This is a genomic window from Acidovorax sp. GW821-FHT11A03, from assembly GCF_058809075.1.
In genome coordinates, this window is the sequence record NZ_JBXASG010000001.1 from 111745 (window position 1) to 223539 (window position 111795).

Below are 111795 nucleotides of genomic sequence, written 5' to 3' on the forward strand. Positions count from 1 at the left end.
CGGGAAAGGAAAGCGGGCGATTCAGGCGAGCATGTAGCCGGTCTTGACGGTGGTGTAGAACTCTGCGGCGTGGCGGCCCTGCTCGCGCGGGCCATGGCTCGACTCCTTGCGCCCGCCGAAGGGCACGTGGAAGTCCACGCCCGCCGTGGGCAGGTTGACCATGGTCATGCCGACCACGGCGTTGCGCTTGAAATGCATGGCGTGCTTGAGCGAGGTGGTGCAGATGCCCGCGCACAGGCCATAGGGCGTGTCGTTGGCGAGGGCCAGCGCATGCTCGTAGTCGTCGGCGCGCAGCACGCAGGCCACGGGGCCGAAGATCTCCTCGCGCGCAATGCGGTGCTCGGGCCTGGCCAGGAACAGCGCCGGGGCCATGTAGTGCCCGGGCGTGGCGCGTTCGAGCCGCTCGCCGCCCCAGACATGCTGGGCGCCCTCGCTCCGGGCGATCTCCACATAAGAGAGGTTCTGCTCCAGCTGGCTGGAGTCCGCGACCGGTCCCATCTCGGTGCCGCGTTCGAGCGCATGGCCTACCTTGAGGGCCGTGAGCCGCTGGCGCAGCCGGTCGACGAAGGCATCGTGCACGCTGGCTTCGACGATCAGCCGGCTCGATGCCGTGCAGCGCTGGCCGGTGGAAAAGTACGAGCCCTGCAGCGCGCAGTCGATGGCCTGGTCCATGTCGGCGTCGGCCAGCACCACCAGCGGGTTCTTGCCGCCCATCTCCAACTGCACCTTGGCACGGCGCGCCGTGGCGGACTTGAGGATACGGTCTCCGGTATCGACCGATCCCGTAAAGCTGATCGCATTCACCAGCGGGTGTTCCACCAGGGTCTGGCCGACCTCGCGGCCGCTGCCCATGAGCAGGTTGAACACGCCGGCCGGCAGGCCGCAGCGGCTGATGATCTCGGCCAGGGCCCAGCCGCAGGCGGCCACCAGCTCGGCGGGCTTGAACACCACCGTGTTGCCATAGGCCAGGGCGGGGGCGATCTTCCAGGCCGGGATCGCGAACGGGAAGTTCCAGGGAGCGATGATGCCGACCACGCCCACGGGCTCGCGGGTCACGTCCACCTGCACGCCCTGGCGCACCGACGCCATGAGCTCGCCCGGGATGCGCAGCGCCTCGCCGGCAAAGAACTTGAAGATCTGGCCGGCGCGGGCCACCTCGGCCACGGCCTCGGGCAGGGTCTTGCCTTCCTCGCGGGCCAGCAGGGTGCCCAGTGCGTCCTTGCGCGCCAGCAGTTCGCTGCCGATCAGGTCGAGCACGTCGGCGCGGCGCTGGGGGCTGCTCTGGCTCCAGTGGGGCAGGGCGTCGGCGGCGGCGCGGATGGCGCGTTCGGTCTGGTTGCGGTCGGCTCGAGCGTATTCGGCCACCACCTCACGGGTGTCCGACGGGTTGGTGCTCACCCCGGTGGTGGTGCCGATCTCCCAGCGCCCATTGATGAGGTGCCGGGGGGTGAGCTGCTGTGTGTCGCCGAGTTTCATGGGAACCTGGGAAAGAACCTTGGTGCGGATGTGCGGTAAAGTCTAAGATCGATTTAGATATCAATCTAATAGATTTTTTGACAAAATACATATACGTCCACGCATTCTGGAAAACCCCATGAGCACCTACAACCACTGGTTCATCCGCGCACGCCTGAAGACGCGCCAGCTGCTCTTGCTGGTGGCCCTGGCCGAGGAGGGCAACATCCACCGCGCGGCCCAGGTGCTCAGCATGACCCAGCCGGCGGCCTCCAAGCTGCTCAAGGACCTGGAGGATGTGCTGGAGGTTTCGCTGTTCGAGCGCCTGCCGCGCGGCATGCGCCCCACCTGGTATGGCGAGACCATGATCCGCCACGCGCGCATGGCGCTGGCCAGCCTGAACCAGGCCCATGTGGAGCTGGCGGCGCTCAAGACCGGGCACTTCGGCCAGGTGGGCATCGGGGCCATCACCTCGCCGGGCCTGAGCCTGCTGCCCGCCGCCGTGGCCCTGGTCAAGCAGGAGCACCCGAGCCTGCGCATCTCGCTCGATATCGAGACCAGCCCGGTGCTGATGGACCGGCTCGAGCAGGGCAAGCTCGACATCCTGGTGGGCCGGCTGTTCGAGGAGCACGACAAGGCCAACCTGCGCTACGAGCCGCTGAGCGAGGAACTGGTCTGCGCCATGACCCGCCCGGGCCACCCCCTGCTGGGTGTGCCGGGCCTGGCCCTGCGCGACGTGCTGGCCGCGGGCTGGATCGTGCCGCCCGCGGGCAGCGTGCTGCGGCACCGCTTCGACCTGATGTTCCAGCAGGAGGGGCTGGCGCCGCCGGTCAACGTGGTGGAGACCGCGGCCTTGCTGTTCATGACGCGCATGCTGCAGCAAAGCGACATGATCGCGGTGGTGGGGGCCGACGTGGCGCACTACTACGCATCGCACGGCATGGTGTCGATCCTGCCGCTGGCCATGCCCTGCCACATGGACGCCTTCGGCATCATCACCCGCAGCGACCGCCTGCTGTCGCCCGCGGCCAAGGTCATGATGAAAGCGCTCAAGCAGACCAGCCTGGTGCAGTACGGGCGCCGGCTGGAAGCGGGAGACTGAGCGTGCTTCCCTGTCGGAGCTTGTGCTTGTCGGTGCCGCTCGATACTGGCGCGGCATAGGCCAGGACCGCCGCGCAAGGGCCGCCCCGCCGCGCTGGCGGTGTCCCCCTTCCCGAATGGCGCAGCCATTCGAGAGAAGGGGGAAGGCGCGAAGCGACTCAGGGGGATGGTCCGAATCACACCCAGCCGGCGTCGACCTTGAATTCCTGCGCCGTGCACATCGCGGCATCGTCGGACGCCAGGAACAGCACCATGCGCGCGATGTCGTGCGGGCGCAGCTTGTCGGGCAGGCACTGGTTGCGCGCCAGTTCCTTCTCGCCCTCGGCGTCGAGCCAGAGCTTGATCTGGCGCTCGGTCATCACCCAGCCGGGCGACACGGTGTTGATGCGGATGCGGTCCTGGCCCAGGGTGCGCGCCAGGCCCCGCGTGAGCCCGTTCACCGACGACTTAGCAATGGCATAGCAGGGGTAGCCCGCGCCCTTGCCCTGCCAGCCCGTGGAGCCCAGGTTGACCACCGAGCCCGCGCCCAGGCGGCGCATGCCGGGCACCACGGCCTGGATGGCGAAGAAGGCCGGGCGCTCGTTGATGGCCATGCGCTCGTCGTAGTAGTCAGGCGTGACCGATTCCAGCGTATGGCGGTCGTCGCTGGCCACGTTGTTCACCAGCACCGAGAAGTCGCTCAGGGTGGCAGCGGCCTGGGCAATGGCCGCCTGCAGCGCGGCGATGTCGCGCACGTCGCATACCTGCCACCAGGGGCGCGCGTGGCCTGCGTCGGCGATCTGCTGCGCCAGGGCTTCGCTGGCTTCGCGCGCCACGTCCACGAAGGCCACGCGCGCACCCTGTTCGGCGAACGCCGCGACGATGGCCGCGCCGATGCCGCTGCCCCCGCCCGTGACGAAGACCGATCGGCCTTGCAGGCTGGGAAATTGGGCGAGTGTGGCGGGCTGGGAGGGGGTATGGATATCAGTTGTCATTGCAATTTATATATCGAAAAATTCCAAAAATAATCATTCCATGCATCAATTGACGTTGATAAGATGCCCGGCGTCAAGAGGCAGGCAGGTAAACAACAAACAGGAGACAAGCTTTGAGCAACCAGAGTCCCATGGCAGCGTCCGCTGCGTCGCGATTTCCCGTCCCCAGCCCCACGGGGCCCCTGCGCTGCGTGGTCGAAGCCGATGCGCAGCTGGGGGAGGGGCTTGTATGGTCCGTGCGTGAGCAGGTGGTGTATTGGCTGGACATCCTGGGCTGCCGCCTGTACCGGTGGGACCCGGCCACGGGGGAGCGCGGGCAGTGGCGCTTCGACGAAGAGATCTCGGCCCTGGCCGAGCGCCGGGACGCGCCCGGCCTCATCATCACCCTGCGGCGCGGCTTCGCGCTATTCGACCCGGCCACCGACAGCGCCCCGCACTACCTGCACCAGCCCGCGGCCGAGCTGCCGGGCAACCGCTTCAATGACGGCAAGTGCGACGCGCAGGGCCGCTTCTGGGGCGGCAGCATGGACTTTGATTGCCAGCTGCCCACTGGCGCGCTCTACCGCTACGACCCCGACGGCCGCTGCACGCGCCATGACGAGGGCTTCGTGGTGACCAACGGGCCCACCTGGGCCCTGGTGGAGGGCCGACAGTGCCTGTACTTCAACGATACGCTCAGCTCCATCACCTGGCGCTACGACTTCGATGCGGCCGCAGGCACCGTGTCGCACAAGCAGGTGTGGAAACGCTTCAGTGCCGAGGACGGCCTGCCCGACGGCATGACCACGGACGCCCTGGGCCGCCTCTGGATCGCCCACTGGGGCGGCCACTGCGTGACCTGCCACGACCCCGAGACGGCCGAGGAACTGGGCCGTGTGGTGCTGCCCGCGAGCCAGGTCACCACCTGCGCCTTTGGGGGCGCGGACCTGCGCACGCTGTTCATCACCACCGCGCGGGTCGGCCTCACGCCCGAGCAGCTCGCTGCACAGCCGCTGGCCGGCAGCGTGTTTGCCATCGAGATCGACAGCCCCGGCGTGCCCGCCCATCTGTTCGGTGGCTGACCTCCTTCATGAAAGCACGTGCATGAACGATTCCACCACCCACCCCATCACCTGGTTGAGCCACGCGGGCCAGCACCTGGGGCTGGTCCCCTCGCTGGGCGGCAGCGTGGCCGCCTGGCAGATCGACGACCCCCGGCAGCCCGGCGGCCGGATTGACCTCTGGCGCCCCTGGGACGGGGCCACGCCCGATCTGTACAAGATGGCCTCCTTCGCCATGGTGCCCTGGTCCAACCGCATCAGCGGCGGCGGCTTCACGCACGCCGGGCAGTTCCATCCCGTGCGGCCCAACCGCGCTGGCGAGCCGTACCCCATCCACGGCGATGGCTGGCTGCAGCCCTGGGAGATGACCCAGCCCGCGCCCGACACGCTGCAGATGACGCTGCGCTCGCAAGGCTTTGACGGCAACCCGTACGACTATGAGTGCGTGCAAACCTTTCGCCTCGTGGAGGGCGGCCTGGACCAGGGCGTGCGGGTGCAGCACCGTGGTGCCCAGCCGCTGCCCTACGGCCTGGGCCTGCACCCCTGGTTTCCGCGCACGCCCGGCACGCGCATCAGCGCGCCGGTGGGGGCCGTCTGGCTCAGCGGGGCCGACCCGCTGCCCACGGAGCTGACGGCCCGGTTCCCGCCAGGCTGGAACCTGAATGAAGGCATCTCCGCCCACGGCAGCCTGATCGACAACGCCTACACCGGCTGGGGCGGCACGGCGCGCATCGAATGGCCGGAGCGGGGGCTGCAGCTCACCGCGCACATGCCCGACTTCGCGCAGCATGGCGGCGCGGCGGGGCACTTCTGCCTCATCTACCGCCCGCCGCAGGGGCCCGCGTTCTGCTTCGAGCCCATCACCCAGCCCATTGACGCCTTTCACCAGCCTGGGCAGCCCGGCCTGCGCACGCTGGCACAGGGGCAGACGCTGGCGCTGAACGTGCAGTGGCGCCACGGCCGCCTGGATGGCTGAGAATCAACATGAAAAATGGCTCCAGCGCTTTTGGAGAAGGCGCTGGCAGCTATGAAATGTGGAGCGCCTGGTGGCCTGGTCACAGCACCTTGAAGCCGTGCGTGCCATCGCGCCCCAGCTGCTCCACCAGGCCGAACTCCCAGTCCAGGTAGGCCTGCATGGCTTCGCGCGGGCTCTCGGTGCCTTCATAGGGGCGGCGGTAGCGGTCGATGCGGGGCGAGGCCAGGCGTGTCTCGCCATGTTCCAGCGGCAGGCCGGCCGCGATCCAGGCCAGGGTGCCGCCCTCGAGCACATGCACCGGGGCGCCCGTGAGGCGGGCCAGGTCCTGCGCGGCATAGCGGGCCAGCAGGCTGCTGCCGCAGGTGAGCACATAGCGCTGCGCGCGCGGGATGGACTGCACGGCCTGCGCGAGCTGTGAGCGGATCACGAACCACGCGCCGGGGATGTGGCGCAGCGTGTAGTTGGCGCTGGTGGTCAGGTCCAGCACGGCCGTGTGGTCGGCGCCGCCGTCTTGCAGCCAGGCCGCCAGGTGGGCGGGGGTGGCCCAGGCGATGGGGCCTTCGGGTTCGGGCACGGTGTTGGCCACGGCGCCGGTCTCGCTGAAATCCGCCGGCTGCGCGCCGTCGAGCACCCACACTTCCCAGCCCATCTGGGCCAGCCACGATGCGCTCATGTTGGCGCGCACGCCGTCGTCGTCCACCAGCACCAGGCGCGCGCCGCGCACGGCGGCCGTGTGGTCGGTCTCCTGCACCAGCTGGCCGCCGGGGGTGTTGCGAAAGCCGGGCAGGTGGCCGGCCGCGAACTCCTCGGGCGTGCGCACGTCCAGCAGGTAGGTGGTGCGGCCGGCCTCGGCCGCGAAGCGGGCCAGGTCGCCGGCCTGGGCGCGCTGCACGCGGGCCCGGTCGGCCACGTTGCGCGCCTGTTGCGGTGCCTGATTGCGGTCGATGTGCACGGCGGGGTCGAAGCGTCGGCTGGCGCCGCGTTCCAGCGTCTGCCCGGCCAGCAGCCAGCCGATGGTGCCGTTGCGCAAGGCGGCCACGGGGTTGGGGATGCCCGCGTTCACCAGCGACTGCGTGCCGATGATGCTGCGCGTGCGGCCCGCGCAGTTCACGATGATCTGCGTGGCCGGGTTGGGCGCGAGCGCCTGCGCGCGCAGCACCAGCTCGGCGCCGGGCACGCTCACGCCGGTGGGGATGTTCATGGTGTGGTACTCGTCGTAGCGGCGCGCGTCCAGTACCACTACGTCGGCCCGGGCGTCGATGAGCGCCTGCACTTCTTCAGCCGCCAGCGAGGGCGTGTGGCGCTCGGCCTCCACGAGCTCGCCGAAGGACTTGCTGGGCACGTTCACGTCGATGAACAGCTCGCCCCCGGCATCGCGCCAGCCCTGCAGGCCGCGCGCCAGCAGGGTCACACGGGTGTAGCCCAGCTGCTGGAGCGTGCGTGCCGCGGGTTCGGCCAGGCCCTCGCCATCGTCGTAGACCACGATGAGGGTGTCGCGGCGGGGAATGCGCGCGAAGGCCTCCAGCTCGATCTTGCTGGCCGGCAGGTTGGCGGCGAACAGCGGGTGGCCCTGGGCATAGGGGTCTTCCTCGCGCACGTCGAGCAGGGCGATTTCCTCGCGGGCGAGCAGGGCCTCGCGGACCTGGAGGACGGAAGTCTCTGGAATAGTGGAAGCAGTCATGGGGAAATCGTACGGGTCTTCGAAAACAGGTTCAGGCCGAGGGCGCCGGGCTGCGGGACAGGTCCCAGATGTTCGGAAGCGTCGCATTGCTGTAGCCCGAGATGAAGGGCTTGGCCGTGCCGTCTTCCAGGTACACGCTGCGTTGCACGGCGCCGATGTTGGCGCCATACACGTGGATGCTGATGGAGGTCTGGCCCTCCCACGCATTGTTCACCCGGTGCACGTCGCCGATGGTGGGCGACACGGCATCGACATCGCCGGGCCGCAGCCGGTGCGGTGCGCCCTCTGGCGCCCAGCGCCCATCGGCGGTGCGGGCGAATGCCTGCGAATCTTCGGCGCCGCGCAGCATGCCGATCAGGCCCCACACCGTGTGGTCGTGGATGGGCGTGGCCTGGCCCGGGCCCCACACAAAGCTCACCACCGAGAAGCGGCCCAGCGCATCGGCATGCAGCAGGTACTGCTGGTAGCGGTCGGGGTTCGGCTGCGCAAACGCGGCCGGCAGCCAGTCGTCGTGGGCCACCAGGGCGCCCAGCAGGGCGCCGCCGCGCGCCAGCAATTCTGGCTCCGGCGGCGTACTTTCCACCAGCGCGGCCAGTTGCTGCACGAAGTGGCGCAGGCGGGCGGTGTCGGGCGCTGTGGACGTTGGTGTCGCGTGCGGCAGGGCCGTGGGGGCGAGGGCATTCATGCGCTGTATTGCACCAGTGTCCGGCGCGGGGGTGTGTGGAATCTTTTGCATATGCATCTCCGTTTTTCTTCGTTCTCTTTTGGTGCCCGTGCGCATGCAATGCGGTCAGCGGGCTGCGGATGCGCGGCCATTTTGTCTTTTTCACACAAAAGGTGCAGGGCATGAACAACAAGGGTCAAATTCTGGGTGGGGGAGAAGCGCGCTGGTCGCGCCGGCAGTTGCTGCGGGCCACGGGCGCGGCCACGGTGGTGGGCGCCTCGGGCGTGGTGGGCAGCCACGTGCTGGCTGCCGGCAAGCTGCGCGAGGTGAAGCTGGCGTGGAACGCCAATGCCATCTGCCTGTCGGCCGCCCCGGTGGCGATCGAGCGTGGCATCTTCGAAAAACACGGCCTCAAGGTCGAGCTGGTCAACTTCGCCGGTTCCACCGACCAGCTGCTGGAGACCATCGCCACCTCCAAGGCCGACGCCGGCCTGGGCATGGTGCACCGCTGGATCAAGCCGCTGGAGTCGGGCTTCGACGTGAAGCTGGTGGGCAGCTCGCACGGCGGCTGCTCGCGCCTGGTGGGCTACGAAGCGGCGGGCGTGACCAGCCTGCAAAAGCTCAAGGGCAAGACCATTGCCGTGTCGGACCTCAACAGCCCGGGCAAGAACTTCTTCTCGGTGCTGCTCACCAAGGCCGGCCTGAACCCCGAAAAGGACGTGACATGGCGCCAGTTCCCCGGCGACATGCTGGGCCTGGCCGTGGAAAAGGGCGAGGCCCAGGCCATTGCCGACGGCGACCCCAACCTGCTGCTGATCCAGCGCCGCACCAAGGGCCTGGTGGACCTGGCCTCCAACCTCTCGGGCGAGTACGCGGCCAAGACCTGCTGCGTGCTCGGCGTGAGCGGCGCCCTGGTACGCAACGACAAGGGCACGGCCGCGGCCCTCACGCGCGCCATCATCGAGGCCTCGGACTTCGTGGCCGACAACCCGAACGAGACGGCGCGCATCTTCAGCCCTTACTCCAAGGTGCCGCAGGACGATCTGCGCGCCGTGCTGGGCACGCTCACGCACCGCAGCCACCCCGTGGGCACGGCGCTGCGCCAGGAGATCGAGTTCTATGCGCGCGACTTCAAGCTGGTGGGGGTGCTCAAGCCCTCCACCGATCCCGCACGTTTCGCCGCCCATGTGCATGCCGACGTGCTGGCCTGAAGTGGCGCATTCCCTGAGTCGCTTCGCGCCTTCACCCCTCTCTCGCATTGCCGCGCAATGCGGGAGGAGGACGCCCCCAGCTCGGCGCTGCGGGGCGGCCCTAGCGCGGGCGCACTGGCTGTGGGCGCGCCAGTTTCACGGGTTGTGGGCGATGCGCATCGCCACACGAACTGACATTCACCGGAGTTTGCCATGAGCACCGTTGCCGACCATATCCTGCCAGCGCCCAATTCCGTGGCCGAGGCGCCCCGGGCGCGACGCCCCGCGGCGCCTCCCGCGAAGGTGGCCGCGCCCGCCGCATTCGGCGCGGCCCGGCCCATTCCCGCCTTCTGGCGGACGGGCCTGTTGGCCGCCGCCGCCTGGGCGGCGCTGGGCCTGCTGACCTACCTGTGGCCCAACAAGCCGGCAGGCTTCAGCGAGTGGGCATTCACCGAAGAATTCGCCATCGGTGCCGGTGCCGTGGCAGTGCTTCTGGCGGTGCTGGCGTTCGTTGCGGGCGCGCTGGGGCCCGTGGGCCACAAGGTGCGGCGGGCCGGCCCCTGGCTGGTGGCCATCGCCGCCGGCCTCACGGTGTGGGAGGTGTTCACCGCCAAGCTGGGCACCTTGCCGCCCCCGTTCTTCGCACCGCCGCAAAGCCTGGTGGAGGTCTACGCCACCGACTGGGCGCGCCTGCTGGAAAGCGCGGGCGCATCGGTCCGCCTGCTGGCGCTGGGCATCGCCATCGGCGCGGCGGCGGGTTTCACCACGGGCGTGCTCATCGGCTGGTCGCGCCAGGCCAGCTACTGGATCCACCCGGTGCTGCGCATCCTGGGCCCCGTGCCCACCACGGCGCTGCTGCCGGTGAGCTTCTATTTCTTTCCGTCGAGCTGGTCCACGGCGATCTTCCTGATCGCGCTGGGCACGGCCTTCCCGGTCGCCATCCTCACCTGGTCGGGCGTGGCGGGCGTGCACAAGAACTACTACGACGTGGCGCGCACCATGGGCGCGTCGCCCTGGTTCCTGGTGCTGCGCGTGGCCATCCCGGCGGCGCTGCCGCAGGTGTTCGTGGGCCTGTTCATGGGCCTGGGCGCGGCGTTCTCCACCCTGGTGGTGGCCGAGATGCTGGGCGTGAAGGCCGGCCTGGGCTGGTACCTGACCTGGGCCCAGGGCTGGGCGGCGTACCCCAACATGTACGCCGCGCTGATCGTGATGGCGCTGCTGTTCTCGGGCGTGATCACCTTGCTGTTCGTGCTGCGCGACCGGGTGCTGTCGTGGCAGAAGGGGGTGGTGAAATGGTGAGCACCGCGACCGCCCCTGAAACGGGTGTGGGAGCCAAGGTGACGGGCGCACGCATCGACGTGCGCAATGTCAGCCACTGGTTCGACCTGCCCGCCGGCCCGCTGCACGTGATCGACGAGCTGGACCTGTCCATCGCCCCCGGCGAGTTCGTGGCCCTGCTCGGGCCCAGCGGCTGCGGCAAGAGCACCTTGCTGCGCCTGGTGGCGGGGCTGGAGCCCGCGACCACGGGCGAGCTGCTGCAGGACGGCGCGCCCATCACCGACCCCGATCCCTCGCGCATCGTGGTCTTCCAGGACCCCACGCTGTTTCCCTGGCGCACCGTGTGGGACAACGTGGCCCTGGGCCTGCAGGCGCGCGGCATCCTGCGCCAGCAGCGCCACCGGGTGGACGAAGCGCTGCGCCTGGTCGGCCTGCAGGACTTTGCCAAGGCCTTCCCGCACCAGCTGTCGGGCGGCATGGCGCAGCGCGTGGCATTGGCCCGTGCGTTGGTCAACGACCCGAGCCTCCTGGTGCTCGACGAGCCGCTGGGCAAGCTCGACTCGCTCACGCGCCTGACCATGCAGACCGAGCTCGTGGACCTGTGGCTGCGCACGGGTTTCTCGGCCCTGCTGGTCACGCACGATGTGGAAGAGGCGCTCTTCATGGCCCAGCGCGTGGTGGTGTTCTCCGACCGGCCCGCGCGCATCCAGCAGGTGCTGGTGAACGATTTGCCCTACCCGCGCCACCGCGGCGACCCGCGCCTTGCGGCCCTGCGCCACGAGGCCCTGGCGTTGCTGGGCCTGGGTGCGAGCTGGTAGGCCAGCGGGTTGTCGCCGGATCTGCTGAACGGCCTGCTCGAAGGCCTGCTCGCCGCGCAGCAGGGCCTGCGCGCGGTGCTGCATGCGCTGGGCCTGGCGCCGGAAGTCCATGGCCAGCCCGCATGGCCGTGGGGGCACCGCATCGCGGCCGAGATGCTGGCGGTGGACGCGGGCCACGCGCGGCAGGTGCTGCTGTCCCTGCTGTGCGCGGGGGCCGCGCTGCTGGCCCTGGCGGTGTCGCTGCCCTTCCAGCGCGCGCGCCCGTGGCTGATCGCCTTGGCGGCCGCATTGCTGGTGTTTGCCCCCTGGCCCCAGGCGCACCTGCTGCTCGCGCCCGCCGTGCCCACCAGCCTGCACCAGTCGCCCACCGGTTTCGCTGCCGGGGGCATCGTCCGCGGCCAGGCTGTCTACCAGCAGCACTGCGTGCGCTGCCACGGCGCCGATGGCCGGGGCGAAGGCCCCGATGCCCCGCAGCTGGCCCAGTGGCCGCCCAACCTGAACGGCGCGCTGCTGTGGAAGCGGCTCGACGGCGAGCTGTTCTGGCGTGTGCGCGAGGGCATGCACAACCGCGCCGGCGTGCAGACCATGCCGGGCGTGGGCAGCGCGCTGCGCGACGAAGAAATCTGGGACGTGCTGGACTACCTGCAGGCCCGTGCCGCAGGGCAGATGCTGCGCGAGGCCGGCACCTGGGACCGGCCCGTGCGCCTGCCCGGCATGGCCGTGCAGTGCCGCCATGGCCGGGCCCGCCAGAGCCGGGACCTGGTGGGCCAGCGCGTGCGTGTGGCCGTGGCGGGCCCGGGCGTGCCGCTGGTGGCCGATGACCCGCGCCTGGTCACCCTGGTGGCGGGCGCCTTGCCGGCGGGCGCCGATGCCGAGTGCCAGCCGCAGGGCGATCCGCAGCACAAAAGCGCCGTGGAGCAGGCGCTGGCCCTGGTGCTGGGCGTGTCTGCCGCCGAACTGCCGGGCTACCAGCTGATCGTGGACCGCGCGGGCTGGCTGCGTGCGCGGGGCCGGCCCGGCAAGGCCGCGTGGTCCGAGGACGACCTGGTCTGCCGGGCCACCGCCGCGCCCGCGCCGCCGGTCGGGGCCGCCACGGCGCCGGTGGATGGCCTGCAGGCGCTCATACGCCGCATGGACGCCGAGCCGGTGCGCCTTGTGCGAGGAGGCTTTCCCCACTGAGCACCGGGCCTTGGGCCGCCGTGGGGCCAGGGCCCGGAAATGAATGAAAACGGCTTTCAGCGCCGCTGGATAAGCGCTGATAGCTATCAATGAGATAGCATTTCGCCCCGGCCTCGGTGGCTCACGCTCCCGGCTGGACCAGGTTGATGAGATTGCCGCACGTGTCCTCGAACAGCACCGCCTTGATGGGCCCCATGGCCAGGGGCGTGCCACGGAACGCCACGCCCCGCTCCGAAAGCCTGCGGAACTCCGCATCGATGTCATGGGTCATGAACGCGGTGGCCGGAATGCCCGCCTCGAACAAGGCCTTCTGGTAGACCCGCGCGGGCGCGAAGGCCATGGGCTCCAGCACCAGCTCGACGCCCGTGGCGCCTTCCGGCGATGTCACGGTGAGCCAGCGGAAGGTGCCCATGGGAATGTCATGCTTCTTCTCGAAGCCGAGGACCGTGGTGTAGAAGTGCAGGGCGTGGTCCTGGTCTTCGACGAACAGGCTGGAGAGCGTGATTTGCATGGGTTCTTCCTCGCGGTTTTCGTGGGGGGAGGGGCTGCCGGGCCGGAACCGCCCTGGATTCCGGCGGCCTGTGGGCCGGATTCTCCACGGTACGGCATGGCGCCGCCACCGCGCCACCCCGAAGCACAAAAGCCCGCGAATGCGGGCTTTGTACAGGGAATGGCGCTCCACGGGCGGCGAGAAAGCTAGGGCTTCTCTATGTATCCCGGCTCGGCGGCTTCGTCCGGGGGCTCCTTGGGCGCTTCGGGTTCGACCACCTGGCCCACGGCCGCGCCGCCGAGGGCGCCGGCGATGGCGCCTGCCGTGCCGCCCACGAACACGCCCACGGGCCCCGCCACCGCCACGCCCACGGCCGCGCCGGCGGCGGCTCCGGCCATCATGCCGCCCCCCATCAGGGCGGATTTGGACTCGCGCTCGGATTCACTCGGGCTCAGGGTATGTTGCGCGGCGGGGTCGGGGTCCTGCGAGGGGACGCCGTGGCCGGGCACGGCCTGTGCGGCCAGGTCGGGGTCGATGGGTTTTTCCTCGGCCACGGGATTCGAGAGGGTGTTCATGGGGCTCTCCTTGTCGTGTTGCGGGCAGGCGAGCAATGTCACTCGCTGCATTCATTCTTGGACGGGGCGGGCGCGCTGCCCGCCATCCAAGGAATCGGCCGCCTGTCGGACAAATGCCCGTGGCGCGGGCCTGCTTGACGGGGGTCAAGGAGCGGGCGGCCCCGGGGCCGGCCCGTGGCGCAAGGGTGCGAACGCACGGCGGCCGCGCCGCAGCCAGGGTTTGGGTATGAAAAGTGCCGCTGCCGACCATCCATCCAGCGGTAGTTGCTATAAAAGGAGAAGCGTTGGCGAGAAACGGCCGGCCGCCGCTACATCGGCTCCATCCGCGCCCTCTTCATCATGGTTTCCGTGAACGCTATTTCCTTGCCGAAAGCGCGTGTGAAGGCCTCGCTGTCCTGCACGAAGACCTGGCCGCCCTGTTCTTCCAGCGCGCTCACGACGGCGGGCTGCCTGAGCGCGGCATCGAAGGCGGCGCGCACGCGCGCGACGATGGCGTCGGGCGTGCCGGTGGGCACCGAGACACCGCCCCACGACGTCAGCTCCACGCCGGGCACCTGCAGCTCCGCCAGCGTGGGCACGCCCGGCAGCTTGGGGTTGCGCCGGGGGCCGGTCACGGCCAGGGCCCGCAATTTTCCAGCCTGGATGTTGGCGTACGCCACCGAGGTGATGGGGGCGCCGAAAGTCACCTGCTGGCCCATCACGGCATTCACGATCTCCGAGGCGCCCTTGTAGGGGACGTGGGTGGCTTCGGCCTGGGCCACGCTCAGCAGCATCTCCACCCCCAGGTGCGACGGGGTGCCGATGCCGCCCGACGCGTAGTCGATCTTGCCCGGCTGGGCGCGCATGCGGGTGAGCAGTTGCTCGAGCGTGCGGATGTCGGAGCTGGCGTGCACGATCACCGTGGTGTCGGAACTGGTGAGCCCGATCACGTGGCGGAAGTCCTTGAGCACGTCATACCCGGGCGCCTTGTACATGCGCATGCTGGCCGCCATGGGCGAGCCCGAGTAGATCCAGGTGTAGCCGTCCGGCGCGGCCTTGGCCACCTGCCGCGCGCCCAGGTTGCCGCCCACGCCGCCACGGTTCTCGATGACCACGGGCTGGCCCAGTTCCTTGGACACGGCCTCGGCCACGATGCGGGCCGTGGTGTCGGGCCCCGTGCCGGCCAGATAGGGCACCACCCACTTGATGGCGCGGCGGGGCCAGGGGGCGGAGGCCAGGGCGGGCGGGCCCGCCAGCAGCGGCAGCAGGCTGGCGGCCAGCAGGGCGCGGCGGCGCGGGGAGGATGGGGAGTGGGTTGTCATGTCTTGTCTCCTTGTGATTGTCGGGTGGGTGCGCTCGCGCACTGGGGCACCGTTGTGGCGGTATGGCGGACCCGAGCAACTGGCCTGGCCCGGGCCCGGGCCGGGGCCTGCGCGCCGCAGCGGCGGCGCAGCCGCTCAGGGGGCTGCCAGCAATTCCTTGGCGATGGTGTTGCGCTGGATCTCGCTCGTGCCCGTGAGCACCCGGTACATGCGCAGCATGCGGAACAGGAATTCCACGCGCCGGCCCTGCACGATGCCTTCGCCGCCGTGGATCTGCACCGCGCGGTCGGCAATGCGGAACGCCGCTTCCGAGCAGAACAGCTTGGCCATCGCTGCCTGCGCGCGCGGATCGCCGCCCGCGTCGATCTGCCGGGCGGTGGCCAGCATCAGCCCGCGCGCGGCGGCCCAGTCGGTCGCCATGTCGGCCAGCATGTGCTGAATGGCCTGGAACTGCCCGATGGCGCGGCCGAACTGCTGGCGCTGCTGCGCGTAGTCGCGCGCATCGCGCAGCGCCACCTGGGCCAGGCCCAGCATGGCGGGGCAGTGCAGCAGCCGGTTCACGGTGATGCGGCCCAGCGCCAGCGCCAGGCCCCGGCCCGGCTCGCCGATGAGGTGGGTGGCCGGCACGCGCGCGCCGTCCAGGGCGATGTTGCCCGTGCTCGTCTGGCCCGCCATGGTCTTGTAGCCCGCCTGCACGCGCACGCCGGGCGCATGCAGGTCCACGAAGAACGCGGACACCTCGCGCTGCGCCGGATCGGTGGCGGTGGAGGCCATCAGCACCGCATAGTCGGCAAAGGGCGAGCCCGAGATGAAGCGCTTCTCGCCGGTGAGCACGTAGTGGTTGCCATCCTTCACGGCGCGGGTCTGCACGTTGCCCGCATCCGAGCCCGCCTCGGCCTCGGTCAGCGCAAAGCAGATCGCCATGTCGGCCTGCGCCACGGGCAGGATGAAGTTCTGCAGCTGGAACGGCGTGGCGACGCGCGCCAGCGCGCCCACGCGCGGCGGGCCGCTCAGCTCGCCGAACACATGCGGCGCGAAGGGCGAGCCGCTGGCATAGATCGCTTCCTTCACGAGCACATGGTCCAGCACCGACAGGCCCAGGCCGCCCATCTGCGGAGGCAGCGTCATGCCGTAGAAGCCCAGCGCGTGCGAACGTTTCCACACCTGGCGCAGCAGCGCCTTGCCGGGGCTGTTCTCGTGGTCGATGCCATGCTCGCGCGCCAGCGCGGCCAGCTCGCCGTGCAGGTACTCGTTGATGCGGGTGATCAGCTCAGCCGCCTGCGGCGAGCCTTCGAACGGCACGCCCGGAAACAGTGGCGCGGGGATGGGGGAGGTGATGTCGTGGTTGTTCATGTCGAGATTCCTTGTCGGTTGTGGTGCCGACTGGATATGGAAACTGGCGCGGCCCGGTGCCGCGGACGCGGGGCGAGGGCCGCCTCTGGCGGACGCGCCAGGGCGCGCGGCGCCTCGGGGGGATGCCGCTCTCTAGTTCACCATGCGGCCCCGGCCCTCCCAGTAGGGGGCCTGCACCGCGCGGCGCATCACCTTGCCATTGGGGTTCTTGGGCAGCGTGGGCACGAACTCGATGCGCCGGGGCCGCTTGAAGCCGCCCAGGTGCTGGGCGCAGAAGGCGTCGATGGCGGCGCTGACCTCGTCGCCCGCCGTGTGGCCGGGCTTGAGCACCACGTGCGCGGCCACGGCCTCGCCCCACTTGTCGTCGGGCACGGCGAACACGCAGGCGTCGGCGATCGCGTCATGCTGGTACAGCACCGCTTCCACCTCCGACGGGTACACGTTGAAGCCGCCGCTGATCACCATGTCCTTCTTGCGGTCCACGATGTAGACAAAGCCTTCGTCGTCCATGCGGGCCAGGTCGCCCGTGTGGTAGGCGCCGTCCTTGAGCACCTCGGCCGTGAGCTCGGGCGCGCGCCAGTAGCCCGCGAAGATGTCGTCGCCGCGCACCACGATCTCGCCGATCTCGCCCGTGGCCACGCTCTGGCCGTCGTCGCCCAGGATCTGTACATCGCATTCGAGGAACGGCCGCCCGCACGATGCCAGGCGCTCGGGCCGCGCGGCGCGGGCGAACAGGTGGTCTTCCACCGACAGGCCGCACACGCCCGAGGTGGTCTCGCCCGCGCCATAGCCCTGCTGCAGCACGGGCCCGAACACATCCATGGCCTTCAGGATGCGTGCGGGCGCCATGGGGGCGGCGCCATAGCCCAGCCGCAGCAGGTCGGGCAGGGGGCGGTACTGGCCCTCCAGCTCGGCCAGCAGCATGTTGATCATGGTGGGCACCATGAAGGTGTGCGTCACGCGGTCGGCGCGCATGTCGGCGATGAAGCGCGCGGGCTCGAAGCCGTTGAACAGGCGGATGGTCACGCCCTGGCACAGCGCGGGCACGATCTGCATGCCCGATGCGTGCGTGATCGGCCCCACCAGCCCCAGGATGTGCCCGGGCTGCTGTCCGTCCGAGCGCGTGAGGAACTTGCGCAGCTGCGCCAGCCGGTTGCCAAAGGTCTGCATGGCCGCCTTCAGCACGCCCGACGAGCCCGAGGTGTAGTGCAGCACGGCCACCTCGTGCTCGTGCACCTGCACGGGGCTGAAGGCATCGCTGGCTTGCGCCAGTGCGGCCTCGTAGCTTGCGGCGCCTGCGCCATCGAGCAGCAGCAGGCGCGGCATGCCGCCCTGCAGTGCCTGCTCCACGTGCGGGCGGATGGCCTCGGCCCGCTCGGCCGTGGTGACGATGAGGGCGGCATCGCTGTTGGCCGCCACGGCGCCCACTTCGGCGGGCGACAGACGGGCGTTGAAGGGTGCCTTGACGAGCCCGGCCTTGTAGCAGGCGACCTCGATCTCGACGATTTCCACGCAGTTGGGCAGGTAGATGCCCACGCGGTCGCCGCGCGCCAGGCCCAGGCCGAGCAGGGCGTTGGCCAGGCGGTTGGAGCGCTGCTCCAGCTCGGCATAGGTGACGCTGCGCGCGGGGCTCTTCACGGCCACGCGCCGGGCGTGCGTCCGGGCGCTCCTGGCGACAAGCGCGCCCACGTTGGCGACCGCGCGGGGAGAGGGGGGGGAGGGGGTGGTAATGGCTGTCTCCTGAAACACCGGCCCCGTCGAGCGCGGGGCATAGGGCCACTGTTCCAGAAGACGGGGGTATCAGGGAAATACCGATTGCTGATGGGGAGGTATCAGATGAATTGATGGCCTTGCTGCCGGCCACCACCCTGGGAACACTATTTCGCCTTGGCGCGGGCGGCGGGCTTTCTGCCGGCGGGCCTGGCGGCATTGAGCTCCACCGCAGCGCGGATGAGCGCCTTGAAGGCATCGGCATCCACCTCATCGCCTTCATGGATGTCGATGGCCCGCCGCGCGTTGCCGTCCAGGCTGGCGTTGAAGAGCCGGGCCGGGTCGGGCAGCGAGGCCCCCTTGAGGAAGGTGAGCTTCACCGACGCCTTGTAGCTCTCGCCGGTGCACAGGATGCCGCCCAGCGACCACACGGGCGTGCCCATCCACTTCCATTCCTCCACCACGCCGGGCGCGGCCTCGTGGATGAGCTGGCGCATGCGGGCCAGCGCGCGGCCGCGCCAGTCGGCGAGGTCGGCGATGCGCTGGTCGATGAGGGTGGAGGCGGGCTGGTTGTTTGTGGTGCTGGTGGATGGCATGCGTGTCTCCTGCGGCTGGTTTTTCGGGAAGGCGTGCGATCAATCTGCAGCGCAGGATGTTCCTGCGGCCTGCAGCACCGCCTTGATGAACCGCGCTTTCTCGTCGCGGTATCGGTCCATCCCATCGGATGCGAACCGCTGTTTGAGCTGGTTGTACTGGGTTACCAGCGCAGGGTCGGCGCGCAAGGCATCGCGAAAATGCAGAAAGAACTCGAACTCCGAGCCACGCGCTACCACCTGCAGTGCAACGTCCATGGTGGTGTCGGCTGACAAAAGCATGCACAGCGCGGGCGTGCGCAGCGTGCCGGCCTTGGCCACGTAGCCCGCAGCTTCCAGGGCTTCGACACTGCGTGCGTGGTCCTGCGCCGGTACCAGCAAGCAGATGTCCAGGTCGCCCTTGGAGATGGCGCCTGGGATGGACGAGGCACCGATGTGTTCGATGATGGCGTGGGGCACAAGCCTGGCGACTTCAGCGGCCACCGCCGCGAAGGTGGCTGCTGCCTGGTCCTGGTACTGCGCGGATTCGAGCAATGTCACCCTGGGCATCCTCACACCACCGCCTCCCACTTCCCCGACACCACCAGTTCCAGCACCACCGCGATCAGCGCCTCCATCACCACCTGCATCACGCCGTCCACCTCGCGGTCGGCGGTGGTGGCCAGGGTATAGCTGCGCGTCAGCTCGGGGTTGACCACGCGGGCCACCATCCAGTCGGGCCCGGCGGCAGGCGCGTCGCCCAGCGCGCAGGCGGGCGTGAAGGTGAAGCCGCCCCCGCACGCGTACAGCGACCGGATCACGCGGGCGGAGTCGTGTTCGTGGGCGATGTTCAGGGCCACGCCGCGCGCGGCGGCGGCTTCTTCCACCCGCTGGCGGATGGAGTAGCGGCGCGACTGCAGCACCAGGGGCTGCGCGGCGGCGTCGGCGAAGTCGATGGTGGGGCGCGCGGTGGCGGCCGCCGCGCCCGCAACGGTGCCGGTAGTGGCGGCGATGGCGTTGGCACCCGGTGGCTTGCGCAGCAGCGCCCGCACGGCGCCGCCGGGGTCGTGCCCGCAAAAATACATGGCCTCGCGCACCAGCGGGCGGCAGTGCAGGCCCTCCACCTGCGCCGCGTCCACCAGGATGCCGATGTCCGCGCGGCGGTCGAGCATCGCCTTTTTCACCATCAGGCTCAGGTCGTCCAGGACAAAGACGCGGATGCGCGGGTGCGACTCCTTCAGGTGCGCCAGCAGCGGGCCCATGATCAGCGACGAGAGCAGGAACGGCACCGCGATCGTCACCGAGCCCTCGGGCCCCTGCGGCAGGCGCTGGATGCGCTCGCGCATCGCGGCGGCGTCGCTCAGCAGGCGGCGGGCGTCTTCGTACAGCTGCTGCCCGGCGGGCGTGGGCGTGACGCCGGCGTGCGAGCGCTCGAACAGCCGCGCGCCCAGCTCGCCCTCGAGCTTCTTGATCTGCGCGGTGAGCGCGGGCTGGGCGATGTACAGCGTGCCCGCCGCGCGCGAGAGGCTGCCGGCTTCCAGCACGGCGATGAAGTAGCGGAGCGCGCGCAGGTCCATGGGGCAGGGCGGAATCTGGGGGAGGAAGGAGGGTGGTCGGCGGATGAATCGCACGCAACTCTAACCTGCCCGCCACCCCGGGCCGGGGGTATGCGGAGGGCGAGTTTGCAAACGCGTTTTTCTTCGTTGAGGCGCAGGCTCCGCGCGCGGATCATGCCCTTCAACCCCATCCCCCAACCGCTTATCCCGCAGGAGCCCGCTATGCCCGTCCAGTTCATCGGCATGATCCAGCCGAACGAAGTGTCAGAAACCATTCCCCGCCGTGGCCCGGCGGTGGACCCCGCCTATGTGCGCGTGTTCGCCCAGGCGCACGAGCACGCGGGCTTCGACCGCATCCTGGTGCCCGCCAGCTCATCGAGCCCCGACACGCTGCTCACCGCCACCTACGCGGCCTCGGTCACGCAGAAGATCGGCCTGCTGTTGGCCCACCGCCCCGGCTTCGTGGCGCCCACGCTGGCCGCGCGCCAGCTGGCCACGCTGGACCACTACACCGGCGGCCGCCTGGCGGTTCACTACATCAGCGGCGGCTCGGACGAAGACCAGCAGCGCGACGGCGACTTCCTCGGTCACGACGAGCGCTATGCGCGCACCGACGAATACCTCGGCATCCTGCGCCGCGTGTGGGCCGAGGACAAGCCCTTCGACCACGAAGGCACCTACTACCGCGCCAAGGGTGCCGTGTCCGAGGTGAAGCCGCTGCAGGGCCAGCGCGTGCCCATCTACTTTGGCGGCGCATCGGCCCCCGCCTTGCAGGTGGCCGGCAAGCATGCCGACGTGTACGCGCTGTGGGGCGAATCGCTGGCCCAGGCTGGGGACCTGGTGCGCCGCGTGCGCGCCGAGGCCACCTTGCACGGCCGCCATGTGGATTTCAGCATCTCGTTCCGTCCCATCCTGGGCAAGACCGAGGACGAGGCCTGGGCCAAGGCCGAGCGCATCCTGGACGACACCCGCCGCCTGCGCGTGCAGCAGGGCTATGCACGCGGCGTGGGACCGCAGCAAAGCGAAGGCGCGCAGCGCCTGCTGGCCGATGCGGCCAAGGGCGACCGCGTGGACGAACGCCTGTGGACGGCCATCGCGCGCGAGATTGGCGGGCGGTCCAACTCCACCTCCCTGGTCGGCACGCCCGAGCAGGTGGCCGACGCGCTGCTCAAGTACTACGACCTGGGCATCACCACCTTCCTCATCCGGGGCTTCGACCCGCTGGTGGATGCCATCGACTACGGCCGCGAGCTGCTGCCCCTGGTGCGCGCCAAAGTGGCTGAACGCGACGGCGAGCACGCCGCGCAAACCCTGCGCAAGGCAGCCTGATGAGCGACCGCATCGACCACGCCGAGGGCAACCGCCCCGGCATCGGCAGCGACGACAGGGGCAGCGCCGGCCACCGCAGCCGCCCCGGCGCATCGCGCCGCCAGTGGCTGCAGCAGGCGGCGGCCCTGTCGGTGGGCGCCACCGGCATCCTGGGCCCGGGCTCCGCCGCTCGCGCCCAGGCGCAGGCACCTGCGGCATCGCTGGTGCTGGGCGACCAGGCCGGTGGATTGCGTGCCCTGTTCGAAGCCGCCCGCACGCTGGAGGGCGCACCGTTTGCCTGGCGCTGGGCCAACTTCCAGGGCGCGGCGCCGCTGTTTGAAGCGCACCGCAGCGGCGCGGTGGACACCGCCATGGCCGGCGACCTGCCCGTGCTGGCGGCCGCGGTGGGCAAGACGCCGCTCAAGATCGTGGCCACCCGCGTCGGCCAGCCCGACTCGCTGGGCATCGTGGTGCAGGGCGACTCGCCGCTGGGCAAGGTGGCCGACCTGCGGGGCAGAACCGTCATCGTCTCGTCCGCGCGCGGCAGCATCTCGCAATACCAGCTGTACGGCGCGCTGGAAGAGGCGGGCGTCAAGCGCGAGGAGGTCACGGTCAAGTTCGTGCTGCCCACCGACGCAGCCGCCGCCTTCGCCTCCCGGCAGATCGACGCCTGGGCGATCTTCGACCCCTACTACACCATCGCCCTGCAGCAGGGCGGCCGCATCCTGCGCGACGGGCGCGGCATCAACACCGCCCTGGGCTTCATCACCGCCACCGAGGCCGCCCTGGCCGACCCGGCCAAGCGCGCCGCCATCGTGCAGTACCTGGACCGCCTGGCCCGCGCCGGCGACTGGGCCCTGGCCCACCGCGAGGCGTATGCGCAGGTCTACACCCAGCTCACGCGCCTGCCCATCGACGCCTCGCGCATCATCACCGGGCGCGCGGCCATCGCGGCCCGGCCCGTGACGCAGGCGGATGTCACGGCGCTGCAGACGGTGGCGGACCGTTCCGCGCGGGATGGGATCCTGCCGGTGCGGGTGGATGTGGCGGCGATCACGGATATGCAGGTTTGGCGAGGGGCCGTGTGAGCAGTGGATTCTCTGTTTTGAATGAAAAATGGCCCTGGCGCTTTCTGGTCAAGCGCTGGGTGCTATTGAAACGAGAGCGGCCGATGTGCCGCTCTTTTTCTTTCGGCCGTGAGGAGATCCGGGCCGAACTAGCGCACGAGGCCTGACAATTCACTCCAGCCAACGCCGCTTCGTGGCGCGGCTTCACGGCCAGGCGCCAGCCGGCAGTCGGCAGTCGGCACGGGGGCGCGCCTCGCGAAGGGGCTCGTGCACGGGAGCCAGGCGGCGAGCGGCTCGTTGCGTATCTCGCACGGAGGACACCATGGGACTCTTGACCTTCAGCATCAACGTCACCCTGGACGGCTGCGTCGACCACCAGGAAGGAATCGCCGACGAGGAGACACACGCCTTCTTCACCCGCCTCATGGACGAGAACGGGGCGATGCTGTGGGGCCGCGTGACCTACGAGATGATGGAGAGCTACTGGCCAGCGGTGGCGCGTGGCGACGTGGAGGCGCCGGCGGCGGTGCGCGAGTGGGCGGTCAAGCTGGAGGCCAAGCCAAAGTACGTGGTGTCCTCGACGCGAAAGGACTTCCCGTGGACCCGCAGCCACCACATCGCCGGCGACCTGCGCACGGGCGTGCAGCAGCTCAAGGACGCGACCCCAGACGGCGTACTTCTCGGTAGCGGCAAGCTCGCGACCGAGCTGGACCGGCTGGATCTGATCGACGAGTACCAATTGCTCGTCCATCCCAGGATCTCCGGCCACGGCCCAACCCTGTACGAGAGCGGGCTGCCCGGTACGCGGCGGCTCGCGTTGATCTCGGCGAGGCCGCTGCGCTGCGGCGCGGTCGCCATGCACTACCGGCGCGCGCGCTGAGGCCGGGAGGGGCCCTGCCGCCTCACGGCGTGCAGCCCTTGGACGGGTCTGCGCTGCGCGGCCCGCCGGTGAGGCGGGCGTTGCGGCGGCGCCGCCAAAAAAAGCCACCGGCAGCCCCTGGCCGGGACGCGTCTTGCATCTTGCGCTCAGCCCGCCACCGCCCGCATTCCCACCAGCCCGGGCATCGCGCCCCGCATCGCCTCCAGGAACAACCGCAACCGCGCCGGATAGAACCGCGCGTAGGGGTACACCAGGTACACCGGCAGCGGCGCGGCGTGCCATGTGGGCACCAGGTGCAGCAAATGCCCCTGCCGCACATCGTTGTCCACGATCCACGCCGATGAAATGCATGCCCCCAGTCCGGCCAGCGCGGCGCTGCGCAGGGCATACAGGCTGTCGGTGGCCAGGCGCGGTGTGATGCCGAAGGTGTGGGCCTCCCCGCTGGGCTCGTGCACCAACGTCACGTCGCGCCGGTAGAAGGTGCTGAGCGCCAGCCAGGGCAGCCGCTGCAGGTCCTGCGCATGCTCGGGCGTGGGGCGCCCGGCCATGAGGGCCGGGGAGGCGAGCACGATGCGGGGCACTTCGGCCAGGCGCACGGCCACCACGCTGGGGTCGTCCACCGCGCCGACCTGGATGGCGCAGTCGATGCCTTCGGCGATGAAGTTGGGGCGGCGGTCGTGCAGCATCCATTCCACGTCCACCTCGGGGTAGCGGCGCAGGTAGGCCATCAGCGGGGCGATGAACTGGTCTTGCCCGAAGGCGTGCGGCGCCAGCACGCGCAGGGTGCCGCGCGGGGTGTCGGCCGTGCCGCGCAGGTCGTCTTCCATGGCGCGCCAGTCTTCCAGTAGGGCCTTGGCGTGGGCAAAGCAGCGTTCGCCGTCTTCCGTCAGCTTCATCACATGCGTGGAGCGCTGCAGCAGCTTGATGCCCAGGCTGCGCTCCAGCGCCTGCAGGCGGCGGCTCACGGTGGGCTGGCTGGTGCCCAGCTGCTGGGCGGCGGCAGACAGGCTGCCGGTCTCCACGATGCGGATGAAGGTCTGCATCAGCTCGATGCGGTCGGCGCCGGGCGGCAGGGTGATGGTCATGCGCCAAGCGTATAACAAATCTGCAGCTTGGCCCACTACCCAAGGGGAGGGTGCGCTAGAACAATCGCACCATTCCTTTTGTTGAGCGGGTATTGAGATGTCTTCCATTCAAAATGTGCATGTAACAAGCCCTGCCGCCGGCACGGCCCCGGCGCGGCCGCCTGCCGAGGGCGCGGTGAGCGCGCCGCTCTTGCTGCTGCTGGCCACCACGGCGGGGCTGAGCGTGGCGTCGCTGTACTACAGCCAGCCCATGCTGGGCGTGCTGGGGCCCGACATGCAGGCCGACAGCCGCGTGGTGGGCCTGGTGCCCACGCTCACCCAGCTGGGGTATGCGCTGGGCATTCTGCTGCTGGCCCCGCTGGGCGACCGGTATGACCGGCGCCGCATCATCGTCATCAAGTCCATCGCGCTGATGCTGGCCCTGCTGCTGAGCGGCCTGGCGCCCGGCATGGGCGCGCTGCTGGCGGCCAGCCTGGCCGTGGGCCTGGCGGCCACGGTGGCGCAAGACGTGGTGCCCGCCGCCGCCACGCTGGCCCCGGCCGCGCAGCGCGGGCGCATGGTGGGCATCGTGATGACCGGGCTGCTGCTGGGCATCTTGCTGTCGCGCGTGGTCAGCGGCTTCATGGCGCAGCAGTGGGGCTGGCGCACGGTGTATGTGGCGGCGGCGGTGGCCATTGCGCTGCTGACGGTGGCCGTGTGGCGCGGGCTGCCGCGTTTCGCGCCCACCACGCAGTTGGGCTATGGGGCGTTGATCGGCTCGATGGTGGCACTGTGGCGCCAGCACGCGGCGCTGCGCCGCGCGGCCTGGGCGCAGGGCCTGCTGGCCGTGGGCTTCAGCGCCTTCTGGTCCACGCTGGCGGTGATGCTGCACAGCCAGTTCCACCTGGGCACGGCGGCTGCGGGTGCGTTTGGCCTGGCCGGGGCGGCGGGCGCACTGGCCGCGCCCCTGGCGGGGCGCCTGGCCGACAAGCGCGGGCCCGAGGTGGTAACCCGCTATGGCGCCGGGCTGGCGGCCGCATCGTTTGCCGTGATGGCGCTGGTGCCGCTGCTACCGGCACAGGCGCAGCTCGCGTTGATCGTGGCCAGTGCCATCGGTTTTGACTTTGGCGTGCAGGCCACGCTGGTGGCGCACCAGACCATCGTGTACGGTATCGACCCCGCCGCGCGCAGCCGGCTCAATGCGCTGCTGTTCACGGGCATGTTCATCGGCATGTCGGCCGGCGCGGCGCTGGGCAGCCTGGTGCTGGCGCAGTGGGGCTGGCTGGGGGTGGTGGCGCTGGCCACCGCGGGGTCGCTGGCGGCCCTGGGGGCGCGGATGGTGGGGAGGGCATCCTGATTGGAGTGAAAATGGCCCCTTGCGCTTGTTGGACAAGCGCTGGCAGCTATGAAAAAAAGAGCGGCCATCGGGTCGCTCTTTTTCTTTTTCTTGGGGCTGCGTCACCCTGGCAGGCTGACTCAGGCCTTTTTCACCTCGACGTGGTAGAGCCCCCAGGGGCACAGGCCAAAGCGCTCTTTCACCGGCTTGTCCTTGAACGCGGGCAGCACATCGGCGTCGTACACGGCCCACTGGGGGCCCAGGCCGCCCAGGGCCATGGGCTGGCCGTCGATGTGGGTGGCGACGATCATGCGATAGGCCTGCGCGTCGGCCATGCTGATGGTGACGTTGTAGCCGTCCACCGCGCGCAGCACCAGCTGCACCGGGCTGCCCGCCGCCACGCCCGCTGCCGCGAGCACGGTGGTGAGCAGGGGGCCTTTGAGTGTGTGGGGCTTGGCGTCGTACTCCAGCGTGGGTTTGATGGTGACGGCCGCCATGCGCTGCAGGGCGGCGGCGTCGAACGCGTGCGCCTGGGGGAACTGGATGCCATGCTTGCCCATCATCTGGTCGATGGTGGGGTCCAGCGCGCCACGGTTGGGCTTGGTGATGGCGCCGCTGATGGTCAGCAGCGCGGGGTTGCCGGAGGCGGCGGGCGGGGCCGCGTGGCTGCTGCCGGTGGTGGTCCACAGCCCTGCCAGGCCCATGCTGGCCGCGACGAAATGGCGCTTTTGCTTGTTCATCATGCTCCTCGTTGTGGTTGAGGGGCGCATGGTAAGCGCAAGGCGGACTGGTGCCACGCAAAAAATGGCCGGCCGGCTGGATGCCGGCCGGTGCATTGCCTCAGCCCGCCGTGGCCAACCCGGGCGGCTGCAGCACGCTCTTGAAGCTGCGGTCCCACAGCGGCGCGACCTGCGCGGGGCCGTCCAGCACGCCCAGCTGCAGGAAGGCATCGGCCACGGCCTGGTGGCCCTTGACCACGCCGTCGTCCACGGGGCGCAGGTCGTAGTCGGTGCTGCGGTTGTTCCACAGCTCGATCAGGTCGCCCACGGGCACGCGGGTTTCGGCGGACTGGGCCCGGGCGTACTCAAGGTAGTTGCCATTGGCCCACAGGTAGGCGCGGCGCAGGCGCTGCAGGTAGTCGCTGATGGCGGCGTGCCGGGCCGGGTCTTCCACCGCGCGCGGGTTGGCGTAGATGGGGAAGTTGCCAGACAGGTAGCCCTGGCCGGTCTTGAGCACGCGCGCGCCGTAGCGCAGCCGCGCCAGCTGGCCGTTGTAGCCATAGATGGCCCAGGCATCCAGGTCGCCCCGGTCAAAGGCCGAGAGCCCATCGGCCGGCGTGAGGTTGATGGCGCTGATGTCGGCGAACGACAGGCCCGCCTCGGCGAGCTGCCGGCTCAGGTAGTAGTGCGAGGTGGTGGCGCGCACGTAACCCACGCGCTTGCCCTTGAGGTCGGCGATGCGCTGGATGGGCGCGTCCTTGCGGGCCAGCGTGACCTGGTTGTGGAGGTCTTCGCGCACCACCGCGATGAAGCGCACCTGTGCCTTCTGGCGCGCGGCGAACAGGGCCGGGATCTCGCTGCCCGAGCCCAGGTCCAGCGCGTCGCCGTTCAGGGCCTCGATGTGCAGCACGCCGTTGTTCAGCTCGCGCCATTCGATGCGGTAGGGCGTGCGGCCCTGGCCGGACGCGGCGATGAGGGCCGCGCCACAGGCCCTTATAGGTGCCGATGCGCAGCGTCACCTTGGAGAGGTCAGGTGCGGGTGGCGTGGGTGGCGCGGCCAGCGCGGGCACGCCCGCCGTGGCGGCCCAGGCGGCGGCGCCCAGGCCGGCCTGGATGAGGTGGCGGCGGTTCAGGGGTTGGGGTGTGTGGGGCATGGCGGGCAGGTTCGTGGAGCAATGGGACAGGCCGCGAGGTTCCGACAAGCGCTACGGCTGCGCAAAGACCATTGCGTAGCATCGATATGCGCTAAGTGCGGCACCCGCAAGGGTCCCCGGCAAACAGGCTTTCGCGAAACTGCGGATACCCCAATGAACCGGAGCCTCCGTCCCCGCAGAGGAGTGCGCACTGAGCACCGGTAACCAGAAGCATCCTGGTGCGATGCCAATGAAATTGACGGGCTGCATCCAAGGGGGTCTGGGCGTACGATGGATGGCCGCTGGCGTTGTAGCAATATCCTGCAGCTCTCCGTCCCGGGGAGCCGAGGCTTCGTGTTTTTTCACTCCCACTTTAATGTGCGTGAGAAATACAGGGCATGAACGAAAGACGAAAATTTCTCCGATAGAGATTAATCTGATCAAGAGCGTGGCTGGCAACGGCCTTGTTGTTATTTTTCGTAGCTTCATCCTTTTGTAATGTACTTGTCCAACAGAATAAAAATAATTTGCGTAGTTGGCACCAGGCCAGAGGCCATTAAAATGGCGCCGCTGATTATCGCATTGCGTAGCACCAGCTGGGCATCAGTGCGAATTGTTTCGACAGGACAGCATCCTGTTCTGGTCGAGAAGATGCTTTCTCATTTTTCGCTGGCTCCAGATATCATTTGTGAGGTGATGGCGCCAAACCAAAGCCTGTCGAAACTGACGATTCGGTTGCTTGGTGAACTGGATCGTTGTTTTCAGGCTGAAAAACCGGATATTGTGATTGGGCAAGGGGACACAACATCCGTAATGGCTGCAGCGCTTGCTGCATTCTATCTTCGCATTCCATTTGCGCACGTGGAGGCGGGCTTGCGAACCAGGGACTATGACAATCCATTTCCAGAAGAAATGAACCGTGTTGTGGTTGGAAATATGGCTCGGTGGCATTTTGCACCAACGGATATTGCTCGAAATAATCTCATTGAGGAAGGAAAATCCGCCGATACCATTCATGTAACTGGTAATACGGTTGTTGATGCATTGCTCTATACGGCAGATCTTTGTCCATCACCGGTATCATCGGAATTTAAAAAATCCAGAATGATACTGTTTACCGCACATAGAAGGGAGAATATCGGGGAACCTTTTTTTGAAATATGCCGAGCGGCAAGACATCTGGCTGATGTGCGGAATGACATCTTTATTCTCTTTCCGGTTCACCCGAATCCTGCCATAAAAAATGCAGCATATGAATATCTTTCGGATCATCCTAGGATTCGCCTTGTCCCGCCGCTTGATTATGTGGATTTCGTTGCGGCCATGAAATCTGCATTTTTCATACTGACTGACTCTGGTGGAGTCCAGGAAGAGGCGCCATCATTGGGAAAGCCTGTGCTTGTTTTGCGCAATGAAACTGAAAGACCCGAAGGCATAGACGCTGGAGTGACGAAGCTGGTAGGGTGTGATTTTGACTCCATTGTCAACTCATCGTTGCAGCTACTTGATGATGATGCTCTCTATCAATCATTTTCATCGCGAAACTCCCCTTACGGCGATGGCCGTGCATCCGCAAGAATTGTGGATATATTGCAAGAGGCATTGACCAAAAGTAGCTATGCGCATTCTTCTGATCGCCTATGAGTTTCCTCCCATCGTCTCAGCACAGTCACTACGATGGTTCTATCTGGCGAATGAACTGGCAAGGCTCGGCGTAGAAGTGCATGTACTTTGTCCCGATATGCCCGCATTGCCACCCTTTCACCAGGATTTTGCGCCTGGAGTGATCATCCACCGGGTTTGGCCTGGGCCGTATGTTGGCTTTTCGCAGAGTGCCTATTTATATATATCCAGGCGATCACAAGGTGCTGGTGTTGTGGGCCCCATTGGCGGTGACTCCATTTGGCTAAAAATGCATCGCTGGGGGCGTCGTGCACTCGATCAGATCATATTTCCTGATCTGCGTACCGAATGGGTACCCACCGCATCTTTGCGTTTGATTCACTTGCTCAGAACGACGAAATTCAGTGCAATCGTGGCTTCCCATGAGCCCGGGGCCGACCTTCTTCTCGGCCTCCTGGCCAAACGGATCTTTCGAATTCCACTCATCATCGATCTTGCTGACCCGGTCGTTGCTCCTTATACGCCGCGCTGGCGTCAGCGAATTGATCTGGCCTTTGAGGCAAAAATTATCACCCATGCTGATGCGATGGTGGTGACGACAACGGCTGTTGTTGATCTTTTGAGAAAGCGCCATGACCTGCATGATGTTGACGGAAAATTCACATGCATCGCGCAGGGGTTTCCAAGTAAAAATAGTGGATTTATTGAAAACCGCGATCGATCGAAGTCTCTACGCCTTGTATATACCGGGAATTTTTACGCAGATTTCCGTTCGCCCGTCGAGCTGGCAATAGCGTTGCGATCGCTTCGTGATTTGGATATCTCAGTCGACTTTTACGGAAATCACGTCGCGTATCAATCACTGTTCCACGGTATTTCAGGCATCAAATTTCATGGGGTTGCCGATCATGGGAAATGCATTTTGGCACAGCAGAATTGCAATGTGCTGCTTAGCATTGGCAATAGCCAGCCATTCCAGATTCCAGGAAAGATTTATGAATATCTTGGTGCAGGCACTCCTATATTGCATATTTCCAGTGCGGCCACGGATGAGGCCGGAGCGCTGATCATGCGAGTCTGCGCGGGATGGGTTATCCAGAACAATGCAGCTTCAATTGAGCATACCCTTCGCGAAATTCATGCGTGCTGGTTGGGCGGGGCCCTGGAATCGATGTTTTTGCGGAATGAGAGTGCCATTGCCGAGTTTGCGTGGAGCAAGAGAGCAATTCATTACAAGGAGGTGATCCATAGAATTTTAGAAACCTCAAAAAATACCGGATCGGCAGATGATTCGGAAAAAAAAAAGAAAAAGGAAATGTAGCTATGCGCATAGCCGTGGACATCAGCATGCTTGAAATACCCGGTTCAGGTATTGCGAGGTACATAAAATGCCTGCTGCCGTTGATGATTGAGCAGAGTCAAGGCCGGCATCACTGGTTGCTCTATGGAAGGGTTTGTCCAGCGGCTCATTATGTCCAGCTGCCGAATGTGACTTGTCGATCCGATTACTTTCCCCGTGATGTCGGAAGGATCGCCAGTCTGTTCTTCTCGCAAGTCATCTGGGGGAGCATTGATCAGCCCGATGTCTACTGGAGTCCCGCGCATAGATTGCCGTGGTCGTTACCACGAAAAACAGCCACAACAGTGACCGTTCATGATCTTTGCTGGCTGAAGCAGCCAGAAACAATGCGCCGCGTCACGTACTGCCTGGACCGCTTCTTCATGCCTCGAAGCCTTGCGGCCGCTCAACAGATCATCGCGATCTCGGAATCAACGGCGGAGGATATCAAACGGTATTTTGGGGAATCGGTCCAGAAAAAAGTGTCAGTTGCAACCGAAGGCGGGGCGCATATGCCCCCCCCATTGCCGCTCGTTCATTTAAGGAGCTTGGGTATTGAAAGGCCATATGTACTGTTTGTGGGCAGCTTCGAGCCCCGAAAAAATTTGGCAAGATTGCTGCAGGCTTTTCAACGCATGATCGACCGTACGGAGGCCAAAATTCTTTTGGTGCTGGTGGGGGCTGCGAGCTGGGGCCGAAATTCCGTGAAGAATGATATTGAAGCCCTGGGGATCAGGGACAAGGTGGTCATCCTGGAAAATGTTGATGATCAGGTTCTGTCAACACTGTATCGGCATGCGCAATGCTTGGCTGCGCCGTCTCTTCTGGAGGGCTTTTGTTTGCCGGTAGCGGAAGCAATGTCATTTGGAACCCCGGTGCTGGCTTCCGTATCGTCAGCATTTCCAGAAGTGGTTGGGCGAGGAGGTGTACTCGTAGATCCCCTCAATGTGGATTCAATTGCTGACGGACTCGCCAGACTCATCACCAACGAAGACTTGAGACAGGAACTCAGCGAGCATGCACTCAGGCACTCTTCGAGTTTTTCGTGGGAGCGAGCGGGATTGGCGACGCTGAAGATCCTAGAAAGCGCGCATGAAAACCAAGTGCAGAGAAGTATGAGTCCGGGTCGTGATGGAGTACCCTAGATCTCTGATCTATCGATGATGAATAATATTGGTCTGGTTGACCGTGATGGTTTACCTCGTCAGCAGTTTTTGCAAACGCGAGAAATGAATACAAGCGATTCCAATGCAATGAAAAATCAACGTTCCTGGCGCATTGGCATCTTTGGCACGTTTGATGTTCAAAATTATGGTGATCTGCTTTTTCCGATCATTGCTGAACTGGAGCTTTCTCAAAGGCTCGGGAACATTGAACTCGTCCCCTTCTCTTATCACGCCAAATCTTCGCAGGATTGGCCATATGGGGTGGAATCACTTGCGGACCTGCCCCGCATGGCCAGTGGTCTTGATGCGATCCTGATCGGCGGCGGTTTTATTGTACGTTTTGATAAATTCATCGCCCCTGGATATGAGCCGCCGGTAGCGTGGATTCAACATCCCACAGGATACTGGCTGACCCCGGCATTGCTTGGTGCACAACATGGTGTTCCGGTGATATGGAATGCACCGGGCATGCACTGCAACGATATACCAAGCTGGAGCCATCCGCTACTTTCTCTGGCTCTGGAGTGCAGTACTCATATTGCAGTACGAGACGAGCCCTCGAAAACCGCGCTCATGCCATTTGTTGACCCGCAGCGTGTGCATGTGATGCCTGATACAGCATTTTCAATTGGACGCTGTTTGAAGTCTCATTCTGGAACCGATGAGGCAGATGCAATCCTCAAGTACTTAGGCCTCAAGACGCCCTACATAGTTATTCAAGCGACTCAAAATCTCGAGCGATTTACTGATTATGTCAAGAAATTTCGAGTTGAGCTGCCGAACCTTAGTTTCCTTCTCCTCCGCCTTGGCCCCGTGCTTTGTGACCACGAATCGTTCATCGATGCTGATCTCCCAGGTACTTTCTGTCTCGGTGAATGGCCGTCGCCAATGGCCCTGGCATCATTGATCAGCGGATCCGAGGCTGTTGTGGGGCACAGCTATCATCTTGCGATCACAGCATTGTCGTGTGGTATTCCGGTGTTCAGTTCCAGTGATCTTTCCCAAGGAAAATTCACGACACTTTCCAAATACAGCTCCGTGCATCCGCTGCCGCCGGCAGGCTGCGATGATCCCGAATGGCTGTCCCAGCGAATTGGCCGAAAAGAACCTTCGCAGTTGGCCATCGAGGCAAATGATGTGCTGGAAAATTACTGGGATCATGTTGCCGATATGGTTCGGAGTGGCAAGACCGATTCCATGGTCGTCATGAATGCTTTTTGGATGTCACTGCCTGGCATTCTTGAACGTGAATCTCGACGGGCTGGAGCCACCAGGTCAGAATCCCCCGGGGAACTGCAAGATTTTGAGGCTCGTTTGAGCGACAGCAAAAATTTGCTTGATGCAGCAAAAACGCAGTTGGTCGACACATCGGAGAGGTCGCTCGAGCTTGAAAAAAGGCTGCTTGAAATGCAGGAATCCATTTCCTGGAGAATGACTGCTCCCTTGCGCAGTGCGTGGCGCTGGGTGCAAGGTTTGTCTATCTGAAGCAAATTAACACTATTTTCTCATGAAGACATATTCAGAGCCGCAGGAAAATTCCTCCGCGAACTCCGTGCGCACCACCAGCAATGGGGGCTGCGAATGCTTCCCCGGTTGCGCGTGCTGTGACGAAATAGCTGCAATGCGGCAGACTATGCAGCAACTTGAACGGGAGTTGATCCTCGGCAAGGAGACAATTGCGTCTCGAGACATTGCCATTGATTGGCTAAAAAAAGAGGTTGACGCCGCGAGGATGACGTTGGAGTGGCGTCGCAAAAGCCTGAAATACCTGCTTGTCGATCTTATATATCTGCTGGCCGACCGTTCGACGCTGGCCCGTACGCTTGGCAATATGCTTTTGCCAAGGCGCATTAAAAGAAGGCTGCATGCGGAATCGATAAACAATCAGTTGCAGGGAGTTCCATCCCAGCATGTACCAGCCATGCCACTGCTCGGTAAGGTATGCAATGGGAAAATTGATATTGTTTGTTTTGCCAATATCGAGTGGTCTGCCCGGTATCAAAGACCACAGCAGATGATGTCTCAATTTGCTGGCCATGGTCACCGTGTATTTTATATTGTCCGCTCAAAAATGCCTGCGCGCGGCGCTCCCTATGAGTTGAGGCAGGTAGCCGAAAAAATATTCGAAGTGAGTCTTGCATTTAATGAATATGAGGATTTCTATTCGGAGCGAATGTCGCCTTCCAATCGAAGGGCTGGGAACGAGTCATTTTCCCGCTTGGCGCTTGATGCGGAAATAAGGGCAGCCTTGGTTGTTGTTCATCTGTCTTACTGGGCGGCGTTGTCCATTGATCTGCAGAAATCACGTTCCTGGCGTGTGCAATATGATTGCATGGATGAATGGGCTGATTTTCCAGATATTGGAGTGCAACTTGTAGAGGAAGAAGAAATACTGGTTAAACATGCAGATTTGGTAACGGTCACGGCATCCATTCTGGAAAAAAAATGGATGCAAAAAAATACAAAATGCCTCCTTGTCCGAAATGCGGTGGACTATGATTTTTTTGCAGACCGATGTGTGGAAAATGGCTTGCTTGCTCACTTGGGAACACCAGTTATTGGATTCTACGGCGCCTTGGCCCCTTGGATAGATTTCTCCCTGCTGCGTTTCTTGGCAGAAAATCGCCCCAATTGGAGTTTTGTGCTAGTCGGCGATTGTTTTGTCAAAGATATGGCTGGGCTTGACAGGATGCCCAACGTGCATCTCACGGGTCGAAAGCCTTATGAAGACATGCCTCGCTATCTCCATGGCTTTGATGTATGCCTTATTCCATTCAAGTTGAACAAGGTTACGCATGCGGTCGATCCGGTGAAATTCTACGAATTCATGAGCGCGGGGAAGCCTGTTGTGAGCGTGCCACTTGAGGAAATGGCTATATATCAAGATTATGTGTACTTCGCCTCTGAGTTTGAGGATTTTCTTGAAAAAATTGAAACAGCTTTGGCCGAGAGTAACCCGGATTTAAAGAGCCGAAGAATTGTTCTGGCCAAAGAGAATGATTGGCGGCATCGCTACCTTGCGACCGATGAGGCCATCAAGGCGCTATATGGAAGGTGCTCAATTGTGATCGTGAGCTATAACAACGTCGAACTCACAAAACAATGTATCGAAAGCATATTTTCCCGGACCACTTATCCCAACTATGAGATAATTGTTGTTGATAATGCTTCTTCTGATGGTACAGAAGACATGTTGCGACAGATGCAGATCCAGCACGCAACGGTAAAAGTGGTTATTAATAATAGCAACAGAGGTTTCGCAGCGGCGAATAATCAGGGAATTGCGTTGGCAGAGGGGGAGTATATCGTATTGCTTAATAATGATACTGTGGTCACCAATGATTGGCTGGAAGCAATGCTTCGGCACTTGCAGAACGAGAATATAGGCATGGTCGGGCCCGTCACCAATTCAATCGGAAATGAGGCAAAGATAGATACAAACTACCTCAACCTGGAGCAGATGCATGACTTTGCTTCTCGCTATACCCTTGCGCATGCTGGACGCCATTTCGACATCTCGATGCTTGCAATGTTTTGCGTGGCAATGCGGCGTGGTGTTTTCAATGAAATTGGAGCGCTGGATGAGATGTTCGGTCTTGGGATGTTTGAGGATGATGACTACAGCCGAAGAATGCACGTTGCCGGCTATCGCACAGTGTGCGCGGAAGATTCCTTTGTTCATCATTACGGGCAGGCATCGTTTGGGAAATTGATTGAAACAGGGGAGTATCAGGCCCTCTGGGATAGAAACCAGGCTTACTTTGAAGGCAAATGGGGCGCTTGGAAGCCACACACGCACAACCGCAATCGGCAGGAGACGGAATGAAATCCGATGACGAAATTACTGCCGCCCATTGGTCGAAGAATGTGGCGAGTTCAGATGCTTTTTCACCCCAAGTCTATTGGCTCGCTGTACCGGCTGTTCAGCAGCGTTTTCAGCGGCTTGCCTGTAGGGGAACAGATCATCGCTGGTGGGTGGAATACTGTCTGGGCGAATTCCTGCGCCGCTCGACATCCTCGGCCAGAATGCTGAGCATTGGCTGTGGCAGCGGTACCTTGGAGCGCGACCTTTTTCGGCTGAATGCATTTTCCGAGTGCGACGCAATTGATATCGCATCCGGTGCCATTGATATCGCCCGGAAGGAAGCGCATTTGATTGGTGCTTCCAATATCAACTATCACGTACAGAATGTTCAGGAAACCCCGCTGGGCGAGAGTATTTACGATGCGGTCTGGTTTAATGGCTCCTTGCATCATATCAAGCAACTGGAATCGGTTTGTGAGTCGGTTCGGGTCGCCCTGAAGCCTGGGGGATGGGTATTTTTTAATGAGTATGTTGGGGCGAACCACTTCGCTTTCTCAGAACGCCAGCGTGAGGTCATTGAAAATGCATTCCGATTGTTGCCTCCGGAATATCGTCGATCATTTCAGCCGGAACATTTTGGGAAAGTACAGTTGAAGGTTCAGCTTCCTGATCCAGCAGACGTGATCAGGGTGGACCCTTCCGAGGCAATTCGATCACAAGATATCCGTGCGGTTCTGTCTGATTACTTTGTTGAACATGCATTTAATTCTTGTGGGGGCAACATTTTGCAATTCGCCCTGCACGGAATCGCAGGTAATTTTGTAGAAACTGACTCACGCTCAATGGCACTGCTGCAGATGCTGTTTGATATCGAAGACACGCTATTGGAAAATCAATTTTTTGCGACTGATTTTGCGGTTGGGGTCGTGCGGGTTCCGTAGCGGAATGAGGGTGATGCAGAATTTCATTCGTCAGGGGTATTGGATACCGGGGTGCTTGCTTCGATTCCTAAATCGACGATACCAAGAAATGAATTGCTTCCGTGAGCTACTGTGTCAAAACTCAAGATACCTACTTGTTTGTCAATCAGCAGCGAGGTCTCTTCGGTGCGGCCATTCATCAGCTTGATGGTGACGTGATATCGACCGGCCGCCAGGATCGCTGGAAAGTGGAAAGTAATGGTTCCCTCTCGCCAATCGCTTTCCACATTGGAGTAAGGGAGGTCGAAGTTTTTTCCGCCAACCACGAGCAGCCGGGCTTCCTGGATGGTAATGCTGATGTTCGGCAGTAAAACAGATTTGCTGACTCTATACCCGATGGCAATATCAATCGTCTCACCGTAGGCAAATGATGAATAGTGACTCTCGGTATTGGTGAACCTAGCTGAAATAATTTCACCTTCTTCTGTCCCAAATGCGATGCGGGCTTCGTTCAGTTCTTTTTTTCTAGCGACCGATGTCTTCCCGCCGCTGGCCCACCGGCGTTGTTCATCTCGCATATCCAGCAAATACATTTCGGATATTATCTCCGGGGTTCCAGATGCCTTTAACATTCCTTCGGTGAGATAAATTGCGGTGTTGCAAAATCTCTTGACCATGCTCATGTCATGAGATACAAACAGCAGAGTCGTCCCTTTTTCTGCCAGTTTTTCTAGCCGTCCCAGGCATTTGAATTGAAAAGACGCGTCACCGACGGCAAGGGCTTCGTCGACGACCAGTATGTCGGGTTCTACGCAGACGGATACCGAAAATGCCAGGCGTACGAGCATTCCACTCGAATATGTCTTGGTTGGCTGATCGATGAAATCCCCGATATTGGCAAAATCGGCTATCTCATCAAAGCGAGCATCTATTTCTGCCCGCTTCAATCCAAGCAGTGCTCCATTAAGATAGACATTTTCACGGCCGGTGAATTCTGGGTTGAACCCTGAACCCAGTTCCAACAAGGCAGCGATTTTCCCGTGAGCCAGAACCTGCCCCGACGTGGCGCGAAGTGTATGGCAGATCAGTTGAAGAAGGGTGGATTTTCCACTTCCGTTTCGGCCAATGATACCGAGGGCTTCCCCTTTGCGGACGCGAAATGAGATATCTTTCAGTGCCCAAAATTCGCGAAACCGCTGCTGCCCAGCGAAAGGTAGCATTTGCAGTAGGCGGTCTTGCGGCTTGTCATAAATTTGATAGCATTTGCTGATTTTTTCGACTTCAATGGCGAATTCAGAGGACATCAGAAAATCCCTCGCGACTTTTCTGAAATAAGCAGAGGCTCGATATTGCAAAGATAGTGGAGAAAATAACCGATTCTCCCCATTCAATAAAATTTGGTATGCCTCCCCAAAAGATTACCATGCGTGCATTTTCAATCACTTGCGCCAAGGGGTTCATTCCCATCGCCTGATGCAACTCCGGAGGCAGGGCGCTTGTCGGGTAAAAGACGGGCGTCAAGAACATGAGTGGCAGCAATAGCGCTGAAATAATATGATTGATATCCCGAAAATATACACCGAGAGCACTGAGGATCCAGGAGAGCCCGAGTATGCAGAGGAATAGAGGAAGTAAAATGACCGGAAAAATAATGCAGGACGCAGGTGGTGCTCCCATCGTCAATCCATAGAAGGCCAACCATACGGCAGAACTGACAAGCATGTGAAAAATGCCCACACCCAAGCTTATCCAGGGCAGGGCTTCAAGGGGGAATTTTATTTTCTTGACGTAGTTTGTATTGGTGACAATCAATGCTGGTGCGCGGAGCACGCACTCCGAGAATAGATTGAAAACTGTCATGCCAATAAAAATAAGCAATGCAAATTCGATGGGTGATTCCTTCCCCCCAGGCCAGCGAACTGTAAATACCTTTGTGAATACGAGCGTGTAGACGGCAAGGGTAAATGCAGGATTGATTATTGACCAAATCAATCCAATAGTAGAACCTCGATAGCGGGAATGGATTTCTCTTTGAATTAATGAGAAGATAAGTTCCCTGTGTGTCCAGGGAATAAATAGATTGACGAGATAAAAAAATGACTGCCTGGTCATGTATTGCCAATGGTTGCGAACTTGGCGTTAAAACCGCGTCCCGGTGATTGTCTTCAATGCTTCATTGAAAACTAGCGAAACCAGAGATGACTGTGCATTGAGCGAGAAAGCAGGTCAAGCTGCGTAGTCGTGCAATTCCATCTCCACGCCTGCGGGCCACATTGAACTGACGGATCCAGGCTGATAAAACGTCACAGTCACGCTCCGCCGGGATTGGCTGGCTCGCTCTGAAACCCGTGTCACCTCATGCCAGGAATTGTCTGACCTCACAAAGGTGGCTGAATTCCCGATGACCGGATTCACCAAGGCGGCAATGTCTTTTGCATCGGAAGAATTGAGGATGGCGAGGCAACCTCCGTCCGTGGGGTGCCACTTGTGGTTGAAATAAAAGACATGGGTAACCATTTTTTCAGGAAGATCGCGATGGGGGCCGAGAAGCCCGCCACGGCCATAGTGGTACACATGCGCCTCCATCGGAAGGCTAGTCAAGTCAAGGCCGGTGATTGACGACATCGCCATCCGGTATTCAGTGGAAAGCAGGTCTTTTGCCAGTTGCTGCCATGGAAGACTCAGGAATTCGGCATGCGATATGGTTTGCTCGCCCATTGGAATCAGAGAACGGGCGTCATACCGGTAATCTTTCTCTCCTCCATAAGCCTCAATGGTCCGGAAGTGATCGTGAGGATAGGTTTCGGAAAGCGCAGCGCAATCTGCCTGTGAATAGAGATTCGATATTTCAGCCCATCTAAAAGGCTGAGTGTTCATGCGACATTCCCTAATTTTTGAAAAATCGATCATGGTCTGATAACTGATGATGAAAAGAGAAGGTTGGTGAAGCGTTGACAACGTGGAGAAGAGAGTTTTTTCGCGCGGTCGAAACAGTATGCACTTCGCTTCGCCGCCCGTCCGAGGCCGCAGATTCGCACGGCGCGACGGTTGTGTGAAGGCCTTCTCGCCGGATTTTTCAGTAGGGGGCGTTGTCCGTGCCCCGACCCTATCAAGCGTGCCGCTGTTGCCGCGCTGTGATCATTCAGGAGAGGATGAGAGGCGAACGCGGCCATGGACATGCTTGATTGACGGGCTCAGGTCGAGCCATTTTGACCCGCCAGCTGAATCGCTCCGGATTTCCACGGGTTTTCGTTCGCCGGATGGGTGGGACTGCGCTAAGCGGTTCCGTGCGCACATCCATCCCGGCGCCCTCCAGTCACAGATGTCCGAAGCACGGCCTTGGTACGCGGCGGGAGCCTGACGTCAGAGCGCCCAATCCGTGTAAGTCGGCGCTCATCGAAAGAGTTGGCGCGTGTGGGGCATAACCGCGCCGCCCATCCCCCGTGGCATCGCGCCTGGGCGCCACCATTGGCAATCGCAGTCCATTGCCCAGCAAGGCTGGTCCACCGCAGAACGAAAGGGCTCTGGCGCTACGCTGGCGATAGAGTTGGACAACGTTCCTGTGGGGCATGCAAAAACCGCATGTGGTCACGCGGATTTCTTCGTTGGCGAAGCAGGAGGGGACTTCTAAGGTGGCTGCGTTCTTCCGCCTCTTGCTTTTGCCAACCCTCTCCGCTTCCGAAAGCCATTGCCCATGTCTGCAGTCCTCACACCCACTCCTGCCATTCACACTCTTGTCCCCAACGCCCAGCCCCGGCGCAAGGACTGGTTCGACGCCCCGGCGGCCCGCCCCACGGTCGAGGCCGAGCGCCGCCACCGGCAGGAGACGCTGGCCGTGGCCTTCCGGCTGTTTGCGCAGCAGGGCTTCAACTACGGGCTGGCCGGCCACATCACCGCGCGCGACCCGGAGTGGACTGACCACTTCTGGGTGAACCCGCTCGGCGTGCATTTCTCGCAGATCAAGGTGTCCGACCTGCTGCTCGTGAACGCTGCCGGCGAGATCGTGGTGGGCCAGGGCCCGCTGAACCGCGCGGCATTCGCCATCCACGCCGCGCTGCACGAGACGCGGCCCGACATCGTGGCCGCAGCGCACACGCATTCGACCTACGGCAAGGCCTGGTCGTCGCTGGGCCGCAAGCTCGATGCGCTCACGCAGGACTCGTGCATCTTCTATGAAGACCACGCGCTGTTCGACGACTTCACCGGCGTGGTGCTGGAGACCGATGAGGGTTTTCGCATCGGCGAAGCCCTGGGCGCGCAAAAGGCGGTGATCCTGCAGAACCACGGCATCCTGACGGCGGGCCCGTCGGTGGAGGCTGCCGCGTGGTGGTACATCGCCCTGGAGAACGCCTGCCAGGCCCAGCTGCTGGCCGAAGCCGCCGGCACCCCCAAGCCCATCCCGCACGAGATCGCGCTGCGCACGCATGCGCAGATCGGCGGGCCGGGCGGTGCGCAGTTCGCGTTCAAGAGCCTGTTCGACATCATCGTGCGCGACCAGCCCGAGGTGCTGCAGTGAATGCGCCACTGACCTGGGGGCAGGCCGCACGCGCGCTGGCGGCGGAGTTCGGTGCGCGCGCCGCGGCGCACGACCGAGACGGGAGCTTTCCGCACGCCAACTTCGCCGAGCTGCAGCAGTCCGGCCTGCTGGCCCTGGCCGCGCCGCGGTCGCTGGGCGGGCAGGGCGCGTCGGCCGCGCAGCTGGCCGAGGTGGTCGGCGCCATCGGCCAGGGCTGCCCGGCCACGGCGCTGGTGCTGACCATGCAGTACATCCAGCAGCGCGGCATGGGCCGCCCCGGCTCGCCCTGGCCGCCGGCGCTGGCGCAGCAACTGGTGAATGAGTCGGTGCATGAGGTGTCGCTGATCAACGCACTGCGCGTGGAGCCCGAGCTGGGATCGCCCGCGCGCGGCGGCCTGCCGGCCACGGTGGCGCGGCACACGGCCGAGGGCTGGCGTATCAGCGGGCACAAGGTGTATTCCACCGGCGCGCCCATCCTGCGCTGGTACGTGGTGTGGGCCCGCACGGACGAGGCCACGCCGCGCACGGGCGCCTTCCTGGTGCGGGCGGGGCTGCCCGGTATTCGCATCGCGGAGACCTGGGACCACCTGGGCCTGCGCGCCAGCGGCAGCCACGATGTGCACCTGCATGATGTGCTGATACCCCACGCGCACGCGCTGGACCTGCGTCTGCCGCAGGACTGGGCGCGCGGCGAGCCCGCCATGCAGGCCGAGATGACGGTGATGCTGGCCGCGCTGTACACCGGCGTGGCACGCGCCGCGCGCGACTGGCTGGTGCAGTTCCTGCGCGAGCGCGTGCCCGCCAGCCTGGGCGCGCCGCTGGCGACCTTGCCCCGCGCGCAAGAGGCCGTGGGCCGCATCGAAGGCCTGCTGCTCACCAACGACCGCCTGATCGCCAGCCTGGCCCACGACCTCGATGCCGGCACGCTGGTGCCCACCGTGGACAGCGGCCTGGTGAAGGCCCTGACCACGCGCAACGCCATCGAGGCCGTGCAGGCCGCGCTGGAGCTGACCAGCAACCACGGCCTGGCCCGCAAGAACCCGCTGGAGCGCCACCTGCGCGACGTGCTGTGCGGCCGCGTGCACACGCCACAGGACGACAGCGCCTACGTCGCAGCGGGCCGCCGGGCGCTGGCCGTGGGGGCCGCATGAGCGCGGTGCTGGCTGCGCACGACCCTCGCAGAGACACTGTCGATGCAGGTGACGACGTTGTTGCCAACGCAGCTGCCGACCGCTGGATCGTTCTGAACCAGGCAGGCCCCGAGGCCGATGCGCTGCTGGAGGTCGCGGGCCTGCCCGTGGTGCTGGCGGGCGACGACACCGACGTGCCCGCCTGGGATCGCGCCGCAGACGTGGACATCCTCTTCACCGGCCCCCGCAACGGCTGGCGCCATGCGCCGGCCACCGCACCCGCAGGCTGGCCCGGGCGGTTGAAATGGGTGCAGGTGGCGTCGGCCGGCATCGACTTCTTTCCGCCCTGGCTGCTGCAGGTGCCGCAGGTGACCTGCTCGCGGGGCGTGGCGGCCGTGCCCATTGCCGAATACGTGATGACCGCGCTGCTGACGCACCAGCGCACATGGGACATGCTGCAGGTGTCGGGCGCCGGCCCGTGGCGCGAGACCTTTGCGCGGGTGGACCAGCAACTGCCCGGCACGCTGCAGGGGCGGGCGCTGGGCATCGCGGGCTACGGCGCCATCGGGCGCGAGGTGGCGCGGCTGGCGCGGGCATTCGGAATGCAGGTGACGGTGTTGCGCCGGGGCGGGGCGGAGGTTCCGGGCGACGATGGTGTGCGCACCGCCCCCTCCATCGAGAAGCTGCTCGCGGCCTCGGACCACCTGGTGCTGGCCCTGCCGATCACCGCGCAGACCTACCACCTCATCAACGCCGCCACCCTGGCGCACGCCAGGTCCGGGCTGCACCTGGTGAACATTGCACGCGGTGCGCTGGTGGACCCGCAGGCGCTGCTGCATGGGCTGGACAGCGGGCGCCTGTCCGGCGCCACGCTGGACGTGACCGACCCCGAGCCGCTGCCCGACGGCCACCCGCTGTACAGCCACCCGCGCGTGCGGATCACGCCCCATGTGTCATGGGCGGCGCAGGGCGCAGCGCAGCTGACGGCCCACAAGTTCGTGGCCAATCTGGCGCGCCATGTGGCGGGGGAGCCGCTGGAAGACGTGGTGGACGGGGCGCGGGGCTACTGACCCCAGGGGTGCGCTGGGTCGTTGCAGCTGCAGCAAGGGCGGGGCAGGGTGCCTGCAAGCGGCCAGTGCCCGGCATGCGAAAACCGCATATGGATGGTCGCAAGGCTTCGTTGGTGGAGCGCGGGACGGGTGATGCAATGGCAGCCAGAGTCCCTTCGACAGTGCCAACCCCCTTTCACTCCACCACCATGCTGCGCCGCCAATTCCACCATCTGCTGACCGCTTCCGTTGCCGCCAGTTCGTTCCTCTCGCCCGTGCTCACCCATGCCCAGCAGCGCGTGTTGCTGCGTGCGGGCGACCAGAAGGGCGGGCTGCAGGCGCTGCTCGACGCTGCGGGCGAACTGAAGAACCTTCCCTACGACATCAAGTGGAGCGAGTTCCCGGCCGCAGCGCCACTGGCCGAGGCGCTCAACGCCAACGCCGTGGATTTCGGGCCCATCGGCGATGCGCCGCTGCTGTTCACCCTGGCGGCGGGCAGCCGGGTCAAGGCCTTTGCGGCCAGCCGGTCGGACGCGTACGGCACCGCCGTGCTGGTGGCGCCCCACTCGCCGCTCAAGACGGCGGCAGACCTCAAGGGCAAGAGCATCGCCACCAACCGCGGCTCCATCGGCCACTTCGTCACGCTCAAGGTGCTCGAATCCGCCGGGCTCAAGGCCGACGACGTGCAGTTGCGCTTCATTCCGCCGCCCGACGCCAAGCTCGCGCTCACGCAGGGTTCGGTGGACGCCTGGGCCACGTGGGAGCCCTACACCGCGCTGGCCGAGACCAGCGGCCATGCGCGCGTGCTGGTCAGCGGCCGGGGGTTCTGGACGGGCCTGTCCTTCCTGGCCGCCACCGACGCGGCGCTGGCCGAAAAGCGCGCGGTGCTGCAGGACTTCAAGGAGCGCGTGGCGCGCGCCCAGGTGTGGTCCTACCAGAACGCCAAGCCGTTCGGCCAGTCGCTCGCCCGCATCGTCGGCATCCCGGCCGACGCCGCGCAACTGCAGTTCGAGCGCCGCGCCACGCGCTGGCAGGACATCGACGCCCAGGTGCTGGCGGACCAGCAGAAGACGGCCGACTTCTACCTGGCGGCCGGCCTGATCAAGCAGCGGCTGGATGTGCGGGGCACCTTCGACACCAGCTTCAACCTGGCCAAGGGCTGAGGCCCGCGCAGGCATGTCTGTCGGGCAAGTCCGGCGCCCCCTGGGCGCGGATGCCGCGCGGGCCGCTGCTGGCCGGTGAATTCGTCCGAACCACCGGGCGGCCGGCGGCGAAGGGCCGCGCGGCGGTTTGCGGGCCATTGGCCGGCGTGCCTGCACCGTGGCGCGCGCCGCCCCACAATCGGGTCATATGACCTCTTCTTCGACGATGCTGCGGCTCATCAGCCTGGCAGCTTTCTGCAGCATGGCGTCCATGCGCGTGTGCGACCCCATGCTGGTGTCCCTGTCCCATGAGTTCCATGTCACCACGGGCGATGCCTCCGCCGTGGTGGCGGCCTTCGCGGTGGCCTATGGCGTGCTGCAACTCGTCTACGGACCGCTGGGGGACCGGCTGGGCAAGCTGCAGGTGATCATTGGCGCCACGTCGGCCTGCGCGGTGTTCAGCGCGGCCACCGCGCTGGCGCCCAGCTTCACCGTGCTGGTGGTCGCGCGTGCGGCCATGGGGGCGGCGGCGGCGGGGATCATTCCGCTGTCCATGGCCTGGATCGGTGACGAGGTGGACTATGGGCAGCGGCAGGAGACGCTGGCGCGCCTCATGGTGGCCACCGTCACGGGGATGATGGCCGGCCAGTGGTTTGGCGGCTTTGCCACCGAAACCCTGGGCTGGCGTGGCGCGTTCGCCGTGCTCTCGGTGCTGTTCATGACGGCGGCGGTGCTGCTGCTGCGCCGCCTGCGGGCCGGCGGGGCCGCAGCGGCGCACCCCGCGGGCGCGCAGGAGCCGGGGGCCGGGTTCTCGCTGGCGGCCTACCTGGCCAGCACCCGGAACCTGCTGCGCATGCCGCGCGTGCGCTGGGTGCTCGCGGTGGTGTCCATCGAGGGGGCGCTGGCCTTTGGCACGCTGGCCTTCGTGCCCGCGCGCCTGGTCGACGGTTTCGGCCTGTCGGCCTCGGCGGCTGGCGGCGCGATGGTGCTCTATGGCGTGGGCGGGCTCCTCTACAGCATGTTCGCCCGCCGGTGGCTGGCCGCGCTCGGCGAACAGGGGCTGGCGCTTGCCGGGGCCTCCCTGATCGCCAGCGGCCTGCTGCTGCTGGCCTGGGCGCCGTGGGTGGCGTGGGCGGTGCTCGGGTGTTTCCTGGCGGGCATCGGTTTCTACATGCTGCACAACACGCTGCAGGTGCAGGCCACGCAGATGGCGCCGCAGGCGCGCGGCACGGCGGTCACGCTGTTTGCGTGCCTGCTGTTCCTGGGCCAGTCCCTCGGGGTGCTCGCCGTGGCGTTCAGCGTGGACCGGGGGTGGCTGCCGCCCGTGTTCTCGGTGGCGGCGCTGGGGATCTTCGTGCTGGGTTTCCTGGTGTCGCGCCGGGTGCAGCGGCGCGGCGCCGTCGCGGGCGCCTGAGGGTGCCGGGGTTCGCGAAGCGGTGGCGCTTCGCCTGTAGACTGCATGCACTTTGTGCCTGGGCGCCAGCCCCTGCTGCTGCCGCGCCCCATCCACCATGAACGATTCCCCGCCCGCCACCGTGCTGCCATTTCCCCGCGCCGAGGGCGCCATGAGCGAGAAGGTGCGCCGCTACGACTGGGCGGGCAGCGCGCTGGGGCCCATGCAGGCATGGCCCGCCACGCTGCGCTACTGCGTCGAGGCCCTGCTCGCGTCGCGCTTTCCGTCATGCCTGGTCTGGGGGGCGCAGTTCACCACCATCTACAACGATGCGTTCCGCCTGATACTGGGCAACAAGCCCGAGGCGCTCGGGCGCTCGTTCAAGGATGTGTGGAGCGAGGCCTGGCCCACCATCGGTCCCATCGCCGAGCGCGCCTATGCCGGCGAAGCCACGTTCATCGAGGATTTCCCGCTGGAGGTGAACCGCTACGGCCACCCCGAGCAGGCCTATTTCACGTTCTGCTACAGCCCGGTGCGCGACGAGCACGGCGCGGTGGTGGGCATGCTGGACACCGTGATCGAGACCACCAGCAAGTTCAACGCGCTGCGCCAGTGGCGCGATGTGGCGGCGTCGCTGGAGCAGCAGGTGGCGCAGCGCACGGCCGACCGCAACCGGCTGTGGCAGCTCTCGGACGACGTGCTGCTGGTGGCCCGCCTGGACGGCACCATCACCGCCGTGAATCCCGCCTGGACCGCGACGCTGGGCTGGTCGGAGGCCGAGACCGTGGGCCATCCGCTGGCGGCCTTCGCCCATGGGCACGACATGGCGCAGGTGCAGGACGAAATGGCCCTGCTGGCCACCGAGCCCACGCGCCGCCAGATCACCGCGCGCTACCGCCATCGCGACGGCGGCGAGCGGTGGATCGCCTGGACCGCCGTGCCCAGCGAGGGCTTCATCCAGGCCGTGGGCCGCGACACCACCGAGGAGCACCTGCGCAAGGAGGCGCTCAGCAACGCCGAGGAGCTTTTGCGCCAGAGCCAGAAGATGGAGGCCGTGGGCCAGCTCACCGGCGGCATCGCCCACGACTTCAACAACATGCTGCAGGGCATCGTGCTGCCGCTGCAGCTCATCCGGCAGCGCATTGCCCAGGGGCGCCATGACGAGGTGGGGCGCTACATCGAGTCGGGCCTGGCGGCGGCCAAGCGGGCGGCGTCGCTCACGCAGCGCCTGCTGGCGTTCTCGCGCCGCCAGCCGCTGGATTCCCGGCCCGTGGACCTGGTGTCCTCGCTGGGCGGGCTGGAGTCCATGCTCAAGACGACGTGCGGCGAGAACATCGCGCTGCAGCTGCACCTGCCGCAGGACCTGTGGCCCGCGCTGACCGATGCCCACCAGTTTGAGAGCGCGGTGGTCAACCTGGCGATCAATGCGCGCGATGCCATGCCGGGCGGCGGTGCGCTGTACATCGCGGCCGACAACGTGCATGCCGACGCCGCCACCGCGCAGGCCACGCCGGGGCTGGAGCCGGGCGACTACGTGCGCGTGACGGTGCGGGACACGGGCACCGGCATGACGGGCGATGTGATCGCGCGCGCCTTCGATCCGTTCTTCACCACCAAGCCGCTGGGGCAGGGCACGGGGCTGGGGCTGTCGATGATCTACGGCTTCATGCGCCAGTCCGGCGGCCTTGCGGTGCTGGACAGCGCCGTGGGGCTGGGCACCAGCGTGGCGCTGTATTTCATGCGGTCGCAGCACGAGGCGATCGCCGAGCTGCCCGAGCCGGTGGCCAATCTCTCCAGCGCGCGCCGACCCGATTCCACCCTGGTGGTGGAAGACGACGACACGGTGCGCACGCTGGCCGTGGAACTGCTGCGCGACATGGGTTTCCACGTGATGGAGGCCGCCACCGGCAGCGCCGCCATGGCCCTGCTCTCGGGGGCGGTGCACTTTGACCTGCTGGTGTCCGACGTGGGCCTGCCCGGCCCCAACGGCCGCCAGGTGGCCGACTATGCGCGCGAGAAGTTTCCGTCCATCAAGGTCATCCTGATGACGGGCTATGCCGAGCAGGCGGCCATGACGCCGCAGTTCCTCGGCGCGCAGATGGAGCTGCTGGTCAAGCCCTTTGATGCCCAGACCCTGGTGGGCAAGGTCAACGCGGTGATGGGACACGGTCCGCGAGACGCCTGAGGGCCATCGCCGGGGCGGCCTGCCGCGCGCGGGCCGTCAGATACCGGCTTCATACCAGCCCTTGCTGCGGTTGACGGCGTGCACCACCAGCAGCATCACCGGCACTTCGACCAGGACACCCACCACGGTGGCCAGCGCCGCGCCCGAGTGCAGTCCGAACAGGCTGATGGCGGCGGCCACGGCCAGCTCGAAGAAGTTGGATGCGCCGATCAGCGCCGACGGGCAGGCGATGCTGTGTTTTTCGCCCACGGCGCGGTTCAGGCCGTAGGCCAGCGCGGAGTTGAACAGCACCTGGATCAAGATCGGCACGGCCAGCAGGGCGATCACCAGGGGCTGCCGCAGGATGGCCTCGCCCTGGAACGCGAACAGCAGCACGAGGGTGGCCAGCAGCGCGGCGATGGACCACGGGCCGGTGCGCGCCATGGCCGCCTGGAAGGCCGCTTCGCCCCGGCGCAGAAGCCGCCTGCGCAGCCACTGCGCGATCGCCACCGGGATCAGGATGTACAGCACCACCGAGGCAAGCAGCGTGTCCCACGGCACGGCAATGGCCGACAGGCCCAGCAAAAAGCCCACCAGCGGCGCGAACGCCACGACCATGATGCTGTCGTTGAGCGCCACCTGCGACAGCGTGAACAGCGGGTCTCCGCCCGTGAGCCGGCTCCACACGAACACCATGGCCGTGCAGGGCGCGGCCGCCAGCAGGATCAGCCCGGCGATGTAGCTGTCGATCTGCTCGGCGGGCAGCCAGGGGGCAAACCAGTGGCGGATGAACAGCCAGCCCAGCAGGGCCATCGAAAACGGCTTGACCAGCCAGTTGACGAACAGCGTCACGCCAATGCCCCGCAGGTGCTGGCGCACCCCGGCCAGCGCGCCGAAGTCCACCTTCAGCAGCATGGGGATGATCATCACCCAGATGAGCAGGCCCACCGGCAGGTTGACACGCGCCACCTCCAGCGCGCCCACCGCGCGGGCCGCGCCCGGCAGCCATTGGCCGAGCGCAATGCCCGCCACGATGCACAGCAGCACCCACACGGTGAGGTAGCGCTCGAACACCGCCATGCCGGCGGCCGGGGCGGACTGTGAAGGGTTTTTGGGGTGCATGGGGATGTCAGTGCGCGGGCAGTTCGCGGGCAGGGGTCGTCGGCGTGGGTCCCGTTCGGGTCAGCAGCACTTGTTGGGGTTGGTGGCCGTGGGGCCGCAGCAGGCGGCCTGGCCCGGCTCGGGGATTGAGGGCGCGCCGGTGGGGCAGCAGGCGGCCTGGGCGGGCTGGGCCGCGGCTTCGTTGAACACGGGAATGTTGCCCAGCGTGTGGAAGTGTTCCCACGCCACGCCCTGGGGGTCGGTGATCCAGTGCTTGTCGCTGCGGGCATAGCAGCAGGTGGTGGTGCCTTCGTCCAGCAGGGCCATGTCGGCGCCGTGGGCGCGCGCCTTCAGCTCGGCCAGTTCGCCGGCCTCGTCCACCTGGAAACCCAGGTGGTCCACGCCGGGCTTGTCGCCGCGGGTGGAGATGGCGAAGTTCACGCGCGGGTCTTCGAGCATCCATTTGGCGTAGTCGGCCTCCACGCGCGCGGGGCCGGCCGCGAACAGCCGGGAATAGAACGCGATGCTCTTGGCGAGGTCATCGACATGCAGGTGGACGTGGAATCGCTTCATGGTGGCTTCCTTTCGGCCGTGGGCCGTGGCGTGGGTTGTGGGTCAGCAATCGCAGGCGGCGGTGGCGGTGCCGGGCAGGCAGGCGGCGCCCTGGCAGCAGTTCTCGGTCAGGTAGGCCAGCAGCTCGTTCATGGTGGCAAACGATGCGCGGTAGATCAGGTTGCGGCCCTGGCGCTCCTGGCTCACCAGGCCCGCGTGGGTCAGCTCCTTGAGGTGGAACGACAGCGTGTTGGGCGCAATGCCCAGCTGTTCGGACAGCGCCCCGGGCGTGAGCCCGTCCTGGCCGGCCACCACCAGCGCGCGGAACACGCGCAGGCGCACTTCCTGGGCCAGGGCGGCGAGGGATCGGATGACGTCGGGTTCTTGCATGATTCGATATTACAACAAAAGTTGAAGTATAGAATCGTTCTTGGGAGATCGTTTTCAAGCCTTCATGAAAAAGCAGGAAAATTGGCGAATCGCGCTGGATGGTATTGCGCCAGATGCTATGCAATTAGGAGTGATGAAGGTGGACCTATCACGGTCTTCATAACCTGTGGATCTAATCACCCGATTTTTCAATCGTTTGTGAACTTACGATTCGCCGATACAGTCCCGCATCCCATTCCTCACCGCGCGCCACGGACCATCGGCATGTCCTGTGACGCGCCACTGCTTTTTCATGATCGACTTACGGGGTATCACCCAAACCTACCAGGGCTCACAAGGCCCGGTCGAGGCTCTCAAGGGCATCGACCTTCACATCACGCCGGGCGAAGTGTTCGGCATCATCGGCAAGAGCGGTGCGGGCAAGAGCTCGCTGGTGCGCGTCATCAACCTGCTCAACCGCCCCACCACGGGCCAGGTCATCGTCAATGGCCGCGACCTGACCCAGCTGGGCGATGCCCAGCTGCGCGATGCCCGCCGCGAGATCGGCATGGTCTTCCAGCATTTCAACCTGCTGTCCTCGCGCACGGTGTTCGACAACGCGGCCCTGCCGCTGGAACTGGCGGGCATGGACAAGGCCGCCATCCGCGAGCGCGTGAACCCGCTGCTGGAGCTGGTGGGCCTGTCGGCCCTGGCCCAACGCTACCCGGCGCAGATCAGTGGCGGCCAGAAGCAGCGCGTGGGCATTGCGCGTGCGCTGGCCAGCCGGCCCAAGGTTCTGCTGAGCGACGAAGCCACGTCCGCACTGGACCCGGAGACCACGCGCTCCATCCTCGACCTGCTGCGCCAGGTGAACCGGGAGCTGGGTCTCACGGTGGTGCTCATCACCCACCAGATGCAGGTCATCAAGCAGGTGGCCGACCGCGTGGCCGTGATCGAGGCCGGCCGCATCGTGGAGCAGGGCCGCGTGCTGGATGTCTTCACGCGCCCGCAGCAACCCATCACCAAGAGCCTGATCGACGAGATCCTGCCGCAGGAGCTGCCCGCCAGCGTGCTCGGCCATGTGCGCACGCTCGCAGTTCAGCTCGCTGCCACGGCACCGGACCGCACGGGCCAGCTGCTGCGCCTGTCGTACGCAGGTGACAGCGCGTACCAGCCCATCCTGTCGCAGCTCATCCGCCAGTTCGGCGTGGACATGAGCATCCTGCACGGCCAGGTGGACGAGATCCAGGACGAGACCTTCGGCTCGCTGGCCGTCTATGCCAGCGGCGAGGCCGACCGCCTGCGTGGCGCCGTGGCGCACCTGCGCGCCAGTGGCGTCGCCGTCGAAGAAGTGGCCGTACCGGCTTGAGGAAGGGAAAAAACATGTTCGACAACTTCACCCCGGCCATGCTGGACCTCTTCGCATCGTCGCTGTGGGAAACGCTGGTCATGGTCGGCATCTCCGGCCTGGTCGGCGGCCTGCTGGGCGTGCCGCTGGGCGTGTTCCTGCGCCTCACCGACCAGGGCAGCGTGCTCGAAAACGGGCCCGTCAACAAGCTCGTGGGCTGGCTGGTCAACGCCGTGCGCTCCACGCCCTTCATCATCCTGCTCGTGGCCATCATCCCGTTCACGCGCTTCATCACCGGCTCGTCCATCGGCACGGCCGCGGCCGTGGTGCCGCTGACCATCGCCGCCGCCCCGTTCGTGGCGCGCCTGGTGGAGGCCGCGCTGCGCGAGGTGGACCACGGCCTCGTGGAAGCCGCCCAGGCCATGGGCGCGACCACCAGCCAGATCGTGTGGAAGGTGCTGCTGCCCGAGGCGCTGCCCGGCATCGTGGCGGGCCTGACCATCACCTTCGTGAGCCTCACGGGCTACTCGGCCATGGCCGGCGCCATCGGCGGCGGCGGCCTGGGCGACCTGGGCATCCGCTACGGCTACCAGCGCTTCCTGCCCGAGATCATGCTGGCCGTGGTGCTGGTGCTGATCTTCTTCGTACAGGCCGTGCAGAGCCTGGGCGACTGGGCGGTGCGCAGGCTCAGCCACCGCTGACCCCAGGCACCAGTCGCCTGTTGATTGCTATCTAATTGATAGCTATTGGCGCTTGATGGTAAAGCGCTTGCGGCTGCTTTTGCTGCAAGTTTGGTGCGGGGCTGTGCCCGCCGCCGGATGCTTCATTCCGCAGAGATCCGGTGGTCCGCCACCAGCCTGGCAAAACGCGCCGTGTCGCTGGCGATCTGTTGGGCCATCTGCGCCGGGGTGTTGCCGACGGGCTCGGCGCCGATGTCCAGCATGCGCTTCCTGAAGTCGGCCGACTGGATCACCTTGACCATTTCGGCGTTGAGCCGTTCCACGACCTCGGGCGGCGTGCGCACGGGCGCGAGCACGCCGAACCAGGTGCCGATGTCGAAGCCCGCGAAGCCGCTCTCCTGCAGGGTGGGCACGTCGGGCAGCGCGGACGACCGCCTGGCCGTGGTCACGGCCAGCGCGCGCAGCTTGCCGGCCTTGATGTGCGGCAGCACGGGCGTCACGGTGTCGAACGACATCGATACCTGGCCGCCCAGCAGGTCGGTGGTCAATGGCCCGCTGCCCTTGTAGGGCACGTGCAGCAGCGGCTGGCCGATGGCCGTGGCGAACTGCGTGCCGATCAGGTGCTGCGCGGTGCCCGCGCCGTTGGATCCGTACGAGAACTTGTCGGGCGCGGCCTTCACCAGGGCCACGAGTTCCTTCACGTCCCTGGCGGGCGTGGCGGCGGCCACGGCGAGCACGTTGGGCACCAGTGCGACGGTGGTGATGGGCGCGAAGCTCTTCTGGAAGTCGTAGCCGAGCTTCTTGTACACGCTGGTGGCGATGGTGTGGTGCACCGCGCCCATCAGCAGCGTGTGGCCGTCGGCAGGTGCCTTGGCCACGTAGTCGGCGCCAATGGTGGCGCCCGCGCCGCCCCGGTTTTCCACGATGACCGGCTGGCCCAGTGCCACGCCCAGCTTTTCGCCCAGTGCGCGCGCCAGCACGTCGGTGGTGCCCCCGGCCGCGAACGGCACGACGATGGTGACGGGCTTGGCGGGCCAGGCCGGGCCCTGCGCGTGGGCCTTTGTGCCGGGCAGCAGGCAGGCGGCTGCGGCGACCGCCGCCAGGGCCATCAGGTAGGGGCGGCGCAGCGGCTGGGCGATGCAGGTGGGATGGGGGGTAGGGCGGCGCATGGTTTGTCTCCGAAAGGGTGGTTGTGCGGCGGGTGCATGGCCTTTGTGGCCTTGTTGTTCTGCCCGCCGGGGGCAAGTGCGGTCAGGCGGCTTTGCGCGCGGCCGGTGCGCTGCTGATGAGCGCGCACACGGCATCGGTCACCTGCGCCGTGGTGGCCGTGCCGCCCAGATCGCGGGTGTGCAGGGCGGGGTTGGCGGTGACCTGCTCGATGGCCTGCATCACGGCGCGGGCCGCCTCGGCCTCGCCCAGGTGCTCCAGCAGCATCACCACCGACCAGAAGGTGCCGATGGGGTTGGCCAGGCCCTTGCCCATGATGTCGAACGCCGAGCCGTGGATGGGCTCGAACATGCTGGGGTAGCGGCGCTCGGGGTCGATGTTGCCGGTGGGCGCGATGCCCAGGCTGCCGGCCAGCGCCGCGGCCAGGTCCGAGAGGATGTCGGCGTGCAGGTTGGTCGCGACGATGGTGTCCAGCGTGGCGGGGCGGTTGACCATGCGGGCCGTGGCGGCGTCCACCAGTTCCTTGTCCCATTGCACATCGGGGAACTCGGTAGCCACCTGCGCGGCGATCTCGTCCCACATCACCATGGCATGGCGCTGCGCGTTGCTCTTGGTGATGACGGTGAGTTGCTTGCGGGGGCGCGATCGGGCCAGGCGGAAGGCAAAGCGCAGGATGCGCTCCACGCCCACGCGGGTCATGATGGAGACATCGGTGGCGGCCTCGATGGGGTGGCCCTGGTGCACGCGGCCGCCCACGCCGGAGTATTCGCCCTCGGAGTTTTCGCGCACGATGACCCAGTCCAGGTCCTGGGGTGTGCAGCGCTTGAGCGGCGCGTCGATGCCCGGCAGGATGCGCGTGGGCCGCACGTTGGCGTACTGGTCGAACCCCTGGCAGATCTTCAGGCGCAGGCCCCACAGCGTGATGTGGTCGGGGATGTCCGGGTCGCCGGCCGAACCGAACAGGATGGCGTCCTTGCCGCGCAGGGCGTCCAGGCCATCGGCCGGCATCATCGCGCCGTGGGCGCGGTACCAGTCGCCGCCCCAGCCGAAATTCTCGAACGCGAACTGCAGGCCGGGGTGCTGGGCGGACAGGGCTTCCAGCACGCGCTGGCCTGCGGGAATCACTTCCTTGCCGATGCCGTCTCCGGGAATGGTGGCGATTTGGTAGGTGGTCATGGGGTGTACAAAGAACGGTGGTGGATGGCTGGACTTTAGGCCGCCGTGCGCACAGGAAATGCCCTGAAAGTGAATCCATCGTTAACCCTGGGTTAACATGGATGCATGAGCTCCAGCACCATCCAGCCCGCCGAACTGGGCTTTTTCTCCACCCTGGCCGCCAGCCCCAGCCTGAGCGCGGCGGGGCGCGAAATGGGCGTGTCCACCGCCGCCGTGAGCAAGCACCTGGCGCAGATGGAGCGGCGCCTGGGCGTGGTGCTGGTGAACCGCTCCACGCGGCGCATGAGCCTCACGCCCGAGGGCGAACTGCTGCTGGAGCACGCGCGCCGCATCCTGCGCGAGATCGATGCGCTCGATGAACTCATCGTGCAGTCCCGGGCCAGCCCCAAGGGCCTGCTGCGCGTGAACGCCACGCTGGGCTTCGGGCGCATGCACATCGCGCCGGCCATCTCCGACTTCGTGCGGCTGTACCCCGAGGTGGACGTGCAGCTGCAGCTGTCGGTGCACCCGCCGCCGATCACCGACGACGCCTACGACGTGTGCGTGCGTTTTGGCGAGCCGCCCGACGGCCGCGTGATCGCGCGGCGCATCGCGCCCAACCGGCGCGTGTTGTGCGCGGCCCCGGCGTACCTGGACCGCCACGGCAGGCCGCGCGTGCCGCGCGACCTGATGGAGCACCGGTGCATCGGCATCCGCCAGGGTGACGAGGCCTACGGCCTGTGGCGCCTGACCACCGGGCGCGGGAGCAAGGCGCACACCGAGTCGATCAAGATCACGGGTAACCTGACCACCAATGACGGCGAGATCGCCGTGCTGTGGGCGCTGCAGGGCCACGGCATCGTGATGCGGGCGGAGTGGGACGTGAACCGGCACCTGGCGCAGGGCCTGCTGGAGCCCGTGCTGCCGCAGTACCAGACGCCCGCGGCCGACGTCTATGCGGTCTATCCGCAGCGCCACCAGTTTTCCACGCGGGTGCAGACCTTCGTCACCTTCCTGGCGCAGGCGCTGGCGCGGTCGGGCGCGCTGGCGGGCGTGGCACCGGATGCGGGGCCGCAGGCGGGCAGGCGCACCGCGAAGGTTTCTTGATCTGGCGCGGGGCGCGGGGCGGGCCATGCGGTTAGGCTGTGGTCCATCGCGGCCCACGCCCACCGTGGCCGTGCCGCCCCCCATCCAGCACATGACCACACCGTCCCGCCCACACCTTCATCCCGCCGCCTTGCTGGGCGGCGCACTGGCCTTCGCCACGGCCTGTGCCGCCCCCTGGCCCGCGCGGGCGGCCGAGCCCTTGGCCCCCACCGACTGGGCGCTGTCGAAGGATGGCGCGGTGGTCCTGGACCTGCGCGCCCGGCTGGCCTGGCCGCGCTGCGCCGAGGGCATGCAATGGAGCCGCCAGGCCGGTACCTGCACCGGCAAGCCACGGTTGCTGGACCGCGCCGAAGCCGCGGCGCTGGCCAGCGACCGCTGGAAGGCAGAGGGCGTGGCCTGGCGCCTGCCGCGTGCGCCGGAGCTGCAGCGGCTCATCGACCGCACGGCCAGTCCCCCGGGCCTGAACGCCGCGCTGTTTCCGGCGGCCCCCGCGCAGTGGCACTGGTCCGCCACGGCCAATGTGGCCGCGCAACGGGGCAACCCGTACAACTACAACACTGTCATGCAGGGGCGTTCCGGCGACGCGGCGGCCCAGATGGGGGCGATCAATGGCTGGGCGGTGAACCTGTCCACCGGCGAGGCGCGCGGCGATGTGGCCCGCGCCAGCAAGCTGCCGGTGCGGCTGGTGCGCCCGCTCGGCGAGGCCGAAGCGCCGCAGTAGCTGCCCTGGCCGCCCTGGCCGCTCGCACGGCCTTCAGGACGAGAGTCGCACCATCAGCAGCCCCGCGCACACCAGTGCGGCCGAAGCCATGCGGGCCGCGCCCAGGGGCTCCTTGAGCATCCAGGTGGAAATCAGCGCCACCAGCAGCACGCTGGTCTCGCGCAGGGCCGACACGGCGCCCATGGGCGCGCGCGCCAGGGCCCAGACGGCGATCCAGTAGGCGCCCATCTGCATCGTGCCGGCCGCGGCGCAGCGCCAGAGCATGGGCGGGTCGACCCGGAAGGCGCGGGGCCCTTTCCACCACAGAACGATGAGCGCCGTGGCGATGCCGTCGCCCAGCGTGAGCACCACCGCGAAGCCGATGGCCGACCCCGCCTGACGTGCCCCCAGCGCATCCACCACCGTGTAGGCGGCGATCAGCACCCCGGTCAGCAGCGCATACCCCACGGCCCGGCGCTGCGTGCCGCCACCCCGCACGAGCGCCAGCGACAACACGCCCGCGCACAGGCAGGCAACGCCCCACAGCGCCCCGGCCCCTGGCCATTCCCCCGCGAACACGGCCGCCCCCGCCACCACCAGCAGCGGCGCCGAGCCCCGGGCGATGGGGTAGACCTGCCCCATGTCGCCGTGGTTGTAGGCAATGGGCAAGGCGAAGTGGTAGGCCGTGTGCACCGCGACGGACAGCGCGAGCAGCGGCCAGCTGGCCGCGGCCGGCAGGTTGACCCATGGCAGCGCCAGCAGGGACAGACCGCTGCCCATGAGCGTGGTGATCGCCATGGCGGTGATGCGGTTGCCGCCCAGCTTGATGGCGCTGTTCCAGCCCGCGTTGAGCGCGGCCGACAGCAGCACGATGAGGAAGACGTCGTTGGTGAGCATGGCGATGGAGGTCCCGGGGGCTGAGTGAGTGCGCGCAGGGGCCAGTTTTTTGATGGGCGAATGATGTTTTTCAGCCAGACATCTGTAAAGTTGAATTCAATGACTATTGAATTCAGGATTCCTGATGCGAAACCTCAACCTGGACCAGGTCCAGACCCTTGTTGCCATCGCCGACCTGGGCACGCTGGCCGCCGCGGCCCAGGCCCTGCACCTGGCGCCACCGACGGTCAGCCTGCACATCAGTGAACTGGAGTCGCGGCTGGGCGCCGCGCTGGTGGTGCGCGGCCGGCGCCAAGCCAGCCTGACGCCGGCTGGCGAGGCGCTCGTGGCGGGGGGGCGCCGCCTGCTGGCCGGGGCCGACGAGGTGGTGGAGCAGGTGCGCCGGCGCGCGCAGGGGCTGGAAGGCCTGGTGCGCCTTGCCACCACGGCGGGCGTGAGCGCGGGCTTGCTGCCCCGTCTGCTGGAGCGGCTGGCCCGTCAAAGCCCGGGGGTGGATGTGAAGCTGGATGTGCTCAGCTCCGCCGAGGCCATGGCCCGGCTCGGCGCGGGCACGCTGGATCTGGCCATCGTCGCGATGCCGCAGGCCGCCGGCCGCGACGTGCAGGTGCGCCCCTGGCGCACGGACCCCATGGTGGCGCTGATTCCGCCCGCGTGGGATGCGCCGGCGCAGGCCACGCCACAGTGGCTGGCCGGCCAGCGCTGGATGTCCTTCGGACCGGCCACGCAGATGTACCGGCTCATCGCCGGCTGGTTCGCGCAGGCCGGCCTGAACCCCCGCCCCCGCATGGAGCTGAACCACCCGCTGGCACTGCGCAGCCTGGTGGGCGCCGGCCATGGCGTGGCGGTGCTGCCGCTGGAGCAGCCCGGGGTGGCGGGCGGCGATGTGGAGCAGGACAACGCGGGCCTGCAGGTGCGCCCGCTGAGCCCGCCGCTGTGGCGGGAGCTGGGGCTGGCGCGGCGGGCGTCGCAGGTGCACGACACGGCCATCCTGGCGGTGTGGGCGGCACTGGAGTCCCTGGCCGTGCCGTGACGGGCACTGGCTGCGCGCTACCGCGCCTTGCCGCCTCCCTCATTCCCGGCCCCTGGTCCGTCCAGGCAGGGGCCGGGCAAGGCAATGGGCCCCCGAAAGAGGCTTACAGCAGCCGGACCTCGAAGTACGCGCCGTCTCCTTCCCCCAGGTCGCGAAACCCCGCCTGCCGCGCGGCGACGCTGGCTTTGCCCCATTGCTTGATCAAGGCGAGGTCACCGGCCGACACGATCTCGGGCGGCGATTCTTCCAGGCTGGACATGGTGTCCAGGGCCGCGGCGACCTGCGCGGGGCCGCCGAGATGTTTTTCGAGCTCCCTGGCATAGCGTGCCTCGGCGGCCATGCGCTCCCGGTGTGGCAGCTCTTCAGGGTAGTCGCGCAGGGCGACCGCGTAAGTGGATTCAAGAACTTCCATGGCGCTTCTCCGTAAATGGTTGACTGTATAAATATACAGTTTTATCGAGCGCGCTGCATGCGGGTTGGTCCGGGGCGGGTGCCGGGGGGCGCTGTCCCTGGAGGGACCGGGGAAAGGTCAGATCCGCTTGCAGAAGAACGTGGTGCCGCAGAACGCGCCGTCCGGCATCAGCGCATAGTCGGGCACCACGCCCACGCGCTGCCAGCCGGCGCGCTCGTACAGGCGCTCGGCGTCGCCGCCGGTCACGGTGTCGAGCACGAGCACGGTCTTGCCCTCGGCGCGCGCTGCGTCGTCCACGGCGGCCATGAGCTGCTGGGCGATACCCCGGCGGCGGGCCTGGCGGTGCACCAGCATCTTGGCCACGTCGGCGCGGTGGGGCTGGTTGTCGGGCATGGCGGTGGCGAGCTGCACGGTCCCCACGATGTGGCCTCCCGGGGCCTCGGCCACCAGCAGCACGCGTTCGTTGCGGGCCACGCCGTCGGCCACGCCGCTCCAGAACGCGAGGGCCTTGTCGCGCGGCAGCGGCCACATGAAGCTCACCGACGCCCCACCTTGCACGCAGTCGATCAGCACGTCGGCCAGCGCCGGCACGCTCGCGGCCGCCTCGCGGGCGCTCAGGCGCCGGATGGTGACGGCGGGCGAAGGGGCCCGTATGTCGGTGGTCATGGTTTTCTCCTCGGGGTGGGGGATGCGAAGCGGGCAGGCGGCAGGCCCAGCGTGGTGAGCGCCACCAGGTAGCGCGCGGGCCGCGTGCCCGGGTTGTGGAACACGATGGGCTGGTTGAGCTGCATGGCCAGGCAGTCCCCCGCGCCCAGCGCCCAGGTGGTGGTGCCCACGGTCAGGTCCATGCGGCCTTCCTCCAGCCAGACCTGCTGGTGGATGTCGGCATCGTGCACGGCCGAGTCGAGGGCGACGCGCTGGCCGGGCGGAAACTCCACCTCCACCAGCTGCAGCGGCGAGGGCGCGGGCGGCGACAGCCGGCGGCGCACATAGCCCGAGGCCGGGTCCTGCCAGCGGGGCTGGTCGGCGGCCCGGATCAGGGGCGAGGGCAGGGCCTCGCCCTCGCCATCGGTGCCGTCCTCGAAGAAGGAGGCGAGTGCCACGCTCAGCCCGACGGCCAGTTTGTCCAGCACGGCGGCCGTGGGGCTGCTCTGGCCGCGTTCGATCAGCGAGATGTTGGAGCGGCTCACGCCGCTGCGCTCGGCCAGCGTGTCCAGTGAGTAGCCCCGGGTATCGCGCAGCTCGCGCAACCGGCGGGCGATGCGGTGGTTGATGTCCATGGTGGCAGTTTAATGGAAATTTATTCCATAAAACTGGAAATTGGTGGCGGCAAGCTCACGGACGGGAGCGTGTCGCGGGATGGGGATGCGGCAGATGGGAGACTTTTTGCTTCTGTTTTAATAGCTGAAAGCGTAAATTCAGAAAGCGCTGCAGCCATTTTTTATCGAATTGATACACCCACGTGGCCTTGGCGGCCCGCGCCAGCCGCGCTGATACTGTGTGTACTTTGCATTTCGATCTGCCAGAACAACCGCCGGAGACATTCAGACCATGACGCTGCCTTTTCACACGCTCGACCCCGACCTGTTTGCCCGTGCCCAGCCACTGCTGGATGAAGAGTGGCTGGCGCGCGACGCCGACCTCGCGCCCGCGCTGCCCACGGTGCTCGCACGCAACGTGGGGCAGGACTGGCACAAGGCGGGCACCTTCCGCCACCATCTGGTGGGCGTGGCGCGCTCGCTCACCGTGTGGCGGCAGCCGCGCGATGTGCGCCTTCTGGGGCTGCTGCACAGCGTGTATGGCAATGCCTTCGTGGACCTGGTGAAGTTCGACCCCGCCCGGGAGCGTGCGCGCGTGCGCGAGATCGCGGGCGAATCGGCCGAGCACCTGGTCTACCTGTTCTGCACGCAGTCGCGCACGCAGTTCGTGCAGCGCGTGCTGGCCGGGCAGCTGGAGCCCGATGGCAGCCTGGCGCTGGAGAAGGACGGCGTGCGCCACGTGCTCACGCCCTACGAGGTGGCGGCGTTCATCATCGTAAGCATGGCCGACACCATCGAGCAGTGGTTCAGCTGGCAGGACGACATCTTTTCGCGCTTCCCCGCGGTGCAGCACCGTCCCCAGCCGGTGCACTGGGCCGCGTCGCTGTGGCCCGGGCCGATGCGGCCGAGCGGACGCATGGTCTCGCAGATCAACGGCCTGGGCCTGGCGCTGCAGCACCCGGGCCTCCAGGGCCTGCTGCCCACGCCGCCCGTGTTTGCCCATTGCACGCAGCCGCTGGCGGCGGCGGACGAGGCGGCGGCCGCCTCGCTGTACTGGTCGGTGATCCAGCAGGACCAGCCGCTGGTGGACCTGGATGTGGCCACCGGGGTGCTGGAAAGCGCGGTCCGTCACAACCCCTGGGTGGGCGAGCCACAGATGGTGCTGGCGCAGCTGTATCTGTCGGCGGGCCGCAGGCAGGACGCCAGGGCGGCGGCGGACAGCGCGCTGCAGCTGTTCAGCGCCTGGGGGAATTCGTGGGACAAGCGGGTGCAGTGGGACGCCTGGGTGGCCTGGACGCGCATTTTGCTTCAGGGCGCGACGGTGGAAGGCACCTGGCCCGAGCGACTGGACAAGCTCAACAACGTCGCGCTGCGAGGGTGACAAACGTTATTCATATTAATTGTAAGAACATAAAAACTTATTCGTTCCTGTTTTATCGGGAAAACCCTAGGATGCCTGCATCTCTTAACGAAAGGTGTCTTCCGTGAACAAGCGCTCGCTGCTGCAAACCACTCTCGCCCTGGCCCTCGCCGCCGGCTTTTCGACCGGCGCCCTGGCGCAGGACAAGCCCCTGAAGATCGGCGTGACGGGCGGCCCCCATGCGCAGATCTTCGAAGTGGTCAAGAAGGTCGCCGAGAAGGACGGCCTCAAGATCCAGGTCGTCGAGTTCAGCGACTACGTGCAGCCCAATGCCGCGCTGTCGGCCGGCGACCTCGATGCCAACAGCTACCAGCACAAGCCCTACCTGGATGCCCAGGTCAAGGACCGTGGCTACAAGCTGGTGCCCGTGGGCTATACCGTCAATTTCCCGATCGGCCTGTATTCCAAGAAGGTCAAGAAGCTCGAAGACCTGAAGGAAGGCGCCAAGTTCGGCATTCCCAACGACCCCACGAACGGCGGCCGCGTGCTGCTGGTGCTGCAGGACAAGGGCCTGATCAAGCTGCGTGACGGCGCCGACCTGAAGGCCACGCCGCTGGACGTGGTGAGCAACCCCAAGAAGCTTAAGTTCGTGGAACTCGATGCCGCCCAACTGCCCCGCTCGCTGGATGACCTGGACGCCTCGGCCATCAACACCAACTTCGCGCTGTCGGCCGGCCTGAACCCGGGCAAGGACGCCATCGCGCAGGAAAACGCCAAGAGCCCCTACGTCAACCTGATCGCCGTGCGCGAAGCCGACAAGGACAAGCCCTGGGTGGCCAAGCTCGTGAAGGCCTACCACTCGGAAGAAGTGCGCAAGTTCATCCAGACCGAGTTCAAGGGTTCGGTGCTGCCAGGCTTCTGATGCTTCCAGCTGCCGGTGCCTGAACGGGCCCCGGGACGGCTTGTTCGCGGGCGTGCCGCACCCTGCGCGGCGCCATGGTGCCGCCCGGCCACCTGCTGCCGGTGCTGATCATCGGATCGTTGCATGGCACATTTCGACAGTATCGTCGTCGGCCTCGGGGCCGTGGGCTCCGCCACGCTGTACCAGCTGGCGCGGCGCGGGGCCAGGGTGCTCGGGCTGGACCAGTTCCAGCCGCCGCACAGCCTGGGCTCCTCGCACGGCCAGACCCGCATCACCCGGCTGGCGGTGGGCGAGGGCGACGAATACGTGCCCCTGGTGCGCCGCTCGCACGAGATCTGGCGCGAACTGGAGGCCGCGACCGGCCAGCCCATCTACACCCGCACCCACGGCCTGGTGCTCGGTCCGCGCGATGGCGCGCCGCTGCACCAGGGACGCCGCCTGGACTTCGTGCACAACACCATCGAGATCGCGCGCCGCCATGGCATAGACCACGAGGTGCTGGACCATGCCGACCTGCGCCGGCGCTACCCGCAGTTCCAGCTCAACGACCACGAATTCGCCTACTGGGAGCGCGACGCCGGCTTCGTGCGGCCCGAGGCCGCCATCAGCGCCCAGTTGCACCAGGCCCAGGTGCATGGCGCCACGGTGCAGACAGGGGTGCGCGTGACCGGCCTCGCGCGCGAAGGCGGGCACCTGCGGGTGGACACCACGCAGGGCCGCTACAGCGCCGGCAGGTGGTGCTGGCCGCGGGCCCCTGGCTCCCGGGCCTGCTGGGCCAGGAGCTGCGGCATGCCTGGGCACCCCGGCTGGCGGTGTACCGCCAGGTGATGTTCTGGTTCGACGTGGGGGCCGCCAGGCCCTCGTTCGAGCCCGGGGTGTTTCCGGTCTTCATCTGGACCTTTCGCGACGGACCGGACGACTCGATCTATGGGTTCCCGATCGCGGATGCGGGCGCGCCGGCCTTCAAGGTGGCCACCGCACAGTACCTTGAGACCACCACCCCGGACACCGTGGACCGCACCGTGGCCGATGCCGAGAAGCACAGCATGCTGCAGCGCCACGTGCTGCCGCGCTTTGATGCCCCGGCCGCCCGCTGCACCGACGCCCGCGCCTGCCTGTACACCGTGACTCCCGACCACGGCTTCGTCGTCGACCGGCTGCCCGGCTGGCCAGGCGTGCACGTGGCCTCCGCCTGCTCGGGCCATGGCTTCAAGCACTCGGCCGCCGTGAGAGAGGCCCTGGCGCAGCAGGTGCTGGACCTGCCGGAGCGCCTGGATCTGCGGCCCTTTGGCCATGCCCTGCACGGGTTGGCAGCCACAGGGTTTGCCTGAACAAACTCAAGGATGTTTTGGTTTTATAGAAACCAAATTTTATTCTTTTGGGTTTTATGAGAAGGGTTCTAGAGTGAACACATTGTTCACGGCAGCCCCGCCCATGAGGGCTGCGAAACCCTAGCCTCAAGGACCCCTGCCATGCTTTCATCCGCCATCCAGGACACCCAGGACGCTGTGCTCGCACAGGAACTGGAATCCGCCCGCTCGGTCGCACTGGCGTCCGGCCTGCCCTATGCGGGCGGCGTTGCGCCCACCGTGGCGTGGAAACTCGTCCTGGCCGGCGATGCCGTGCTGGTGGACGTGCGCTCGGCCGAAGAGCTGAAGTTCGTCGGCCAGGTGCCGGACAGCCTGCACGTGCCCTGGGCCACGGGCACCGCCCTGCAGCGCAACCCGCGCTTCGTGCGCGAGCTGGAGGCCCGCCTGGCCAGCCACGGCGGCAAGGAGGCCACGGCGCTGCTGCTGTGCCGCAGCGGCAAGCGCTCGGCGCTGGCGGCCGAGGCGGCGGCCAAGGCCGGCTTCACCCGCGTCTTCAACGTGCTCGAAGGCTTCGAGGGCGAGATCGATGGCCACAAGCAGCGCGGCCATGCCGATGGCTGGCGCTTTCACAACCTTCCCTGGATCCAGGACTAGCCCCGGGGCACAGCCCGCCTCCACGACTGAACCACAGCTTCCCTTTCCCCATGGCCGTCTTCAACATCGAACCCATCGTGCAGTCGCTGCACGCCGTGCGCCGCGACTGGCGCAGCCTGCAAAAGCGCTCCCAGGAGCCGGGCGGGCGCGAGTTCCCCTCGCGCGATGCGCTGGCCGACATCGTGGAACAGCTCAAGGGCGTGCTGTTTCCCATGCGCCTGGGCCCGCCCGATCTGCGCCAGGAGAGCGAGGACTTCTATGTAGGCCACACGCTGGACGCCGCCCTGCACGCGCTGCTGGCGCAGATCCGCCTGGAGCTGCGCTATGTGCTGCGCCACCAGCCGGTGGAAGAGCAGAACATCGAAAAGCGCGCCGTGCAGGCGGCACGCACTTTCGCCGCGGCGCTGCCCGAGACGCGCAGCCTGCTCGACAGCGACGTGCTGGCCGCCTACCACGGCGATCCGGCCGCGCGCAGCGTGGACGAGGTGCTACTGTGCTACCCCGGCATCCTGGCCATGATCCACCACCGCCTGGCGCACACGCTGTACCAGCTGGAGCTGCCGCTGCTGGCGCGCATCGTGGCCGAGCAGGCGCATGCGCAGACCGGCATCGACATCCACCCCGGCGCGCAGATCGGCGCGGGCTTCTTCATCGACCACGGCACGGGCGTGGTGATCGGCGAGACGGCGGTGATCGGCGAGCGCGTGCGCGTCTACCAGGCCGTCACCCTGGGCGCCAAGCGCTTTCCCACCGACGAGGAGGGCCACCTGCAAAAGGGCCTGCCGCGCCACCCGGTGGTGGAGGACGACGTGGTCATCTATGCCGGCGCCACGGTGCTCGGCCGTGTCACGCTGGGGCGCGGCGCCACCATCGGCGGCAATGTCTGGATCACGCACGACGTGCCTGCCGGCGGCAACGTGACCCAGGCCCTGTCGCGCCACAACGGGCACCACGACGGCGAAAAGCCCGGGGTGGCCACGGCATGAGCGAGGTGCTGGTACGCAGTTTCGGCACCGCCGTGCGGCGCCTGCGCGAAGCGCGCGGCTGGTCGCAGGAGCAACTGGCCGAGCATGCCGATCTCAACCGGTCCTATGTGGGCGAGATCGAGCGTGGCCGCGCCATCGCCTCGCTGGTCACCATTGACAAGCTCTCGCAGGCCCTGGGCGTGAGCAGTGCCACGCTGCTCGGACATTGCGACGAATTGAACAGCGCCCATGTGCTGAAAGGCACGCGATTGGCGGCTATAGCATGTTGAAGCGATAGCGGGGGAATCCGACACTGGCTGGGAATCGAAACCTGTTCGTTTACCAACCTTTCTGATACGGAGCCTCACATGACGGCAACAGTGGGCGGCACGACCGCCCTGGGCGACAACGCAGCACGGCAACTTGCCAACGCGACCAAGACCACCGCACAACTCTCGACCATCTCGCCGCGCTGGCTCACGCACCTGCTGCAGTGGGTGCCGGTCGAAGCGGGCATCTACCGCCTCAATCAGGTCAAGAACCCCGAGCTGATCAAGGTCACCTGCACGGCCCGCGAGGAAGAGAACCAGTTGCCGCGCACCTTCGTGGACTACGAAGAGAACCCGCGCGAGTTCTTCCTGAATGCCGTGAGCACCGTGCTCGATGTGCACACCCGCATCTCCGACCTGTACAGCAGCCCGCACGACCAGATCAAGGAACAGCTGCGCCTGACGATCGAGACGATCAAGGAAAACCAGGAGAGCGAGCTCATCAACAACCCCGACTACGGCCTGCTGGCCCAGGTGACGGAAGAGCAGCGCGTGTTTCCGCTCACCGGCGCGCCCACGCCGGACGACCTGGACGAGCTGCTCACCAAGGTCTGGAAGGAGCCCGCCTTCTTCCTGGCCCACCCGCTGGCGATCGCCGCCTTCGGTCGCGAGGCCACGCGCCGTGGCACGCCGCCGCCCACGGTGAGCCTGTTCGGCTCGCAGTTCATCACCTGGCGCGGCATTCCGCTGATCCCTTCGGACAAGGTGCCTGTGGCCGATGGCAAGAGCAAGATCCTGCTGCTGCGCGTGGGCGACAAGCGCCAGGGCGTGGTCGGCCTGTTCCAGCCCGGCCTGCCGGGCGAGCAGAGCCCCGGCCTGTCGGTGCGCTTCATGGGCATCAACAACCATGCCATCGCGTCCTACCTGATCTCGCTGTACTGCTCGCTGGCCGTGCTCACGCCCGATGCGCTGGCCGTGCTGGACGACGTGGAGATCAACAAGTACCACGACTACCCCGACACCTACAAGTAAAGCGGCCGCGTGGTGACCACTCCATCCTCCCTTCCTGCCAGCGTGCCCGCCACGCTGCAGCCGCCGATCGACCCGGCGCTGCTGGCCGGGCTGGCGACGGCCCTGTTCGCGGCCCGGCCTGGCGAAGAGTCGCGCTTTGCCGGGCCGGCCGCAGGCCGGCCCTCCACGCCACCGGGCTCGCTGCCTGGTGCGGGGCAGGGAACGCCCTGGCCGCCTGGCGTGCAGGCGCCCGTCAACATCGCACCGGCCGGCTCGCCGCTGGTCAGCCCGGCGGGCTTTGGCCCCGGCGTGCCCGGCACCCCCATCCCGCAAGGGCTGGTGCCGGGTGCCAACCTGGTGCCGGCCTCGCCCACGCCGCTGGCCTCGCTGGCGCACCGTGCGCCGGCCCTGCTGCCGCATGCGGTGGCTGGCAACGGCGTACCCGACTCGGTGATCAGCACCTTGCCGGCCTACGAGCCGCGCTTTGGCAGCGGCGTGCTGGGGGTGCCCGAGGCGGCGCAGCCTTCCGCACCACCCGTCCCATCGACAGCATCGCCGTACTACTTTCTCGGTGAGCGCCATGGCCACCCGCTGGCGGCCGACCGCGCACCGCAGGTGGCACCGCCCGACGGGCATGGCGCCGTTCCCGGCGGGCTCGATGCCCTGGCGCGCCTGCCTTTTGCCGCACCCGAAGTGCCGCGCGTGGGCTCGCCCACGGCCGGCACCGGCGTGCCCAGCACGGTGCCATCGACCGAGCCGCGTTTCTACTTCGCCGACGCCGTGGTGCTGCCCGGCGGCTACACCACGCCCGGCCGTGCCCCGGCTGCCGGCAGCGTCCCGCAGGCCGACCGCAGCGCCCACCCCGCGTTCGACGTGCATGCGGTGCGCCGCGACTTCCCGGTGCTGCAGGAGCGCGTGAATGGCCGCCAGCTCGTCTGGTTCGACAATGCGGCCACCACGCACAAGCCGCAGTCGGTCATCGACCGCATCAGCCACTTCTACGCGCACGAGAACTCCAACATCCACCGCGCAGCACACGAGCTGGCAGCACGCGCCACGGACGCCTATGAGGGCGCACGCCAGCGCGTGCAGCGCTTCATCAACGCGCCCGATGTGAACGAGGTGATCTTCGTGCGCGGCACCACCGAGGCCATCAACCTGGTGGCCAAGAGCTGGGGCGCGCAGCATGTGGGCGAGGGCGACGAGATCATCGTCAGCAACCTCGAGCACCATGCCAACATCGTGCCCTGGCAACAACTGGCCGCCGCCAAGGGCGCGCGCCTGCGCGTGATCCCGGTGGACGACTCGGGCCAGGTGCTGCTCGATGAGTACCAGAAGCTCTTGAACGACCGCACCAAGATAGTGGCAGTCACCCAGGTCTCCAACGCCCTGGGCACCGTGGTGCCGGTCAAGGAGATCGTGGCCCTGGCCAAGCGGGCGGGTGCCACGACCCTGGTCGACGGCGCGCAGTCGGTCTCGCACATGCGGGTGGACGTGCAGGACCTCGGGGCCGACTTCTTCGTGTTCTCGGGCCACAAGGTCTTCGGGCCCACCGGCATCGGCGTGGTCTGGGGCAAGCGCGCCGTGCTCGAAGACATGCCGCCCTGGCAGGGCGGCGGCAACATGATTGCCGATGTGACCTTCGAGAAGACCGTGTTCCAGCCCATCCCGAACAAGTTCGAGGCCGGCACCGGCAACATCGCCGACGCCGTGGGCCTGGGCGCCGCCATCGACTACGTGAACCGGGTGGGCATCGAGAACATCGCGCGCTACGAGCACGAACTGCTGGTCTACGGCATGCGCCACCTGGGTGCGATCCGCGGCGTGCGGCTCATCGGCACGGCCGACGACAAGGCCAGCGTGATGTCCTTCGTGCTCGCGGGCTACACCACGGAAGAGGTGGGCAAGGCGCTCAACGAGGAGGGCATCGCCGTGCGCACAGGCCACCACTGTGCCCAGCCCATCCTGCGCCGCTTCGGCGTGGAGACCACGGTGCGGCCTTCGCTGGCGTTCTACAACACCTTCGACGAGATCGACCGCCTGGTGGCCGTGGTGCAGCGCCTGGCCGGGCAGCGGCGCGCGGGCTAGCGGCCGACCGGGCGGGCCTTCATGGCGGCGCAATACGCTATACAAAATGCAGCAATTGCGCCGGGCCCGCCGCCCTGCGTTTTCACGGGGCTGTGGCTATCATGGCAAGCGCTGTGTACAGCATGGCCCGGTACGTTCCGGTCGATGCCATGCGGTGCTTTTTTTCTCCGTTGTCGTCCATTCACAAGGAGTTTTCATGAGCAATGTCCAGATCGCCGTCATCGTCGGCAGCCTCCGCAAGGATTCCTTCAATCGCCAGCTGGCCACCGCCATCGCGCGGCTGGCACCGGCGGATTTCCAGTTCACGCAGTTGCGCATTGACGACCTGCCTTTGTACAACCAGGACGACGATGGCCAGCAGGCCGCGCCAGTGTTGCGCCTCAAGCGCGAGATCCAGGCCGCGCAGGGCGTGCTTTTCGTGACGGCGGAGTACAACCGGTCCATCCCCGGCGTGCTCAAGAACGCCATCGACCATGCGTCGCGGCCCTATGGCCAAAGTGCATGGGCGGGCAAGCCCGCGGGCGTGATCGGCGCGTCGGTGGGGGCCATCGGCACGGCCCTGTCGCAGCAGCACCTGCGCAACGTGCTGGCCTACCTTGACATGCCCACCCTGGGCCAGCCCGAAGCATTCATCCATGCCAAGGATGGTCTTTTCGATGCCGATGGCAACGTGGGCGAAGGCAGCAGGAAGTTCCTGCAAGGCTGGGTGGACAAATACGTGGCCTGGGTGAAGGCGCACGCGGCCTGAACGGCCGCGCTATCTGCACCTTTGGCGTCAGCGCGCGCAGGGGCGCAGATGCCGCTCGAAGAAGCTCAGAGGGTCTGCGATCACGGCTGCCCTGATGCGGGGGGCCGCCGGCGGCAGCAGTTGCGGTGCAGCCGGCTGGCGGCGGTCCAGCCCGGCTGCGGATGCCGCTCAGGCTGCCTGTGCCACCCGGGCCTGGTTGGCCGCTACGGTGGTGTGGGCCTGCAGGTCACGGTCGGCATTGGCCAGGGCCGCTGCCTTGGCGTCCGGGCCCATGCCCACGCCTTCGGCGCGCACGAAGCGCACGTCGGTGATGCCGAAGAAACCGAACACGACCTTCAGGTAGCTTTCCTGGTGCTCCAGGGCCTGGCCGCCTTCGCTGGTGGAATACACGCCGCCGCGGCTGGACGCCACGATCACCGTCTTGCCCCCGGCCAGGCCCACGGGGCCCTTGTCGGTGTACTTGAAGGTGCGGCCCGTCTGCGCGATGCGGTCGATCCAGGCCTTGAGCTGGCTGGGTATCGAGAAGTTGTACAGCGGAGCGCCGACCACGATCACGTCGGCGGCCAGGAACTGGCTCACCAGCGCTTCGGACACGGCGTTTTCCTGGCGCTGGAGTTCCGTCGCCGCGGCCTGGCCGGTGCGAAAGCCCAGGGAGTCGGATGACAGGTGCGAAGGCGCCTGGGCGGCGAGGTCGAGGTACTGCACGCTGGTGCCGGGGTGGCTGGCCTGCCATGCGCCCACGATGCGGGCGGTGAGTTCGCGGGAGACGGATTGTTCGCCGGTGATGGCGGAATCGATGTGAAGCAGTTGCATGAGAGAACTCCTTGGGGGTGTGTCAGTGGTGGGACCACGGCGTGTGGCCATGGGATGAATTGTGGGGACGCATCAAAATGTTGATAAGGTAGTGAACTTGCGATAGATTGTTCTATCCATAGAACGATCAGGGCGTGTGATGCGCCTTGCCCTACCGTGGGACCTCCATGCCGGTGATCGTTGGGCGCGGGCACAGGCCTTGTGGTCCCGGCTTTCGCGGGCACGTCAACGTGCACAACACGCTCTCACCATGCAAGACCTCAACGACATGCTGTATTTCGCCGAAGTGGTGGAGCGGGGCGGCTTCGCCGCCGCCGGGCGGGCGCTGGGGATCCCCAAGTCGCGCCTCTCTCGGCGCGTGTCGGATCTGGAAACGCAGCTGGGCGTGCGGCTGTTGCAGCGCACCACGCGCAAGCTCTCGCTCACCGAGGTGGGAGAAGCCTATCTGCGCCATTGCCAGGCCATGCGGGAATCCGCCCAGGCGGCTGCCGACACCGTGGCCCAGGTGCAGACGGCACCGCGGGGCACCATCCGCGTGAGCTGTCCGGTGACGCTGGCGCAGACCGTGCTGGCCGAGCTGATGCCGCAGTTTCTTTCCACCTACCCCGAGGTGCGGGTGGAGATGCTGGTGAGCAACCGCGCCGTGAACCTGGTGGAGGAAGGCATCGACGTGGCGCTGCGCGTGCGGCCCTCGGTGGAGGACAGCGGCAGCATGGTCGTCAAGCGCCTTGACCATGCAACCCAGATCCTGGTGGCCAGCCCGGACCTGCTGATCCGCCAGGGCACCCCCGAGACACTGGAGGACCTGGGGCGGCTCGACAGCATCGCCATGTCGGCGCCCGATGGCCGGTCCACCTGGAACCTCATCGGGCCCGGCGGTGTGCACCAGGTGGTGCACCACGCCCCCCGCTACGTGGCCGATGACCTGCTGACCCTCAAGATCGCGGCGATGGCGGGCACCGGCATCTGCTGGATGCCGGACTACATGTGCTCCGAGGAAATACGGGCGCGCCGGCTGGTGCGGGTGCTGCCGGACTGGGCTCCCCTGCCCGCCATCGTGCATGCGGTGTTTCCATCGCGCCGGGGCCTGTCCCCGGCGGTGCGGCGTTTTCTGGACTACCTGGGCGAGGCCATGCCCGGACGCAGCAGCCTGAGCACCCGCCAGGCCCTGATGGGGGTGGACGGGGCGGATATCTGAGCCGTGGCTGCGGCGCGGCGCGCCCGGCGTGCGGCATCGCCGGCCGTGGAAAAGACGGTGCCCCACCCGTGCCGCGCCTGCGCCCCGCCTTTTGGCGCCACAATGCAACGAATTGCAACTGTGCGGGCAACCCCTGTGTGTACCGTACCGGGGCGGCCCGGTGATTCTTCGTGACCGCTCCACACCCCATCGATCAAGATATCCGGCAAGCCCGCGTGCACCCTGCGGTGCGGGCCATCGTGGTCCCGCCGTGCCCCGAGTCGCTGCTGCGCCTGCAGCAGATCGTGGCCGCGCCCGAGCTGGACTCTGCCGCCCTGGAGCAACTGGCCTCCTCGGACGTGGCCCTGGCCGCCGCCGTGATGCGGCTGGCCAACAGCCCTCTGTATGGCCTGGCCCAGCCGGTGCAGACCGTGGGCATGGCGCTCACGGTGCTGGGTCTGCAGCCGGCGGTGGAGCTGCTGTCGGCCTTCATCACGCGCAATGCCCTGCAGGTGCGGTCTCCGCTGCTGGAGCATTTCTGGGAAAGCTCGCAGCGCCGCGCCATCGCGTGCGAGCACATCGGCCACCAGCTCTACAGCTTTGACCCGGGCCTGGGCTACAGCTTCGGGCTGTTCTGCCATGTGGGCATGCCCGTGCTGGTGAAGGCCGTGCGGGGCTATGCCGGCACCGTGACCGAGGCCCTGGCCCGCAAGGACCGCACCTTCACCCAGACCGAAAACGCCAGCCACCGCACCGACCACGCGGTGATGGGCGCCATCGTGGCCCGCACCTGGCACCTGCCGGGGGATGTGGCGCAGGCCATCTGGCTGCACCACGACTTTGCGTGCCTGGGCGATGAGCGCTTCAACCCCACGGTTCGGCACCTCGTGGCGCTGGGCCTGCTGGCCGAGTACCTGGTGAACCACCACGACAGCCTGGCCCCCACGCGCGAATGGCTGCAGCATGGCCAGGCCTGCATGCAGCATCTGCATGTGACGCAGGATGAGCTGGACCACTGGATCGACGCGCTGCACCCGGCTTTCGAGGCCGTGCGGTTCTGAGCCTGGACACTCCCTGCGCTGGAGGTTCCGCGGCTAGCGTTGTTCAGCCTCGATGAGGTCCGCAATGCGCGCATGTCCCCGTTGCCGGGCTTGCTGCGCCGCGTTCAGGCCTTCGCGGTCCACCAGGGTTCGGTTGGCGCCCAGGGCCAGGAGTTTCTGGACGGCGGTGGCCTGGCCGTGGATGGCCGCGAGCATCAGTGCCGTCCTGCCAGCGCTGTCGCGGGCGTCGATGGGCGCGCCCTGACGAACGAGGCTTTCCACCTGGAGGGGGTCGCCTGTACGGGAGGCTTCCCACAACTGCTGCGACAACAAGGCGCTGGAACCCGCATCGGCGCTGGGTGCGGTGGCAGCAAGTTTGCCGTTCGCAGCATTGCCGCCTTGTAGGCTGCGGGCCGCAGCAGCGGCGGCAGGTGCCGCAGCGGATGGCATGGCCTGGGGCTGTGGCACCACTTCCCTCGAAGCGGCACCATCTTGCGCAACGGAGCGCTCGCGCATCTCGGCGCGGGGGGCTGGCGCAGCGGAGGGCGCGGGGGGCGGTGCGGGACGGGGCGTGATGGCCTTCTCGGCCGTCATGGGCGGCGATGCGGGAAAGCCTGAAACGGCCCCGGCTGCGCTGTGGCCCGGTGAGGACTCGGCCTCGGGGGCCGCGATTGCGGGGGCCGGTGCCGGTACAGTCTTGGCCAGTGGCCTGGCCTGGCCTGGCGCCGCAGACGCAGGTTTTTGTGCCGTGGACCTGGCCGGTGGGATCGCCGTGTCGCGGGCACGGTCTGGCAAACCCGCAGCGGCCGATGGCGCCGTTGAGTTTGTTTCTGCCGCTGGGGCCGTGGAAGGTGCAGGTGCGGGAGCTGGCAAAGCGGCGGGGGCTGGCGCTTCGGCCCGGCGCTGGCCATAGGCGACTTCTTTTTCTTCGGGCGTCCCGCGCTCGAATTGCAGCATCAGCAAGCCAGTCAGCCCCACCACGGCCACGGTGGCCAGGGCCGAGATCTTCCAGCGCGACTGGTTGGCGGCGGCACGGGTGGGTGGGGCTGCCGTGGGTGATGGGGCCGTGGCGGCTGCTGCCGCCAGCATCTGCGCATGCGCGCGCACAGCATCGCGCACCTGCGCGCCGGGGCGGGCATCTTCCTGCGCGCTGGCTTCGCGGTATCGCCGGACCAGTTCGTCGTCTGGCGCGCTCATGCTGCAAACTCCTTGAGGTGCTGGCGAAGGCTGGCCCGCGCATAACGCAGGCGGCTCTTGGCGGTTTCAAAATTCACGCCCGTGGCCTGTGCAATCTCCTGCACGCTGAGGTCACCTTCGGCCTGCAGCAGAAAGGCCTCCCGCTGTTCGAGGGGCAGTTGCTCCACGGCGGCGATCAGCGCCGCCGCCTGCTCGCGGGACTGCAACTGCCGCACCGGCCCGAAGCCGGAGTCGGCCACCAGCGTGTCCGCCAGGCTGCGCGCGTCATCGTCGTCGCTCGCGTCCAGGCTGGCGTGGTTCTTGGCGGTGCGCAGGTGGTCGACCAGCCGGTTGTGCGCCAGGGTGAACAGCCAGGTGCGGAATTTCGCCTTCACCTCGTAGCTGCCGGCATGGCGCGCCACGGCAAACCAGACATCCTGCAGCAGGTCGTCGGCCACGGCCTGGACCTTGACGCTGCGAAACACGAACCGCCACACCGCCAGTTCGTGCCGGCCATACAGCGCGTCGAATGCGCCAATGTCTCCCCCGGCATAACGCAGCATGAGCATCTCGTCGGTTTCGTCCGTGGGGGCGGGGGAGGGGGCGGTCGGCACCCGCGCATTATGCGAGGCCCTCATGCACCGGCGGGCCTGTGCGGGGCGGAAGCCCTCAAGGCCTACCTCGGGTCGGGCACATAGGACAGGTTGTCCGACTGCGGAAATGCGCGGGGCACATGCGGCCGGGCCAGTGGCTCGCGGATCACGCCGCTGGCGACCAGGTTTTCGCGGCTGTCATACCGGATGCTGATCACTTCATTGGGCTGGTCCTGCAGGCGCGTGAAGGTGGTGTGCGAGACGACCGAGGTCTCGCGCTGGCCATGCGCCGTTCCCAGCTTGGGAGACGGCATGGGCGCCGCCTTGGCCACACTGTCCGCAGCCATCGACCGTGCGGAAGACTCGGCTTCCGAGGAGGGGGCGGGTGCCGCAGCCGCGGGTGCTGCCGATGGCGAGGGCAGATGGGGGACAGGCTCCTCGCGCAGGCGTCCCAGGCTGTTGCCGTTGCCGCCGCTGTTGTCGCGGCGCTGGCTCTGGCTGTAGGGCTCGGGGGTGACGGCGGGCGAGGGCACGGGCGCCTGTTCGCGGAACAGCGCGACACCGATCACGCCCACGTGGGCCGGGCGGCCCGTGCGGCTGGCGTAGGAGTTGGCAATGCTGGAGAACTCGAAGGCCGCGACCTGGCTGTCGCTCTTGCGCCAGCCGGTGATCTGGTAGCGCTCGTAGGGCGAAAACACATAGCCGCGCTGGTCCCAGGCGGCGGTTTCACCGCTGAGCACATTGACGCCATCCACCGAGGGCACGGCCAGCACCCGTTCACCCGAGCGGTTGCGCACCGTGATGGCGTAGCGCGCGCCAGGGCGGCCAGCCACCCAGTATTCGCCCTTGGCGTAGTGCACCGGCAGCGTGGTGCCCGTGTCGCGATCCACGATGGTGACATCGGCCAGGCGGCCAATGGCCTGGGCCGGCAGGCTGGCCACTGCCAGCAAGGCGGCCAGCGCGGTGAGTGCGGGAAGGGTGAATGAACCGGGTTTCATGGCAGCTCCATCAAAGTGTTGTTGGTGCTGGGTGAAACGAACGGGGCGGGGGAATGGGGTTAAGGCTTCCAAAAAATCGCAGCCTCGGCAGGCGCTGGAGGTGGTCCATCAGCCTTTTGTTAGACGTTTTGGCGATTAAGTAAGAGCAATATATTCGTTTGGGTTTTAAAGGACCGATCGGAGAATCCTCCCTCAGACATTGAAGGAGCGTTCCACATGGCCACCTTGCGACTCGGCGACACCGCCCCCGACTTCACCCAGGAATCCACCGCCGGCACCATCCGTTTCCACGAATGGGCCGGTGATTCGTGGGTCGTGCTGTTCTCGCACCCCGCCGATTTCACGCCCGTCTGCACCACCGAACTGGGCAAAACGGCTGCCCTGGGCGGCGAATTTGCAAAGCGCAACGTCAAGCCCATCGCCGTGAGCGTGGACCCTGTCGATTCGCACAACCGCTGGGTGGGCGACATCAACGACACGCAGAACACCACCGTCAACTTCCCCATCCTGGCCGATGCGGACAAGAAGGTGGCAGACCTCTACGACATGATCCACCCCAACGCATCCACCACGGTCACGGTGCGCAGCGTGTTCATCATCGATCCCAAGAAGGTCATCCGCACCACCTTCACCTACCCCGCCAGCACGGGGCGCAATTTCGACGAGATCCTGCGCGTGATCGACTCGCTGCAACTCACCGACAGCCACAAGGTGGCCACTCCCGCCAATTGGAGGGACGGCGACGACGTGATCATCGTGCCCAGCCTGCAGGACCCGGCCGAGATCGCGCTGCGCTTTCCCAAGGGCTTCAAGGCGGTGCGCCCCTACCTGCGCATCACGCCCCAGCCCAACAAGTAAGCAGAAGAAGCAAGACACAACAGGGCAGGGCCGCGGCGCGAGGCTGTGGCGGACCCTCTGATTTCCGTGAGCACCTCCACCTCCATCATCATCGTTCCCGGCTGGCGCGACTCCGGTCCCGGCCACTGGCAAAGCCTGTGGGCCGAGCGCATCCCGCACGCCCGCCGCGTGGTGCAGGACGACTGGATCACGCCCACGCGGTCTGCCTGGGTGGGCCAGCTTGAAAAGACCGTGCTCGCGGCGCCCGGCCCGGTGGTGATCGTGGCGCACAGCCTGGGCTGCATCGCCACGGCCCACATCGGCCCCGAAGCGGCTGCCCGTGTGTGCGGCGCGCTGCTGGTGGCCCCGGCCGACCCCGAGCGCCGGGCCGTGCTGAGCGACTTCGCGCCGGTGCCCTATGCCGCGCTGCCGTACCGCAGCATCGTGGTGGCCAGCAGCAACGATCCGTATTGCCCCATTCGCTTGGCGGGCGCCTATGCCCGTGCCTGGGGCAGCGAGTTCGTGCGCATGCAGAACGCCGGGCACATCAACATCGAGTCCGGCCATGGAGAGTGGCCCCTGGGCTGGGCGCTGCTGCAGTCGCTGGAGGGCGAACACGGCGCCCTGCAGCCATCCGCCGCCCATCCACACGCCACGTCGGCGGCATTCTGATTGCTATATTTTTAATAGCTTCCTGCGCTTGATCATCAAGCGCTGCGGGCTATTTTTTCTTGAAATCCGTCGCCAGGACGCTTGCCAGGCCCGCTGGCAATCACCAGCCGGCCCGCCATTGAAAATCTATATTCCAATAGCTGATTATTTAACAAGAATATATTCTTTTGAGTTTTAAGCACGGCTCCGCACAATGGAGCATCTCCAGTACTTTTCGGGCGAAGGCACCATGACCTCTTTGAAACTCAAGACCCTTCTGGCCACCATGGCCCTGGCTGCCAGCGGCATGGCCGCTGCACAGAATTCGCTGCTCAACGTGTCGTACGACGTGGCCCGAGAGTTCTACAAGGACTACAACGCCGCCTTCGCTGCCCACTACAAGAAGACCACCGGCCAGGACGTGAAGATCGACCAGTCGCACGCCGGCTCCAGCGCCCAGGCGCGCGCCGTGAACGACGGCCTGGCGGCCGACGTGGTGACCATGAATACGACGACCGACGTGCAGTTCCTCGCCGACAGCGGCGTGGTCGCCAAGGACTGGGCCAAGAAATTCCCGCACGACGCATCGCCCACCACCTCGACCATGCTGTTCCTGGTGCGCAACGGCAACCCCAAGGGCATCAAGGACTGGGAAGACCTGATCAAGCCCGGTGTGCAGGTGATCGTGGTGAACCCCAAGACCGGCGGCAACGGCCGCTATGCCTACCTGGCCGCCTGGGGCGCCGTGCGCGAAAAGGGTGGCACCGAGGCGCAGGCCGCCGAATTCGTGGGCAAGCTCTACAAGAACGTGCCCATCCTGGCCAAGGGCGGCCGCGATGCCACGGCCACCTTCCTGCAGCGCAATCAGGGCGATGTGCTGATCACTTTCGAATCCGAGGTGGTCTCCATCGACCGCGAGTTCGGCGCCGGCAAGGTTGATGCCATCTACCCCTCGGTGAGCGTGGTGGCCGAGAACCCCGTGGCCGTGGTGGAACGCACCGTGGCCAAGAAGGGCACCGCCCAGCTGGCCAAGGCGTACCTGGACTACCTGTACTCCGAGGAAGCCCAGGAAATCGCCGCCAAGCACGCGATCCGCCCGCGTTCTGAAACGGTGCTCAAGAAGTACGCCGATACCTTCAAGCCGCTCAAGCAGTTCACGGTGGCCAAGTACTTCGGTTCGCTGACCGAAGCGCAGAAGGTGCACTTCAACGACGGCGGCCAGTTCGACAAGCTCTACACGCCCGGCGCCAAGTAGTAGTGGACAACCCCCTGAGCCGCTGTGCGGCTTCCCCCTTCTCTGGGCTATCGCCGGGAAGGGGGACGACGCCAGCGCCGCGGGGCGGCCCTTGCGCGGCGTCTGCTGGCTTGGGTCGCGCCGGTTCCTACCGACGATGCGCAATGGATAACAACATATGAACGGTAAAAAAAGCGCACCAAGAAGCGCTAGGAGGGTATTGCCCGGCTTTGGGCTGACCCTGGGCTACACGCTTTTCTATCTGAGCATCATCGTGCTGATCCCGCTGTCGGCACTGATCTTCAAGACCTTCACGCTGACCTGGGAGCAGTTCTGGGCGGCCATCAGCGCGCCGCGCGTGATGGCCTCCTACCGGCTGACCTTCGGGGCCTCGTTCCTCGCGGCGCTGGTCAACCTGGTGTTCGGCCTGCTGATCGCCTGGGTGCTGGTGCGCTACAAGTTTCCGGGCAAGAAGATCGTCGATGCACTGGTGGACCTGCCGTTCGCGCTGCCCACGGCGGTAGCCGGCATCTCGCTGACCGCCTTGCTGGCCGGCAACGGCTGGGTCGGCAGCATCCTGGAACCCCTGGGCATCCAGCTGGCGTTCAAGCCCGCGGGCATCGTGATCGCGCTCATCTTCATCGGCCTGCCGTTCGTGGTGCGCACCGTGCAGCCCGTGCTGGAAGACGCCGAAAAAGAGCTGGAAGAGGCCGCCACCTGCCTGGGCGCCACGCGTCTGCAGACCTTCACCAAGGTCATCCTGCCCTCCATCACGCCCGCGCTGCTCACCGGCTTTGCCATGGCATTCGCGCGGGCGGTGGGGGAATACGGCTCGGTGATCTTCATCGCTGGCAACATGCCCATGGTGTCTGAAATCACGCCGCTGATCATCATCGGCAAGCTCGAGCAGTACGACTACGCCGGCGCCACCGCCGTGGCCGTGGTCATGCTGGTCATCTCGTTCATCCTGCTGCTCATCATCAACGCACTACAGGCATGGCAGCGACGCCACGCGGGGGCTCCAGCATGAGCGGCAACAACTCCCGGACTATCCGCCGCGCACAGGCGGGCACGACTGAAGCGCCCTGGGTCCGCTACACGCTGATCACCATCGCGCTGGCCTTCATGCTGCTGTTCCTGGTGCTGCCGCTGGCCGCCGTGTTCGCCGAGGCGTTGCGCAAGGGCTTCGGGGCCTACCTCGAAGGCCTGCGCGAGCCCGATGCCTGGGCGGCCATCAAGCTCACGCTGATCACCGCTGTCATTGCCGTGCCGCTGAACCTCGTGTTCGGCGTCGCGGCCGCCTGGTGCATCGCCAAGTACGAGTTCAGGGGCAAGGCGTTCCTGACCACGCTGGTGGACCTGCCGTTTTCCGTCTCTCCCGTGGTGGCGGGCCTGATCTACGTGCTGATGTTCGGCGCGCAGGGCTGGTTCGGCCCCTGGCTGCAGGCGCATGACATCAAGATCATCTTCGCCGTGCCGGGCATCGTGCTGGCCACGGTGTTCGTGACCTTCCCGTTCATCGCGCGTGAGCTGATCCCGCTGATGCAGGCGCAGGGCAACGACGAAGAGCAGGCCGCCATCGTGCTGGGCGCCACCGGCTGGCAGACCTTCTGGTACGTGACGCTGCCCAACATCAAATGGGGCCTGCTGTACGGCGTGATCCTGTGCAATGCGCGCGCCATGGGCGAGTTCGGCGCGGTGTCCGTCGTGTCCGGCCACATCCGTGGGCAGACCAACACCATTCCGCTGCACGTCGAAATTCTCTACAACGAGTACCAGTCCGTGGCCGCGTTCGCCGCTGCATCGCTGCTGGCCTTGCTGGCCCTGGTCACGCTGGTCATCAAGACCATTGCCGAACACCGCAACGAGCAGGCCTTGAAAGCCGCCGCCGAGTTGCCCCCCGAGCGGCCCGCACCCGCGCCAGCCGTCCGCTGAAGGAAGAAGACCATGAGCATTGAAATCCGTAACGTCAGCAAGCAGTTCGGCGACTTCCAGGCGCTGCGCGACGTGAGCCTGGACATCGCATCGGGCGAACTCATCGCGCTGCTCGGCCCCTCGGGCTGCGGCAAGACCACGCTCTTGCGCATCATCGCCGGCCTGGAGACGGCCGATGTGGGCACCATCCACTTCAGCGGCGAGGACACCACCGACGTGCACGTGCGCGAGCGCAACGTGGGCTTCGTGTTCCAGCACTACGCGCTGTTCCGCCACATGACCGTGTTCGAGAACGTGGCCTTCGGCCTGCGCGTGAAGCCCCGTGGCGAGCGCCCGAGCGAGGCGCAGATCAAGCAGAAGGTAACCGACCTGCTCAAGCTCGTGCAGCTCGACTGGCTGGCCGACCGCTACCCCTCGCAGCTCTCGGGCGGCCAGCGCCAGCGCATCGCGCTGGCCCGCGCCCTGGCGGTGGAGCCCAAGGTGCTGCTGCTGGACGAGCCCTTCGGCGCGCTGGACGCCAAGGTGCGCAAGGAACTGCGCCGCTGGCTGCGCCGCCTGCACGACGAGCTGCACGTGACCAGCATCTTCGTCACGCACGACCAGGAAGAGGCACTGGAGGTGGCCGACCGGGTGGTCGTGATCAACCAGGGCCGCATCGAGCAAAGCGGCTCGCCCCAGCAGGTGTGGGACCAGCCCGCGAGCCCGTTCGTCTACGGCTTCCTGGGCGACGTGAACCTGTTCCACGGCCGGGCGCACGAGGGCCTGGTGCACCTGGAGGGCATGCAGATCGACTCGCCCGAGCACCAGGGCGCGCAGAACGCCAAGGCTTTTGCCTATGTGCGCCCCCACGACCTGGATGTGGAGCGCTACTCCCCGGGCGCCGGGCTCGACGCCCAGGGCCGCCCGCGCGGCATCGTGGCGCAGCTGAGCCGTGCCATCGTGGTGGGCCCGATCGCGCGCCTGGAACTTATTCCATCCCAGGATCACAAACCAGCGGACAATGCGTCCCCGGAACACTTGATCGAAGCGCAGATACCTGCGCAGCAGTTCAAGGAGATGGGGTTCAAGGAGGGCGAAACGCTGGTGGTGACGCCGCGCCGCGCCCGTGTTTTTCTGGACCACGCCGCCGGGATCTGATTCCCCCGAGCCGCTGCGCGTCTTCCCCCTGGGCGGACGTACCCGGTGGACTGGCGGGGCCAGATCCACGGGTGCACTGGTGCGGGGCACGCCCGTTTCGCCGGCGGCACCGTTTGCAACGGCTATTGATGAGGGATAAGAAATGAACTGGTTGACTGCGGCCCCGCGCCGTGTGCTGGCGCTGATCAGCGTGGCGTGTGTGGCGATGCTCGCCTTCGGCATGTACCTGCAGCATGTGGTGGGCCTGGAGCCTTGCCCCATGTGCATCGTGCAGCGTTATGCTCTCATTGGTGTAGCAATCTTCGCAGGTCTGGCAAGCGCTAGGGACGCTAAAGGCTGGTGGATGGGCTGGGGCGTGCTGGCCCTGGTGGCCTCGGGCTTCGGCGCCTTCGTGGCGGCCCGCCAGAGCTGGCTGCAGTGGTACCCGCCCGAGGTCGCCACCTGCGGCCGCGACTTCTACGGAATGATCGAGAACTACCCCATCAGCCGCGCCATTCCCATGATCTTCCGGGGCTCGGGCGACTGCGCGGCGGTGGACTGGACCTTCCTGGGGGGCTCGATCGCCAACTGGTCGTTTGTCTGCTTCGTGGGTTTCGCGGTGGTGCTGCTGGCGCTGCTGGTGCGCGGCATGCGCGGTGGCCGCCGTGGCGGCGGGCTGTCCATGGCCTGAGTTTTCCAGGCTTCGTTTCAAGGCAAAGGCGCCCCTCGGGGCGTCTTTTTTGTGGCTAGACCGCGTGGGCCCGCCCGGGCTCAGGCGAAATCTGCTTCGGCAAACGGAAACGCCACACCCTCCGTGCCATCCATCCACGCCGGCAGTTTGGGCATCACGCTGGCCAGCAGTGGTGATGACTGCCAATCAGCCAGCCAGGCCTGTAAATGCGGCCAGGGCTGGGCCGCCCACCAGCCCACGTCGATGCCCGCGAACTGGCGCACGAACGGGGCGATCGCCATGTCGGCCAGCGCTGCATGTGCGCCGAACAGGTGGGGCTGGGCAGACAGGCGCGCATCCAGCGTGCCCAGCCAGGCGGTGGCCGCCGCGCGTTCGGCCCCGATGTCCGCACCCGGGTGGCGGCTGGGGTACTTGCAGCGGTCCAGGGCCTGCTTGAAGGGGCCGTCGCATTCGGCAATCAGCGCCAGCATCTCTGGCACCGTGCTCCCGGCGGGCGCGAGCCAGCCTTCGGGGTCGTGCTGCTGCAGCGCCCACAGCATGATGTCCAGGCTCTGCTCCAGCACGCGGCCATCGGGCCGGATGAGCACCGGCACGGTGCCCTTGGGCGAGGCCTGCAGCAGGCCCTGGGGCTTGTTCTTGAGCACCACCTCGCGCAGTTCGCAGTCCTGGCTGCTCACGGCCAGGGCCAGCCGGGCGCGCATCGCATAGGGACAGCGGCGGAACGAATACAGAACGGGCAGGGCGGTGGCGGTGCTCACTCGGTGTCGTCCTTTTGGGGGGCGCCTTCCGGGGCTCCGCCGTGCACGCGCACTGGCGTGCCGGGCTGGCGCGCGCCGATGTGTTCCTGCCCGCGCCGGGCGGCCAGCTGCATCTGCCGCTCGCGCTCGGCCAGGGCGCGTTCCTGCTCGGGCGTGCGGGTGCCGTGGCAATAGGGGCAGCTCACGCCCGCCACGTAGTGCGGCGACTGCAGCTCCGCTTCGCCCAGGGGCATGCGGCACGAGCGGCACAGCTGGTGGTGCCCGGGCACCAGGCCGTGACCCACCGACACGCGCTCGTCGAACACAAAACAGTCGCCATGCCAGCGGCTGGTTTCCTCGGGCACGGTCTCCAGGTACTTGAGGATGCCGCCTTCGAGGTGGAAGACCTCCTCGAACCCCTGCGATTTGAGGAATGCGGTGGATTTTTCGCAGCGGATGCCGCCCGTGCAGAACATGGCCACGCGGGGTTTGCCCGCCAGCACGCCGCCGGGTCCCGATTGCGCGGCCACCCAGGCCGGAAACTCCGCAAAGCTCCTGGTGTGCGGGTTGACGGCGCGCTCGAACGTGCCGATGCCCACCTCGTAGTCGTTGCGTGTGTCCACCACCACCACGCCGGGGTCGCCGATGAGCGCGTTCCAGTCCTCGGGCTTCACATAGGTGCCCGCGTTGCGGGCCGGGTTCAGGCCCGGTACGCCCAGGGTGACGATCTCGCGCTTGAGTCGCACGCGCATGCGGTAGAACGGCATGCGCTGCGCGTGCGCCTCCTTGTGCTGCAGTGCTGCAAAGCGCGGATCGCTGCGCAGCCAAGCCAGCACGGCCAGCACATCGGCTGGCTCGCCCGCGATGGTGCCGTTGATGCCCTCGGGCGCCAGCAGCAGCATGCCGCGCACGCCACGCTCGTCGCACAGGGCCTGCAGCGGCGCGCGCAGCGCGGCGCAGTCGGGCAGATCGACAAACTGGTAGAGGGCGACGGTGAGAAAGCGGGGTGTGACCGAGTGCACAAGAAATGGGAAAGCGGGAAACAGAAGGTCGATGATAGCCGTCACTTTTCGTTACGATGAGCGGTCGCCAACGCTGCACCCAAGGTGGTTTTATGGGCAAGGAATCCACAGTCAACCTGTTTCGCCGGCTGGAGCAGCTCAACGGCATCGGCGCCGCGCTCTCGCGCGAGCGGGACATCGACCGGCTGCTGGAGAACATCCTGGAGGCGGCCAAGGCCATCACCGGCGCCGATGGCGGCACGCTCTACAGCGTGACCGAGGACCAGTCGGCGCTCAAGTTCGAGATCCTGCGCACGGATTCGCTGGGCATCCGCCTGGGCGGCACCACGGGCAAGCCCATCGATTTTCCGCACCTGCCGCTGCGCAACGCCGATGGCTCGCCCAATGATTCGCTCGTGGCGGCGCACGCCGCCATCCACGACCGCACCGTGAACATCGCCGATGCCTACAGTGCCCAGGGCTTCGACTTCTCGGGCACGCGCGCCTTCGATGCGCGCACGGGCTATCACTCGCAGTCGTTCCTCACCGTGCCGATGAAGAACCACGACCATGAGCTCATCGGCGTGCTGCAGCTCATCAACCCCCGCGACCCGGAGACGGGCGCGGTCACGACCTTTTCCGAGGCCGACCAGGGCCTGGCCGAGTCGCTGGCCTCGCAGGCCGCAATCGCGCTCACGAACCGGCTGCTCATCTCGCAGCTCGAACGCCTGTTCGAGTCGTTCGTGAACCTCATCAACCTGGCCATCGACGAAAAATCGCCCTACACCGGCGGCCATTGCCAGCGCGTGCCGGCCCTCACGCTGATGCTGGCCGATGCGGTCAACGCCACACGGCAGGGGCCGCTGGCGAGCTTTCGCATGAGCGAGCGCGACCGCTACGAGCTCAAGATGGCCGGCCTGCTGCACGACTGCGGCAAGATCACCACGCCCGTGCACGTGGTGGACAAGGCCACCAAGCTGCAGACGATCTACGACCGCATCGGCCTGGTAGACACGCGCTTCGAGGTGCTCAAGCGCGATGCGGAACTGGCCGCGCTGCGCCGCCAGCTGGCGCTGCGCCCCGTGGTGGATGCGCGGGCCGAGGGCCAGGAGCTGCAGGCCCTGCAGCACGAGATCCAGGCGCTGGAAGAAGACCGCGACTTCCTGCGCCGCTGCAACACCGGCACCGAGGCCATGCGGCCCGAGGACCAGCAGCGCGTGCGCGACATCGCCGCCATGCGCCACTGGCGCAACCCGCAGGGCGTGCAGACGAGCTTCTTGACGGCCGAGGAGGTGGAGAACCTCACCATCCGCGCGGGCACGCTGACCCAGGCCGAGCGCGACACCATCAACTACCACATCGTCGCCACCATCAAGATGCTGGAGACGCTGCCCTGGCCCCGCCACCTCAAGAACGTGCCCGAGTACGCGGGCGGCCACCACGAGCGCATGGACGGCAAGGGCTACCCGCGCGGCCTCACGCGCGAGCAGATGTCGCTGCAGGCCCGCATGATGGGCATCGCCGACATCTTCGAGGCCCTGACGGCGGCGGACCGGCCGTACAAGAGCGGGATGACTTTGTCAGAGGCGCTGGCCATCATGTGCCGGATGCGGGACAACGGGCACATCGACCCGGACCTGTTCGAGGTGTTCGTGCGCGAGGGGGTGTATCTGCGGTATGGACAGGAGTTTCTGGAAGCGGGGCAGGTGGATGGGGTGGATGTGGGGGCATTGGGGTTTGTGTAGCTGGGGTTGCTAGCTGCTGTTGATAGCTTGTGCTGTTGTTGTGCTGTGCTTGTGTTGGGGGCGGGGGCCGGGCGCACACCCCGGCCTCCGCCCTTCGATCAGAAGCAGTAATTACTATAAAAACAATAGCGGCTGGCGCTTTCTATATAAGCGCACACGGCCCATTTTGATCAAATCACACCCCATCCCGCACACACCCCTCCAGCCTCTCCCGATCCATCACTTCCACCACCCGGTACCCCACCCGCAGGATTCCCTCGTCCTCCCACAGCTTCAACTGCCGGTTCACGCTCTGCCGCGACACGCCCAGCATGAAGGCCAGGTCTTCCTGCGACACCGCCAGCGTGGTCGCCCCGTCCGAAGCCTCGGGCCGCGCGTCCAGCGTCAGCAGCCGGTGCGCCAGCCGCACGGGCAGCGGCTGCAGGATGGCGTCGTCGATCCACGCCAGCGCCTGGCGCAGCCGCATGCACACCAGCCTGGTAAACGCCATGTGCACCTGGGGCTGCGTGTTCACCAGGTGGTGGAAGTCGTCGGCATAGACCACCGCGATCTCGGTGGTATCGGCCGCGCAGGTGTCGTACACGCGCTCACGGCCCACGAAAAGGGAGACCTCGCCGAACCAGTGGCCGGGCTCCAGCACGGCGATCACCGCCTCGCGCCCGCCCGGGGCCACCACGCTCACGCGCAGCGAGCCGCTGACCACGCCGAACAGCGCATCGGGCGCCGAGCCCTTGAGGAACAGCGAATCGCCGCGCTGCAGCTGCTTGTGGTGCGCCACCCGCAGCAGTTGATGCTGCACATCGTCCGGCAGGCGCAGGCGGTCGGCGGCGTCGGGCGCGGTCAGCGCATGGGGGGTGTCGGGGGACACGGTAGGGGAGCGGGGCGAGGGCGTGCGCAGGGGGGGCATGGGGCGATGGCGGGCGGTAGGGCGCGTGCGTGCGTACGGGTGGAGCGCGAGCAGGAAGGAGGCGGGCGGGGCGGGTGGCACGGTGTACCGCATGCGGCGCCCGGGTGGAAGGCCTGTGCGGGTTTGTCCGGGGCCGCAATTGCCAACAACGGACAGTCTGCACAACGCCGGCTGCGGATAGTCGAGGGCTGAGCAGCGCAGGGCGCAAGAAAACAAGCGCAGCGCCCTGACCCGAACCCTCTATCTGAAAGACGATCCGCGATGACCTCCACCCCCTCCACCCCCTCCACCCCCTCCACCTCCTCCACCTCCTCCACCTCCTCCACCTCCTCCACCTCCGGCATGCCCACCACCCCACGCACCGCCCTGCAGGCCCTGCGCGAGAAAACCGTGCTGGACCATTTTGCCGACGAGACCCGCCAGGACTTCGACGCGGTGCTGGGCACCTTTCCGCACCCCCATTACGAGCTGATCCCCACCGGGGAGGTGCACGACGGCAACGATGCGGTGCGTGCCTATTACCTGGCCTCGCGCAAGGCCTTCCCGGACCAGCGGCACGAGATCATCCAGCTGCGCCACACCGACGACGCGGTGATCGTGGAGTTCTGGCTACTGGGCACCCACCAGGGGCCGCTGGGCAACCTGCCGCCCACGGGCAACAGCTTCCGCTGCCGCATGATCGCGCTCTTCATCTTCGAGGGCGAGCGCCTGGTCTGCGAGCGCGTGTACTTCGACTCGATGACCATGCTGCGCCAGTTGCTGGCCGGCATGCCGCCCGCACAGCTGCCGGCCATTGTGGGTTCGCTGCTGGCGGCCGGGCCCACCAGCGCGCCTGCGGCCGCCCCGCGCCAGGCCGAACCCGCCGCCGCGGCGGCCGCATGAGCGCCGGGCTGGCGGGGCACCATGCCGTCATCACGGGGGGTGCCCAGGGCATCGGCCTGGCCATTGCCGGGCGCTTCCTGGCCGATGGCGCCCGTGTGTCCCTGTGGGACCGCGATGCCCGGGCGCTCCAGGCCGCCAGTGCCGCGCTGGATGCCGCCGGCCGCATCCACACGGCCCGGGTGGATGTGGCCCAGGAGGCCGATGTCGAGTCGGCCGCGCAGGCCAGCGAGGCGGCGCTCGGGCCCATCACCGTGCTGGTGAACAACGCCGGGGTGCTGGGGCCGCTGGCCCCGTTGTGGGAACACACCCCGGCGCAGTGGCGCCAGGTGGTGGAGGTGAATCTCACGGGCGCCTTTCTGTGCTGCCGGGCCGTGGTGCCGCGCATGCTGCGGGGCCTGGCAGGTGAGCAGCCGCCCGGCCTGGGGCGGCGCATCGTCAACATCGCCTCGGTGGCGGGCAAGGAGGGCAACGGCCTGAACGCGGCGTACTCCGCGTCCAAGGCCGGGCTCATCGCACTCACCAAGTCGCTGGGCAAGGAGCTGGCGGGGCCGGGCATCCTGGTCAATGCCATCACGCCCTCGGCGGCCGACACGGCGGTGTTCGATGCCGTACCGGCCGAACACCAGGCCGCGCTGCGCCAGAACCTGCTCGCGCGCGTGCCCATGGGCCGCTTCGTGCTGCCCGATGAAGTGGCCGCGATGGCGGCCTGGCTGGCCTCGGCCGACTGCTCGTTCAGCACCGGCGCGGTGTTCGATATCTCGGGCGGGCGTTCGCTCTACTGACTTGCCCATTTCTCCAGGAGAACTCCATGAAAAGAGACAACGCCCCTTCCACCCTGGCGGCGGTCACGGACTTCGACGGCGCCCGCAGCGCGCCGTCGCCGCAGGACCGCCTGCGTGCGCTGCGCCGCAGCGGCGCGCAGTTCCGCGAGTGGTTCCTCGACGAGCCGGCCGTGCGCTACGCCCGCAGCTTCGACCTGCTGCGCATTCCCTATCCGGCCTGGTATGCGTTCAGCGGCGTGTATTCGCAGCAGCTGCTCAAGCCGCACATGGTGCATCTGCTGGCGCGCACGGTGCTCATCCAGTTCGAGGACTTCGGGGGGCAGCTGCGCCACCTGCTGTTCACGCCGGCAGACCACGAGACGGGGCGCGACACGCCGTACTTCCGCCGCCTGAGCGAGCAGACACCGGCCTTCCTGCACGGCACCATCGCGCCCATCCACGGCACCGTGCTGGATGCCCTGGCCAGCGTGGGCGTGGCGCCCGAGCGGATCGACTACATCACCTACGACCACCTGCACACGCAGAACCTGCGGCGCTGGCTGGGCACGGACGGCGGGCCCGGCCTGCTGCCCAACGCGCGCCTGCTGGTGCATCGGCAGGAGCTGGCGAGCGTGGCGGGCCTCTTGCCCACCCAGGCCGACTGGTACTGCCCCGACGGCCTGCGCGGCGTGGCCGGCGACCGCGTCGTGCCATTCGACGGCAGCGTGCAGCTGGGCCGGGGCGTGGCGCTGGTGCACACGCCGGGGCACACCGAGGGCAACCATTCGCTGGTGTACCGCGTGCCGGACGGCCTGCGCGTGAGCAGTGAAAACGGCGTCTCGGCCGACAGCTGGGCGCCCGAGGTCTCGCGCCACAACGCCATCCGCCGCTTCGCCAAGGCGACCGGGGCCGAGGTGGTCCTGAACGGCAACACGCAGGAAAACAGCAACGACCAGTACCTCTCGATGGTGCTGGAGAAGACCATCGCGGGCACCTCGGCGTCGCACGGCTTCAGCAACGTGGTGCCGTCGAGCGAATGTTCGCCGCACTGGCTGTTTCCGGGCGCGCCCACGGGCCACCTCTGGGGCACCACCGAATCGGGACAGCTGCAGCGCGTGTGACGCCTGCGCACTGCAGGTGCACCACGCGACAAGAACAAACCCAGGAGACAACCCATGAACACGGCCACCTATGGCGCGGCTGCGGCGGCATCCGCTGCCACCGATGACACCAGCACCCAGGCGCTCTACCGCAAGATCAGCTGGCGGCTCATACCGCTGCTGTTTGTCTGCTACATCTTCAACTACCTGGACCGCACCAACATCGGCTACGCGCAGCTGCAGATGAAGGCCGACCTGGGCTTCGGCGATGCGGTCTTCGGCCTCGGGGCCGGGGTGTTCTTCATCGGCTACGCACTGTTCGAGATCCCCAGCAATGTGATGCTGGCGCGCGTGGGCATGCGGGCCACGCTGCTGCGCATCATGGCGCTGTGGGGTCTGGCATCGGCGGCCACCTTGTTCGTCACCACGCCCACGCAGTTCTATGTGCTGCGGTTCCTGGTGGGGGTTTTCGAGGCAGGCTTTGCTCCCGGCGTGCTGTTCTACCTCACGCTGTGGTTCCCGGCGCAGCAGCGTGCGCGGGCCACGGCGCTGTTCTTCATGGCCTACGGAGCGGCACCCATCGTGGCGGGCCCGCTGGCGGGACTGACCATGACATACCTGGATGGCGCCCTGTCCCTGCGCGGCTGGCAGTGGCTCTTCGTGGTGGAGGGCTTGCCGTGCGTGTTGCTGGGCGTGCTGGCCTATCGCTGGCTCGACAACCGCCCCGAGGAGGCTGGCTGGCTCACATCGCAAGAAAAAGCCCAGGTGCGGCGCGATCTGGCGCAGGAGCAAGCCATCGGTGGCGGCGCCCCGCAGTCCTTTGGCAGCGCACTGCGCAATCCGCAGGTGTGGCTGCTGGGGTTCATCTCGTTCCTGGTGATCCTGGGCATCTACGCCATGTCGTTCTGGCAGCCCACCCTGCTGCAGTCCATGGGGCTGTCGGTGCTGCAGATCGGGTTCTACTCGGTGGTCCCGGCGGCGCTGGGCATCGCTGCCACGCTGGTGGTGGCGCGGCATTCAGACCGCACGCAAGAGCGGCGCTGGCACTTTGCCGTGGGCGCGGTGCTCGGGGCCGTGGGGCTGTCGCTGACGACCCTGTTCATGCACAGCCCCTGGGCGGCCGTGGCCTGCCTGTCGCTGTCGGCCATGGGGGTGTCCAGCGCCTTCGCGGTGCTGTGGGCGGTGCCCGCCAGCCTGCTGGCCAAGGACGCCGCGGCGATGGGCATTGCGCTCATCACCACGCTGGGCGGCACGGCGGGCGTGGTGGCGCCGGTGATGGTGGGTGCCATCAAGTCGGCCACGGGGAGCTTCAGCCTGAGCCTGTACATCCTGAGCGGCGCGCTGGTGCTGGCGGCGGCGCTGATGGTGGCCGTGGGGCCCCGCAGGCGTGTTGCCTGACGGGATACATCTGCTATTGTCGTGATAGCTGCTAGCGCTTTATGAACAAGCGCTAGAAGCCAATTTCCTTCATATTTCTTCCGCCGCCATGCGGGCCTGGGCCCGGAGCCAGTCGCTGAACGCCAGCAGGGCGTCCGTGGCCGGGCGCGACTGCAGCCGCGTGAGCCAGTAGGCGCCCCGGTGCAGTTCTTGGACAAAGGGCCGCACCAGGCGGCCCTGCTGCAGTTCGCGTGTGAACATGCGCACCGGCAGCAGCGCCATGCCCGCGCCCTGTGCCGCTGCTTCCGCCAGGGTGAGGGACGAGTCGAACACCGCGCCGCGCACCACGGGGCAGGGGGCGCCCGCGGCCTCGAACCACGCCGCCCATTCATCGGTGCGGTAGCTGCGCAGCAGTGGTTGCCGTGCCAGGTCGGCCGCCGTGCGCAGGCCGTGGGCCAGCGCGGGCGAACACATCACGGACATGGGCGCGTCCATGATGCGTTCGGCATGCGTGCCGTGCCAGGCGCCGTCGCCAAAGCGGATCGCGCAGTCCAGCCCTTCGCCCGCCATGTCCACCCGGTTGTTGTGCGTGAGCAGGCGCAGGTCCACAAAGGGGCAGGCTTGCTGGAAGTCGCGCAGCCGGGGCAGCAGCCAGCCCACGGCAAAGGTGCCCACGGCGCCCACGGTCAGCACCTCGCGCGGGCGGGTGTCGCCCAGCTTTTCCAGCGCACGCTCCAGGCTGGCGAACGATTCCACCACCACCGGCAGCAGCGCCTGCCCCTCGTCCGTCAACGCCAGGCCGCGCGGCAGGCGGCGGAACAGCGGCTTGCCCAGGCGGTCTTCGAGCTTGCGGATATGCTGGCTCACGGCGGTCTGGGTGACGTGCAGTTCCTCGGCCGCCCGCGTGAGGTTCAGGTGGCGCGCCGAGGCTTCGAACGCGCGCAGGGCATTGAGCGGAAGATGCATAAGTTTTTCTGGGGGCTGGCGGCAATTATTGTCGATGGTGCTGGGGGCTGTATCACCGTATCGTTCGGTCCTTGCTTCAACTCACCCCTCCATCTCTTATGCAAAGACGACAGTTTTCCTTGGGTTTGATGGCTGCCACCGCCCTGCCTATCTGGGGCTGCGCCGCCGCCGGCACCGCGGCGGACCGCGGCACCACGGCCCGCCAGTGGAATGACACGCTGGCCGGCATCGAACGCGCCGCCCAGGGCCGCCTGGGCGTGGCCATGCTGGACACCGGCTCGGGCCTGGCGCTGGGCTGGCGCCAGGACGAGCGTTTTGCCATGGCCAGCACCTTCAAGGCGGTGCTGGCGGGCTGGATGCTGGCGCTGGTGGACCAGGGCAAGGAGCGGCTGGACCACCGCCTGCACTACGGCCGCGAGGCCGTCATCGCCCATTCGCCCGCGAGCGGCCCGCGCGCGGGCGACGGCGGGGGCCTCACGGTGGGCGAACTCTGCGCCGCCACCGTGAGCCTGAGCGACAACACCGCCGCCAACGTGCTGCTGGCGCGCCATGGCGGGCCGGCCGGGTTCACCGCCTTCGTGCGCTCGCTGGGCGACACCACCACGCGCCTGGACCGCACCGAGCCCACGCTGAACGAAGCCAAGGTGGGCGACCCGCGCGACACCACCACGCCGCTGGCCATGCTGCAGACCCTGCAGAAACTGGTGCTGGGCGATGTGCTCACACCGGCGTCGCGCGCCTGGCTGCAGCGCTGGCTGGTGGAGACGAGCACCGGCGACCAGCGCCTGCGCGCCGGCGTGCCGGGCTGGAAGGTGGGCGACAAGACGGGCACGGCCGGCGACAGCGGCACGGCCAACGACATCGGCGTGTTGTGGCCCCCGGGCGGCGGCGCGCCGGTACTGGTGACCTGCTACCTCACGCGGTCCGCCGCCGCGCCGCAGCAGCGCGACGCGGCCATTGCGCAGGTGGCGCGCGCCGTGGCGGCGGCGCGCGAAACACTCAGAGCCTCTTGACCAGCACCTGGCTGCGGCGGTCCCAGTTGTACTTGCGCTTGCGCGCGTCGGGCAGCCAGTCCGGGTCCACGGGCTGGAAGCCGCGCTTGATGAACCAGTGCATGGTGCGGGTGGTCAGCACGAAGATGCTGTCCAGCCCCTGCAGGCGCGCGCGCTGCTCGATGCGCTTGAGCAGCTTCTCGCCGTCGCCCGTGCCCTGGCTTTGCGGGGACACGGTCACCGCGGCCATCTCGGCCGTCTTGGCCTCGGGGTAGGGGTAGAGCGCCGCGCAGCCGAAGATCACGCCGTCGTGCTCGATGATGGTGTAGCTGGCGATGTCGCGCTCGATCTCGGTGCGGTCGCGCTTGACGAGGGTACCGTCCTTCTCGAACGGCTCGATCAGCTGCAGGATGCCGCCCACGTCGTCGATGGTGGCTTCGCGCAGCTCTTCGAGCTTCTCGTCGATCACCATGGTGCCGATGCCGTCGTGCACGTACACCTCCAGCAGCAGCGAGCCATCCACCGCGAACGGCAGGATGTGGCTGCGCTCCACCCCGGCCTTGCAGGCCTTCACGCAGTGCTGCAGATAGAAGCCCGTGTCGGTGGGCGTCTGCGCGGTGGGCAGCGTGGCCAGCAGGGCCTGCGCGGCGGCCAGAGGCAGCTCGGTGTCGATGGGGTTGTCCTCGCTCTCGGGTTCGCCGGGCAGCATGCGGATGCCCGGCACCTCGGTCAGGAAGATCAGCTTGTCAGCGCGCAGCTCGATGGCCACGCTGGTGGCCACTTCTTCCATGCTCAGGTTGAAGGCCTCGCCCGTGGGCGAGAAGCCGAACGGCGAGAGCAGCACCAGCGCGCCCATGTCCAGCGTGCGCTGGATGCCGGCCACGTCCACCTTGCGCACCAGGCCCGAGTGCTGGAAGTCCACGCCGTCCACGATGCCCACGGGCCGCGCCGTGAGGAAGTTGCCCGAGATCACCCGCACCGTGGCGCCCGCCATGGGCGTGTTGGGCAGGCCCTGGCTGAACGCGGCCTCGATCTCGTAGCGCAGCTGGCCTGCGGCTTCCTGCGCGCAGTCGAGCGCCACCGAATCCGTGATGCGGATGCCGTGCGAGTATTTCGCCGCATGGCCCTTGGCCGCGAGCTGCTCGTTCACTTGCGGGCGAAACCCGTGCACCAGCACGATGCGCACGCCCATGGCCTGGATCAGCGCCAGATCCTGCGCGATGTTGTGCAGCTTGCCCGCCGCGATGCCTTCGCCCGTGAGCCCGATCACGAAGGTCTGGTTGCGGAACTTGTGGATGTAGGGCGCCACCGAGCGGAACCAGGGGACGAAGGTGAAGTTGAAAACGGCGGACATGGGCGGTGGAGGGCGGTGGGGTGGCCTTGGAGCGAGGGGAAAACCGGCAACGGCGGGCGGCCGCGTGCGGCCGCCAAGTCGCGCATCATAAGCATGCAGGGCTTTCGCTGTCCGGGGCAGGTGCGGGTTGGCTCCCGGTTTGTTGCCGAAACGCGGCCAGCCGGGCCGCGAAGGGCTCCAGGATCAGGGCTTCGTCGGGCCCCGTGTGGGCTGCCACCGCAATGGCCACGCCACTTCGGGCCATCAGCGTCTGCATCTCGGGCTGGGCGATCATGCCGTGGTCCAGCAGGGCCTCCACCAGGCGGGTGAGGGCCTCCCGGTGCTGGCGCAGCAGGGCGCTGGCGCGCTGGTACTGGGACTGCAGCAGTTGCTCGATGGCCGCATTGCTGGGTTCCACGTCGGTGTTGAGGTGGTTGTCCAGCTCCACCGTCACGTCGGTGCGGGACAGGCGCGTGCCAAAGCCGTGGTGGCGGATGAAACGCGCCGCTTCGGCCGTGACCTGCTTGTAGTCCTGCTCGGCGCCGGTCGTGCAGGCCATTTCGCCAAACACCAGTTCCTCGGCCACCCGGCCCGCCAGGCCCACGCACATCATGTCGAGCGCGTTCTGCCGCGTGGTGACCTTCAGGCCCGCGAAGCTGTTGTAGCCGCCCTCGAACGAGGCAATGTTGATCTTCACCTCCTGCGGGGCCTGGCCGAACAGCAGGCAGTACACCAGTCCGTGGCCGGCTTCGTGCACCGCCAGCAGGGCGCGGAAGTCGGCATTGGCGCGCTGCTTGAGGCGGTTGAGCTCCAGCGCCACCGCAAACTGCGCCTGCCGCGCCTCGCCCTGGCCGCCGAGGCCGCGCACCACCAGGTGGCGCTTGTCGGCCGCCAGCGTGATGGCGACGTCCTGTGCCAGGGGCAGCTGCTGCTCCAGCGCCCACAGCGCGGCGTTGACCAGGTTGGCGCTCAGGATCGCGTGCACCGACGAGAACAGCGGCCGCGTGCCCTGCGCCGGAAACACCGCGTTGGCATACAGCTCGTCCAGCACGTCCTGCCCGATGGCAAAGCGCACGCCGCACTGTGCGGCGATGTCGTCGCAGTACCGCGCGCACAGGTTGCGGATGAGCTCCTCGTAGGTGGCCTTGTTGAACGAGGGGTAGATCACGTGCTCGTTGCCCAGCCGGGCGATCTGCTCGGGCTTGAAGCGTTCGCTCAGGGCCTTCTTCACGTCGATGAGCGAGAGCTTGCGCGTGAGGCGGTGGAAGATGTCGGCGTCGGTGTCGCAGTCTTCCACGCGCTGCGCGGTCTCGTGGTACATCTCGTCGAGGTTGCCGCAGACGAACACCAGCAGCTTGCTGTAGTCGGTCTCCCAGGACGACAGCGACTGCTGGAACCGCGTGAACAGCGCCTGCACCTGCGCGGGCGGCCACTGCATGATCTCGGCCAGGGGCTCCGAGAGCTTGAGCATGCGCTTGAGCTCCTGGGCATCCCAGGCGTCGAGCTGGAAGCGGTAGGGCTTCTTGCCGGCGCGCTCGTCCTCGTTGTCGTCGGCGCGTTCGGCTTCGTAATGCGCGTCGGCCAGCTTGCGTTCGATGTTGGTGAGGGCGCTCAGCGCGGGCGGCAGGCGCCCGTCGGACAGCAGCGTCCACACGTCCTGGTAGCGCTCCACCTTCACGTCGGCGCCTTTGGTGTCCACCGTGCGAAAGCGCTGGAACTCGTCCAGCACCAGCATGCCCGGCGCGCCCTCGTGGATGCCGGAGTCCGCGAGCATGCCCGAGATGGACGAGCTGCGGTAGCTCGCGCCGTGGCTGAAGCCGTCCATCTGCACCTCCACGAAGCGGTCGTAGAAGCCCAGCAGCTGCGCCAGGCGCCGCGTGAGCTGCGTCTTGCCCGTGCCGGTCAGGCCCCACAGGCACACGATCACGGGCCGGGTGATGAGCTGGGGCAGCACGTACCAGGCGCGGATGGCGTCGACCACGCGGTCGATCACGTCGTCGATGCCAAACAGCTCGGCCTTGAGCTGCGCTGCGGCCAGCGCCAGCGCCTGCTGGCGCTGGGCCAGCAGCTCCCGCTGCGCGATGGGCGGAGCGGGCCGCTTGTGCGGCGTGTCTTCGGAAAGGGTGGAAAGGTCCATGGTTTTCAATCGTTGTGTCGCATCAGTCGCTTTCGGTGAAGCGGGATGTCTGGATCGCCTTGCGCAGGGCGACGTTGTCCGCGCGGCGCTGGGCCCCGCGGGCTCGGATGTGCTTGCCTGCCGCGCTCGACAGGCTGCGCCGGGCCAGTGCGGTGGCCACGGGATTTCGGGGCGGGCCCGAGGACTCGAGAACTACGACCAGGGGCTGCTTCATGCGGCGCAGCTTCTTGATCTCACCCTGGGCATAGGCCCGGGACAATTTTTTGGCACTCATGTGCACTCCACAAACAAAAAACCCCGGCAATGGAGCCAGGGCTTGCGGAGCGCGTGGGGGCGCCGGGGGCCAAGGCTGGACAGTGCGTGCGCACACAGTCCAGCCGGGGCGGTGGACGGTGGTCAGGCGGGAGCGGACAAGGGAACAAACATAGCGGTGACCTCCAGTGTTTTCAGGGGCTGCCGTGGCGGCGGGCACATGCCTGAAAGAAAGAAGCGCGAATTTTGGCGAGGCCCAGGGGACTTGGCAAGCGCAGGGGGCCGCGAACGGCTGCATTTGTCGTGTGAAAGGAACAGTGCCGGGCGGCCCGTGCCCTGCGCCTGTGTGCTGCGGTGGCTGCGGGGCGGGCGGGCCGGCGCTCAGCCCTGCCGGCGGTAGGCCCAGCCGGCGGCGTGCATCCATTCCTCCTTGTCGCGGGTTTCCACGACCAGCTCCACCAGATCGCGGCCGTCGTTGAGCGGCACCTGCACCGCCATGCCGGCGCGGTCCGGCGACAGGGGCAGCAGGAACTGGCTGTCGTCCCAGAAGAGGTAGCCGGGAAGCTCGGGCAGCTCGCGCAGGGCGGCCGCCCCCACACCCAGGGCCAGCGGAATGGATTCGGACGCTTCGTTTGCGAGCAGCCAGGTGCTGTCCAGCCGCGATATCCACTGCGCAGGGAGCGCGGCGGCGGCGCGCGGCATCTGCTGGCCCACGGGCATGGTGACCCAGTAGTGTCCCGCCGTGGCGGGCTCGCGCGAAAGCAGGTAGCGGCGGCCGTCGGCCATCTCCCAGCGGTAGTGGGTGCGGGGCTGGGCATCCGACCACCACCACCCGTCGCTGCGCGGGCGAAGCCCCGTGCACAGCGGTGCCCAGTCCTTCGCCGGCGCGGACCAGATCCACAAGTCGATCTGCTGGCTGTCGGGCGAGAGGACTTTCAGGGGTTTCGAGGAACGGCCATAGATGCCGAGCACCGCATCGACCGCGCTGGACGACGAGGTGGCCAGCGCGGGGGCGGCGGTGGACACCTTGGGCGGCAGCGCAGGGAGCTGGCCGGTTTCCTGCAGCGCGCGCAGCAGAATGCCCTCGGCGATGGGCCCGGGCTTGAAGCTGGAGGCGCTGCCCGTGAGCAGCAGGGCCAGGCCCGCCTGCGGCAGCACGTGGAAGTCGCTGGCGTAGAACATCGTGCTGCCGCTCTTTTGCCATGCGAGGACGCCCGCGGCGCCCAGGCCCTGATGCCGCGTGCTGTCCCATCCCAAGCCGGTGTGCCAGTCGGGCGTGAGGTGAAGGTGCGTGCCCTGGCCCTGGTCGCGGCCCATTTCCAGCACGGCGGCTTTCGAGACGATGCGCCGGCCGTCGTATTCACCGCCCTGCAGGAGCATCGCGGCGAGCTTCATCATGTCGCCCGGCGTGGTGCACAGCCCGCCGGTGGCGTAGCCCATCACGAACTCCTGGCCCTGGCGCACCTTGTGGATGTACCCATGGGCGAAGCTGCCTTCGGGCAGGGGCAGCAGCGTGTAGCCCGAGCGGGCCATGGCCAGCGGGTTGAAGAGGACTGATTGCACGAATGCCGGGTAGCCTTGCCCGGTGACCGCGAGCACGATGCGCTCGACCAGCGTGAAGCCGTCGTTGCAGTAGGTCGCCAGCGCCCCGGGCGCATGTTTGAGGTGCACGCCGGCCAGCGCCGCCTCCAGCCCCGCCGCATAGCCTGACAGCGGCGCAAAGGAAAACATGTTGTGCGCGTGGGTGCCCGGCAGCCCGGAGGCATGGCTCAGCAGGTGGCGGACGGTGATGTCGCGGTAGTCTTCCGACAGCATCGTGAACCGGGGCAGATAGCGCACCACGGGGGCGTCGAGCTGCACGAGCTGGCGGTCCACCAGCACCATGACGGCCAGCGCCGCGAGTACCTTGCTGACGGAGCCGACATTGAAGCGCGTGTCGGGCGTTGCCGGGGTGGCGGACGTGTCGTCCAGCACCCCGAACGCCTCTTGCCAGACGAGGCGGTCGCCGTGCAGCAGCGCGACGGAGGCGGCCCGCGCATCGCTGCGCAGCATGGCCTGGCGTATTTCGTTGCGGCCCCAGGCCATGGTGGCCGACATCGCGGGGCCGGGGTTGCCGGTGCCCCCGCAGGCCGGCAGCAGGGGGCCCAGGGCTGCGGTGCCGGCCCATGCGAGCCAGTCGCGGCGCGAGGGGGGCGGTGGGGTGGCGCTGTCGCGGGCGGAAAAATTCGGGGCAGATGTCTGCGGGAGCATGCGGTCATTCCGGAGGGCACCCGCCACGCAGACATCTTCGGGGCGGAACCGGGGTATTACATACTGAAATCCCCGGCACCAAAAAGTGGCGTTTGACAAAAGACCGCGCAAGGGAGGAAGCGCGGGGTGCTCCGTTTGGCCGCGCGCATGGCCTGTGTTGCACGGGGCCAACGTCCGCCTCGGATAATGCGTGGCTTCATGACCGAATCCGCGCCTCCCACTCCCCCCCGATCCGCCCCGCGAACCGCGCCGCTGCGCATCACCTTTCCCGAATCGTTGCCCGTATCTGGCAAGCGCGACGAGATCATGGAGGCCATCGAGAAGCACCAGGTCGTCATCGTCTGCGGCGAAACCGGCTCGGGCAAGACCACGCAGTTGCCCAAGATCGCGCTGGCCCTGGGCCGGGGCAAGTGCAATGCGCCCGCAGGCCAGAAGGGCCAGCTGATCGGCCACACCCAGCCGCGCCGCATCGCGGCCAGCAGCGTGGCCAAGCGCATCGCCGAAGAGCTGCAAACGCCGCTGGGCGACGTGGTAGGCTTCAAGGTGCGCTTCCAGGACCGGCTCTCGCGCGACGCCTCGGTCAAGCTGATGACGGACGGCATCCTGCTGGCCGAAACGCAGACCGACCCGCTGCTCAAGGCCTACGACACCATCATCATCGACGAGGCGCACGAGCGCAGCCTGAACATCGACTTCCTGCTGGGCTACATCCGCCAGATCCTGCCGCGCCGGCCGGACCTCAAGGTGGTGGTGACCTCGGCGACCATCGATGCGGACCGGTTTGCCAAGCACTTCGAGTCGGCCAAGGGGCCGGCGCCGATCATTTATGTCTCCGGCCGCACCTTTCCGGTGGAGCAGCGCTGGCGGCCGTTCGAAGACACGCGCGACTACGGCCTCAACGAAGCCATCGCCGATGGCGTGGATGAACTCTGGCAGGGCAATGCGGCCGGCGACATCCTGATCTTCCTGCCCGGCGAGCGCGAGATCCGCGAGGCCGCCGACCACCTGCGCAAGCACCTGGCCCACCAGCCGGTGATGCGCAACGCCGAGGTGCTGCCGCTGTTCGCCCGCCTGTCGCAGGCCGAGCAGGACCGCATCTTCGACGGCCACACCGGCCGCCGCCTGGTGCTGGCGACCAACGTGGCCGAGACCTCGCTCACGGTGCCGGGCATCCGCTACGTGATCGACGCAGGCACGGCGCGCGTGAAACGCTATTCTTTCCGTAGCAAAGTGGAGCAGCTGCTGGTCGAGCCCATCAGCCAGGCGGCCGCCAACCAGCGCGCGGGCCGCTGCGGCCGGGTGGCCAACGGCATCTGCATCCGCCTGTACGAAGAGGCGGACTTCAATGCCCGCCCACGTTTCACCGACCCGGAAATCCTGCGCAGCTCGCTGGCCGGCGTCATCCTGCGCATGAAGTCGCTGCACCTGGGCGACGTGGTGCAGTTCCCGTTCATCGAGGCCCCGTCGGGCCGTGCCATCGCCGACGGCTACCAGCTGCTGGCCGAACTGGGTGCGGTGGACGACGCCAACGAGCTCACGCCCATGGGCGTGGAGCTGTCGCGCCTGCCGTTAGACCCGCGCGTGGGCCGCATGATCCTGGAGGCGCGCGACCGCAAGGCGCTGGACGAGGTGCTGGTGATCGCCAGCGCCCTGAGCGTGCAGGATGTACGCGACCGACCGCTGGAAGCCCAGCAGCAGGCCGACCAGGCGCACGCCAAGTTCGACGACGAGAAAAGCGAATTCAGCGGCTACCTCAAGCTGTGGAAGTGGATCAACGAGGCCCGGGGCGGGGCGCCCACGCTGCCTTCTGCCCGCGCGCAGAAGGCCATGGCCCACCAGCGCGCACCGTCGCAGGCCCACCTGCCCGTGGCCCAGCGGCTGGTGGCCGCGGCGGCGCCCGCGCCCGCGGTGGCCAGTGCCACCGCACCGGCGCCCACCCACAAGCTGAGCAACCGCCAGTACGAGCAGTTGCTGCGCCAGAACTTCATCAGCATCCGCCGCCTGCGCGAGTGGCGCGACATCCATACGCAGCTGCTCACGGTGGTCGCCGAGCACAAGTGGGCCATCAACAGCCAGCCCGCCAGCTACGAGCAGCTGCACCTGTCCATGCTCGCCGGGCTGCTGGGCAACATCGGTGCGCGCAGCGAAGAGGAAGACTGGTACCTGGGCGCGCGCGGCATCAAGTTCTACAAGCACCCCGGCGCCCACTTGAACAAGAAGCCCGGCCGCTGGATCGTGGCGGCCGAGCTGGTGGAGACCACGCGCCTGTTCGGGCGGGGCATCGCCGCCATCGAGCCGCAGTGGATCGAGCAGGTAGGTGGTCACCTGCTGCGCAAGCAGCTGCTCGACCCGCACTGGGAGAAGAAGTCGGCCGAGGTCACGGCGCTCGAACGGGCCACGCTCTACGGCCTGGTGGTCTACAACGGCCGGCGCATCAACTTCGGCAAGATCGACCCGCACGCCGCGCGCGAGATCTTCATCCGCGAGGCCCTGGTGGGGGGCAACTGGGAGAGCAAGCTGCCCTTCCTGGCCGCCAACCAGAAGCTCATCGCCAAGGTGGAGGAGCTGGAACACAAGTCGCGCCGCCAGGATGTGCTGGTGGACGACGAGCTGATCTACGCCTTCTACGACCAGCAGCTGCCACCCGACGTGTGCAGCGGCCATGGCTTCGAGGCCTGGTACCGCGAGGCCTCCCGCCAGCAGCCCGATCTGCTCAAGCTCACGCGCGAGGAGCTCATGCGCCACGAGGCGGCCGGCATCACCAGCAACGCGTTTCCCAAGACCGTGCGCCTGGGCGGGGTGGACTGCGCCGCCAGCTACCTGCACGAGCCCGGCGATGCGCGTGACGGCATCACCGTGACCATCCCGCTCTTCGTGCTCAACCAGGTGAGCGACGAGCGCTGCGAATGGCTGGTGCCCGGCATGCTCAAGGACAAGATCCAGGCGCTGCTCAAAAGCCTGCCACAGCGCCCACGCAGCCGCTTCGTGCCACTGCCCGAGTCCGCTACCCGCCTGGCCGAGCTGCTGGGCACGCCCGAACGTTTTGGCACCGGCAGCCTGACCGATGTGCTGCTCAAGCAGGTGCGCGACGAGACCTCGCTCGATGTGAAGCGCGCCGACTTCAAGCTCGACATGCTCAGTCCGCACCTCTTCATGAACTTCCGCGTGGTGGACGAGCACGGGCGCCAGCTGGGCCATGGCCGCAACCTGGGTGCGCTGAAAGCGGAGTGGGGCGCCAAGGCGCGCGGGGCATTCCAGGCGCTGGCGGGACTCAAGCTCGGCGGCGCGGCGGCAGAGGGTGCGAAATCTGATTCAAATATGCCTCCAGCGCTTGATGGTAAAGCGCAAGCAGCTATTGAATCAGGAGTAAGAGGTGCTGCGCGGCCCGCCCAGCCTGCGAAACCCGCCAGCGCCACGCCGTCTGCCCCCGCAGGCCAGCGCTACGCCACCTGGACGTTCGGCGAGCTGCCCGAGCTGATGGAAATCAAGAAGGCGGGCCAGACGCTGATCGGCTTCCCAGCGCTCATCGATGGCGGTGACGCCGTGACCATCGAAGTGTTTGACGAGCCCGAGGTGGCAGCGGCCAAACACCGCGCGGGCCTGCGCCGTCTGTTCGCTCTGCAGATCAAGGACGCGCTCAAGTACCTGGAAAAGAACATTCCCGACCTGCAGAAGATGGCGGTGGCCTACATGCCGCTGGGTACGCAGGAAGAGCTGCGCACCCAGATCATCGACGTGGCGCTGGACCGGGCCTTTCTACTCGACCCGCTACCCACCGACGAGTTCGCCTTCAAGCGCCGCGTGGAGGAGGGCCGGGGCCGCCTCACGCTGATCGCCAACGAAGTGGCGCGCCTGGCCGCCACTATCCTCACCGAATACGCGGCCGCCGCCCGCAAGATCAAGGACACCAAGAACGCCCCCGAGGCCACGCAGGACGCGCAGCAGCAGCTGCAGCGCCTGGTGCCCAAGAACTTCATTGCGGCCGCCCCGTGGACACAGCTGGCGCACTATGCCCGCTACCTCAAGGCCATCACGCTGCGCCTGGATAAATACCGCGCCGACCCCGCCCGTGACGCTGCCAAGCTGGCCGAGCTGCGCCCGCAAGAGCAGCGCTACTGGCGCCTGGTGGCCGAGCGCAAGGGGCAGGTTGATGCGCGCATGCAAGAGCTGCGCTGGCTGCTGGAGGAGCTGCGCGTGAGCTTTTTCGCGCAGGAGCTGCGCACGCCCCAGCCGGTGAGCGTGAAGCGGCTGGACAAGCTGTGGGCGCAGGTCAATAGCTGACGGCCGGGGCCGGTGGAGCCGGTTCCGGCGGGCACCTGCCGCCATTTCAGGTGCGAGAGCAGGGCCTCATGCCCTGAACCAGATCTTGAGGGCCACGTACATCGTGTAGCCCAGGGCCAGCACCATCCACACCACAAAAAACAGGTTGGCCCAGTACTGGCCGGAATGCTCTGCCAAGGTGTAGATCTGGCCTGCGCAGCCTTTCCCGACGCACGGAATCTTGCCCAGCACCAGGGCGCGCAGGGCCTCGAACAACAGATAACACGCCACACCGCCGATGAGCAAAAAACCGACGGGCCCGACAGGCGGCTTGGTGAACTCATCGTTCTCGTCGCGCAGGCCCTTGTCGAGCAGTTTCTGTCCATACCTGTACCAGGCGTATCCGACCAGGAGCATCAGGGCGTAGTAAGTGGCGGTGAGCATGCGTCAACTCGTCGTTGCTGGAAGGGAAACAATGCGGCTTCGCAAGGATGGTATCCGAGACATCCTCATTCCCCGGCGGCCCCCGCTGCGTGTCCGCTGCCCGCGCGGCGCGGCGCCTCGGCGTCACATGCGCGACCCGGCATCAGTGGCATCCCCAATGCCACGCGGGTGCAGGGCCTCTAGGCTGCGGGTTCAAAGGAACCGAATCACCCATGCGCCCTCACTACAAGTTCTGGCCCCAGCGTCTGCCCCGCTCCATCACCCTGCCGTCCACCTCGCTGTGGGACAACCTGGCCATCAGTGCCCGCCGGTATCCGGACAAGACGGCCCTGGTGTTCTTTGGTGCTTCGCTGAGCTACCGCGCCCTGCTCGAAGGCGCCGAGCGCCTGGCGGCGAAACTGGTGGCCCTGGGGGTGCAGCGTGGCGACCGCGTGGTGCTGTGCATGCAGAACTGCCCGCAACTGGTGATGGCGCACTTCGCCATCCTGCGTGCCAATGCGGTGGTGGTGCCGGTCAACCCGATGAACCGGGCGGAAGAACTCAAGCACTACATCACCGATCCCGACACCCGGGTGGCCTTCACCACGGGCGACCTGGCTCCGGAGATGGCCAAGGCAAGCAACGCGCTGCCAGCGGGCGAACGCCTGGCACACCTGGTGGTGACGCAATTCACGGATGCGTTCGATGCGCAGGTGACGGGCACGGATGCGCCGCCCGAGGCCTGGCGGGAGTGGCTGGGCACGCGCCACCCGCTGCCTGCCCTGGAGGGCGGCCAGGCCCATGCCTGGACGGACGCCCTGGCCTGCGCGGAGGCCCCCCCGGAGCTGGTGGTCGGGCCAGACGACCTGGCGCTGCTGCCCTACACCAGCGGCACCACGGGCCTGCCCAAGGGCTGCATGCACCTGCACCGCAGCATCATGCACAACGCGGCGGCTGGCGCCCTGTGGGGCACGGGTTCGGTGGACAACGTGACGCTGGCCGTGGTGCCCATGTTCCACATCACCGGCATGGTGAGCGTGATGCACACCGCCATCTACTGCGCCGCCACCCTGGTCATCATGCCCCGCTGGGAGCGCGACCTGGCCGGGCGCCTCATCTCGCGCTACCAGGTCACCAATTGGACCAACATCCCCACCATGGTCATCGACCTGCTGGGCAGCCCGAACTTCGCAAGCTACGACCTCTCCAGCCTGGTCTACATTGGCGGCGGCGGCGCGGCCATGCCGCAGGCCGTGGCGCAGCGTTTGCTCGAACAGTACGGACTGCGCTACTCGGAGGGCTACGGCCTCACCGAAACGGCCGCGCCCTCGCACTCGAACCCGCCCGACCACCCCAAGCAGCAGTGCCTGGGCATCCCGTTCATGAGCACCGATGCGCGGGTGGTCGATCCCGACACGCTGCAGGAAGTGCCCGTCGGCGAACAGGGCGAGATCATCATCCATGGCCCCGAGGTGTTCGAGGGCTACTGGAAGCGCCCGGATGCCACCGCCTCGGCCTTCATCGAGTTCGAGGGCAAGCGCTTCTTCCGCTCGGGCGACCTGGGCCGCATGGACGAGGACGGCTACTTCTTCCTGACCGACCGCTTGAAGCGCATGATCAACGCGAGCGGCTTCAAGGTCTGGCCGGCGGAGGTCGAGGCGCTGATGTTCCGCCACCCCGCCATCCAGGAGGCCTGCATCATCTCCGCCAAGGACAGCTACCGGGGCGAGACCGTGAAGGCCGTGGTGGTGCTGCGCGCATCGCACAAGGACACCACCGAACAGCAGATCATCGACTGGTGCCGCGAGAACATGGCGGTGTACAAGGTGCCGCGCATCGTGCAGTTCGTGAACGCACTGCCCAAGAGCGGTAGCGGCAAGGTGATGTGGAGGCAGCTGCAGGAGCTGGAAGCGGGCTGAAAAAAAGTAGCCCGCACGGGGGCGGGCTAAATCATTGCATCACTCGCACAGGGAGGGGCGAAACCGCCAGGGATTTGACGGTCGGTGCATCCTAGGTCCGATTCTGGCAGCCCGCCCGCCCGTGTGCGGCGCAACCGTGAAATAAGTCCGGTTTGGATGGGGCAGCAGCGACCTTGCCAGGGTCAGAGCCTCAAAAAGGCTCGGGGGCAGCGGTGATAGAGCCACTGGCAGGCGCGGGTGGGGCTCAGATGCCCACGATCGCGGCGGCCAGCGCCACGGCGATCAGCTGGATCCCGAAGAAAATCACGACGATTGGCATGGCCATCCCCTTTGATGAAGCCAGGATGCTAGGTGTGCGTACTCCAGGCCGGGGTGCGACAACAGCGAAGGACCGCGTAGGCGGTTTCCTACGGTAAGACCGGTATGGATGGTGCGGGATTTGTTACAAAAATCCGAATGGCAACAATATCGGCAGGGGTTTACGCGGCTGCCAGTGGGGCGCCCAGCCGCGCTGGTGCTTCATTTGGGGCCCCTGGCTGCCGGGCCCGCAAGGTTGTAGCTTCGTGTATCAATCCTTGAACCCGGGGGGCTCGCGCCGCACAATGTTCCTTCATTCACGCCGGAGGCCGCCATGCCAATGGAGTATCTAAGGGAGCTGGAGCGCGATGCGCTTCCCCTGATTGAATCGGACGTGGTCAACATCGACAAGCTGCGCGTGTTGCGTGCGGCCGGTATGGTGGAAGTGCAGCTCCCGCCCGTCGATTCGCCACAGCAGAAGGCGCAGGTGCTGTACATCACCGGCCTGGGTTGCGCGACGCTCAGAGCCTATCGATCCCGCGTGAGGGCGCCCCGCCCGGAGGCGCACACCGATCTGGAGGCGTCATACGACTGATGGGCCGTGCCACGTATCCGGCCTCATGCCCGTAAACCCCGCTCGGAGTCACTGTCCTACAAATTGATGCGCCGCACCAGAAGTGCCGCGGCCGCGCTGCGTAAATACGATGGGCCATCCGTATTTACTGGCACGGCCAGGTGAAAGGCGCATATGAGCAGTTGGTACAAATTGGCACTCGGCAATGATGATCAGGCCTTTGAGCCCACGCTGCGCATCCAGCAGATGTTCATGTCGAAGTTCCTGATGTGCCCCCCGGGGTCCGGCAGGGCGCTCTTTTCCTGCTATGACAAGGAAAAGGACAATCTCTGGCTCTATTTCTCTCCCGCCGCCCAAGACATAGCCTTGCGCGTCTATGCCGAGCCCTGCGATCCGCCGACGGCCCTGGACTGCATCGGCCTTCTGGCGGGCGAGGGCGATGCCCTGGGGATCGGGGAATCCCCGCTGCTGGCAAAGGCCGCCTGACGGCGCCCAGGGCTTTGCGATCCTGCCGGCGGGGCGGCGCCCGCATCCACGTCAGTGTTGTCCTACACCTGTCTTCACGGGGTTCCGACATGCGTGTGTTCGGGCCCATGCCTCAATCACCACGGGGCCAGTGCGGCGCCCGTGCGAGGAGTTCAGCATGTTTTCTTTCGATCCCCCATCCCATCATCTGGAAGCGTGGCCAGAAGCGCCTGCCTTGCAAATGGGGCAGCCGATGGAGCGGGTTTTCCAGCGCCAGCAAACCGACGATCTCGCGCCTTGGCGGGGAGACAGCCATGGCATGGAGCGGGAATTACAGTTTGCAGACCTGGAATACCGCGAACCCCAGGCGATGGGTTGACGACAGGCCTGAGTGCGCCCCGGGTGCGTGCAGCGAGAAACCATGCGGGTATTGACATTGCACATTCGGCCCGAGGGCGCCGCGCAGTACCTGGCCCGGGTGTTTGACGGAAAGGTCCTGGTCGGCACCCCCACCCTGCATGCCGAAATTGACGAGGCCATCGAGGCCTATGGCCACGCCGACGGGTTCCCCGGCGTGACCGCCTTCAACATCTGGTATGGCGGGGGCAGCGTGGGCACGGTTCCGCTCATCCAGATGCGCACCGACGCCGTGGAGCTGTCGAACCGGCTGGTGGTGCTGTCCGCCGTCCTGCGCTGAGATTCCGCCTGTCTCGATCTGGCTGCTGCACCCCACCTGCGGGCGCGGCTTGAAGCGCTCCAAAGGACCTGGGCCTCTGCCAGCGCCTTCTCCCGCGAAACAAAATGAAATAAACCGAAACTGCGGCGAGACCACTCCCGAAGCACCTGCCGGCACCATCAGGGCCATGTTCAATACCGTCCCGAAAGGACTGATCATGAAACCCTGGATCAAGAGAACGCTGGTAGGAATCTTTGGCGCATCCATCATGGTAGGTGGTCTGACGGCCTGTTCCAGTGGAGCCCACCGCCACGGGCCCATGAGCCCGGAGAAAATGGCGGAGGTGCGCGCCAAGGTGGTCGACCGGGTCAGCGGCAAGCTGGACCTGAACGATGCACAGAAGCAAAAGCTCAATGTGCTGGCGGACAGGATGGAGGCACAGCGCACGGCCTTCCTGGGCAAGACAGCCGATCCGCGCGCGGAAGTGCAGGCCATCGTCGCGGGCGACAAGTTCGACCGTGCACGCGCGCAGAGCCTGCTGGAGGAGAAGACCCGCGCGGTACAGGCGAACAGTCCTGAAGTGATCAATGCGCTGGCGGACTTCTACGACAGCCTGAATCCGGACCAGCAGCAGAAGGTGCGCGAGCTGATGCAGCGGCGCAGGGGCTGGATGGCGCGCGGCTGAGGCAGGAGCATTTTCCATGTCACCGATGCTGGATCCCATCCACCACTTGACGCAGGAAGTGCGCATGCACGGCCCTGTGCTGCTGGCAGGCATGCCCGAGCCCCATGACGAGTTGATGTCGCTGGTATGGGGGCCGCGCTTTGACAGGGAGCATGCGCTCGGGCTCGTGGCGCGCCAGCCCGCTGCCGCCGCGCCCGCCCTGCCTGCGCTGCTCGCGGCCGCGGACGCCTTCGATGCGCTGCACCTGCCTGCGCAGCACCGCCTGCGGGAGCTCATCCGGCGGCACCGCGCATTGCTTGCTCCGCCGGTGGCCGGCAGCGGCCTGCCAATGTAAGAATCGCGCATGCACCGCATCCTGCTCATTGACGACGACGCCCAGCTGGGTCCGCCGCTTGCCATCTATTTCCAGCGTTTCGAGCTGGAGCTGGTCCATGCGCTCAAGCCCAGCGAAGGCCTGGCCCGGCTCGGGGCGGGCGGCTTTGATGCCGCCATCCTTGATGTCATGCTGCCCGAGATGGACGGCTTTGAACTGTGCCGCACCATCCGCAAGCAGGGGGACCTGCCCATCGTGATGCTCACGGCCAGGGGTGAGGTGATGGACCGCGTGGTGGGCCTGGAGCTGGGTGCCGACGACTACCTGCCCAAGCCTTTCGAGCCGCGCGAGCTGGTGGCCCGGCTGCAGACCGTGCTGCGCCGCAGCCGCGCGCCGGGGCAGGGCGGCGATTCGGGGACGCTGGAGTTTGAAGGCCTCAGCATTGATGCCGCGCGCCGCAGCGTGCTGCGACAAGGGGGCATCGTCGAGCTGACCGGCACCGAATTCGACCTGCTGCATCTGCTGGCACGCGAACCGGGCAAGGTGTTCAGCCGCGATGACATCCTGAACCAGTTGCGCGGGCACGAGGCCGAGCTGTACACCCGCGCCGTCGATATCGTGGTGAGCCGCCTGCGCAAGAAGCTGGAACCGCTCGACTGCATCAAGACCTTGCGCAACGCGGGCTACTCGCTGGCCCTGCGGCGGGCGGCGCCATGAGGTTCTGGCGGCGTTCGCGCCCTGGCGAGGGGGCCGAAGACGGGCACGATTGCCCCTGGCACCGCCGCGCGCGGCGCGCGGTCGGGTATTCGCTGCGCATCCGGCTGGTGCTGGTGTTCATGGCGCTCGCGGTGACGGTGGCCGTCACCTTCATGGGCGGAGTGCAAAAGGCGGTGTCCGTGGGCTGGCGCGAGGCGGCCAGGCCCCTGCTGATGGACTACGTGGACCGCCTCGCGGACGAGATCGGCAGCCCGCCCAGCATCGAGCGGGCGAAGGCCATCGCCAGCCGGTTGCCGGTCACGCTGCGCATTGACGGGCCGGTGGTCCACTGGGAATCCCACCCCGATCAGCCGCGCAGCGACTGGATGAGCGACAAGTTCCAGCGCGAGGAGCACTGGAACGGCCATGGCAGCGACGACCAGGGCCGCCGGCTCCTGCAGCGCACCACGGCGGACGGACACAGCATCGAGTTCGGGCTCAATGCGCTGTCCTGGGAAAAGCGCCCGCGCATTGCGTGGGGCACGCTCACGGTGCTGTTGCTGCTCACCGCGCTGGCCTATGTGTACGTGCGGCATCTGCTGCGCCCGCTCGACGACATCCGCCGGGGCGCGCAGCGGTTTGGCGAAGGCAATTTCGCCCAGGCGATCCCCGTGCGGCATGCCCACCGGCCCGACGAGCTGGGGCAACTGGCGGCCACCATCAATACCATGGGGGATGACATCCACCAGATGCTGGAGGCCAAGCGGGCCCTGCTGCTGGCCATGAGCCATGAATTGCGCAGCCCCCTGACCCGCGCCCGCCTGAACACCGAGCTGCTGCCCGAGACCGCCGACGTGCAGGCCCAGCGGCAGGCCCTGATGCGCGACTTGAGTGAAATGGCCGGACTCATCACCGACCTGCTCGAAAGCGAGCGCCTGGCTGGACGCCACGCCGCCCTGCACCGCGAGCCCGTGGACCTGGCTGCGCTGGCGCGGGAGGTGGTGGCCGAACTCGGCGGCCGCCATGCCGGCGCGGCGGGGATCACCCTCCATGCACAGCAGGGCATGCCGCCGCTGTCACTTGACCGCTCCCGCATGCGCCTGCTGCTGCGCAACCTGCTGGACAACAGCCTGCGCCACAGCAGCGATCCGGCCGCGCCGCCGCCCGAGTTGCATCTGCGCCTCGCGGCGCAGACGCTCGAACTGGAGGTGCGCGACCACGGACCGGGTGTTCCCCCAGAGCACCTGCCGCACCTGGCGCAGGCGTTCTACCGACCCGACACGGCGCGGCAGCGCACCACCGGCGGCGTGGGCCTGGGCCTGTACCTGTGCCGGCTGGTGGCACAGGCGCACGGCGGCACGCTGCAGATGCGCAACGCCGGGCCCGGCCTTTCGGTCACGGTGCGCCTGCCGATCGTCGCCTGAGCTGGGTGCCCCGCGGTCCCCCGGCCTGCCGAGGGCGCCGCACTGCACCGCGATGGTGCGTTGGCGTGGCGCGGTGTTTTTCTTCGTACGATTTCGCGAAGCGCGAAATGGATGCCAGACCGGCGTTGGCATACACCTGCCATGGATGGTTTGCTATCAATTTCTGATTTTCCCCTGCGGTCGCCGGCGTGGGGTACTTACGTTGGCCTCATTCTTGCTCAGACTGGCTACCGGCCCCTTTTGGGGACTCTTTAGCGTTTACCCTGTATATACAGGTATGCTGCGGCTGTCATCATGGCGGCTGGAATGCGGGTGCGACCCGGCCGGGATGGGCTAAGGTACTTTCTTCAAACAGGAGCAGATGATGACTCGATCGGTTGTGAAATGGACGTCGCTGGCAGCGGCAACGGCATGCGTGATGGCCCTGGCCGCCCCGGCCCAGGCGCAGGAAACCAAGATTGTGCTGGGCATGTCCGGCTGGACGGGTTTCGCGCCGCTCACCCTGGCCGACAAGGCGGGCATCTTCAAGAAGAACGGCCTGGATGTGGAGATCAAGATGATCCCGCAGAAGGACCGCCACCTGGCCCTGGCCTCCAAGTCCATCCAGTGCGCTGCCACCACCGTCGAGACGCATGTGGCCTGGAACGCCAACGGCGTGCCCATCGTGCAGATCTTCCAGATGGACAAGTCCTACGGCGCCGACGGCATCGCGGTGCGGGGCGACATCAAGGGCTTTGCCGACTTGAAGGGCAAGACCATCGGCGTGGATGCTCCCGGCACCGCCCCGTACTTCGGCCTGGCCTGGATGCTCAGCAAGAACGGCATGAGCCTCAAGGACGTGAAGACCACCACGCTGTCGCCCCAGGCGGCCGCGCAGGCCTTCGTGGCCGGCCAGAACGATGCCGCCATGACGTACGAGCCCTATCTTTCCACCGTGCGCGACAACCCTGCCGCCGGCAAGATCCTGGCCACCACGCTCGACTACCCCATGGTGATGGACACCGTCGGCTGCGACCCCACCTGGCTCAAGGCCAACGGCAAGGCCGCGCAGGCCCTGGCCAATTCGTACTTCCAGGCGCTCGACATGATCAAGGCCGACCCCACCAAGTCCAACGAGATCATGGGCGCGGCCGTCAAGCAGACGGGCGAGCAGTTCGCCAAGTCGTCGTCCTTCCTGCGCTGGCAGGACAAGGCCGCCAACCAGAAGTTCTTCGCGGGCGAGCTGACCACGTTCATGAAGGATGCCACCGGCATCCTGCTGGAGGCCGGCATCATCCGCAAGGCGCCTGAAGATCTGGCCGCCACCTTCGACGCGAGCTTCATCAAGTAACAACTGAGTTTTCCCGAGCCAAAGAAGAGCGCGCCATGTCTGCAGTGCAACCCCTGTCCGTTACCGAGTCCCACGCTCCCGTGCGCCGGCGCTCGCTGGCTCCCCTGGAGCCCGTGAGCAGCCGTGCCCGCTGGATGCTGGGGCTGGCCTTCTTCGTCGTGTTCGTGGCGGTGTGGGCGTTCTTCACACTGGGCGGCTTCGTGTCGCCCACCTTCCTGGCCAGCCCCATCACCATGGCCAAGGAAGGCTGGCTGCTGTTCACCGAATACGGCTTCATCAAGGACATCGGCATGACCATCTGGCGCGTGGTCGGTGGCTTTGTGCTGGCCGCGGTGATCGCCGTGCCCCTGGGCATCGCCATGGGCGCCTACAAGGGCATCGAGGCGTTCTTCGAGCCCTTTGTCTCGTTCTGCCGCTACCTGCCCGCGTCGGCCTTCATTCCGCTGCTCATCCTGTGGGCCGGCATTGGCGAGACGCAGAAAATCCTGGTCATCTTCATCGGCTCGGTCTTCCAGATCACGCTGATGGTGGCCGTGACCGTGGGGGGCGCCCGGCGCGACCTCGTGGAGGCCGCCTACACGCTGGGCGCCGGCCACAAGGGCATCGTGACGCGCGTGCTCATCCCGGGCGCCGCGCCCGAGATCGCCGAGACCCTGCGCCTGGTGCTGGGCTGGGCCTGGACCTACGTGATCGTGGCCGAGCTGATCGGTTCTTCGAGCGGTATCGGCCACATGATCACCGACAGCCAGTCGCTGCTCAATACCGGCCAGATCATCTTCGGCATCATCATCATCGGCCTCATCGGGCTGGTGTCCGACTTCGCCTTCAAGGCGCTCAACCACCGTCTGTTTGCCTGGAGTTTTGTGCGATGAGCCGCGTATCCATCCAAGCCGTTTCGCGCGTCTTCGAGACCGCCAAGGGCCAGCGCACGCAGGCGCTGCAGCCGGTCGACTTCGAAGTGCAGGACAACGACTTCGTCACCATCCTGGGCCCCTCGGGTTGCGGCAAGTCCACGCTGCTGCGCATCGTCGCGGGGCTGGACCACGCCACCAGCGGCCGCGTGCTGCTCGACGGCGCGCCCGTGGAAGGCCCGGGCGCCGAGCGCGGCATGGTGTTCCAGAGCTACACGCTGTTCCCCTGGCTCACCATCGAGCAGAACATCCGCTTCGGCCTGCGCGAGCGCGGCATGCCCGAAGCCCAGCAGAAGGAACGCGCCGCGTACTTCATCGCCAAGGTGGGCCTGCGCGGCTTCGAGCAGCAC

At 66.7% G+C, this 111795-nt stretch carries 103 protein-coding genes and 2 pseudogenes (1 of these 105 only partly in view); 65 read left to right on the forward strand and 40 right to left on the reverse strand.

What is annotated here, in order from left to right:
• Positions 1-21 precede the first annotated feature (21 nt).
• Entirely contained in the window at positions 22-1476 is a 1455-nt protein-coding gene (locus AC1RVY_RS00525; protein WP_492804831.1) for an aldehyde dehydrogenase family protein, read from the reverse strand.
• A gap of 118 nt (positions 1477-1594) precedes the next feature.
• Between AC1RVY_RS00525 and AC1RVY_RS00530 the strand changes: the two genes are divergently transcribed.
• Positions 1595-2557, forward strand: a complete 963-nt coding sequence (locus AC1RVY_RS00530) for a LysR substrate-binding domain-containing protein (protein WP_218294635.1) — start codon at positions 1595-1597, stop codon at positions 2555-2557.
• A 175-nt stretch (positions 2558-2732) separates the two neighbouring features.
• Here AC1RVY_RS00530 and AC1RVY_RS00535 read toward each other — a convergent pair whose 3' ends face one another.
• The gene (locus AC1RVY_RS00535) at positions 2733-3530 is read right to left on the reverse strand and encodes an SDR family NAD(P)-dependent oxidoreductase (protein WP_492804833.1); all 798 of its coding nucleotides are present in this window, start codon (positions 3528-3530) and stop codon (positions 2733-2735) included.
• A 131-nt stretch (positions 3531-3661) separates the two neighbouring features.
• Here AC1RVY_RS00535 and AC1RVY_RS00540 point away from each other — a divergent pair, with 131 nt between their 5' ends.
• Together AC1RVY_RS00540 and AC1RVY_RS00545 are read left to right on the forward strand one after the other, a co-directional pair.
• The gene (locus AC1RVY_RS00540; RefSeq protein ID WP_218295292.1) at positions 3662-4591 is read left to right on the forward strand and encodes an SMP-30/gluconolactonase/LRE family protein; all 930 of its coding nucleotides are present in this window, start codon (positions 3662-3664) and stop codon (positions 4589-4591) included.
• A 22-nt stretch (positions 4592-4613) separates the two neighbouring features.
• On the forward strand, positions 4614-5546 hold the full coding sequence (locus AC1RVY_RS00545) for an aldose 1-epimerase (protein WP_492804835.1): 933 nt from the start codon (positions 4614-4616) through the stop codon (positions 5544-5546).
• 79 nt (positions 5547-5625) lie between these two features.
• Here AC1RVY_RS00545 and AC1RVY_RS00550 read toward each other — a convergent pair whose 3' ends face one another.
• The gene (locus AC1RVY_RS00550; RefSeq protein WP_492804837.1) at positions 5626-7227 is read right to left on the reverse strand and encodes a rhodanese homology domain-containing protein; all 1602 of its coding nucleotides are present in this window, start codon (positions 7225-7227) and stop codon (positions 5626-5628) included.
• A 31-nt stretch (positions 7228-7258) separates the two neighbouring features.
• Entirely contained in the window at positions 7259-7912 is a 654-nt protein-coding gene (locus AC1RVY_RS00555) for a cysteine dioxygenase family protein (protein WP_492804839.1), read from the reverse strand.
• Between the two features lie 161 nt (positions 7913-8073).
• Here AC1RVY_RS00555 and AC1RVY_RS00560 point away from each other — a divergent pair, with 161 nt between their 5' ends.
• The 4 genes from AC1RVY_RS00560 to AC1RVY_RS00575 all read left to right on the forward strand — a co-directional run bounded on the left by AC1RVY_RS00560 (position 8074) and on the right by AC1RVY_RS00575 (position 12356).
• Entirely contained in the window at positions 8074-9102 is a 1029-nt protein-coding gene (locus tag AC1RVY_RS00560; RefSeq protein ID WP_218294640.1) for an ABC transporter substrate-binding protein, read from the forward strand.
• 192 nt (positions 9103-9294) lie between these two features.
• Positions 9295-10380: an ABC transporter permease gene (locus AC1RVY_RS00565; protein ID WP_492804841.1), complete on the forward strand. Its 1086-nt coding sequence runs from the start codon at positions 9295-9297 to the stop codon at positions 10378-10380.
• The gene (locus AC1RVY_RS00570) at positions 10374-11177 is read left to right on the forward strand and encodes an ABC transporter ATP-binding protein (protein ID WP_492804843.1); all 804 of its coding nucleotides are present in this window, start codon (positions 10374-10376) and stop codon (positions 11175-11177) included. The genes AC1RVY_RS00565 and AC1RVY_RS00570 overlap by 7 nt, the downstream gene beginning before the upstream one ends.
• Before the next feature lie 9 nt (positions 11178-11186).
• The gene (locus AC1RVY_RS00575) at positions 11187-12356 is read left to right on the forward strand and encodes a c-type cytochrome (protein ID WP_492804845.1); all 1170 of its coding nucleotides are present in this window, start codon (positions 11187-11189) and stop codon (positions 12354-12356) included.
• A 121-nt stretch (positions 12357-12477) separates the two neighbouring features.
• On the opposite strand, the gene AC1RVY_RS00580 is transcribed toward AC1RVY_RS00575, so the two are convergent.
• The 8 genes from AC1RVY_RS00580 to AC1RVY_RS00615 form a co-directional block, all read right to left on the reverse strand.
• Positions 12478-12867, reverse strand: coding sequence for a VOC family protein (locus AC1RVY_RS00580; protein WP_218294644.1), 390 nt, complete (start codon positions 12865-12867; stop codon positions 12478-12480).
• A gap of 185 nt (positions 12868-13052) precedes the next feature.
• Entirely contained in the window at positions 13053-13421 is a 369-nt protein-coding gene (locus tag AC1RVY_RS00585; RefSeq protein ID WP_492253400.1) for a hypothetical protein, read from the reverse strand.
• 308 nt (positions 13422-13729) lie between these two features.
• Positions 13730-14722: a Bug family tripartite tricarboxylate transporter substrate binding protein gene (locus AC1RVY_RS00590; RefSeq protein ID WP_492804848.1), complete on the reverse strand. Its 993-nt coding sequence runs from the start codon at positions 14720-14722 to the stop codon at positions 13730-13732.
• A gap of 135 nt (positions 14723-14857) precedes the next feature.
• Complete coding sequence (locus AC1RVY_RS00595; protein ID WP_492804850.1) at positions 14858-16075, reverse strand: acyl-CoA dehydrogenase family protein; 1218 nt, start codon at positions 16073-16075, stop codon at positions 14858-14860.
• Between the two features lie 132 nt (positions 16076-16207).
• The gene (locus AC1RVY_RS00600) at positions 16208-17824 is read right to left on the reverse strand and encodes an AMP-binding protein (protein WP_492804852.1); all 1617 of its coding nucleotides are present in this window, start codon (positions 17822-17824) and stop codon (positions 16208-16210) included.
• A gap of 128 nt (positions 17825-17952) precedes the next feature.
• Positions 17953-18381, reverse strand: coding sequence for a DUF1801 domain-containing protein (locus AC1RVY_RS00605; protein WP_218294648.1), 429 nt, complete (start codon positions 18379-18381; stop codon positions 17953-17955).
• Positions 18382-18420: 39 nt separating this feature from the next.
• Complete coding sequence (locus AC1RVY_RS00610; protein ID WP_218294649.1) at positions 18421-18918, reverse strand: GrpB family protein; 498 nt, start codon at positions 18916-18918, stop codon at positions 18421-18423.
• 11 nt (positions 18919-18929) lie between these two features.
• Positions 18930-19934, reverse strand: coding sequence for a LysR family transcriptional regulator (locus AC1RVY_RS00615; RefSeq protein WP_369642689.1), 1005 nt, complete (start codon positions 19932-19934; stop codon positions 18930-18932).
• Positions 19935-20135: 201 nt separating this feature from the next.
• Between AC1RVY_RS00615 and AC1RVY_RS00620 the strand changes: the two genes are divergently transcribed.
• The 3 genes from AC1RVY_RS00620 to AC1RVY_RS00630 all read left to right on the forward strand — a co-directional run bounded on the left by AC1RVY_RS00620 (position 20136) and on the right by AC1RVY_RS00630 (position 23168).
• Positions 20136-21242: an LLM class flavin-dependent oxidoreductase gene (locus AC1RVY_RS00620; RefSeq protein ID WP_218294651.1), complete on the forward strand. Its 1107-nt coding sequence runs from the start codon at positions 20136-20138 to the stop codon at positions 21240-21242.
• Complete coding sequence (locus AC1RVY_RS00625) at positions 21242-22309, forward strand: ABC transporter substrate-binding protein (protein WP_492804856.1); 1068 nt, start codon at positions 21242-21244, stop codon at positions 22307-22309. Before AC1RVY_RS00620 ends, AC1RVY_RS00625 begins: the two co-directional genes overlap by 1 nt.
• A gap of 301 nt (positions 22310-22610) precedes the next feature.
• Complete coding sequence (locus AC1RVY_RS00630) at positions 22611-23168, forward strand: dihydrofolate reductase family protein (RefSeq protein ID WP_218341032.1); 558 nt, start codon at positions 22611-22613, stop codon at positions 23166-23168.
• Between the two features lie 146 nt (positions 23169-23314).
• Here AC1RVY_RS00630 and AC1RVY_RS00635 read toward each other — a convergent pair whose 3' ends face one another.
• Positions 23315-24253: a LysR family transcriptional regulator gene (locus tag AC1RVY_RS00635; RefSeq protein ID WP_492253395.1), complete on the reverse strand. Its 939-nt coding sequence runs from the start codon at positions 24251-24253 to the stop codon at positions 23315-23317.
• A 97-nt stretch (positions 24254-24350) separates the two neighbouring features.
• Between AC1RVY_RS00635 and AC1RVY_RS00640 the strand changes: the two genes are divergently transcribed.
• Positions 24351-25589 (forward strand): MFS transporter, encoded by a 1239-nt coding sequence (locus tag AC1RVY_RS00640; RefSeq protein ID WP_492804859.1) that lies wholly within the window; start codon positions 24351-24353, stop codon positions 25587-25589.
• A gap of 119 nt (positions 25590-25708) precedes the next feature.
• On the opposite strand, the gene AC1RVY_RS00645 is transcribed toward AC1RVY_RS00640, so the two are convergent.
• Both AC1RVY_RS00645 and AC1RVY_RS00650 read right to left on the reverse strand, forming a co-directional pair.
• The gene (locus tag AC1RVY_RS00645; RefSeq protein WP_492804861.1) at positions 25709-26308 is read right to left on the reverse strand and encodes a putative pterin-binding protein; all 600 of its coding nucleotides are present in this window, start codon (positions 26306-26308) and stop codon (positions 25709-25711) included.
• Positions 26309-26408: 100 nt separating this feature from the next.
• Positions 26409-27441: pseudogene (locus tag AC1RVY_RS00650) on the reverse strand (ABC transporter substrate-binding protein).
• Between the two features lie 477 nt (positions 27442-27918).
• Here AC1RVY_RS00650 and wecB point away from each other — a divergent pair.
• The 6 genes from wecB to AC1RVY_RS00680 all read left to right on the forward strand — a co-directional run bounded on the left by wecB (position 27919) and on the right by AC1RVY_RS00680 (position 36294).
• On the forward strand, positions 27919-29064 hold the full coding sequence (gene wecB, locus AC1RVY_RS00655; RefSeq protein WP_492804863.1) for a non-hydrolyzing UDP-N-acetylglucosamine 2-epimerase: 1146 nt from the start codon (positions 27919-27921) through the stop codon (positions 29062-29064).
• Positions 29039-30364, forward strand: a complete 1326-nt coding sequence (locus AC1RVY_RS00660) for a glycosyltransferase (RefSeq protein WP_492804865.1) — start codon at positions 29039-29041, stop codon at positions 30362-30364. Before wecB ends, AC1RVY_RS00660 begins: the two co-directional genes overlap by 26 nt.
• Positions 30365-30366: 2 nt before the next feature.
• Positions 30367-31527: a glycosyltransferase family 4 protein gene (locus tag AC1RVY_RS00665; RefSeq protein WP_492804867.1), complete on the forward strand. Its 1161-nt coding sequence runs from the start codon at positions 30367-30369 to the stop codon at positions 31525-31527.
• 18 nt (positions 31528-31545) lie between these two features.
• The gene (locus tag AC1RVY_RS00670) at positions 31546-33033 is read left to right on the forward strand and encodes a polysaccharide pyruvyl transferase family protein (protein ID WP_492804869.1); all 1488 of its coding nucleotides are present in this window, start codon (positions 31546-31548) and stop codon (positions 33031-33033) included.
• Positions 33034-33181: 148 nt separating this feature from the next.
• The gene (locus tag AC1RVY_RS00675) at positions 33182-35374 is read left to right on the forward strand and encodes a glycosyltransferase (RefSeq protein WP_492804871.1); all 2193 of its coding nucleotides are present in this window, start codon (positions 33182-33184) and stop codon (positions 35372-35374) included.
• Entirely contained in the window at positions 35371-36294 is a 924-nt protein-coding gene (locus AC1RVY_RS00680) for a class I SAM-dependent methyltransferase (RefSeq protein WP_218294664.1), read from the forward strand. The genes AC1RVY_RS00675 and AC1RVY_RS00680 overlap by 4 nt, the downstream gene beginning before the upstream one ends.
• Positions 36295-36317: 23 nt before the next feature.
• On the opposite strand, the gene AC1RVY_RS00685 is transcribed toward AC1RVY_RS00680, so the two are convergent.
• The 3 genes from AC1RVY_RS00685 to AC1RVY_RS00695 all read right to left on the reverse strand — a co-directional run bounded on the left by AC1RVY_RS00685 (position 36318) and on the right by AC1RVY_RS00695 (position 39150).
• Entirely contained in the window at positions 36318-37577 is a 1260-nt protein-coding gene (locus AC1RVY_RS00685) for an ABC transporter ATP-binding protein (RefSeq protein ID WP_492804873.1), read from the reverse strand.
• Positions 37567-38385 (reverse strand): ABC transporter permease, encoded by an 819-nt coding sequence (locus tag AC1RVY_RS00690; protein ID WP_492804875.1) that lies wholly within the window; start codon positions 38383-38385, stop codon positions 37567-37569. Before AC1RVY_RS00690 ends, AC1RVY_RS00685 begins: the two co-directional genes overlap by 11 nt.
• Before the next feature lie 114 nt (positions 38386-38499).
• Positions 38500-39150, reverse strand: coding sequence for a 2OG-Fe(II) oxygenase (locus AC1RVY_RS00695; protein ID WP_218341038.1), 651 nt, complete (start codon positions 39148-39150; stop codon positions 38500-38502).
• Between the two features lie 817 nt (positions 39151-39967).
• Here AC1RVY_RS00695 and AC1RVY_RS00700 point away from each other — a divergent pair.
• From AC1RVY_RS00700 to AC1RVY_RS00725, 6 genes are all read left to right on the forward strand, one after another.
• Complete coding sequence (locus tag AC1RVY_RS00700) at positions 39968-40789, forward strand: class II aldolase/adducin family protein (RefSeq protein WP_218294668.1); 822 nt, start codon at positions 39968-39970, stop codon at positions 40787-40789.
• Complete coding sequence (locus AC1RVY_RS00705; RefSeq protein WP_492804878.1) at positions 40786-41940, forward strand: acyl-CoA dehydrogenase family protein; 1155 nt, start codon at positions 40786-40788, stop codon at positions 41938-41940. Before AC1RVY_RS00700 ends, AC1RVY_RS00705 begins: the two co-directional genes overlap by 4 nt.
• On the forward strand, positions 41937-42989 hold the full coding sequence (locus AC1RVY_RS00710) for an NAD(P)-dependent oxidoreductase (protein WP_218341041.1): 1053 nt from the start codon (positions 41937-41939) through the stop codon (positions 42987-42989). The genes AC1RVY_RS00705 and AC1RVY_RS00710 overlap by 4 nt, the downstream gene beginning before the upstream one ends.
• A 188-nt stretch (positions 42990-43177) precedes the next feature.
• A complete protein-coding gene (locus AC1RVY_RS00715) occupies positions 43178-44131 on the forward strand; it encodes an ABC transporter substrate-binding protein (RefSeq protein WP_492804880.1) in 954 nt (317 codons plus the stop codon).
• Between the two features lie 187 nt (positions 44132-44318).
• The gene (locus AC1RVY_RS00720; protein WP_255591468.1) at positions 44319-45524 is read left to right on the forward strand and encodes an MFS transporter; all 1206 of its coding nucleotides are present in this window, start codon (positions 44319-44321) and stop codon (positions 45522-45524) included.
• A gap of 97 nt (positions 45525-45621) precedes the next feature.
• Positions 45622-47688 (forward strand): hybrid sensor histidine kinase/response regulator, encoded by a 2067-nt coding sequence (locus AC1RVY_RS00725; RefSeq protein ID WP_492804883.1) that lies wholly within the window; start codon positions 45622-45624, stop codon positions 47686-47688.
• 36 nt (positions 47689-47724) lie between these two features.
• Here AC1RVY_RS00725 and arsB read toward each other — a convergent pair whose 3' ends face one another.
• The 3 genes from arsB to AC1RVY_RS00740 are packed head-to-tail and all read right to left on the reverse strand — an operon-like array spanning position 47725 to position 49710.
• Positions 47725-48789 carry an ACR3 family arsenite efflux transporter gene (gene arsB / locus AC1RVY_RS00730; RefSeq protein ID WP_218294673.1) on the reverse strand — a complete coding sequence of 355 codons (1065 nt, stop codon included), beginning with the start codon at positions 48787-48789 and terminating at the stop codon, positions 47725-47727.
• A gap of 60 nt (positions 48790-48849) precedes the next feature.
• Complete coding sequence (locus AC1RVY_RS00735) at positions 48850-49341, reverse strand: ArsI/CadI family heavy metal resistance metalloenzyme (protein ID WP_492804885.1); 492 nt, start codon at positions 49339-49341, stop codon at positions 48850-48852.
• A gap of 42 nt (positions 49342-49383) precedes the next feature.
• Positions 49384-49710, reverse strand: coding sequence for an ArsR/SmtB family transcription factor (locus tag AC1RVY_RS00740; protein WP_218294675.1), 327 nt, complete (start codon positions 49708-49710; stop codon positions 49384-49386).
• 292 nt (positions 49711-50002) lie between these two features.
• Between AC1RVY_RS00740 and AC1RVY_RS00745 the strand changes: the two genes are divergently transcribed.
• Together AC1RVY_RS00745 and AC1RVY_RS00750 are read left to right on the forward strand one after the other, a co-directional pair.
• Entirely contained in the window at positions 50003-51058 is a 1056-nt protein-coding gene (locus AC1RVY_RS00745) for a methionine ABC transporter ATP-binding protein (protein WP_218294676.1), read from the forward strand.
• Between the two features lie 14 nt (positions 51059-51072).
• Positions 51073-51738, forward strand: a complete 666-nt coding sequence (locus AC1RVY_RS00750; protein WP_492804888.1) for a methionine ABC transporter permease — start codon at positions 51073-51075, stop codon at positions 51736-51738.
• A gap of 122 nt (positions 51739-51860) precedes the next feature.
• Here the strand turns inward: AC1RVY_RS00750 and AC1RVY_RS00755 are convergent, their stop codons facing one another.
• The gene (locus AC1RVY_RS00755; RefSeq protein ID WP_492805361.1) at positions 51861-52826 is read right to left on the reverse strand and encodes a tripartite tricarboxylate transporter substrate binding protein; all 966 of its coding nucleotides are present in this window, start codon (positions 52824-52826) and stop codon (positions 51861-51863) included.
• A gap of 142 nt (positions 52827-52968) precedes the next feature.
• Positions 52969-54060 (reverse strand): tartrate dehydrogenase, encoded by a 1092-nt coding sequence (locus tag AC1RVY_RS00760; protein ID WP_218294678.1) that lies wholly within the window; start codon positions 54058-54060, stop codon positions 52969-52971.
• 105 nt (positions 54061-54165) lie between these two features.
• Between AC1RVY_RS00760 and AC1RVY_RS00765 the strand changes: the two genes are divergently transcribed.
• Both AC1RVY_RS00765 and AC1RVY_RS00770 read left to right on the forward strand, forming a co-directional pair.
• Positions 54166-55146 (forward strand): LysR family transcriptional regulator, encoded by a 981-nt coding sequence (locus tag AC1RVY_RS00765; RefSeq protein ID WP_218294679.1) that lies wholly within the window; start codon positions 54166-54168, stop codon positions 55144-55146.
• Between the two features lie 91 nt (positions 55147-55237).
• Positions 55238-55867: an Lcl C-terminal domain-containing protein gene (locus AC1RVY_RS00770; protein WP_218341044.1), complete on the forward strand. Its 630-nt coding sequence runs from the start codon at positions 55238-55240 to the stop codon at positions 55865-55867.
• 33 nt (positions 55868-55900) lie between these two features.
• Here AC1RVY_RS00770 and AC1RVY_RS00775 read toward each other — a convergent pair whose 3' ends face one another.
• Positions 55901-56743, reverse strand: a complete 843-nt coding sequence (locus AC1RVY_RS00775) for an EamA family transporter (RefSeq protein WP_492804891.1) — start codon at positions 56741-56743, stop codon at positions 55901-55903.
• A gap of 124 nt (positions 56744-56867) precedes the next feature.
• Between AC1RVY_RS00775 and AC1RVY_RS00780 the strand changes: the two genes are divergently transcribed.
• Positions 56868-57773, forward strand: coding sequence for a LysR family transcriptional regulator (locus AC1RVY_RS00780; protein ID WP_218341046.1), 906 nt, complete (start codon positions 56868-56870; stop codon positions 57771-57773).
• A gap of 103 nt (positions 57774-57876) precedes the next feature.
• On the opposite strand, the gene AC1RVY_RS00785 is transcribed toward AC1RVY_RS00780, so the two are convergent.
• The 3 genes from AC1RVY_RS00785 to AC1RVY_RS00795 all read right to left on the reverse strand — a co-directional run bounded on the left by AC1RVY_RS00785 (position 57877) and on the right by AC1RVY_RS00795 (position 59465).
• The gene (locus AC1RVY_RS00785; protein ID WP_492804894.1) at positions 57877-58185 is read right to left on the reverse strand and encodes a hypothetical protein; all 309 of its coding nucleotides are present in this window, start codon (positions 58183-58185) and stop codon (positions 57877-57879) included.
• A 117-nt stretch (positions 58186-58302) separates the two neighbouring features.
• Positions 58303-58851, reverse strand: a complete 549-nt coding sequence (locus AC1RVY_RS00790) for a GNAT family N-acetyltransferase (protein ID WP_492804896.1) — start codon at positions 58849-58851, stop codon at positions 58303-58305.
• Positions 58848-59465: a helix-turn-helix domain-containing protein gene (locus tag AC1RVY_RS00795; RefSeq protein WP_492804898.1), complete on the reverse strand. Its 618-nt coding sequence runs from the start codon at positions 59463-59465 to the stop codon at positions 58848-58850. Before AC1RVY_RS00795 ends, AC1RVY_RS00790 begins: the two co-directional genes overlap by 4 nt.
• A 271-nt stretch (positions 59466-59736) precedes the next feature.
• On the opposite strand from AC1RVY_RS00795, the gene AC1RVY_RS00800 reads away from it, so the two are divergent.
• The 9 genes and pseudogenes from AC1RVY_RS00800 to AC1RVY_RS00840 all read left to right on the forward strand — a co-directional run bounded on the left by AC1RVY_RS00800 (position 59737) and on the right by AC1RVY_RS00840 (position 68771).
• Positions 59737-60825 carry a DUF6817 domain-containing protein gene (locus AC1RVY_RS00800; protein ID WP_218294686.1) on the forward strand — a complete coding sequence of 363 codons (1089 nt, stop codon included), beginning with the start codon at positions 59737-59739 and terminating at the stop codon, positions 60823-60825.
• 103 nt (positions 60826-60928) lie between these two features.
• Positions 60929-61726: a MetQ/NlpA family ABC transporter substrate-binding protein gene (locus AC1RVY_RS00805; RefSeq protein WP_218294687.1), complete on the forward strand. Its 798-nt coding sequence runs from the start codon at positions 60929-60931 to the stop codon at positions 61724-61726.
• 123 nt (positions 61727-61849) lie between these two features.
• Positions 61850-63057, forward strand: a pseudogene (gene solA / locus AC1RVY_RS00810) (N-methyl-L-tryptophan oxidase).
• Positions 63058-63198: 141 nt separating this feature from the next.
• A complete protein-coding gene (locus AC1RVY_RS00815; RefSeq protein WP_492804901.1) occupies positions 63199-63690 on the forward strand; it encodes a rhodanese-like domain-containing protein in 492 nt (163 codons plus the stop codon).
• Between the two features lie 50 nt (positions 63691-63740).
• Positions 63741-64676 carry a serine O-acetyltransferase EpsC gene (gene epsC, locus AC1RVY_RS00820; protein WP_492804903.1) on the forward strand — a complete coding sequence of 312 codons (936 nt, stop codon included), beginning with the start codon at positions 63741-63743 and terminating at the stop codon, positions 64674-64676.
• Positions 64673-64945, forward strand: a complete 273-nt coding sequence (locus tag AC1RVY_RS00825; RefSeq protein WP_369642671.1) for a helix-turn-helix domain-containing protein — start codon at positions 64673-64675, stop codon at positions 64943-64945. Before epsC ends, AC1RVY_RS00825 begins: the two co-directional genes overlap by 4 nt.
• Before the next feature lie 78 nt (positions 64946-65023).
• A complete protein-coding gene (locus AC1RVY_RS00830) occupies positions 65024-65956 on the forward strand; it encodes a family 2A encapsulin nanocompartment shell protein (RefSeq protein WP_218341054.1) in 933 nt (310 codons plus the stop codon).
• A gap of 9 nt (positions 65957-65965) precedes the next feature.
• Positions 65966-68023, forward strand: coding sequence for a family 2A encapsulin nanocompartment cargo protein cysteine desulfurase (locus tag AC1RVY_RS00835; protein ID WP_492804906.1), 2058 nt, complete (start codon positions 65966-65968; stop codon positions 68021-68023).
• 196 nt (positions 68024-68219) lie between these two features.
• Positions 68220-68771, forward strand: coding sequence for an NADPH-dependent FMN reductase (locus tag AC1RVY_RS00840; RefSeq protein ID WP_218294693.1), 552 nt, complete (start codon positions 68220-68222; stop codon positions 68769-68771).
• A 168-nt stretch (positions 68772-68939) separates the two neighbouring features.
• On the opposite strand, the gene AC1RVY_RS00845 is transcribed toward AC1RVY_RS00840, so the two are convergent.
• Positions 68940-69584, reverse strand: coding sequence for an FMN-dependent NADH-azoreductase (locus tag AC1RVY_RS00845; protein WP_218294694.1), 645 nt, complete (start codon positions 69582-69584; stop codon positions 68940-68942).
• A 250-nt stretch (positions 69585-69834) separates the two neighbouring features.
• On the opposite strand from AC1RVY_RS00845, the gene AC1RVY_RS00850 reads away from it, so the two are divergent.
• The gene (locus tag AC1RVY_RS00850) at positions 69835-70782 is read left to right on the forward strand and encodes a LysR family transcriptional regulator (protein WP_218294695.1); all 948 of its coding nucleotides are present in this window, start codon (positions 69835-69837) and stop codon (positions 70780-70782) included.
• Positions 70783-70952: 170 nt separating this feature from the next.
• The gene (locus AC1RVY_RS00855) at positions 70953-71822 is read left to right on the forward strand and encodes an HDOD domain-containing protein (RefSeq protein ID WP_218294696.1); all 870 of its coding nucleotides are present in this window, start codon (positions 70953-70955) and stop codon (positions 71820-71822) included.
• Positions 71823-71855: 33 nt separating this feature from the next.
• Here the strand turns inward: AC1RVY_RS00855 and AC1RVY_RS00860 are convergent, their stop codons facing one another.
• Genes AC1RVY_RS00860 through AC1RVY_RS00870 form a run of 3 tightly spaced genes read right to left on the reverse strand, consistent with a single transcriptional unit; the run spans position 71856 to position 74568 of the window.
• Complete coding sequence (locus AC1RVY_RS00860) at positions 71856-72998, reverse strand: ankyrin repeat domain-containing protein (protein ID WP_492804909.1); 1143 nt, start codon at positions 72996-72998, stop codon at positions 71856-71858.
• On the reverse strand, positions 72995-73615 hold the full coding sequence (locus tag AC1RVY_RS00865) for a sigma-70 family RNA polymerase sigma factor (RefSeq protein ID WP_492804911.1): 621 nt from the start codon (positions 73613-73615) through the stop codon (positions 72995-72997). Before AC1RVY_RS00865 ends, AC1RVY_RS00860 begins: the two co-directional genes overlap by 4 nt.
• Before the next feature lie 38 nt (positions 73616-73653).
• Complete coding sequence (locus AC1RVY_RS00870) at positions 73654-74568, reverse strand: hypothetical protein (RefSeq protein ID WP_492253367.1); 915 nt, start codon at positions 74566-74568, stop codon at positions 73654-73656.
• A 216-nt stretch (positions 74569-74784) separates the two neighbouring features.
• Between AC1RVY_RS00870 and AC1RVY_RS00875 the strand changes: the two genes are divergently transcribed.
• The 7 genes from AC1RVY_RS00875 (at position 74785) to AC1RVY_RS00905 (ending at position 81032) form a co-directional block, all read left to right on the forward strand.
• The gene (locus AC1RVY_RS00875) at positions 74785-75426 is read left to right on the forward strand and encodes a peroxiredoxin (protein WP_218294700.1); all 642 of its coding nucleotides are present in this window, start codon (positions 74785-74787) and stop codon (positions 75424-75426) included.
• 66 nt (positions 75427-75492) lie between these two features.
• Positions 75493-76077 carry an RBBP9/YdeN family alpha/beta hydrolase gene (locus AC1RVY_RS00880; protein ID WP_369642665.1) on the forward strand — a complete coding sequence of 195 codons (585 nt, stop codon included), beginning with the start codon at positions 75493-75495 and terminating at the stop codon, positions 76075-76077.
• A gap of 229 nt (positions 76078-76306) precedes the next feature.
• A complete protein-coding gene (locus tag AC1RVY_RS00885; RefSeq protein WP_218341062.1) occupies positions 76307-77311 on the forward strand; it encodes a sulfate ABC transporter substrate-binding protein in 1005 nt (334 codons plus the stop codon).
• Between the two features lie 157 nt (positions 77312-77468).
• Complete coding sequence (cysT, locus tag AC1RVY_RS00890) at positions 77469-78320, forward strand: sulfate ABC transporter permease subunit CysT (RefSeq protein WP_218294703.1); 852 nt, start codon at positions 77469-77471, stop codon at positions 78318-78320.
• Positions 78317-79225, forward strand: a complete 909-nt coding sequence (gene cysW / locus AC1RVY_RS00895; protein WP_218341177.1) for a sulfate ABC transporter permease subunit CysW — start codon at positions 78317-78319, stop codon at positions 79223-79225. Before cysT ends, cysW begins: the two co-directional genes overlap by 4 nt.
• A gap of 12 nt (positions 79226-79237) precedes the next feature.
• The gene (locus AC1RVY_RS00900) at positions 79238-80362 is read left to right on the forward strand and encodes a sulfate/molybdate ABC transporter ATP-binding protein (protein WP_218341063.1); all 1125 of its coding nucleotides are present in this window, start codon (positions 79238-79240) and stop codon (positions 80360-80362) included.
• Positions 80363-80504: 142 nt separating this feature from the next.
• Positions 80505-81032: a disulfide bond formation protein B gene (locus AC1RVY_RS00905; RefSeq protein ID WP_218294705.1), complete on the forward strand. Its 528-nt coding sequence runs from the start codon at positions 80505-80507 to the stop codon at positions 81030-81032.
• An 80-nt stretch (positions 81033-81112) separates the two neighbouring features.
• Here the strand turns inward: AC1RVY_RS00905 and AC1RVY_RS00910 are convergent, their stop codons facing one another.
• Positions 81113-81733 (reverse strand): glutathione S-transferase, encoded by a 621-nt coding sequence (locus AC1RVY_RS00910; RefSeq protein ID WP_492805363.1) that lies wholly within the window; start codon positions 81731-81733, stop codon positions 81113-81115.
• A gap of 53 nt (positions 81734-81786) precedes the next feature.
• Positions 81787-82791 (reverse strand): oxygen-dependent tRNA uridine(34) hydroxylase TrhO, encoded by a 1005-nt coding sequence (gene trhO, locus AC1RVY_RS00915; protein ID WP_492253366.1) that lies wholly within the window; start codon positions 82789-82791, stop codon positions 81787-81789.
• A gap of 92 nt (positions 82792-82883) precedes the next feature.
• On the opposite strand from trhO, the gene AC1RVY_RS00920 reads away from it, so the two are divergent.
• Entirely contained in the window at positions 82884-84515 is a 1632-nt protein-coding gene (locus AC1RVY_RS00920) for a GAF and HD-GYP domain-containing protein (protein ID WP_369642663.1), read from the forward strand.
• A 175-nt stretch (positions 84516-84690) separates the two neighbouring features.
• Here AC1RVY_RS00920 and AC1RVY_RS00925 read toward each other — a convergent pair whose 3' ends face one another.
• Positions 84691-85422, reverse strand: coding sequence for a Crp/Fnr family transcriptional regulator (locus AC1RVY_RS00925; protein ID WP_492804916.1), 732 nt, complete (start codon positions 85420-85422; stop codon positions 84691-84693).
• Positions 85423-85764: 342 nt separating this feature from the next.
• Here AC1RVY_RS00925 and AC1RVY_RS00930 point away from each other — a divergent pair, with 342 nt between their 5' ends.
• The 4 genes from AC1RVY_RS00930 to AC1RVY_RS00945 are packed head-to-tail and all read left to right on the forward strand — an operon-like array spanning position 85765 to position 89563.
• Positions 85765-86304 (forward strand): ester cyclase, encoded by a 540-nt coding sequence (locus AC1RVY_RS00930; RefSeq protein ID WP_492805364.1) that lies wholly within the window; start codon positions 85765-85767, stop codon positions 86302-86304.
• A complete protein-coding gene (locus tag AC1RVY_RS00935) occupies positions 86301-87086 on the forward strand; it encodes an SDR family NAD(P)-dependent oxidoreductase (RefSeq protein WP_492804918.1) in 786 nt (261 codons plus the stop codon). Before AC1RVY_RS00930 ends, AC1RVY_RS00935 begins: the two co-directional genes overlap by 4 nt.
• Positions 87087-87112: 26 nt before the next feature.
• The gene (locus AC1RVY_RS00940; RefSeq protein WP_492804920.1) at positions 87113-88186 is read left to right on the forward strand and encodes an MBL fold metallo-hydrolase; all 1074 of its coding nucleotides are present in this window, start codon (positions 87113-87115) and stop codon (positions 88184-88186) included.
• Positions 88187-88240: 54 nt separating this feature from the next.
• Positions 88241-89563, forward strand: coding sequence for an MFS transporter (locus AC1RVY_RS00945; RefSeq protein ID WP_369642658.1), 1323 nt, complete (start codon positions 88241-88243; stop codon positions 89561-89563).
• Positions 89564-89632: 69 nt separating this feature from the next.
• On the opposite strand, the gene AC1RVY_RS00950 is transcribed toward AC1RVY_RS00945, so the two are convergent.
• Positions 89633-90508, reverse strand: a complete 876-nt coding sequence (locus tag AC1RVY_RS00950) for a LysR family transcriptional regulator (protein ID WP_492804922.1) — start codon at positions 90506-90508, stop codon at positions 89633-89635.
• A gap of 98 nt (positions 90509-90606) precedes the next feature.
• On the opposite strand from AC1RVY_RS00950, the gene blaACA reads away from it, so the two are divergent.
• Positions 90607-91521 carry an ACA family class A beta-lactamase gene (blaACA, locus tag AC1RVY_RS00955; protein WP_370628465.1) on the forward strand — a complete coding sequence of 305 codons (915 nt, stop codon included), beginning with the start codon at positions 90607-90609 and terminating at the stop codon, positions 91519-91521.
• On the opposite strand, the gene argA is transcribed toward blaACA, so the two are convergent.
• From argA to AC1RVY_RS00975, 4 genes are all read right to left on the reverse strand, one after another.
• Positions 91508-92854: an amino-acid N-acetyltransferase gene (argA, locus tag AC1RVY_RS00960; protein WP_218294715.1), complete on the reverse strand. Its 1347-nt coding sequence runs from the start codon at positions 92852-92854 to the stop codon at positions 91508-91510. The two genes, blaACA and argA, sit on opposite strands and share 14 nt — an antisense overlap.
• A gap of 85 nt (positions 92855-92939) precedes the next feature.
• Entirely contained in the window at positions 92940-94970 is a 2031-nt protein-coding gene (locus AC1RVY_RS00965; RefSeq protein ID WP_492244857.1) for an AAA family ATPase, read from the reverse strand.
• Between the two features lie 22 nt (positions 94971-94992).
• Positions 94993-95244, reverse strand: coding sequence for a hypothetical protein (locus AC1RVY_RS00970; protein WP_218294716.1), 252 nt, complete (start codon positions 95242-95244; stop codon positions 94993-94995).
• Between the two features lie 359 nt (positions 95245-95603).
• A complete protein-coding gene (locus AC1RVY_RS00975) occupies positions 95604-97472 on the reverse strand; it encodes a serine hydrolase domain-containing protein (RefSeq protein WP_492804926.1) in 1869 nt (622 codons plus the stop codon).
• Between the two features lie 198 nt (positions 97473-97670).
• Here AC1RVY_RS00975 and hrpA point away from each other — a divergent pair, with 198 nt between their 5' ends.
• A complete protein-coding gene (gene hrpA, locus AC1RVY_RS00980) occupies positions 97671-101753 on the forward strand; it encodes an ATP-dependent RNA helicase HrpA (protein ID WP_492804928.1) in 4083 nt (1360 codons plus the stop codon).
• Positions 101754-101819: 66 nt separating this feature from the next.
• On the opposite strand, the gene AC1RVY_RS00985 is transcribed toward hrpA, so the two are convergent.
• Positions 101820-102176, reverse strand: coding sequence for a hypothetical protein (locus AC1RVY_RS00985; RefSeq protein ID WP_369642653.1), 357 nt, complete (start codon positions 102174-102176; stop codon positions 101820-101822).
• Between the two features lie 212 nt (positions 102177-102388).
• Here AC1RVY_RS00985 and AC1RVY_RS00990 point away from each other — a divergent pair, with 212 nt between their 5' ends.
• The 12 genes from AC1RVY_RS00990 to AC1RVY_RS01045 form a co-directional block, all read left to right on the forward strand.
• Positions 102389-104074, forward strand: coding sequence for a long-chain fatty acid--CoA ligase (locus AC1RVY_RS00990; RefSeq protein WP_218341076.1), 1686 nt, complete (start codon positions 102389-102391; stop codon positions 104072-104074).
• A gap of 631 nt (positions 104075-104705) precedes the next feature.
• Positions 104706-104966: a hypothetical protein gene (locus AC1RVY_RS00995; RefSeq protein ID WP_218294721.1), complete on the forward strand. Its 261-nt coding sequence runs from the start codon at positions 104706-104708 to the stop codon at positions 104964-104966.
• A gap of 153 nt (positions 104967-105119) precedes the next feature.
• Positions 105120-105431, forward strand: coding sequence for a hypothetical protein (locus tag AC1RVY_RS01000; RefSeq protein WP_218294722.1), 312 nt, complete (start codon positions 105120-105122; stop codon positions 105429-105431).
• Between the two features lie 157 nt (positions 105432-105588).
• Entirely contained in the window at positions 105589-105789 is a 201-nt protein-coding gene (locus tag AC1RVY_RS01005) for a hypothetical protein (RefSeq protein WP_218294723.1), read from the forward strand.
• Positions 105790-105831: 42 nt separating this feature from the next.
• Positions 105832-106107: a hypothetical protein gene (locus tag AC1RVY_RS01010; protein ID WP_369642651.1), complete on the forward strand. Its 276-nt coding sequence runs from the start codon at positions 105832-105834 to the stop codon at positions 106105-106107.
• A 196-nt stretch (positions 106108-106303) separates the two neighbouring features.
• On the forward strand, positions 106304-106771 hold the full coding sequence (locus tag AC1RVY_RS01015; RefSeq protein ID WP_218294725.1) for a Spy/CpxP family protein refolding chaperone: 468 nt from the start codon (positions 106304-106306) through the stop codon (positions 106769-106771).
• Positions 106772-106787: 16 nt separating this feature from the next.
• On the forward strand, positions 106788-107105 hold the full coding sequence (locus AC1RVY_RS01020; protein WP_218294726.1) for a hypothetical protein: 318 nt from the start codon (positions 106788-106790) through the stop codon (positions 107103-107105).
• A 9-nt stretch (positions 107106-107114) separates the two neighbouring features.
• Positions 107115-107801: a response regulator transcription factor gene (locus AC1RVY_RS01025; RefSeq protein WP_218341080.1), complete on the forward strand. Its 687-nt coding sequence runs from the start codon at positions 107115-107117 to the stop codon at positions 107799-107801.
• Positions 107798-109204 (forward strand): sensor histidine kinase, encoded by a 1407-nt coding sequence (locus AC1RVY_RS01030; RefSeq protein WP_218294728.1) that lies wholly within the window; start codon positions 107798-107800, stop codon positions 109202-109204. The genes AC1RVY_RS01025 and AC1RVY_RS01030 overlap by 4 nt, the downstream gene beginning before the upstream one ends.
• A gap of 364 nt (positions 109205-109568) precedes the next feature.
• Entirely contained in the window at positions 109569-110534 is a 966-nt protein-coding gene (locus AC1RVY_RS01035; protein WP_218294729.1) for an ABC transporter substrate-binding protein, read from the forward strand.
• A gap of 35 nt (positions 110535-110569) precedes the next feature.
• Positions 110570-111406: an ABC transporter permease gene (locus tag AC1RVY_RS01040; protein WP_492245387.1), complete on the forward strand. Its 837-nt coding sequence runs from the start codon at positions 110570-110572 to the stop codon at positions 111404-111406.
• On the forward strand, positions 111403-111795 hold the 5' portion of the coding sequence (locus AC1RVY_RS01045; RefSeq protein ID WP_218294731.1) for an ABC transporter ATP-binding protein. The gene runs 387 nt beyond the window's last position; the window shows 393 of its 780 coding nt (coding positions 1-393); the start codon lies at positions 111403-111405; its stop codon lies off the right edge, out of view. Before AC1RVY_RS01040 ends, AC1RVY_RS01045 begins: the two co-directional genes overlap by 4 nt.

Excerpts from the sequence above, each read along its gene's own strand:
- AC1RVY_RS00525 (WP_492804831.1), bottom strand. The coding sequence starts at position 1,476 with ATGAAACTCGGCGACACACAGCAGCTCACCCCCCGGCACCTCATCAAT.
- AC1RVY_RS00530 (WP_218294635.1), top strand. The coding sequence starts at position 1,595 with ATGAGCACCTACAACCACTGGTTCATCCGCGCACGCCTGAAGACGCGC.
- AC1RVY_RS00535 (WP_492804833.1), bottom strand. The coding sequence starts at position 3,530 with ATGACAACTGATATCCATACCCCCTCCCAGCCCGCCACACTCGCCCAA.
- AC1RVY_RS00540 (WP_218295292.1), top strand. The coding sequence starts at position 3,662 with ATGGCAGCGTCCGCTGCGTCGCGATTTCCCGTCCCCAGCCCCACGGGG.
- AC1RVY_RS00545 (WP_492804835.1), top strand. The coding sequence starts at position 4,614 with ATGAACGATTCCACCACCCACCCCATCACCTGGTTGAGCCACGCGGGC.
- AC1RVY_RS00550 (WP_492804837.1), bottom strand. The coding sequence starts at position 7,227 with ATGACTGCTTCCACTATTCCAGAGACTTCCGTCCTCCAGGTCCGCGAG.
- AC1RVY_RS00555 (WP_492804839.1), bottom strand. The coding sequence starts at position 7,912 with ATGAATGCCCTCGCCCCCACGGCCCTGCCGCACGCGACACCAACGTCC.
- AC1RVY_RS00560 (WP_218294640.1), top strand. The coding sequence starts at position 8,074 with ATGAACAACAAGGGTCAAATTCTGGGTGGGGGAGAAGCGCGCTGGTCG.
- AC1RVY_RS00565 (WP_492804841.1), top strand. The coding sequence starts at position 9,295 with ATGAGCACCGTTGCCGACCATATCCTGCCAGCGCCCAATTCCGTGGCC.
- AC1RVY_RS00570 (WP_492804843.1), top strand. The coding sequence starts at position 10,374 with ATGGTGAGCACCGCGACCGCCCCTGAAACGGGTGTGGGAGCCAAGGTG.
- AC1RVY_RS00580 (WP_218294644.1), bottom strand. The coding sequence starts at position 12,867 with ATGCAAATCACGCTCTCCAGCCTGTTCGTCGAAGACCAGGACCACGCC.
- AC1RVY_RS00585 (WP_492253400.1), bottom strand. The coding sequence starts at position 13,421 with ATGAACACCCTCTCGAATCCCGTGGCCGAGGAAAAACCCATCGACCCC.
- AC1RVY_RS00590 (WP_492804848.1), bottom strand. The coding sequence starts at position 14,722 with ATGACAACCCACTCCCCATCCTCCCCGCGCCGCCGCGCCCTGCTGGCC.
- AC1RVY_RS00595 (WP_492804850.1), bottom strand. The coding sequence starts at position 16,075 with ATGAACAACCACGACATCACCTCCCCCATCCCCGCGCCACTGTTTCCG.
- AC1RVY_RS00605 (WP_218294648.1), bottom strand. The coding sequence starts at position 18,381 with ATGCCATCCACCAGCACCACAAACAACCAGCCCGCCTCCACCCTCATC.
- AC1RVY_RS00615 (WP_369642689.1), bottom strand. The coding sequence starts at position 19,934 with ATGGACCTGCGCGCGCTCCGCTACTTCATCGCCGTGCTGGAAGCCGGC.
- AC1RVY_RS00620 (WP_218294651.1), top strand. The coding sequence starts at position 20,136 with ATGCCCGTCCAGTTCATCGGCATGATCCAGCCGAACGAAGTGTCAGAA.
- AC1RVY_RS00625 (WP_492804856.1), top strand. The coding sequence starts at position 21,242 with ATGAGCGACCGCATCGACCACGCCGAGGGCAACCGCCCCGGCATCGGC.
- AC1RVY_RS00630 (WP_218341032.1), top strand. The coding sequence starts at position 22,611 with ATGGGACTCTTGACCTTCAGCATCAACGTCACCCTGGACGGCTGCGTC.
- AC1RVY_RS00635 (WP_492253395.1), bottom strand. The coding sequence starts at position 24,253 with ATGACCATCACCCTGCCGCCCGGCGCCGACCGCATCGAGCTGATGCAG.
- AC1RVY_RS00640 (WP_492804859.1), top strand. The coding sequence starts at position 24,351 with ATGTCTTCCATTCAAAATGTGCATGTAACAAGCCCTGCCGCCGGCACG.
- AC1RVY_RS00645 (WP_492804861.1), bottom strand. The coding sequence starts at position 26,308 with ATGAACAAGCAAAAGCGCCATTTCGTCGCGGCCAGCATGGGCCTGGCA.
- wecB (WP_492804863.1), top strand. The coding sequence starts at position 27,919 with ATGTACTTGTCCAACAGAATAAAAATAATTTGCGTAGTTGGCACCAGG.
- AC1RVY_RS00660 (WP_492804865.1), top strand. The coding sequence starts at position 29,039 with ATGCGCATTCTTCTGATCGCCTATGAGTTTCCTCCCATCGTCTCAGCA.
- AC1RVY_RS00665 (WP_492804867.1), top strand. The coding sequence starts at position 30,367 with ATGCGCATAGCCGTGGACATCAGCATGCTTGAAATACCCGGTTCAGGT.
- AC1RVY_RS00670 (WP_492804869.1), top strand. The coding sequence starts at position 31,546 with ATGAATAATATTGGTCTGGTTGACCGTGATGGTTTACCTCGTCAGCAG.
- AC1RVY_RS00675 (WP_492804871.1), top strand. The coding sequence starts at position 33,182 with ATGCAGCAACTTGAACGGGAGTTGATCCTCGGCAAGGAGACAATTGCG.
- AC1RVY_RS00680 (WP_218294664.1), top strand. The coding sequence starts at position 35,371 with ATGAAATCCGATGACGAAATTACTGCCGCCCATTGGTCGAAGAATGTG.
- AC1RVY_RS00685 (WP_492804873.1), bottom strand. The coding sequence starts at position 37,577 with ATGTCCTCTGAATTCGCCATTGAAGTCGAAAAAATCAGCAAATGCTAT.
- AC1RVY_RS00690 (WP_492804875.1), bottom strand. The coding sequence starts at position 38,385 with ATGACCAGGCAGTCATTTTTTTATCTCGTCAATCTATTTATTCCCTGG.
- AC1RVY_RS00695 (WP_218341038.1), bottom strand. The coding sequence starts at position 39,150 with ATGAACACTCAGCCTTTTAGATGGGCTGAAATATCGAATCTCTATTCA.
- AC1RVY_RS00700 (WP_218294668.1), top strand. The coding sequence starts at position 39,968 with ATGTCTGCAGTCCTCACACCCACTCCTGCCATTCACACTCTTGTCCCC.
- AC1RVY_RS00710 (WP_218341041.1), top strand. The coding sequence starts at position 41,937 with ATGAGCGCGGTGCTGGCTGCGCACGACCCTCGCAGAGACACTGTCGAT.
- AC1RVY_RS00715 (WP_492804880.1), top strand. The coding sequence starts at position 43,178 with ATGCTGCGCCGCCAATTCCACCATCTGCTGACCGCTTCCGTTGCCGCC.
- AC1RVY_RS00720 (WP_255591468.1), top strand. The coding sequence starts at position 44,319 with ATGACCTCTTCTTCGACGATGCTGCGGCTCATCAGCCTGGCAGCTTTC.
- AC1RVY_RS00725 (WP_492804883.1), top strand. The coding sequence starts at position 45,622 with ATGAACGATTCCCCGCCCGCCACCGTGCTGCCATTTCCCCGCGCCGAG.
- arsB (WP_218294673.1), bottom strand. The coding sequence starts at position 48,789 with ATGCACCCCAAAAACCCTTCACAGTCCGCCCCGGCCGCCGGCATGGCG.
- AC1RVY_RS00735 (WP_492804885.1), bottom strand. The coding sequence starts at position 49,341 with ATGAAGCGATTCCACGTCCACCTGCATGTCGATGACCTCGCCAAGAGC.
- AC1RVY_RS00740 (WP_218294675.1), bottom strand. The coding sequence starts at position 49,710 with ATGCAAGAACCCGACGTCATCCGATCCCTCGCCGCCCTGGCCCAGGAA.
- AC1RVY_RS00745 (WP_218294676.1), top strand. The coding sequence starts at position 50,003 with ATGATCGACTTACGGGGTATCACCCAAACCTACCAGGGCTCACAAGGC.
- AC1RVY_RS00750 (WP_492804888.1), top strand. The coding sequence starts at position 51,073 with ATGTTCGACAACTTCACCCCGGCCATGCTGGACCTCTTCGCATCGTCG.
- AC1RVY_RS00755 (WP_492805361.1), bottom strand. The coding sequence starts at position 52,826 with ATGGCCCTGGCGGCGGTCGCCGCAGCCGCCTGCCTGCTGCCCGGCACA.
- AC1RVY_RS00760 (WP_218294678.1), bottom strand. The coding sequence starts at position 54,060 with ATGACCACCTACCAAATCGCCACCATTCCCGGAGACGGCATCGGCAAG.
- AC1RVY_RS00765 (WP_218294679.1), top strand. The coding sequence starts at position 54,166 with ATGAGCTCCAGCACCATCCAGCCCGCCGAACTGGGCTTTTTCTCCACC.
- AC1RVY_RS00770 (WP_218341044.1), top strand. The coding sequence starts at position 55,238 with ATGACCACACCGTCCCGCCCACACCTTCATCCCGCCGCCTTGCTGGGC.
- AC1RVY_RS00775 (WP_492804891.1), bottom strand. The coding sequence starts at position 56,743 with ATGCTCACCAACGACGTCTTCCTCATCGTGCTGCTGTCGGCCGCGCTC.
- AC1RVY_RS00780 (WP_218341046.1), top strand. The coding sequence starts at position 56,868 with ATGCGAAACCTCAACCTGGACCAGGTCCAGACCCTTGTTGCCATCGCC.
- AC1RVY_RS00785 (WP_492804894.1), bottom strand. The coding sequence starts at position 58,185 with ATGGAAGTTCTTGAATCCACTTACGCGGTCGCCCTGCGCGACTACCCT.
- AC1RVY_RS00790 (WP_492804896.1), bottom strand. The coding sequence starts at position 58,851 with ATGACCACCGACATACGGGCCCCTTCGCCCGCCGTCACCATCCGGCGC.
- AC1RVY_RS00795 (WP_492804898.1), bottom strand. The coding sequence starts at position 59,465 with ATGGACATCAACCACCGCATCGCCCGCCGGTTGCGCGAGCTGCGCGAT.
- AC1RVY_RS00800 (WP_218294686.1), top strand. The coding sequence starts at position 59,737 with ATGACGCTGCCTTTTCACACGCTCGACCCCGACCTGTTTGCCCGTGCC.
- AC1RVY_RS00815 (WP_492804901.1), top strand. The coding sequence starts at position 63,199 with ATGCTTTCATCCGCCATCCAGGACACCCAGGACGCTGTGCTCGCACAG.
- epsC (WP_492804903.1), top strand. The coding sequence starts at position 63,741 with ATGGCCGTCTTCAACATCGAACCCATCGTGCAGTCGCTGCACGCCGTG.
- AC1RVY_RS00825 (WP_369642671.1), top strand. The coding sequence starts at position 64,673 with ATGAGCGAGGTGCTGGTACGCAGTTTCGGCACCGCCGTGCGGCGCCTG.
- AC1RVY_RS00830 (WP_218341054.1), top strand. The coding sequence starts at position 65,024 with ATGACGGCAACAGTGGGCGGCACGACCGCCCTGGGCGACAACGCAGCA.
- AC1RVY_RS00840 (WP_218294693.1), top strand. The coding sequence starts at position 68,220 with ATGAGCAATGTCCAGATCGCCGTCATCGTCGGCAGCCTCCGCAAGGAT.
- AC1RVY_RS00845 (WP_218294694.1), bottom strand. The coding sequence starts at position 69,584 with ATGCAACTGCTTCACATCGATTCCGCCATCACCGGCGAACAATCCGTC.
- AC1RVY_RS00850 (WP_218294695.1), top strand. The coding sequence starts at position 69,835 with ATGCAAGACCTCAACGACATGCTGTATTTCGCCGAAGTGGTGGAGCGG.
- AC1RVY_RS00860 (WP_492804909.1), bottom strand. The coding sequence starts at position 72,998 with ATGAGCGCGCCAGACGACGAACTGGTCCGGCGATACCGCGAAGCCAGC.
- AC1RVY_RS00865 (WP_492804911.1), bottom strand. The coding sequence starts at position 73,615 with ATGAGGGCCTCGCATAATGCGCGGGTGCCGACCGCCCCCTCCCCCGCC.
- AC1RVY_RS00870 (WP_492253367.1), bottom strand. The coding sequence starts at position 74,568 with ATGAAACCCGGTTCATTCACCCTTCCCGCACTCACCGCGCTGGCCGCC.
- AC1RVY_RS00875 (WP_218294700.1), top strand. The coding sequence starts at position 74,785 with ATGGCCACCTTGCGACTCGGCGACACCGCCCCCGACTTCACCCAGGAA.
- AC1RVY_RS00885 (WP_218341062.1), top strand. The coding sequence starts at position 76,307 with ATGACCTCTTTGAAACTCAAGACCCTTCTGGCCACCATGGCCCTGGCT.
- cysT (WP_218294703.1), top strand. The coding sequence starts at position 77,469 with ATGAACGGTAAAAAAAGCGCACCAAGAAGCGCTAGGAGGGTATTGCCC.
- cysW (WP_218341177.1), top strand. The coding sequence starts at position 78,317 with ATGAGCGGCAACAACTCCCGGACTATCCGCCGCGCACAGGCGGGCACG.
- AC1RVY_RS00900 (WP_218341063.1), top strand. The coding sequence starts at position 79,238 with ATGAGCATTGAAATCCGTAACGTCAGCAAGCAGTTCGGCGACTTCCAG.
- AC1RVY_RS00905 (WP_218294705.1), top strand. The coding sequence starts at position 80,505 with ATGAACTGGTTGACTGCGGCCCCGCGCCGTGTGCTGGCGCTGATCAGC.
- AC1RVY_RS00910 (WP_492805363.1), bottom strand. The coding sequence starts at position 81,733 with ATGCGCGCCCGGCTGGCCCTGGCCGTGAGCAGCCAGGACTGCGAACTG.
- AC1RVY_RS00920 (WP_369642663.1), top strand. The coding sequence starts at position 82,884 with ATGGGCAAGGAATCCACAGTCAACCTGTTTCGCCGGCTGGAGCAGCTC.
- AC1RVY_RS00925 (WP_492804916.1), bottom strand. The coding sequence starts at position 85,422 with ATGCCCCCCCTGCGCACGCCCTCGCCCCGCTCCCCTACCGTGTCCCCC.
- AC1RVY_RS00930 (WP_492805364.1), top strand. The coding sequence starts at position 85,765 with ATGCCCACCACCCCACGCACCGCCCTGCAGGCCCTGCGCGAGAAAACC.
- AC1RVY_RS00935 (WP_492804918.1), top strand. The coding sequence starts at position 86,301 with ATGAGCGCCGGGCTGGCGGGGCACCATGCCGTCATCACGGGGGGTGCC.
- AC1RVY_RS00940 (WP_492804920.1), top strand. The coding sequence starts at position 87,113 with ATGAAAAGAGACAACGCCCCTTCCACCCTGGCGGCGGTCACGGACTTC.
- AC1RVY_RS00945 (WP_369642658.1), top strand. The coding sequence starts at position 88,241 with ATGAACACGGCCACCTATGGCGCGGCTGCGGCGGCATCCGCTGCCACC.
- AC1RVY_RS00950 (WP_492804922.1), bottom strand. The coding sequence starts at position 90,508 with ATGCATCTTCCGCTCAATGCCCTGCGCGCGTTCGAAGCCTCGGCGCGC.
- blaACA (WP_370628465.1), top strand. The coding sequence starts at position 90,607 with ATGCAAAGACGACAGTTTTCCTTGGGTTTGATGGCTGCCACCGCCCTG.
- argA (WP_218294715.1), bottom strand. The coding sequence starts at position 92,854 with ATGTCCGCCGTTTTCAACTTCACCTTCGTCCCCTGGTTCCGCTCGGTG.
- AC1RVY_RS00965 (WP_492244857.1), bottom strand. The coding sequence starts at position 94,970 with ATGGACCTTTCCACCCTTTCCGAAGACACGCCGCACAAGCGGCCCGCT.
- AC1RVY_RS00970 (WP_218294716.1), bottom strand. The coding sequence starts at position 95,244 with ATGAGTGCCAAAAAATTGTCCCGGGCCTATGCCCAGGGTGAGATCAAG.
- AC1RVY_RS00975 (WP_492804926.1), bottom strand. The coding sequence starts at position 97,472 with ATGCTCCCGCAGACATCTGCCCCGAATTTTTCCGCCCGCGACAGCGCC.
- hrpA (WP_492804928.1), top strand. The coding sequence starts at position 97,671 with ATGACCGAATCCGCGCCTCCCACTCCCCCCCGATCCGCCCCGCGAACC.
- AC1RVY_RS00985 (WP_369642653.1), bottom strand. The coding sequence starts at position 102,176 with ATGCTCACCGCCACTTACTACGCCCTGATGCTCCTGGTCGGATACGCC.
- AC1RVY_RS00990 (WP_218341076.1), top strand. The coding sequence starts at position 102,389 with ATGCGCCCTCACTACAAGTTCTGGCCCCAGCGTCTGCCCCGCTCCATC.
- AC1RVY_RS00995 (WP_218294721.1), top strand. The coding sequence starts at position 104,706 with ATGCCAATGGAGTATCTAAGGGAGCTGGAGCGCGATGCGCTTCCCCTG.
- AC1RVY_RS01000 (WP_218294722.1), top strand. The coding sequence starts at position 105,120 with ATGAGCAGTTGGTACAAATTGGCACTCGGCAATGATGATCAGGCCTTT.
- AC1RVY_RS01005 (WP_218294723.1), top strand. The coding sequence starts at position 105,589 with ATGTTTTCTTTCGATCCCCCATCCCATCATCTGGAAGCGTGGCCAGAA.
- AC1RVY_RS01010 (WP_369642651.1), top strand. The coding sequence starts at position 105,832 with ATGCGGGTATTGACATTGCACATTCGGCCCGAGGGCGCCGCGCAGTAC.
- AC1RVY_RS01015 (WP_218294725.1), top strand. The coding sequence starts at position 106,304 with ATGAAACCCTGGATCAAGAGAACGCTGGTAGGAATCTTTGGCGCATCC.
- AC1RVY_RS01020 (WP_218294726.1), top strand. The coding sequence starts at position 106,788 with ATGTCACCGATGCTGGATCCCATCCACCACTTGACGCAGGAAGTGCGC.
- AC1RVY_RS01025 (WP_218341080.1), top strand. The coding sequence starts at position 107,115 with ATGCACCGCATCCTGCTCATTGACGACGACGCCCAGCTGGGTCCGCCG.
- AC1RVY_RS01030 (WP_218294728.1), top strand. The coding sequence starts at position 107,798 with ATGAGGTTCTGGCGGCGTTCGCGCCCTGGCGAGGGGGCCGAAGACGGG.
- AC1RVY_RS01035 (WP_218294729.1), top strand. The coding sequence starts at position 109,569 with ATGACTCGATCGGTTGTGAAATGGACGTCGCTGGCAGCGGCAACGGCA.
- AC1RVY_RS01040 (WP_492245387.1), top strand. The coding sequence starts at position 110,570 with ATGTCTGCAGTGCAACCCCTGTCCGTTACCGAGTCCCACGCTCCCGTG.